100 protein-coding genes and 3 tRNA genes (2 of these 103 cut by a window edge) are annotated in these 115,343 nt (G+C 47.8%); 54 read left to right on the forward strand and 49 right to left on the reverse strand.

The annotated features are described in order from the left end of the window. On the reverse strand, positions 1-3,037 hold the 5' portion of the coding sequence (tamB, locus tag I4W93_RS03155; protein WP_205309884.1) for an autotransporter assembly complex protein TamB. The gene continues 722 nt to the left of window position 1, outside the view; the window shows 3,037 of its 3,759 coding nt (coding positions 1-3,037); the start codon lies at positions 3,035-3,037; its stop codon lies beyond the left edge, outside the window. Beyond that, a complete protein-coding gene (tamA, locus tag I4W93_RS03160; RefSeq protein ID WP_205309883.1) occupies positions 3,034-4,758 on the reverse strand; it encodes an autotransporter assembly complex protein TamA in 1,725 nt (574 codons plus the stop codon). The genes tamB and tamA overlap by 4 nt, the downstream gene beginning before the upstream one ends. Positions 4,759-4,980: 222 nt before the next feature. Between tamA and I4W93_RS03165 the strand changes: the two genes are divergently transcribed. Further along, positions 4,981-6,096: a beta-ketoacyl-ACP synthase III gene (locus I4W93_RS03165; protein ID WP_205309882.1), complete on the forward strand. Its 1,116-nt coding sequence runs from the start codon at positions 4,981-4,983 to the stop codon at positions 6,094-6,096. A gap of 48 nt (positions 6,097-6,144) precedes the next feature. On the opposite strand, the gene I4W93_RS03170 is transcribed toward I4W93_RS03165, so the two are convergent. After that, positions 6,145-6,453, reverse strand: a complete 309-nt coding sequence (locus I4W93_RS03170) for an isoamylase early set domain-containing protein (RefSeq protein WP_205309881.1) — start codon at positions 6,451-6,453, stop codon at positions 6,145-6,147. A gap of 504 nt (positions 6,454-6,957) precedes the next feature. Between I4W93_RS03170 and I4W93_RS03175 the strand changes: the two genes are divergently transcribed. Together I4W93_RS03175 and I4W93_RS03180 are read left to right on the forward strand one after the other, a co-directional pair. Continuing rightward, positions 6,958-8,166: an efflux RND transporter periplasmic adaptor subunit gene (locus I4W93_RS03175; protein ID WP_224673234.1), complete on the forward strand. Its 1,209-nt coding sequence runs from the start codon at positions 6,958-6,960 to the stop codon at positions 8,164-8,166. A gap of 4 nt (positions 8,167-8,170) precedes the next feature. Next, a complete protein-coding gene (locus I4W93_RS03180) occupies positions 8,171-11,359 on the forward strand; it encodes an efflux RND transporter permease subunit (protein WP_205309879.1) in 3,189 nt (1,062 codons plus the stop codon). Positions 11,360-11,455: 96 nt separating this feature from the next. On the opposite strand, the gene asnB is transcribed toward I4W93_RS03180, so the two are convergent. After that, positions 11,456-13,120 carry an asparagine synthase B gene (gene asnB, locus I4W93_RS03185; RefSeq protein WP_205309878.1) on the reverse strand — a complete coding sequence of 555 codons (1,665 nt, stop codon included), beginning with the start codon at positions 13,118-13,120 and terminating at the stop codon, positions 11,456-11,458. A 216-nt stretch (positions 13,121-13,336) separates the two neighbouring features. Between asnB and I4W93_RS03190 the strand changes: the two genes are divergently transcribed. Beyond that, complete coding sequence (locus tag I4W93_RS03190; RefSeq protein ID WP_205309877.1) at positions 13,337-14,158, forward strand: DUF3025 domain-containing protein; 822 nt, start codon at positions 13,337-13,339, stop codon at positions 14,156-14,158. On the opposite strand, the gene I4W93_RS03195 is transcribed toward I4W93_RS03190, so the two are convergent. Then, positions 14,155-15,654 (reverse strand): OmpA family protein, encoded by a 1,500-nt coding sequence (locus I4W93_RS03195; RefSeq protein ID WP_205309876.1) that lies wholly within the window; start codon positions 15,652-15,654, stop codon positions 14,155-14,157. The genes I4W93_RS03190 and I4W93_RS03195 overlap by 4 nt on opposite strands. A gap of 409 nt (positions 15,655-16,063) precedes the next feature. On the opposite strand from I4W93_RS03195, the gene I4W93_RS03200 reads away from it, so the two are divergent. The 5 genes from I4W93_RS03200 (at position 16,064) to I4W93_RS03220 (ending at position 20,363) form a co-directional block, all read left to right on the forward strand. Further along, positions 16,064-16,870: an ABC transporter ATP-binding protein gene (locus I4W93_RS03200; RefSeq protein WP_205309875.1), complete on the forward strand. Its 807-nt coding sequence runs from the start codon at positions 16,064-16,066 to the stop codon at positions 16,868-16,870. After that, positions 16,871-18,073, forward strand: a complete 1,203-nt coding sequence (locus tag I4W93_RS03205; protein WP_205309874.1) for an ABC transporter permease — start codon at positions 16,871-16,873, stop codon at positions 18,071-18,073. A gap of 141 nt (positions 18,074-18,214) precedes the next feature. Next, positions 18,215-18,421 carry a bacterioferritin-associated ferredoxin gene (locus tag I4W93_RS03210; protein ID WP_205309873.1) on the forward strand — a complete coding sequence of 69 codons (207 nt, stop codon included), beginning with the start codon at positions 18,215-18,217 and terminating at the stop codon, positions 18,419-18,421. Positions 18,422-18,554: 133 nt separating this feature from the next. Beyond that, the gene (locus I4W93_RS03215) at positions 18,555-19,445 is read left to right on the forward strand and encodes an aspartoacylase (protein ID WP_205309872.1); all 891 of its coding nucleotides are present in this window, start codon (positions 18,555-18,557) and stop codon (positions 19,443-19,445) included. 147 nt (positions 19,446-19,592) lie between these two features. Further along, entirely contained in the window at positions 19,593-20,363 is a 771-nt protein-coding gene (locus I4W93_RS03220; protein WP_224673236.1) for a substrate-binding periplasmic protein, read from the forward strand. Between the two features lie 24 nt (positions 20,364-20,387). Here I4W93_RS03220 and gloA read toward each other — a convergent pair whose 3' ends face one another. After that, the gene (gene gloA, locus I4W93_RS03225) at positions 20,388-20,789 is read right to left on the reverse strand and encodes a lactoylglutathione lyase (protein ID WP_205309870.1); all 402 of its coding nucleotides are present in this window, start codon (positions 20,787-20,789) and stop codon (positions 20,388-20,390) included. A gap of 198 nt (positions 20,790-20,987) precedes the next feature. Between gloA and I4W93_RS03230 the strand changes: the two genes are divergently transcribed. Continuing rightward, the gene (locus tag I4W93_RS03230) at positions 20,988-21,902 is read left to right on the forward strand and encodes a DUF808 domain-containing protein (protein ID WP_205309869.1); all 915 of its coding nucleotides are present in this window, start codon (positions 20,988-20,990) and stop codon (positions 21,900-21,902) included. A gap of 401 nt (positions 21,903-22,303) precedes the next feature. On the opposite strand, the gene I4W93_RS03235 is transcribed toward I4W93_RS03230, so the two are convergent. Further along, positions 22,304-23,020, reverse strand: a complete 717-nt coding sequence (locus tag I4W93_RS03235) for a hypothetical protein (protein ID WP_205309868.1) — start codon at positions 23,018-23,020, stop codon at positions 22,304-22,306. Positions 23,021-23,042: 22 nt separating this feature from the next. Continuing rightward, complete coding sequence (locus I4W93_RS03240) at positions 23,043-24,104, reverse strand: NADP-dependent oxidoreductase (RefSeq protein WP_205309867.1); 1,062 nt, start codon at positions 24,102-24,104, stop codon at positions 23,043-23,045. Between the two features lie 68 nt (positions 24,105-24,172). On the opposite strand from I4W93_RS03240, the gene I4W93_RS03245 reads away from it, so the two are divergent. Next, positions 24,173-25,069 (forward strand): LysR family transcriptional regulator, encoded by an 897-nt coding sequence (locus I4W93_RS03245; protein WP_205309866.1) that lies wholly within the window; start codon positions 24,173-24,175, stop codon positions 25,067-25,069. Positions 25,070-25,075: 6 nt separating this feature from the next. Here the strand turns inward: I4W93_RS03245 and nth are convergent, their stop codons facing one another. The 11 genes from nth to I4W93_RS03300 form a co-directional block, all read right to left on the reverse strand. Then, positions 25,076-25,708, reverse strand: a complete 633-nt coding sequence (gene nth, locus I4W93_RS03250) for an endonuclease III (RefSeq protein ID WP_205309865.1) — start codon at positions 25,706-25,708, stop codon at positions 25,076-25,078. A gap of 15 nt (positions 25,709-25,723) precedes the next feature. Next, positions 25,724-26,419, reverse strand: a complete 696-nt coding sequence (locus tag I4W93_RS03255; protein ID WP_205309864.1) for an electron transport complex subunit E — start codon at positions 26,417-26,419, stop codon at positions 25,724-25,726. Next, the gene (gene rsxG / locus I4W93_RS03260; RefSeq protein WP_205309863.1) at positions 26,416-27,060 is read right to left on the reverse strand and encodes an electron transport complex subunit RsxG; all 645 of its coding nucleotides are present in this window, start codon (positions 27,058-27,060) and stop codon (positions 26,416-26,418) included. The genes I4W93_RS03255 and rsxG overlap by 4 nt, the downstream gene beginning before the upstream one ends. After that, the gene (gene rsxD / locus I4W93_RS03265; RefSeq protein ID WP_205309862.1) at positions 27,057-28,124 is read right to left on the reverse strand and encodes an electron transport complex subunit RsxD; all 1,068 of its coding nucleotides are present in this window, start codon (positions 28,122-28,124) and stop codon (positions 27,057-27,059) included. The genes rsxG and rsxD overlap by 4 nt, the downstream gene beginning before the upstream one ends. After that, complete coding sequence (gene rsxC, locus I4W93_RS03270; RefSeq protein ID WP_205309861.1) at positions 28,121-30,202, reverse strand: electron transport complex subunit RsxC; 2,082 nt, start codon at positions 30,200-30,202, stop codon at positions 28,121-28,123. The genes rsxD and rsxC overlap by 4 nt, the downstream gene beginning before the upstream one ends. Before the next feature lie 5 nt (positions 30,203-30,207). Beyond that, entirely contained in the window at positions 30,208-30,759 is a 552-nt protein-coding gene (rsxB, locus tag I4W93_RS03275) for an electron transport complex subunit RsxB (protein WP_205309860.1), read from the reverse strand. Beyond that, positions 30,759-31,340, reverse strand: a complete 582-nt coding sequence (rsxA, locus tag I4W93_RS03280; protein WP_205309859.1) for an electron transport complex subunit RsxA — start codon at positions 31,338-31,340, stop codon at positions 30,759-30,761. Before rsxA ends, rsxB begins: the two co-directional genes overlap by 1 nt. A gap of 115 nt (positions 31,341-31,455) precedes the next feature. Next, positions 31,456-33,381 carry an EAL domain-containing protein gene (locus I4W93_RS03285; RefSeq protein WP_205309858.1) on the reverse strand — a complete coding sequence of 642 codons (1,926 nt, stop codon included), beginning with the start codon at positions 33,379-33,381 and terminating at the stop codon, positions 31,456-31,458. A 146-nt stretch (positions 33,382-33,527) separates the two neighbouring features. Then, positions 33,528-33,604: transfer RNA gene (locus I4W93_RS03290), tRNA-Asn, on the reverse strand. Positions 33,605-33,623: 19 nt separating this feature from the next. After that, a tRNA-Asn gene (locus tag I4W93_RS03295) sits at positions 33,624-33,700 on the reverse strand. A 29-nt stretch (positions 33,701-33,729) separates the two neighbouring features. Beyond that, positions 33,730-33,806 (reverse strand) — tRNA-Asn (locus tag I4W93_RS03300). A 547-nt stretch (positions 33,807-34,353) separates the two neighbouring features. On the opposite strand from I4W93_RS03300, the gene I4W93_RS03305 reads away from it, so the two are divergent. The 7 genes from I4W93_RS03305 (at position 34,354) to I4W93_RS03335 (ending at position 45,645) form a co-directional block, all read left to right on the forward strand. Beyond that, positions 34,354-35,727, forward strand: a complete 1,374-nt coding sequence (locus I4W93_RS03305; RefSeq protein ID WP_205310788.1) for an MATE family efflux transporter — start codon at positions 34,354-34,356, stop codon at positions 35,725-35,727. Next, positions 35,727-37,724, forward strand: a complete 1,998-nt coding sequence (gene uvrB / locus I4W93_RS03310) for an excinuclease ABC subunit UvrB (protein WP_205310787.1) — start codon at positions 35,727-35,729, stop codon at positions 37,722-37,724. The genes I4W93_RS03305 and uvrB overlap by 1 nt, the downstream gene beginning before the upstream one ends. A 163-nt stretch (positions 37,725-37,887) precedes the next feature. After that, complete coding sequence (locus I4W93_RS03315; RefSeq protein ID WP_205310786.1) at positions 37,888-38,979, forward strand: efflux RND transporter periplasmic adaptor subunit; 1,092 nt, start codon at positions 37,888-37,890, stop codon at positions 38,977-38,979. 2 nt (positions 38,980-38,981) lie between these two features. Further along, entirely contained in the window at positions 38,982-42,035 is a 3,054-nt protein-coding gene (locus I4W93_RS03320) for an efflux RND transporter permease subunit (protein ID WP_205310811.1), read from the forward strand. A gap of 8 nt (positions 42,036-42,043) precedes the next feature. After that, a complete protein-coding gene (locus tag I4W93_RS03325) occupies positions 42,044-43,834 on the forward strand; it encodes a M14 family metallopeptidase (protein WP_205310785.1) in 1,791 nt (596 codons plus the stop codon). Positions 43,835-43,972: 138 nt separating this feature from the next. After that, positions 43,973-44,299 carry a DUF6172 family protein gene (locus tag I4W93_RS03330; RefSeq protein ID WP_205310784.1) on the forward strand — a complete coding sequence of 109 codons (327 nt, stop codon included), beginning with the start codon at positions 43,973-43,975 and terminating at the stop codon, positions 44,297-44,299. A 77-nt stretch (positions 44,300-44,376) separates the two neighbouring features. Next, positions 44,377-45,645 carry a DEAD/DEAH box helicase gene (locus I4W93_RS03335; RefSeq protein WP_205310783.1) on the forward strand — a complete coding sequence of 423 codons (1,269 nt, stop codon included), beginning with the start codon at positions 44,377-44,379 and terminating at the stop codon, positions 45,643-45,645. Positions 45,646-45,729: 84 nt separating this feature from the next. On the opposite strand, the gene I4W93_RS03340 is transcribed toward I4W93_RS03335, so the two are convergent. The 7 genes from I4W93_RS03340 to folM all read right to left on the reverse strand — a co-directional run bounded on the left by I4W93_RS03340 (position 45,730) and on the right by folM (position 50,954). Further along, entirely contained in the window at positions 45,730-46,296 is a 567-nt protein-coding gene (locus I4W93_RS03340; protein ID WP_205310782.1) for a phosphatase PAP2 family protein, read from the reverse strand. Between the two features lie 24 nt (positions 46,297-46,320). Next, positions 46,321-47,214, reverse strand: a complete 894-nt coding sequence (gene atcC / locus I4W93_RS03345; protein WP_205310781.1) for a cold adaptation protein AtcC — start codon at positions 47,212-47,214, stop codon at positions 46,321-46,323. A gap of 25 nt (positions 47,215-47,239) precedes the next feature. After that, positions 47,240-48,004, reverse strand: a complete 765-nt coding sequence (gene atcB, locus I4W93_RS03350) for a cold adaptation protein AtcB (protein WP_205310780.1) — start codon at positions 48,002-48,004, stop codon at positions 47,240-47,242. Next, positions 48,004-48,588, reverse strand: coding sequence for a cold adaptation protein AtcA (atcA, locus tag I4W93_RS03355; RefSeq protein WP_205310779.1), 585 nt, complete (start codon positions 48,586-48,588; stop codon positions 48,004-48,006). Before atcA ends, atcB begins: the two co-directional genes overlap by 1 nt. A gap of 44 nt (positions 48,589-48,632) precedes the next feature. Continuing rightward, positions 48,633-48,914, reverse strand: a complete 282-nt coding sequence (gene atcJ / locus I4W93_RS03360) for a cold adaptation protein ActJcold adaptation protein ActJ (protein WP_205310778.1) — start codon at positions 48,912-48,914, stop codon at positions 48,633-48,635. A 112-nt stretch (positions 48,915-49,026) separates the two neighbouring features. Then, positions 49,027-50,130: an SdiA-regulated/phytase-like domain-containing protein gene (locus I4W93_RS03365; protein ID WP_205310777.1), complete on the reverse strand. Its 1,104-nt coding sequence runs from the start codon at positions 50,128-50,130 to the stop codon at positions 49,027-49,029. Positions 50,131-50,210: 80 nt separating this feature from the next. Then, a complete protein-coding gene (gene folM, locus I4W93_RS03370) occupies positions 50,211-50,954 on the reverse strand; it encodes a dihydromonapterin reductase (RefSeq protein ID WP_205310776.1) in 744 nt (247 codons plus the stop codon). Positions 50,955-51,154: 200 nt separating this feature from the next. Between folM and I4W93_RS03375 the strand changes: the two genes are divergently transcribed. Continuing rightward, the gene (locus I4W93_RS03375) at positions 51,155-51,445 is read left to right on the forward strand and encodes a high-potential iron-sulfur protein (RefSeq protein ID WP_224673238.1); all 291 of its coding nucleotides are present in this window, start codon (positions 51,155-51,157) and stop codon (positions 51,443-51,445) included. Between the two features lie 50 nt (positions 51,446-51,495). Here the strand turns inward: I4W93_RS03375 and I4W93_RS03380 are convergent, their stop codons facing one another. The 3 genes from I4W93_RS03380 to pabB all read right to left on the reverse strand — a co-directional run bounded on the left by I4W93_RS03380 (position 51,496) and on the right by pabB (position 55,018). Beyond that, entirely contained in the window at positions 51,496-52,878 is a 1,383-nt protein-coding gene (locus I4W93_RS03380) for an L-serine ammonia-lyase (protein WP_245217480.1), read from the reverse strand. A gap of 197 nt (positions 52,879-53,075) precedes the next feature. Further along, positions 53,076-53,636 (reverse strand): CoA pyrophosphatase, encoded by a 561-nt coding sequence (locus tag I4W93_RS03385; protein ID WP_205310774.1) that lies wholly within the window; start codon positions 53,634-53,636, stop codon positions 53,076-53,078. Between the two features lie 2 nt (positions 53,637-53,638). Beyond that, positions 53,639-55,018: an aminodeoxychorismate synthase component I gene (gene pabB, locus I4W93_RS03390; RefSeq protein ID WP_205310773.1), complete on the reverse strand. Its 1,380-nt coding sequence runs from the start codon at positions 55,016-55,018 to the stop codon at positions 53,639-53,641. Positions 55,019-55,121: 103 nt separating this feature from the next. Between pabB and I4W93_RS03395 the strand changes: the two genes are divergently transcribed. Both I4W93_RS03395 and I4W93_RS03400 read left to right on the forward strand, forming a co-directional pair. Further along, positions 55,122-56,642: a fumarate hydratase gene (locus tag I4W93_RS03395; protein ID WP_205310772.1), complete on the forward strand. Its 1,521-nt coding sequence runs from the start codon at positions 55,122-55,124 to the stop codon at positions 56,640-56,642. 78 nt (positions 56,643-56,720) lie between these two features. Next, positions 56,721-58,742, forward strand: a complete 2,022-nt coding sequence (locus tag I4W93_RS03400) for a S9 family peptidase (protein ID WP_205310771.1) — start codon at positions 56,721-56,723, stop codon at positions 58,740-58,742. A 245-nt stretch (positions 58,743-58,987) separates the two neighbouring features. Here the strand turns inward: I4W93_RS03400 and rimO are convergent, their stop codons facing one another. Continuing rightward, the gene (rimO, locus tag I4W93_RS03405; RefSeq protein ID WP_224673239.1) at positions 58,988-60,391 is read right to left on the reverse strand and encodes a 30S ribosomal protein S12 methylthiotransferase RimO; all 1,404 of its coding nucleotides are present in this window, start codon (positions 60,389-60,391) and stop codon (positions 58,988-58,990) included. A gap of 188 nt (positions 60,392-60,579) precedes the next feature. Between rimO and ahr the strand changes: the two genes are divergently transcribed. Continuing rightward, positions 60,580-61,581: an NADPH-dependent aldehyde reductase Ahr gene (gene ahr / locus I4W93_RS03410; RefSeq protein ID WP_205310770.1), complete on the forward strand. Its 1,002-nt coding sequence runs from the start codon at positions 60,580-60,582 to the stop codon at positions 61,579-61,581. Between the two features lie 68 nt (positions 61,582-61,649). Here ahr and I4W93_RS03415 read toward each other — a convergent pair whose 3' ends face one another. Beyond that, on the reverse strand, positions 61,650-62,195 hold the full coding sequence (locus tag I4W93_RS03415) for a DUF1993 domain-containing protein (RefSeq protein ID WP_224673241.1): 546 nt from the start codon (positions 62,193-62,195) through the stop codon (positions 61,650-61,652). Between the two features lie 130 nt (positions 62,196-62,325). Here I4W93_RS03415 and I4W93_RS03420 point away from each other — a divergent pair, with 130 nt between their 5' ends. After that, the gene (locus I4W93_RS03420; RefSeq protein WP_205310769.1) at positions 62,326-63,960 is read left to right on the forward strand and encodes a response regulator; all 1,635 of its coding nucleotides are present in this window, start codon (positions 62,326-62,328) and stop codon (positions 63,958-63,960) included. A gap of 59 nt (positions 63,961-64,019) precedes the next feature. On the opposite strand, the gene I4W93_RS03425 is transcribed toward I4W93_RS03420, so the two are convergent. The 9 genes from I4W93_RS03425 to I4W93_RS03465 form a co-directional block, all read right to left on the reverse strand. After that, a complete protein-coding gene (locus I4W93_RS03425; protein ID WP_205310768.1) occupies positions 64,020-67,172 on the reverse strand; it encodes an efflux RND transporter permease subunit in 3,153 nt (1,050 codons plus the stop codon). Positions 67,173-67,181: 9 nt separating this feature from the next. Next, on the reverse strand, positions 67,182-68,441 hold the full coding sequence (locus I4W93_RS03430; RefSeq protein WP_205310767.1) for an efflux RND transporter periplasmic adaptor subunit: 1,260 nt from the start codon (positions 68,439-68,441) through the stop codon (positions 67,182-67,184). Beyond that, complete coding sequence (locus I4W93_RS03435; RefSeq protein ID WP_205310766.1) at positions 68,434-69,711, reverse strand: TolC family protein; 1,278 nt, start codon at positions 69,709-69,711, stop codon at positions 68,434-68,436. The genes I4W93_RS03430 and I4W93_RS03435 overlap by 8 nt, the downstream gene beginning before the upstream one ends. 50 nt (positions 69,712-69,761) lie before the next feature. Next, positions 69,762-70,100, reverse strand: coding sequence for a cobalt transporter (locus I4W93_RS03440; protein ID WP_205310765.1), 339 nt, complete (start codon positions 70,098-70,100; stop codon positions 69,762-69,764). Between the two features lie 86 nt (positions 70,101-70,186). Next, entirely contained in the window at positions 70,187-71,122 is a 936-nt protein-coding gene (ylqF, locus tag I4W93_RS03445; RefSeq protein ID WP_205310764.1) for a ribosome biogenesis GTPase YlqF, read from the reverse strand. A 106-nt stretch (positions 71,123-71,228) separates the two neighbouring features. Continuing rightward, on the reverse strand, positions 71,229-71,510 hold the full coding sequence (locus tag I4W93_RS03450) for a hypothetical protein (protein WP_205310763.1): 282 nt from the start codon (positions 71,508-71,510) through the stop codon (positions 71,229-71,231). A gap of 134 nt (positions 71,511-71,644) precedes the next feature. Next, positions 71,645-72,739, reverse strand: a complete 1,095-nt coding sequence (locus I4W93_RS03455) for a CsiV family protein (protein WP_205310762.1) — start codon at positions 72,737-72,739, stop codon at positions 71,645-71,647. After that, positions 72,736-76,212, reverse strand: a complete 3,477-nt coding sequence (gene mfd, locus I4W93_RS03460; protein WP_205310761.1) for a transcription-repair coupling factor — start codon at positions 76,210-76,212, stop codon at positions 72,736-72,738. The genes I4W93_RS03455 and mfd overlap by 4 nt, the downstream gene beginning before the upstream one ends. A 63-nt stretch (positions 76,213-76,275) precedes the next feature. Next, positions 76,276-76,872 (reverse strand): PilZ domain-containing protein, encoded by a 597-nt coding sequence (locus I4W93_RS03465; RefSeq protein WP_205310760.1) that lies wholly within the window; start codon positions 76,870-76,872, stop codon positions 76,276-76,278. 96 nt (positions 76,873-76,968) lie between these two features. Here I4W93_RS03465 and I4W93_RS03470 point away from each other — a divergent pair, with 96 nt between their 5' ends. From I4W93_RS03470 to I4W93_RS03480, 3 genes are read left to right on the forward strand one after another with little or no spacing between them, the layout of a single operon-like run. After that, positions 76,969-78,168 carry a lipoprotein-releasing ABC transporter permease subunit gene (locus tag I4W93_RS03470; RefSeq protein ID WP_205310759.1) on the forward strand — a complete coding sequence of 400 codons (1,200 nt, stop codon included), beginning with the start codon at positions 76,969-76,971 and terminating at the stop codon, positions 78,166-78,168. Next, the gene (gene lolD / locus I4W93_RS03475) at positions 78,161-78,844 is read left to right on the forward strand and encodes a lipoprotein-releasing ABC transporter ATP-binding protein LolD (protein WP_205310758.1); all 684 of its coding nucleotides are present in this window, start codon (positions 78,161-78,163) and stop codon (positions 78,842-78,844) included. The genes I4W93_RS03470 and lolD overlap by 8 nt, the downstream gene beginning before the upstream one ends. Beyond that, positions 78,837-80,075: a lipoprotein-releasing ABC transporter permease subunit gene (locus tag I4W93_RS03480; protein ID WP_205310757.1), complete on the forward strand. Its 1,239-nt coding sequence runs from the start codon at positions 78,837-78,839 to the stop codon at positions 80,073-80,075. The genes lolD and I4W93_RS03480 overlap by 8 nt, the downstream gene beginning before the upstream one ends. A gap of 5 nt (positions 80,076-80,080) precedes the next feature. Here the strand turns inward: I4W93_RS03480 and I4W93_RS03485 are convergent, their stop codons facing one another. Next, on the reverse strand, positions 80,081-80,608 hold the full coding sequence (locus I4W93_RS03485) for a DUF2062 domain-containing protein (RefSeq protein WP_205310756.1): 528 nt from the start codon (positions 80,606-80,608) through the stop codon (positions 80,081-80,083). A 25-nt stretch (positions 80,609-80,633) separates the two neighbouring features. Here I4W93_RS03485 and I4W93_RS03490 point away from each other — a divergent pair, with 25 nt between their 5' ends. The 7 genes from I4W93_RS03490 to tcdA are packed head-to-tail and all read left to right on the forward strand — an operon-like array spanning position 80,634 to position 88,063. Beyond that, complete coding sequence (locus I4W93_RS03490) at positions 80,634-82,880, forward strand: DNA internalization-related competence protein ComEC/Rec2 (protein WP_205310755.1); 2,247 nt, start codon at positions 80,634-80,636, stop codon at positions 82,878-82,880. Between the two features lie 32 nt (positions 82,881-82,912). Further along, positions 82,913-84,664: a lipid A export permease/ATP-binding protein MsbA gene (msbA, locus tag I4W93_RS03495; RefSeq protein WP_205310754.1), complete on the forward strand. Its 1,752-nt coding sequence runs from the start codon at positions 82,913-82,915 to the stop codon at positions 84,662-84,664. Then, positions 84,661-85,635 carry a tetraacyldisaccharide 4'-kinase gene (lpxK, locus tag I4W93_RS03500; RefSeq protein WP_205310753.1) on the forward strand — a complete coding sequence of 325 codons (975 nt, stop codon included), beginning with the start codon at positions 84,661-84,663 and terminating at the stop codon, positions 85,633-85,635. Before msbA ends, lpxK begins: the two co-directional genes overlap by 4 nt. Next, a complete protein-coding gene (locus I4W93_RS03505; protein WP_205310752.1) occupies positions 85,625-85,822 on the forward strand; it encodes a Trm112 family protein in 198 nt (65 codons plus the stop codon). The genes lpxK and I4W93_RS03505 overlap by 11 nt, the downstream gene beginning before the upstream one ends. Next, positions 85,810-86,562 carry a 3-deoxy-manno-octulosonate cytidylyltransferase gene (gene kdsB / locus I4W93_RS03510; RefSeq protein WP_205310751.1) on the forward strand — a complete coding sequence of 251 codons (753 nt, stop codon included), beginning with the start codon at positions 85,810-85,812 and terminating at the stop codon, positions 86,560-86,562. The genes I4W93_RS03505 and kdsB overlap by 13 nt, the downstream gene beginning before the upstream one ends. Further along, entirely contained in the window at positions 86,562-87,266 is a 705-nt protein-coding gene (locus tag I4W93_RS03515; RefSeq protein WP_205310750.1) for a pseudouridine synthase, read from the forward strand. Before kdsB ends, I4W93_RS03515 begins: the two co-directional genes overlap by 1 nt. 2 nt (positions 87,267-87,268) lie before the next feature. After that, a complete protein-coding gene (gene tcdA / locus I4W93_RS03520; RefSeq protein ID WP_205310749.1) occupies positions 87,269-88,063 on the forward strand; it encodes a tRNA cyclic N6-threonylcarbamoyladenosine(37) synthase TcdA in 795 nt (264 codons plus the stop codon). A 13-nt stretch (positions 88,064-88,076) separates the two neighbouring features. Here the strand turns inward: tcdA and I4W93_RS03525 are convergent, their stop codons facing one another. From I4W93_RS03525 to gltA, 3 genes are all read right to left on the reverse strand, one after another. After that, on the reverse strand, positions 88,077-88,526 hold the full coding sequence (locus tag I4W93_RS03525; protein WP_205310748.1) for a SufE family protein: 450 nt from the start codon (positions 88,524-88,526) through the stop codon (positions 88,077-88,079). Beyond that, the gene (locus I4W93_RS03530; protein ID WP_205310747.1) at positions 88,523-89,740 is read right to left on the reverse strand and encodes an aminotransferase class V-fold PLP-dependent enzyme; all 1,218 of its coding nucleotides are present in this window, start codon (positions 89,738-89,740) and stop codon (positions 88,523-88,525) included. The genes I4W93_RS03525 and I4W93_RS03530 overlap by 4 nt, the downstream gene beginning before the upstream one ends. 126 nt (positions 89,741-89,866) lie before the next feature. Then, on the reverse strand, positions 89,867-91,150 hold the full coding sequence (gene gltA, locus I4W93_RS03535; protein WP_205310746.1) for a citrate synthase: 1,284 nt from the start codon (positions 91,148-91,150) through the stop codon (positions 89,867-89,869). 270 nt (positions 91,151-91,420) lie between these two features. Between gltA and I4W93_RS20280 the strand changes: the two genes are divergently transcribed. The 12 genes from I4W93_RS20280 to glnS all read left to right on the forward strand — a co-directional run bounded on the left by I4W93_RS20280 (position 91,421) and on the right by glnS (position 104,835). Further along, positions 91,421-91,546, forward strand: a complete 126-nt coding sequence (locus I4W93_RS20280) for a hypothetical protein (RefSeq protein ID WP_255604580.1) — start codon at positions 91,421-91,423, stop codon at positions 91,544-91,546. Next, a complete protein-coding gene (gene sdhC, locus I4W93_RS03540; RefSeq protein ID WP_173500160.1) occupies positions 91,543-91,920 on the forward strand; it encodes a succinate dehydrogenase, cytochrome b556 subunit in 378 nt (125 codons plus the stop codon). Before I4W93_RS20280 ends, sdhC begins: the two co-directional genes overlap by 4 nt. Then, positions 91,911-92,258: a succinate dehydrogenase, hydrophobic membrane anchor protein gene (gene sdhD, locus I4W93_RS03545; RefSeq protein ID WP_205310745.1), complete on the forward strand. Its 348-nt coding sequence runs from the start codon at positions 91,911-91,913 to the stop codon at positions 92,256-92,258. Before sdhC ends, sdhD begins: the two co-directional genes overlap by 10 nt. Beyond that, complete coding sequence (gene sdhA, locus I4W93_RS03550; protein ID WP_205310744.1) at positions 92,259-94,031, forward strand: succinate dehydrogenase flavoprotein subunit; 1,773 nt, start codon at positions 92,259-92,261, stop codon at positions 94,029-94,031. Between the two features lie 12 nt (positions 94,032-94,043). Continuing rightward, on the forward strand, positions 94,044-94,763 hold the full coding sequence (locus I4W93_RS03555) for a succinate dehydrogenase iron-sulfur subunit (protein WP_205310743.1): 720 nt from the start codon (positions 94,044-94,046) through the stop codon (positions 94,761-94,763). 103 nt (positions 94,764-94,866) lie between these two features. Continuing rightward, positions 94,867-97,677: a 2-oxoglutarate dehydrogenase E1 component gene (locus I4W93_RS03560; RefSeq protein ID WP_205310742.1), complete on the forward strand. Its 2,811-nt coding sequence runs from the start codon at positions 94,867-94,869 to the stop codon at positions 97,675-97,677. Positions 97,678-97,743: 66 nt separating this feature from the next. Next, positions 97,744-98,943 (forward strand): 2-oxoglutarate dehydrogenase complex dihydrolipoyllysine-residue succinyltransferase, encoded by a 1,200-nt coding sequence (gene odhB, locus I4W93_RS03565; protein WP_205310741.1) that lies wholly within the window; start codon positions 97,744-97,746, stop codon positions 98,941-98,943. Positions 98,944-99,088: 145 nt separating this feature from the next. Next, a complete protein-coding gene (sucC, locus tag I4W93_RS03570) occupies positions 99,089-100,255 on the forward strand; it encodes an ADP-forming succinate--CoA ligase subunit beta (RefSeq protein ID WP_173500154.1) in 1,167 nt (388 codons plus the stop codon). 10 nt (positions 100,256-100,265) lie between these two features. After that, positions 100,266-101,138 carry a succinate--CoA ligase subunit alpha gene (gene sucD / locus I4W93_RS03575; RefSeq protein ID WP_205310740.1) on the forward strand — a complete coding sequence of 291 codons (873 nt, stop codon included), beginning with the start codon at positions 100,266-100,268 and terminating at the stop codon, positions 101,136-101,138. A gap of 80 nt (positions 101,139-101,218) precedes the next feature. Beyond that, positions 101,219-102,019 carry a nicotinamide riboside transporter PnuC gene (gene pnuC / locus I4W93_RS03580; protein ID WP_205310739.1) on the forward strand — a complete coding sequence of 267 codons (801 nt, stop codon included), beginning with the start codon at positions 101,219-101,221 and terminating at the stop codon, positions 102,017-102,019. Next, the gene (nadR, locus tag I4W93_RS03585) at positions 102,016-103,059 is read left to right on the forward strand and encodes a multifunctional transcriptional regulator/nicotinamide-nucleotide adenylyltransferase/ribosylnicotinamide kinase NadR (protein WP_205310738.1); all 1,044 of its coding nucleotides are present in this window, start codon (positions 102,016-102,018) and stop codon (positions 103,057-103,059) included. The genes pnuC and nadR overlap by 4 nt, the downstream gene beginning before the upstream one ends. A 108-nt stretch (positions 103,060-103,167) precedes the next feature. Beyond that, positions 103,168-104,835, forward strand: coding sequence for a glutamine--tRNA ligase (glnS, locus tag I4W93_RS03590; RefSeq protein ID WP_205310737.1), 1,668 nt, complete (start codon positions 103,168-103,170; stop codon positions 104,833-104,835). Between the two features lie 59 nt (positions 104,836-104,894). On the opposite strand, the gene I4W93_RS03595 is transcribed toward glnS, so the two are convergent. Further along, positions 104,895-105,089, reverse strand: coding sequence for a DUF3185 family protein (locus I4W93_RS03595; protein WP_205310736.1), 195 nt, complete (start codon positions 105,087-105,089; stop codon positions 104,895-104,897). Between the two features lie 148 nt (positions 105,090-105,237). Here I4W93_RS03595 and I4W93_RS03600 point away from each other — a divergent pair, with 148 nt between their 5' ends. The 9 genes from I4W93_RS03600 (at position 105,238) to I4W93_RS03640 (ending at position 110,791) form a co-directional block, all read left to right on the forward strand. Further along, the gene (locus I4W93_RS03600; RefSeq protein ID WP_224673243.1) at positions 105,238-106,071 is read left to right on the forward strand and encodes a substrate-binding periplasmic protein; all 834 of its coding nucleotides are present in this window, start codon (positions 105,238-105,240) and stop codon (positions 106,069-106,071) included. 29 nt (positions 106,072-106,100) lie between these two features. Beyond that, the gene (locus tag I4W93_RS03605; protein WP_205310734.1) at positions 106,101-106,727 is read left to right on the forward strand and encodes a LysE family translocator; all 627 of its coding nucleotides are present in this window, start codon (positions 106,101-106,103) and stop codon (positions 106,725-106,727) included. Between the two features lie 22 nt (positions 106,728-106,749). Then, on the forward strand, positions 106,750-107,091 hold the full coding sequence (locus I4W93_RS03610) for a rhodanese-like domain-containing protein (protein WP_205310733.1): 342 nt from the start codon (positions 106,750-106,752) through the stop codon (positions 107,089-107,091). Continuing rightward, positions 107,078-107,605 carry a hypothetical protein gene (locus I4W93_RS03615; protein ID WP_205310732.1) on the forward strand — a complete coding sequence of 176 codons (528 nt, stop codon included), beginning with the start codon at positions 107,078-107,080 and terminating at the stop codon, positions 107,603-107,605. The genes I4W93_RS03610 and I4W93_RS03615 overlap by 14 nt, the downstream gene beginning before the upstream one ends. Beyond that, positions 107,605-107,979 carry a hypothetical protein gene (locus tag I4W93_RS03620; protein WP_205310731.1) on the forward strand — a complete coding sequence of 125 codons (375 nt, stop codon included), beginning with the start codon at positions 107,605-107,607 and terminating at the stop codon, positions 107,977-107,979. Before I4W93_RS03615 ends, I4W93_RS03620 begins: the two co-directional genes overlap by 1 nt. 9 nt (positions 107,980-107,988) lie before the next feature. Continuing rightward, positions 107,989-109,158 carry an elongation factor P maturation arginine rhamnosyltransferase EarP gene (earP, locus tag I4W93_RS03625; protein WP_205310730.1) on the forward strand — a complete coding sequence of 390 codons (1,170 nt, stop codon included), beginning with the start codon at positions 107,989-107,991 and terminating at the stop codon, positions 109,156-109,158. 18 nt (positions 109,159-109,176) lie between these two features. Further along, positions 109,177-109,737 (forward strand): elongation factor P, encoded by a 561-nt coding sequence (gene efp / locus I4W93_RS03630; protein ID WP_224673245.1) that lies wholly within the window; start codon positions 109,177-109,179, stop codon positions 109,735-109,737. A gap of 64 nt (positions 109,738-109,801) precedes the next feature. Beyond that, a complete protein-coding gene (locus I4W93_RS20420; RefSeq protein ID WP_205310729.1) occupies positions 109,802-110,368 on the forward strand; it encodes a sugar O-acetyltransferase in 567 nt (188 codons plus the stop codon). Positions 110,369-110,470: 102 nt separating this feature from the next. Beyond that, positions 110,471-110,791 carry a hypothetical protein gene (locus I4W93_RS03640; protein WP_205310728.1) on the forward strand — a complete coding sequence of 107 codons (321 nt, stop codon included), beginning with the start codon at positions 110,471-110,473 and terminating at the stop codon, positions 110,789-110,791. Positions 110,792-110,795: 4 nt separating this feature from the next. Here I4W93_RS03640 and I4W93_RS03645 read toward each other — a convergent pair whose 3' ends face one another. The 4 genes from I4W93_RS03645 to I4W93_RS03660 form a co-directional block, all read right to left on the reverse strand. Then, positions 110,796-111,458, reverse strand: a complete 663-nt coding sequence (locus I4W93_RS03645; protein WP_205310727.1) for an exonuclease domain-containing protein — start codon at positions 111,456-111,458, stop codon at positions 110,796-110,798. Between the two features lie 2 nt (positions 111,459-111,460). Then, positions 111,461-113,287: a putative nucleotidyltransferase substrate binding domain-containing protein gene (locus I4W93_RS03650; protein ID WP_205310726.1), complete on the reverse strand. Its 1,827-nt coding sequence runs from the start codon at positions 113,285-113,287 to the stop codon at positions 111,461-111,463. A gap of 38 nt (positions 113,288-113,325) precedes the next feature. Beyond that, entirely contained in the window at positions 113,326-113,844 is a 519-nt protein-coding gene (locus tag I4W93_RS03655; RefSeq protein ID WP_205310725.1) for a hypothetical protein, read from the reverse strand. 87 nt (positions 113,845-113,931) lie between these two features. After that, on the reverse strand, positions 113,932-115,343 hold the 3' portion of the coding sequence (locus I4W93_RS03660; protein ID WP_205310724.1) for a sodium:solute symporter family protein. It continues 358 nt past the right edge of the window; 1,412 of the gene's 1,770 nt are visible here — the last part of the coding sequence; its start codon lies beyond the right edge, outside the window — the gene reads right to left on this strand; the stop codon is at positions 113,932-113,934.

The raw sequence follows: 115,343 nt of genomic DNA on the forward strand, positions 1-115,343 counted from the left end.
CAGTTTGCCGCTCAGTTTGGATGGGCTGCAAGTTCTCGTCCAGCAATACCAGATCATCCGTTAACCCCACCGCAGTTTGCGGTAGGCTGTCGATGTTAATGCGAGCAAACGGAATTTGCACTGTGCCGCTAAGTGACGTCAGACCAGGCTTGGCCGTTAAGGTTAAATCCGGAGCTACTTGCAGTTGTGCCTGCGGAATTTGCAAGCTTAGCTCATCGCCTTTTACGTTAACAGTAGCTTGCCAGTTATCAATTTGCGGCCAGGTTGCATCTCCATTTAGGTCTATGCGGCCTCTACTGGTGTTAACCAACCCCTGCAGCGTTGCTTGTTGTCCGTTAAATGCCAGCGCTATGTTGGCATCTGTAACATCAACCGGGGCTTGTTTACCAGCCAGTTTAAAGCTATTTAACGCCAGCTTGCCATTAATGTCCGGATGGCTTAAATCACCGCTAAAGTGCAAGTCGCTGTTCAGTATGCCGGCAAGCTCACTGTTTTGCTCTAGCAGGGGTTGCAAGAAAGCCAGGCTGAACTGCTGTAACAGCAGTTTACCCTGCAGTTGACGCGAAGCGGATTGTACGTCGCTAATGCTGACTTCAGTTTGCAATGCGCTACTGTTATCAAACTGCCAATCCAGGCTGCTGTTAAGCGTGTCGTCAGCCAATACCGCGTCCAGCGCCCAGCTTTGCCAGCTCAGTGTAACAGGTTGTTCTGCCTGATAGCGCCAGTCGCCGCTGCTGCCATTGAGCTTAAGCTGTGCCTGCGGTTGTTTGCCAGATTGCCAGTTAGCACTGACATGCGCATCTACCTGGCCTTGTACGGCCATCTGCGGCGGTAAAAAATCAGCCAAAGCCGACAAGGCAAACTGTTGTAGTTTAAACTCAACGGCTAGCTGCCCGGCGCCCAGTAGCAGAGGTTCAACTACGCACAGCTCAGCCGGACTCTGTTGCCAGCAGTGCGGCTGCACTGTTAACTGCGCATTAGCAAAACGGTAATCCAGCTCCGTACTTTCAACCAATTGCCAGCGCCCGGCCACGCTGTCTAGGCTGGCAGCTAGCAAGGTGCCTTGCCAGTGTTCGTTTGCTTTCAAACTGCCGCTCAGTTCTATAGCGGCATTATGCTCAGCACCGCTCAGTTGCAGTGTCAGTTGATGCTGTAACTCGCTACCGTTAAGTGTCAGCGTAAGTTGCTCAAAACTGTGTTGCTGATACTCGCCGTTGCTGGCCTGAAGTGACACTGACGTGGTGAATTTGTGTTCACTGTTAACGCTAAGGTTGGTGTCAAGCGTTAACTGCTGTAGGCTGACGTCCTGCCACTGCAGTGCGTTAGCACTAAGCGAGCCGGTCAGCTGTGGCGCCTCGCGTTGACCGGTTATGTTAACGTCAGCGCTGACACTGCCTTGCGCGCCGTTTATGCTTTGCGCCAATGTGGGTATAGCAACTGTCATCGCCAGTTGCCACTCTTTATCCAACGAGCCGGTCAGGTGGATTTGGTTTTGTGCATGGTGCAGCGTCAGACCCGGCGTATTCAAGCGGTAATCGCCTTGGCCGCTGTTGTCGGAAGCATTTAAGCTACCGTCCAACTTAAGCTGGTAATCACGTAAGCTGCCGTTAAGCTCTAATTGTGGCAGGTCCAGCTGCCAGCCGCCTTGTGCTGTTAGCTGGCCGCTAAACAGCATGTCGCCATTGAGCTGGCCACTGTAATCCGGCCAAAATTGGCCCGGTTGGATGTTGCTTAACTTTACTTCTCCAAGCCAGCTGAGTTGCTGTTGCCAACTCAGCTCTGTCTGGCCGCTAAGCTCTCCGCCAAGGCTGTTAATAACTATGTTTTCCAGCGTTGCACCCGTCAAGGTGGTGTGGCCATTTAGCTTTACCCGGCTCGCTGGCAGTTGCTCACCACTTAACGCCATCCCGGCATTAAAATGCAATTGTTCCAGGTTGCCGTTGGCTGCCATTTGTACTTGGTTCAGTTGTATTTCTGCTTCACCGCTAAGCGGCCATTGCAGCTGTGCAGCATTTAAGTGCGCTTTAAGCGGCAGGGCACTATCTAGCAAGTTTAACCACAACGAGAATTCAGCATTTAACAGCTCACTGGCTTGGGCTTGTAGTTGCAAATCAGCCAATGAGCCATCCAGTGTCAGACGCAGTCGTTGGCCAGTCAATGGCGTATTGTGCAGCAATAGTCGAATATCCGCTTTTAACGGATAGTCGCCAACAGGTTCTAGTCTGGCTGATGCATGCAGCGAAGCCAGTGAATGCTGGATATCAAGTTGGGTTAGTGATATTTGCTGCGGCAGCATTTGCAGACTAAACGCGAGCTCACTGATGGTTTGCGATTTTGCGCCAGTTTGTTGCAAAGTGAGATCTGACAGGCGAAAACGGTCGATGAATAAGCTCAGTGGCAAGGAGATATCATGCAGTTGTGGCACCTGATAGGCAAAGGCTTCATCAGCGGCATTATTATCCGTTGCTTGCGGCAACGTCAGAGTGACCTGCTGCCAGTGAGGCTGATTAAGTTGGACTTTATTGCCCCACAGCGTGGCAGCCGTGTTGAATTGTTGCCAGCTTAACGTCGTACCAGCAACCACTACGTTGGCGTCGTTCAGTTGCAGCTGAGTAATCTCAATGGCAAATGGTAACCATAAGCGTGCAGCAGCTTGCTGCGTGTCTGGTGGTGGATTGTCGGTATCGGCAATGTCAACAGCTAATCCTTGCACTGCAAGTTGTTCTACACATAGGGTAAAGCGCAAAAAACAGCCATTGTTAATTTGCAATGTGCTTTGTTTTAACGTCAGCTTTAGCGCGTCATCCTGCCAGCGCAGACCATGCAAGGTATTACCGCCCAGCAGACTGCCTTCGCTGCGCTCTACGCTGAATCCACTGATGAAATGTTGTGCCAGCCAAAGGTTAACACTTAAGCCTGCGGAGGTGTAAAGCAGGGTAAACAATATGGCTACAAGTGCAGCACTGGGCAGCAATAATGTCCAATTTAGTAATTTAGCGCTACGTTTCAGCCAACGTTTCGCGGTGGGTTTACTCATAATTCCGGCCCCAGGGCAAAGTGCAATTGGAAACCTTTGTCAGGCCCATCCAGGCCCCAGGCAAAATCAAGTCGCACCGGACCAACGGGAGAAGCCCAGCGCACGCCAAAACCAACGCCTTGCACCCACTCGGGTTTATCATCCCAGGCGCTGCCATAATCACTAAATGCTGCCAGCCACCAATTACCTTTTACACGGTATTGGTATTCCAGTGCCGCAGTTGCCATATAGCGGCCACCGGTTAATTCATCTTCGCTGTTGCGCGGCGATACAGTTTCATAGCCATAACCACGAATACTGTTATCGCCACCGGCAAAAAAGCGCAGTGAAGGGGGTAATTGTGATAAGCCTTCCATCAAGACAGCACCGCCATCAAGGCGGGTAACTAAGCGATGATTATTACCGGCACTGCCAATCCAGCCTATACGGCTGCGCAAGCGTACAAAGCTGGCATCAGAGCCCCAGGCTTCATCTGATACCTCAACGCCCAGTAATAATCTGTTAGCCGATGAGGGCATGGAGCCACTGGATTGTTTGCTGCGGTTGAAACTTATTCCCGGCATAATCAGGCTAATGCTGGCGTTTTGGTCCGCCTGGACAAAGTCTTCATATAACCAACGTACCGATGCTGTGCGATACCAGTCGCTTTGCAGCAACCAGTGGCGCTCCAGCGCCAGATTAGATTCGCGGCTTTCTGTGTCCTGATTATCACGGTTACGAAAACCAAGCTGTACCTGGTAAAAGTCATTGGCGACACTGGCCAGTGGTACTTTGTAGGCGGCCTCGACGCTTTGCTCAATCTCTGATAGCGCCAATTTACTGCTTAGGCTATGGCCGGATCTATTAAGCCAGGGTTTATTCCAGTTTAGTTTTAATCGGGTTTTTACATCGGTTGAGTAACCGATGCCAGTTTCTATAATGTTGCGCCGTTCCGGCTGAAGCTCCACGTTGATCGGCAGCGTAAAATTCTGTATCTGCGTAGTGTTACCCTCGACTAAAATTGAAGAAAACCAGCCGGTCGTGGCTAATGCCTGATTAAGCTCGCCTAATTGACTGGTCAGATAAAAATCACCGTGATTAAACGGAATTAAAGAACGTAACCCAGGCTCAGCTATTTGGTTGCCGTTAAAACTTACCGCACCAAACTTGTAGCGCTTTCCAGAGTTAAAGTGTAGACGGACAAAAGCTTGCTTTAGCTCGGGTGCAACCTCAAGCCGTGTCAGGGTGAAATCGGCATCAAAGTAACCTTTGCGCAGTGCCAAGCTTTTTAAGGCACTTTTAAAGCCGTCATAGGCACCATGATGCAGCACCTGACCTTGCTTGGGTGCTTGCTTGCTTAGTAAGGCGGCAAAATCGGCATCTACTGTGGCATCACCGGACAAGTGTATATCGCTTTGGCTGATACGCACCGGCTCGCCTGCCTGCACCTGGATGTGCATTATTCGCGGTGTTGCTTCGTTGGCTGTTACAGTTATGTCGCTATGGTAATAACCCAAAGCTTGCAACGCAGTTTGAATTTCCTGCTGTAATGTAGTTTGAAACCGCACGCCCGGCGTGTGGTTGCCCGCCGTATATTTTTGCAGATAAATGTCGATATTATCCCGCATTGCGCCATTTACACCGCTAATTTTAAATTGATATGGTGTTTGCGCGCACACGGTATAGCTAAGACTGAGTATGGCTGCCAGCGCTGTAGAAATAAGCAAACCGCGGTTATGCATCGGCGTAAAAAAATCCCGTATTAAGAAAGTAAAAAAATTGAAAGCGGGGCTATTATGGCGCACGCAGCTTGTTAATGTACACTGCGTTGCATAAATCGAGACTGAACAGATGCAGCAATAGCGGGATAATGCCACAGCATGGTACAACTTAAGGGCTGATATCAGTTATACTGCCGGCACTAAAAAGCGGTAGCAAAACCGCCATCTGACAAGGGCAGTATTATGAAAAGTGTTGTTATCAGCGGCTCAGGCCTGTTTACGCCAGAAAACATTATAACGAATGACGAATTGGTCGCCAGCTACAACCAGTATGTTGACCAGTTTAATGGGCAACAAGCCACTGCAATCGTAGCTGGTGACGTTGTGGCGCTGGAGTATTCCAGTAGCGAGTTTATTGAAAAAGCCTCCGGCATTAAAGCTCGGCATGTGTTGTACAAAGACGGCATTTTAGACCCCAACGTGATGCATCCTGTATTTCCCCGTCGCAGTGAAGAACAACCGCCGGAAATGGTAGAGATGGCGTTGTCGGCAGCACGTGAAGCGATGGCACAGGCAAATAAAACTGCAGCGGATATCGACTTGATTATCTGTGCTGCTTCAAATATGCAGCGACCTTACCCGGCGTTATCAATTGAGCTGCAACAATTATTGGGTGTCGCCGGTTACGCTTTTGATATGAACGTGGCGTGCTCGTCCGCAACCTTTGCGATTAGCAATGCTGTAAACGCTATTCGTGGCGGCACGGCAAAAGTTGTATTGGTGGTAAACCCGGAGTTTGCCTCGCCGCAAGTCAATTACCGCAGCCGCGACAGCCATTTTATTTTTGGTGATGTTTGCACTGCCACCATCATTGAAGCCGAAGAAAGCTGTACAGCAAATAATGCATACCGCATCAACGGTATGCGCTTGAAAACGGAATTTTCTAACAATATCCGCTGTGAAGTTGGTTATACCGAACATTGTTTGCCAGCAGATCCGCTAGTGCCCTTTTTTACCCAACAAGGCCGTAAGGTGTTTAAAGAATTACTGCCGATCGTGGCAGAGGTTATTCAGGCTGAAATGGCACTGCAGCAAGTTAAACCGGAGCAGCTAAAGCGGCTGTGGCTACATCAGGCCAATATTAATATGAATATTTTTGCTGCGAAAAAGATCCTTGGCAGAGACCCTGAACCTGAAGAAGCACCTTTGGTGCTGGATACCTATGCCAATACCGCATCCGCGGGTTCAATTATTGCTTTTCACAAGAATAAAACAGGCTTGCAAGCCGGAGATCACGCTATATTGTGTTCTTTTGGTGCCGGGTATTCTGTGGGATGTTTAGTCTTGCAAAAGTGCTGAAATAACACCTCTACAGTAGTAAGGGCAGCATAAGCTGCCCTTACTATGTTATAAGCGGATAACCGAGTTATTATCATAAGACAGCGGTGAAGGCTGATAGCTGTCTGCTGCCTCGTCATTCAGCCAGGTTCCACCATTTACCAAGTAGCGGAACTGATATTCTTTATTCTTCTCCAGGTTCAGCGTGGCGGTAAAGTCGCCGGTTTTGCTTTTTTTCATTGGCAAGGCTACCGGATCCCAGTCGTTAAATTCGCCCAATAGTGCTACTTGTTCAATTTGCGCCATCCGGTGTGCCGGCAGGGTAAAAGTCACTTTACATACTGGCTTGGTTTTCAAGTATTGCTTACTGATACTCATCGTATTTCCCTCAATGTAATAATTAAACACAAATACGTCTTGGCGCTTGTCAGCTTAGAATACGTTTGTAAACGTGTTAACGAATAATGCGGTAGTTTTATGATGTAATTATGAACAGTCCGCCCTCCAAAACACCTTAGGGAATTTAGCCAGGCTGTGCAAATAATTGTTTCTCAGGTTTATATAACTAAACGATCAAAAGTGCGTGAGTCTGGGCTGAGAAATTCAGTTGTAACAAGATATTACATTGTTGTCGGCTGTTAGCATGGCGATGGAAAGAATACGATTGCATTAGCATAGCCTTAACTAGCGTGAAGGGCAGTAAATTCGGGTACTTAATGCATTAGCGCTTAGCGTTTTATTAGCCAAAGCCTGGTAGCGTTATTTGTGTGCTTATCTACACTGATACAAAGCGTAACATTCATCACGTTACTTTAAATCGGCATGGCTCTAGTATAGCGTCAGAAAAATAGCATTGTGGGTATAAACATGGCAGCAAAAGTTTTGAAAGTTCTGATTCCGGTCGGTGTAATTGTAGTCGCCGTAGTATTAGCCGGCGGTTTGATGAAAATGCGCAAACCGCCAGAAAAGAAAGAAGAGCAGCGCCCCGCAGTGCTGATCACCGCGACGCCGATACAAACGGAAGACTTGGTCTATCGCATTCAATCACAAGGCACCGTTAAGCCAAAATTAGAAACGAGTTTAAGCTCGGAGGTAAATGGCCGAATTGTTGAAGTGGCCGCTAATTTTATAGAAGGTGGCTTTTTTAACGCCGGTGATCTGCTGATCCAGGTAGAGCAGGCAGATTATCAAACTAATGTAAAAGCGGCAGAAGCCAGCTTGACTAATGCTCAAGCGGCACTTGAAGAAGAAAAAGCTCGCGGTAGAGTAGCAGAAGAGGAATGGCGCTCTTTTACTGATGGCAAAGCACCAGAGTTGGGATTGCGTCGGCCACAACTGGCCGGTGCACTGGCCAATGTGCGTTCAGCTGAAGCCGAGCTTGAACGTGCTAAACGTGATTTAGCCCGCACTGAAATTCGGGCGCCCTATGCCGGTATGGTGAAAAGCCGTAGCGTAAATCTAGGACAGTTTATCAGTCGCGGTGCCAGTGTCGGCATGATTTACGGCACTGATGTTGCCGAGGTGCGCTTGCCCATTACCGATAACGATGCGGGTTTTATCAAACTGCCAGATTTTAATAATACTGCAACTAAGCCTGATGTGGTTTTAACGGCGGTAGTAGGCGGCGAGCTGATGCAGTGGTCTGCCAAACTGGTGCGGACCGAGGGCGTGCTGGACGAACGCAGCCGGGTCATTTATGCCGTAGCGCAGGTTGAAGACCCGTACCAGCGTAATCAAAATACTGCGGCGCCGCTGCGGTTTGGCCGTTTTGTGCAAGCGCAGGTTATGGGTAATTCCACGACAGACGTGGTTGTGGTATCAAGACATCTACTGTTGGCACAGCAGCAAATTCTGGTGGTGGATAAAGATAGCCAACTGCAGTTCCGCCCAGTTGAGCTGGAGCGTACCGATGAACGTTTTGCCTACGTTAAAAGTGGTTTTGTTGCTGGTGACCGTTTAGCGACATCCGCTATTGCCAACCCGTTAGCCGGCACGGTAGTAAGAATTGCGTCAGAGCAGGAAGCCGAGCAAGTCGCAGAGCAGCAAGCAACGGCTGAAGAGCCAGTATTGACCACGCTGGTGAAGGAGTAACCTTATGGATACCAATAAGGGTCTCATTGCCTGGTTCGCCCGCAACAGCGTGGCAGCAAACTTACTGATGGCGATTATTCTGGTCGCTGGGGTGTTTTCGTTATTTACCATTAAAAAACAGATATTTCCTGAAATAGTGCTCGAGCAAGTCAATATCCGCGTGCCTTATTTAGGTGCGGCACCGCAAGAAGTTGAAAGCGGTGTCATTGATAAAATTGAAGAAAGCTTGCGTGGTGTTAATGGTATTAAGCGTATTCGCTCAACTGCAGTGGAAGGCTTAGCCACAGTACGTGCTGAAATTGCCAGTAATTATGATGTGCAAGAGGTTATGGATGAAATTAAAACTCAGGTATCAGCTATTTCATCTTTGCCAGAGCAAACGGAAAAGCCAGTCGTTTACCGGGTTCGGTTTCAAAGTAATGTGATGTGGGTGTCACTGTACGGTGACTCCAGTGAGACAACGTTAAAAGAGCTTTCAAAAGATGTACGTGACGAGCTGAAGAAGTTACCGGGCATCAGCAAAGTGGATGTGGTGGGGGCACGTGATTATGAGATTTCCATTGAGCTTTCCGAGCTCAAACTGAAAGAATATGGTCTGACTTTTGAACAAGTTGTTGCTGCTATTCGCGGCAGCTCGGTTGATTTGCCCGGTGGCTCTATTAAGTCGGACAGCGGCAATATTTTATTAAGAACAAAAGGCCAGGCCTATTTCGCGCAGGACTTTGAAGATATTGTGCTGCTTACCTTTCCTGATGGCACCCGGCTGGCATTAAAAGATATTGCCAGCATTAATGATGGTTTTATTGAGCGTGAAGATTTATCAACTTTTGACGGTAAAAATTCGGTATCAATTCGCGTTGATGCAGTAGGTGATGACAATACGCTAAAAATTGCCGAGCAAGTTAAAGCCTATGTTGAGCGCAAGCAAAAGCAGTTGCCGGCGTCAGTGTCTATCGCGCACTGGGGCGATTCTAGCTACTATCTGCAAGGCCGTCTTGATTTAATGAGTAACAACCTGGTAATGGGCGCATTTTTGGTGCTGCTGGCGCTGACGTTGTTCCTAGAGTTCCGGATTGCTTTTTGGGTTATGGTGGGCATACCAGTATGTTTTCTGGGCGCTATGGCGATGCTGCCGTTGCCGCTGTTTAACGTCTCCATCAATATGATCAGTTTATTTGGCTTTATTCTGGTGCTGGGAATAGTGGTGGATGATGCCATTATCATTGGCGAGAGTGCGTACAGCGAAATTGAAAAACGCGGCAAGTCGGCAGAAGCGGTAATTGCCGGCGCGAAAAAAGTGGCTATGCCAGCGACGTTTGGTGTATTGACGACGATAGCAGCCTTTACCCCCATGTTGATGGTAGGCGGTGCACAGGCTCCTATTTGGGGATCGATTGCCTGGGTAGTGGTGCTATGTCTGATTTTTTCGTTAGTCGAATCTAAAATGATCCTGCCGGCGCACATTGTTAACATGGACACTACGCCATGGGATCCTGCTCGTAAGGGCATGTTTTACAGTTTAGGGCGTGGTTGCAGCAATGCGTTAAAAGCGGTACGTGAGGCGGTGGCACGTGCGATGCAACGTTTTGTTACTAAGCGCTATCAACCCTTTGTCGAGCGCTGTATACAGTATCGTTATATTACTATGGCGGTATTTTTCGCCATGCTAATTGTTATGTTTGGTGTGTTGGGCGGCGGCTTAGTGCGCTGGGTGTTTTTTCCGAACATTCCCAGTGACTTTATCAACGCTAACCTGAGTATGCAGGAAGGCGCGTCAAATCAGGCTACAGTCAATGCGATGCGTGAAGCTGAGGCTGCCTTGATGCGGGCCAATGAAAAACTCAATGCTGAGCACAATGAAGATATTGTTAAGCACCGTTTAATGTTTCTGCAAAGCGATACCGGTGGCCAGTTAGTGGTTGAACTGGAGAAAAGTGAAGGCAGGGAGATTGATGGGTTTGAAATTGCTAATCGCTGGCGTGAAGAGATGCCGGAAATACCTGGTTTAAAAGCGTTTAAAATTAATGCGTCTACCGGTGGTGGTGGTGGTGCTGATATTGCGCTGCAATTACGCGGGACTAATTTAGACAACTTAAAGCTGGCAACCGAAGAATTAAAAAGTCGTTTGGCTGAGTATGCGGGTATTTATGATATTGAAGACAACCTGCTCGGTGGTAATGATGAGATAGTGTTAAATCTTACACCTGAGGCGCATTTGCTTGGCTTAACGCTGGCCGATGTAGCACGGCAGGTTCGTTATGGCTTCTACGGTGCAGAGGCACAGCGAGTGCAACGCGATGGCGAAGAAGTGAAGGTGATGGTGCGTTATCCCCGCAGTGAACGCAGCTCAATTGGTAGTCTGGAGAATATGCGTATTCGTACCGCAGATGGCGGCGAAATCCCGTTCGCCCAGGTTGCGACGTATTCGCTACAACCTAGTTTCAGTGCGATCAATAGGGTTAATGGGGAACGGGCGGTAACCATTACCGCTGCGGCCGATAAAAACTCTGTGGAGCCAGGTAAAGTCGTCAGTGACATGCAAAAAACTGTCATTCCGGAAATTACCGCTAAGTACGATGGGGTAACCGGTGAGCTTGATGGTGCCAGCCAGGATGAACTAGACGCTCAGGTCGATTTGATGAAAGCAGGTGTGTTTGCCTTGTTCTGTATCTATGCCTTAATGGCGATACCGCTTAAGTCATACAGCCAGCCTCTGATCATTATGAGCGTTATCCCGTTTGGTTTAGTCGGGGCTGTTGTAGGACACATGGTACTGGGCCTGAGCATGAGTATTATGTCTATCTTTGGTCTGGTGGCGCTGGCTGGGGTAGTGGTAAATGACTCGCTGGTAATGGTTGACTTTGTTAACCGGGCGCGCGAAGAGGGATTGTCAGTACGTGAGGCGGTATCGCAAGCCGGCGCGCAGCGTTTCCGGGCGATTTTACTAACCTCACTAACCACTTTTGTTGGTTTAGCGCCTATTGTACTGGAACGCAGCTTACAGGCCAAAATTGTGGTACCGATGGCGGTGTCACTGGCGTTTGGTATTTTGTTTGCTACCGTTATTACGCTGATTTTAATACCGGCGCTGTATGTGATACTGGAAGACGTGAAAAATCTGTTTAGAAGCAAAGAAAATAAGCGTGATACCCGACTTGGTTCAGGCCAAGCCGATACAATGTCAGTAAAATAATCGATACTGTGTCAGTGAATTAAGCTAAACATGACTTAGCGCTACGGCATAAAAAAGGCCACGCAATTGCGTGGCCTTGTTGTTTCTATTTACAGCTTAATAAGCTTGGGTATGCACATCGCGCACTGCCCGGCCGGATGGGTCGGTCATTTGTGCCATTTTCGCATCCCAGGCTAACGCCTCGGGGGTAGAGCAGGCGACAGATTTACCACCCGGTACACAGGCAATAGCGCCGGCGTGCGGGAAGTGTTCTTCAAAAATTACCCTATAGTAATAGGCTTCTTTGCTATCGGGTGTATTTACCGGGAAACGGAAGCTGGCGGTGGCCATTTGCTGATCTGACACTTCTTTTTCGGCATGCGCTTTTAGGCTGTCTATCCAGCTGTAACCTACGCCGTCAGAGAACTGCTCTTTCTGGCGCCATAAAATTTCATTCGGCAACAGGCCATCAAACGCCTGGCGCAGAATATGCTTTTCCATCTTGCCGCCACCACACATTTTTGCCTGTGGGTTTAAGCGCATGGCCACATCCATAAAATCTTTGTCTAAAAACGGTACTCGAGCTTCAATCCCCCAAGCCGACATCGCTTTGTTGGCGCGGTTGCAGTCAAACATATGCAGGCGGTCGAGTTTACGTAACGTTTCTTCATGAAACTCTTTCGCGTTAGGGGCTTTATGGAAATACAAATAGCCGCCGAACAGCTCATCAGAGCCTTCACCCGATAACACCATCTTAATGCCAGTGGCTTTAATTTTACGCGCCATCAAGTACATCGGCGTAGACGCGCGAATGGTGGTGACATCGTAAGTTTCGAGAAAGTAAATTACATCACGCAGCGCATCCAGGCCTTCTTGCACGGTAAAGTGCACTGTGTGGTGCACCGTGCCAATGGCATCGGCCACTTTTTGCGCGGCGATTAAATCCGGCGAACCGGCAAGACCGACAGCAAAAGAGTGTAAACGGGGCCACCAGGCTTCCGACTCGTCGTTGTCTTCAACCCGGCGTTTAGCAAATTGCTGGGCAATGGCCGATATTAATGATGAGTCTAAGCCGCCAGATAACAATACACCATAAGGTACGTCTGACATCAGATGGCTTTTGACACTGTGTTCCAGTGCATCTTTTAGTTCGGCTAAGCTGGCAGGGTTGTCTTGTACTGCCGCATAGCTTTGCCAGTCGCGTTTATAGTATTGGCGCAGCTCACCGATTTTGCTGTCAAAGTAATGGCCAGGCGGAAACTCTTTAATTTGCTTACACACCGGCACCAGGGCTTTTAACTCTGAGGCAACAAACAACTGGCCATGCTCGTCGTAACCATAGTACAGCGGAATAATGCCAATATGGTCACGCGCAATAAGGTAACGGTTTTGTTCTGCGTCATACAAAATAAAAGCAAACATGCCTTGCAGCTGGTCAATAAATTCAGCGCCATGCTCCAGGTATAATGGCAAAATCACTTCACAATCTGACTTAGTTTTGAATGGATAAGGCTCGCCGAGCTGTTTTTCGAGCTGCTTGTGATTGTAGATCTCACCATTCACTGCCAGAATGTGATTTCGATTATCATTAATCAGAGGCTGGGCGCCATTTTCAGTATCTACAATCGCCAGGCGCTCGTGCACTAAAATGGCATTGTCGTTATTCCACACGCCAGACCAGTCTGGCCCGCGGTGACGTAATAACTTGGATAACTGTAGCGCCTGTTGGCGCAAGGCTTTAACATCAGTTTTGATGTCAAGCACCCCGAATATCGAACACATGATAACCTCTATTAAATTAATTCGAATAAACCCACTGGTTTAAACACATTTTGTACCCAATAGATTTAAACCTATATGGGAAACTTTGGCAGTATGTACGTCTAAACGCACCCATTGAATGTGCCATGCCATGCTAAAATTGCAAGCGCTTTTTCGCGCTTTTTATAAGTAATTCACGCTGAGGGCTTTCAGCTACAGCAACAGAAAAGACAGCTTATGCAAAAATCTGAAGTAAAAATCCGCTTTACGCCACCGGCCAACTGGAACTCAGCGCTGCTGCATGATAACGCTATATTTGCTGATCTCTGCCAACAGTTCGACTTAGAGCCGTTAACACACTACCCTGATGTAGCCTGGCTTAATCAGTTAGCGCCAACCACAGCGGTAAAGTTTGTTGACAATGACGCGCTAAGTACCGATGGCAGGTACTATGAAGAATATATTTATGCAACCGCACAGGTACCCACCCGCAAAGATAACTGGCATGACTTTTTTGGTGCCTTGATCTGGTGCTTATTCCCGCAAACGAAAAGCCTGCTAAATAAGTTACATATGGCTGAGATAGCCCAATATGGTTTAAAGCAGCGCAGTAAACTGCGTAATAAGCTGACGTTATTTGATGAATGCGGTGTGGTAATTTGCCTGGAACCGGATGTTATTGAACATGCGGATCTGCTGCGCCAGCATCAGTGGCAACAAAGTTTTGTGGCAAATCGGCAAGACTGGTGGCAGGGCATTCGGCCAATGGTTTTTGGTCATGCAGTGTATGAAATGGCGACAGCGCCTTTTATTGGTTTAACCGCCAAAGCGCTATTTGTCGATGTCCCAGCGGGCTTTCGCCAATGGCCACTGCAAAAGGCTTACTCCTGCCTGGATAAATTGCTGTTGAGATTTATAACGGATGGCGCTTTGTTAAACCCGCAGCAGTTAACACCTTTGCCGTTGTTAGGGGTGCCTAAATGGTATGCGGCCAACCAGAAGCCGCAGTTTTACACTAATAACGATTACTTTCGCCCTAAGCGGCATAGCGTCACTTAACGTAGTACTAATTCCACCCGGCGATTGGCTGCTTTGCCGTCTGTGCTGCCATTATGTTGCTGTGGCGACATAGCCCCTACGCCTTCAGCTAATAACCGCTCCATGCTAATGCCTTGCTTCACCAGCGCCTGCAAAATACTGTTAGCACGTGCTTTTGATAGCTGCATATTATGGCTATGGCTACCGCTATTATCAGTATGGCCTACCACATAAAATTGCTGCCCAGGGTGTGTTTTCAGGTAGTCGGTAATTACCGCCAAAGCAGTATCCGATTCGGCTAACAAGCTGGCGCTGTCGGTGGCAAAATGCAAGCCATGCAATACCACTTTACCGCTGCGGCTTAGCTCGTTTTGCAGGTAGGCGTTATCAATGCTTACCCGATTCGTTTGCATGCTGCTTAGCTCAACAATATCGTGCGCAATATCCACATGTGTCGACCCATTACTTTTTAGCACATATATCGACAGATAAATGTCTTGTTCGTTTACCGTGTTATAGGCGGTTAACATGCGGTAGTCGTCATCTTTATCGTTGCTGTTGCTCAAGTAACTTTTAAAACGATTCCAATCTGGGCTGCCTTGCCACAATAATTTGCGTTGCTCTTCACCACAGGCTTGGTGCTCGCAGCTAAATAATATAGTAAAGCCAGCATCCTGTAGTGCCTGCTGATAATTACGAAACACCTGTAAGGTTGACTGATCTTTTCTGGCTTCGTAGTGCAACAGGCTAGACTTACCGGCCAGGGTTAAATGCGGAACCTGCTTGTTATTATCAGCAATACCGGTGGGCAAGCGCACTTCGGTATATTCGGTGTCAGTACGATGGGTAAGCTTAGCGCCGGCATAACGGGAAATAAGCGGGTGGTCTCCGCCTTTAGCGCTGTCTGGCCCAAAACTGACTGAAGCTGGACTGTTGTCTGGCTCAGTGCTTAATGCATCTGGCGAAATAGTGACCAGCCCCAGTTGCAATTGCTGTGGCTCGCTAATTATTTGGCCAATTTCAATTCTGTCGCCATAAGGTTGTCTAATAAACCATTGTAAGTAGGTAGGGTGAGTTTCAGGCCCCACTTGCGCCAGAATATAATAATGCTCGTTACTGGCTTGCGAAAAGCCAGCCATGCTAAGAAAAACGTTTCGCGTCCAATGACGGTTTTTTAATAACTCATCAGAGAACTTTTTGCCACAGTCAGAACGACACACCAAAATCAGTTTTCCTTCCAAGCGTTTTACAACATCGAGGTAATTTTCGGCAATGTGCAGCGGCGAATGCTCGCCTTCAATGAAGTAAATATGGCCGGTGTGCTTACCAATAATGGTTTTACCGTTAAATGGCATACCTTCGGTAACCTTATTTTGCGGTAGCATTATTTCGGCATAATTAGTGACGGCGTGACGATTAATAGTGGCGCCAGGGTAGGACCCTACTAGCGGGTGGTCCGAGTCGGCCAGCAGTGCAGTGCTGGTTAATAGCAGTAAAGCAGTGAACAAAAAACGCATAACTTTCCTTGTATTGATTGCCGCTGGTCACTTGTACCGGTTAATAACTATGTTTCCAGCCGTTAGCTGTAAAGGCTGCGATGATAGCAGCGAGCGTGTTGTTGGTAAATTATTGTTTCTAATATGTAATTGTTTTTGGGGGTATTGGCGTTGTATTCATCTTTTAAGATATCTTGATGCCCTTGCAAGGGATCGTTCCTTAACAGCTGCTTACAGTTTTATACGCTATAAATTGCCAGAACAAATTGCTTACTTGCGTCTACTTCTTGATAATCAATAGCTAACGTCCTTGCCATCGGCAGGCGTTTAGGGCGGGTATAATGACAACGACACCGCCATATTTTATAACAATACCTACTATTTCCGGCCGCGACAGCTTCGCTGGCGGCTTTGATGACAGGATGGTTGCATGATTGAAATTCAGGATTTAGCTAAAGCCTTTGCGCTGAGTAAAAATAACAAGTTATCTGATACCGAAAAACAGGATGTACGTTATAGCAAAGACGCCTTTCACTCCGTGCGCAATGTCAGTTTTAGTTGCGGCAGTGGTGAAGTACTTGGCCTACTTGGCCCTAATGGTGCTGGAAAGACCACCACCTTACGAATGCTGTCAACGGCACTCAAGCCTGACGCGGGTTCCGTGTTGTTAAATGGTGTAGATGTATTAAAGCAGCCGGTAAAAGCGCGGCAGCAGATTGGTTTTTTGTCAGCTGATACCGGCTTGTATGGCAAGCTAACCGCTTATGAAAACATTGCTTATTTTGGTCGTTTGCACGGCATGAGAGAAACGCAGTTAAAGCAACGCATTGACGAGCTGTTTACTTTACTGAATATGCACGACTTTGCTAACCGCCGTGCTGATAATATGTCAACCGGTATGAAGCAGAAAACGGCTATTGCCCGTGCTGTAGTGCACAGCCCCAAAGTGGTTATTTTGGACGAGCCTACTACAGGGTTGGACATTATGACGGTGCAAACGGTGCTGGACTTTATCAAAGGCTTAAAAGCCGCCGGTACGCCGGTAATTTTCTCCACCCACCATCTGGATGAAGTTGCCTCGTTGTGTGACAGGGTAGTGGTTATTGATAAAGGCATTAGTGCATTTTCCGGCGACATTCACCAGTTTAAAGCATTGTCCAATAATGCTGATCTGCGTGAGGCATTTTTGTCGGTACTAAAAGGTCAGGTCATTACACAACAGCAAGGAGCAGCGTAAATGTGGCAGGTATATTTTAAAGAACTCACTGAACTGATGCGGGATAAGAAAACGCTGATTTTTGTTATCCTGCTGCCAATATTTATCTTCCCAGTCATTTTTGGTGTGATGGGTTTAGTGTTATCCAGTACAACCAACAAAGCCATGCAAGAAGAGCATCGCTATGTTCTGGTTAATGCCGAACTGGCGCCACAGTTTGCCGATGCGCTGTTTTACCACAAGAACTTTAAACAAATAGCCAGCGACAAAAGCACTGAAGCGGAGTTGGTTGCCGCTATTCGCAATGATGAAATCGATGTGGCTATCATCATTCCGGCAGATTTCGCTGACAAACGCTCCTCAGCAGAGCAAGCGCAATGGCAGATTATTTATAACCAGTCATCACAATTCGATTTTATGTACCGTTATTTCTCGGAATTGCTGACCAGTTTTAACGAGCAGTTACAACGCGAGACCTTAACTAAACTGAATGTCGACCAGGCGAAGTTGGCCGCTATTATTAAACCGGTTGATGTGAAAAAAGTAGATACGGCAGATAAACGGGAGAACATAGGTGAAAAGTTCGGTGCTGTGATTGCCTACATTTTGATCCCGCTTTGTTTACTCGGTGCTTCTTATCCGGCCATTGATATGGGCGCCGGTGAAAAAGAACGTGGCACTCTGGAAACGTTACTGATATGCCCTATCAGTCGGGTTAGCATAGTGCTGGGTAAGTTTTTAACAGTGTTAACCACTGGGCTGGTCGGTGCTTTGATAACCGTTGGCAGTTTTGGCATCTGGGGCGCTATTATCGGCTCTTTCGCTGGTATGGCGGTAGTGCAAGAGGCGATGTCAGCTATTGCTATTACAGAGCTGGTGCTTATATTCTCACTGTTATTGCCAATTTCGGCGGTATTTGCTGCTTTATTACTGGCTATCTCTATTTATGCCCGTACCTTTAAAGAAGCGCAAAATTACATTAGCCCACTGACAATAATGATTTTTTTGCCGCTGGTGGCGGCAATGATGCCAGGTGTCGAGTTAAACAGTAAAACTGCGTTAGTGCCAATTATGAACGTGGCACTGGCCATTAAAGAGCTGATTAAAGGCACGGCAGATTATATGATGCTGGCACTGATTTTTGGCTCTACGCTGTTGCTGGCTGCGGTAGCCATTGGCTTTTGTGTGCACTGGTTCCAGCAGGAGAAAGTGTTGTTCCGCTAGGCCCTTTAAATATTAATGTAAGCCAACAACGCCAGCACTTCGCTGGCGTTGTTATTAATAACGATTCAAGTTTACAAATACTATTGATAATAGTTCTTAATAATATTAAACTGCAGGCGTACTGATATTCGGAGTGCTGCTATGTACGTGTGTTTATGTAAAGCTGTTACTGATAAAACCATTAAGCAAAAAGTGGCTGAAGGGGTATCGAGCATGCGTGAGCTGAAAATGTGTACCGGTGTCGGTAGTCAATGCGGTAAATGTACCTGCCAGGCGCAGCAAATTTTGCATAACGAACTGGTACAGCTGTCAGGCAACAACCACGATTTAGCCCAACCAGCCGCTTAGCCTGCATTTATATGCTTATTTTTAGCATTTAAATTCTTCATCTATTCTTTTTCCTCTGCACACTGGTCATAATAACGCTCTTGAATTAGGCTAAGCACAGGCTTGGTATAACAGAGCGGTTATAGGCGTAATTATGGATAAAATAAAACAGGTTGCCATTGTCGGTGGTGTGCATGGTAATGAATTTTCGGGTATTTATTTAATAAAGCAGTATCAGGCTAAACCAGATTTAGCCAGTCGCGCCAGCTTTAATACTGAACTGGTTTGGGCCAACCCAGAAGCGCATTATGCCAATAAGCGATATTTACACGCTGATTTAAACCGCCAGTTTAAAAATGTCGACTTAGCCAACCCGTTACTCGCCAACTACGAACAAAGCCGGGCCAAAGTATTAAATGCCCAGTTGGGGCCTAAGGGCAACGCCAAAACCGATCTGTTGATCGATTTACATAACACCACTAGCAATATGGGCGCTTGCTTAATTTTAACGCAAGCTGGGCCGTTTTATAATCAGCTGGCGGCTTATGTCAAAATGGTGATGCCGGAAGCCATCATCTCACGGGATGAAGATCATTTCGCCGCAGAAGACCATGCATTAATGTGTACGTTGGGCCGCTATGGCGTGTTGGTCGAAGTAGGGCCACAGCCGCAATCAGTGCTGCGTCAGGATGTGCTGGAATTGATGGACCGCATGACACGGCATATTCTGGATTTTGTTGAGTTATACAATACTGGCAAGCTGCCAACCTTACCCAAACAAACTGAAGCCTTTCGCTATTTACACAGTATTAAACTGCCGGTAAATGACAAAGGCGAGCGCTTGGGTATGGTACATAAAAACGTGCAAGACAGAGATTATCAGCCGATTAATCCGGGCGATCCAATTTTTACCCTGTTTGACGGTACAGAAGTTTGTTATGACGGTGAGGTTACCGTGTATCCGACATTTATTAACGAAGCGGCCTACTATGACAATAATTTGGCTATGTCGTTAAATGAAAAAGTGATTATTACGCTTGATTAATGTGGTCATGACAAAAGGTAGCGGTCGCTATCCTGGTTTGTTTTTGGCAACAACTGTGTTATTAAGCTGTTATATAAATAAAATTTGATTAAGTCTTGGTACAGTATGACATTTAAACTGACACGTAGGCTTATGTTTAGTAAGGCTATGCTTCTAATTGCTTTTTTTTGCGCTGGGCTGGGTGCGCAAACACCGGCGTCGCTGTTATTTTTAACAGAGCATAGCCCACCAGGTCAGTACCTGGATGCACAGGGACAGGTCGCTGGTGTTACTGTTGAACTTATTCGTCATTTACAACAGCAATTACAAGAGCCCGGTGAGTTTCGTTTGTTGCCCTGGGGTAGGGCGCTAAGTATGGCCAGAACAGGTGAAAGTACCGCTTTATTTGAGACTGTACGCACGCCGGAGCGGGAAAACTGGTTTAAGTGGGTAGGGCCTTTGCTGCATTATCAAATTTCATTATATGGTTTGCGCCAGCGTTTGGGCATTGCTGCCAGTGAATTGAAATTGCCCGGAAAGCTTATTGCTTGCAGTTATCGCAATGCCGTTACGGCAAAAGATATTATGCAGTTTGGCTTTGAAGAGGGACGCAACTTGGTACTAACCAGCAGAAGTGGCGAATGTCTTGATATGTTGATTGCCGGTAGAATTGACGTTATGGCTATCACCGAATATAGCCTGCCTGGTTTTGCTTTAGAGGTAAAACAAGCTGGGTATGAATTGACTCGGGTACAATATTTAACTGAACGCAAGCGCTACCTGGCATTCTCAAAGGATGTGGCCGATGAGCGTATCACCCGCTGGCAGCAGGCTCTAGAGCAGAGCTACCGCGATGGCACTATGCGTAGCTTATATCAGCCGGTGTATGCTGAAGCGATAATTCTGCGGCTGGAAGATTCTGCCCGTCAAACGCCATAAATCGTCTGACGGGAGCAAATGGCATTACAGCGTATCGTAACTGGCCTTTTTCTGTATTAACTCAATTGCATAATTATCAGGATCTCGTACAAAAGCAATTTCGGTGCTACCACCTTTTACCGGCCCCGGCTCGCGGCTAATTACACCGCCTTTGGCGCGGATTTTGTCGCAGGCGTCATATACGTTTTCAACTTCAAGCGCAATGTGGCCATAGGCGTTGCCTAAATCATAGCTGTCAGTGCCCCAGTTATAAGTTAGCTCTAACACGGTATGTTCGCGTTCATCACCATAACCGACAAACGCCAGCGTATATTTATACTCGGTGTTTTCAGACTGACGTAACAGTTTCATACCCAACACTTCGGTATAAAACGTAATAGATTTCTCCAGATTACCCACGCGTAGCATGGTATGTAGCATTCGCATACAAACTCCTATTCGGTTTTGTCTCTAAACTTACCTAAATTTAAAACATATAATTGCCATAACGTGTTGTTCTGGCAATACAGCGATAACGGCCATGCACAGTGATGCGCCACGTCGCCAATAGCTGAAACATAACATGTACAAATCCGGCTAACCTCATTATGCTGAAATATATATTGATAATAAAAGGATTTATTCGTGGCTGGAGCTAATCTTCTCGCCCTCATTGATGACATTGCTACTTTGCTTGACGATGTCGCCGTGCTGTCTAAAGTGGCAGTTAAGAAAACCGCAGGTGTGCTGGGCGACGATCTGGCGTTAAACGCTAATCAGGTGACTGGTGTTAAACCTGAGCGGGAAATTCCCGTGGTGTGGGCGGTGGCAAAAGGTTCTTTTCTCAACAAACTTATTTTAGTTCCAGCAGCATTGCTGATAAGTGCCTTTTTACCGGTACTCATCACCGTATTGCTGATTCTGGGCGGCTTATACCTATGTTACGAGGGCGCAGAAAAAGTTATACACCGGTTTTTCCTGCATCAGTCGCCGGTGGCGCGTGAAACGCGGCTTAAGGCGTTAGCAGATGAGAATGTCGACATTGTTGCGCTGGAAAAGGCAAAAATAAAAGGCGCAATTCGTACCGACTTTATTCTGTCTGCCGAGATTGTGGTTATTGCACTTGGCAGCGTGACACAGGCTGATTTTATTACTCAGGTAGGCGTGCTCAGTGCTGTTTGTATTGCTATCACTATTGGCGTTTACGGTTTGGTGGCGGCAATAGTGAAAATGGATGACGCGGGTTTATACATGCTTAGAAAAGCCGTTAGTGGCAATTGGAATAACCTGCAGCGGATGCTGGGGCGCGGATTGCTGATAGCAGCGCCACTACTGATGAAGGCGCTGGGCATTATAGGTACTGTGGCGATGTTTCTGGTCGGTGGCGGTATCCTTAGCCATAACATTACCGTGCTTCATCATTTATCATTAGCTGTGCTGCAAGCCGCCCCGGCACTCAGCTGGTTTACATCGTTGTTATTTGACGGTTTCACAGGATTTATCGCCGGTGTTATTGTCCTGGGCAGTTGGAGCCTGATTGGTCGCTGGCGAAAAAGCTAGCAGCCACGCTGGCTTATAAGCAGCTTATATTCTTCTACTTTATTCGCCTTGAGCGACTAACAGACGCGCCCGTTCTATTTCAGCGTGGTATTGATCATAGGCAAACACCAAAGGCGGTATCGAGTACAAAAACCTTGTTATTACCGAGTAATAGGTAAATAAAGGGGGGCTTCGTAGTGGCTGCACTTGCTTTGCCTGAGTAAATAGGTTGTATCTGAAAACTGATAAACTTCTATAGACGGATCACTATTACCTTCACAATTTGGTGAACCGTGAATCCAAATGTGTTTTGAAAGTTCAGCCATTCGCTTATCAAAATCGCTCTCTTTTGCCAATGCAGTGTCCGAAAAAAATAAAGCAATTGCAAGCAGTACGAGTATTAGCTTCAACGAGTATTAGCTTCATTTAGCAAAATCGCTTGTTTCAAAGTGCAAAACTTCCATCGACTGACACTGCTTTATTTTAGAATACAATGTGCCAATGTCAGGCACTGGTTCGGACTGATTCACGAAGTTAGTAGCATGGCATTGATAACCAAACACTATTGCGTCAAACGATGGCGCAGCTTGAATAAGATAAATAAGCAATTGCTTGTTATCTGGTGCTATGTCCAAAACATGCCACTTTATTTCATTTGGTTTTTCAGCGGCACGCAGAGTGGCTAGTGGACGCTTGTATATTTGACGGACAAATTTGAAGTTTTTGTCCTTCAGCCATTTCTCACCACCTCGCTCAAAGTGACCAAGGTAAAACTGAGTCTCTATCTCAAAAGATTGACCCTCGATAAGTGTGTTTAAGTCAAACGTTGCTGGCAGCAGCGTTACCATGTTTTCCACATAGCGCGCGTGTGTCGTCTTGTTTGTTTGCGTTAAGCGTTCCACCAATTGCTGCTGGTGTGTACTTTTCACTTCATAGACAAGTTGATAATCATGAGGCGCTTGATATAGAGGTAAGTGACTGGCAAAGAGACGTTTGCCATCAGTAACCAACACCATGCCGTGAAAACCTACTCGTGTATGCTTTTCATGTGGGTCATGTTTGTTGGGGGAAGTCTGCGCATTTAAAGTCATGCTTGTCGATATCAACAATGTGAATAGAATGCGCGGTATTTGTTTCATAGTTGATGCAATTGATAAGTTGTTATACAACACGAACTATTGCCTTTCCGATGTTTTGTCCTTCAAATAATCCAGCCAATGTATCGGGCAGATATTCAAAACCATTGACTTCAGTGGTTCTAAACTGTATTTCACCAGCTTTGACCCAAGGGGCAACATGCTCGATCATTTCTGCCATGCGGTGAGTAAAATCACGTGCCAATATTCCATGTACAGAAGCTCGTTTATACAAAAGCTGATGTAAAAAGCGGGGACTCATTTCCGGGGTGTCCAGGCCGCCGTTGTATTGTGAAATTTGGCCGCAGACAACAACACGGGCTCTCAGATTCAGACTGGTCAATGCTGCATCTGATACCATACCTCCGACATTATCAAAATACACGTCAATACCACCCAGCTCCAGAAGTTTAGTTTGCAATTGAGGCGCAGAAGAAAAGGCCTTATAGTTTAGTGCTTCAACGACACCCAATGTTTTTAACCATTCACATTTTTCCTCAGAGCCTGCAATAGCAACCACACGGCATCCAGCTTTTATAGCAAACTGAGTTACGAGCGAGCCAACGGCGCCGGCTGCACCAGATACGAGTACAGTTTCACCGGGTTTGGGTTTGCCAGCTTCCATTAATCCAAACCAGGCAGTTCTGCCCGGCATACCCAGGATTCCCAATGCAGTTTTTACATCAGCTTGCTCGGGATCGAGAGTTTGTATTTCATTGCCGTGCACAATCGCATGAGTTTGCCAGCCGGTATATCCGGTTACCCAGTCTCCGGGTTGGAAGTTGCTATTGTTTGATTCAAGTACTTTAGCTACAACCGCAGCACCCTGCACAGTGTTTAAAGGGTGAGGTGGTTCCCATGAGTGTGTTGCTGCTTGCTGGATCCGCATGTAAGGGTCAACAGAAATGTATTCGGATTTTATCAGCACCTCATTTTTTGACAGTTGAGGACTAAAATCAGACTCTCTTAGTTCATAGTGCTCCCTGTCTACAATTCCTTTAGGTCGTTTTACGTAAAACCATTGCTTCAATTGATAACAGCGCATTTCAATCATACCTCTTGTATTTGATGGGTGAAATTGTTGCATGTCATTTATGTCCTGATAAGCTACAATTTTTCCATGAATAATTCCAATTTGGAAATGAAAGGTTGAATATGGATACCGAAGATTTAAAGAAATTTCTAATTGTTGCTGATACGTCAAATTTACAAATTGCATCTGAACAACTCAACATTACACCAGGAGCGCTTTCAAAAACTATTAAGCGCATCGAAAGTAAGCTCAGCATTCAACTTTTTGACCACATTGGCCGAAACATTCGGCTCAATCAACACGGTGAGAAATTCCGTCACTATGCATCACATTTGGTGCATGAAGCAGAGCAAGCAATTAGTGAGTTTAGTGGCGATAGGAACAAAATATTGGTGAAGATGGCCGGGCCTTCGTTGTTACTACAGCACTATATTCCCAAACTCACTCGTGGGTTAAACAAAGAACATTATGATTACAGTTTAGAGTCGGTCTGGGAAGGCCGTGCCATTGTGCAGGTAAATACGGGGCAGGCACATTTTGCTTTGGTTACCCGGTTTGCACTTGAAGAAAGCTCCTACGGTGAAGACTTTGCGAGTATTCATCTGGGCACATCTGTGTTTAAAGTCGTGGCAGCAGTTCAGCACCCTTTATTTAAACGCTTTCCCGATGGAAAGGTCACTATTGATCAATTGCGTGACTTCGGTTTTGCTTGCCCCAGTGTATCTCTGTTTTGTGGTACCAAAAGAGGCGTTGGTTCGGATGGCTGGCGCGATGAAAAAATTCCGCGTACTATCAGCTATAGATGCAGTGAATTTAGCGTTCTAATGTCTGTGGTGAACAATGGGATTGCGCTTGCTTATGTTCCGGACTTTGTTGCTGACAATGCAGGGTTAAAGATTATCGATGTGGTGGGGTGTGAGCACATTTGCCAAGAGCATATAGAACTTATCTACAAACCGAGCCTAGCGGCTGGTTGGTTACACCGATTTACGCGTTCCATCGCGTTTGACGAGCAGTGAGTACGGTTATTCAGTCTTATCTTTGAACTCACACAAATCTTCAATAATACAACTGCCGCATTTAGGTTTACGGGCGGTACACACATAGCGTCCGTGAAGAATTAACCAGTGGTGTATGTCGAGTTTAAACTCGGCGGGCACCACTTTAAGTAGTTTGTGTTCGACTTCGTCGACATTTTTACCCGGCGCCAGTTTAGTGCGGTTGGATACGCGAAAAATATGGGTATCAACGGCAATTGTCGGCCATTTAAAGGCAGTATTAAGCACCACATTAGCGGTTTTACGGCCAACGCCGGGTAGGGCTTCTAAGGCTTCACGATTTTCCGGAACGATGCCGCCGTGTTGTTCAACCAAAATACGGCAGGTTTTTATCACGTTCTCGGCTTTGGTATTAAACAAACCGATGGTTTTAATGTAATGCTTTACGCCGTCAACGCCTAAATCCAGCATTTGCTGCGGCGTTCGGGCAACTGGGAAAAAGTGTTTGGTGGCTTTGTTTACGCCGACATCGGTGGCCTGCGCCGACAATAATACCGCGATGAGCAGCTCAAACGGCGAGCTGTACTCCAGCTCGGTGGTGGGCGTTGGGTTGGCTGCGCGTAGCCGGCTGAGTATTTCTATACGTTTTTGTTTATTCATGCTTTGTCCGGCAGCTTATTGTGCCGCGCCGGTAACCCGGGCGCGGGCGATACTGCCTTTTTCAACAGCCTGTTTTTGTTTAATTTTATTATCAATAACGTTTTTCAGCGCAATTAATAAGCCCATACCAAGAAACGCTCCCGGTGGCAGCATGGCGAGTAAAAAGTGACTGTCGACAGTGAATAACTCAATGCGCAGTGCTTTGGCCCAATCACCGAGTAGTAAATCGGCACCGTCGAACAAAGTGCCCTGGCCAAGTATTTCCCGCATGGCGCCCAGCACCAGCAGCACCAGCAGAAACCCCAGACCCATCATAATGGCGTCGATCGCAGAGGGCAGTACGGCATTTTTAGAGGCAAAGGCTTCAGCCCGGCCAATAATTGCGCAGTTGGTGACAATTAACGGAATAAAAATACCCAGTGACAGATACAAATCATAGGTATAGGCATTCATTAGCAATTCTACTGCGGTAACCAGGCTGGCGATAATCAACACAAACACCGGAATGCGTATTTCGTTGGCAACATGGTTGCGCACTAAGGATACCGCGACATTTGAGCCCAGCAGTACCAGTAGCGTAGCCAAGCCCAGGCCCAGCGCATTGGTTACGGTAGCGGTTACCGCCAGCAGCGGGCACAAACCCAGTAATTGCACCAGGCCGGGGTTGTTTTTCCACAGGCCCTGGATAGTTAATTCTTTAACCTGACTCATCGTATTTCGGCTCCCGCAGGTGGGCAATTAGCTGTTTGCGTTGCCAATTCTGGATGCCGCTGCACAAACAGTACCGCGTTTCGCACGGCATTAACTACCGCTCTTGGTGTAATCGTCGCGCCGGTAAACTGGTCAAAGTCGCCGCCGTCTTTTCGCACCGCCCATTTATCGGCATTGTTAGCGGTTACCACTTTACCGCTAAAGCTAAAAATCCATGATGAGCGCCGCGCTTCAATTTTATCACCCAGGCCAGGTGTTTCTTTATGCGCCAGCACGCGGCTGCCTAGTACTGTGCCATCGGGCGTCAGTGCAACTATTAAATCTATATTACCGCTGTAACCATCCGGTGCGGTGGTCTCAATAATATAGGCACTTAGCTCGCCATCCTGGCGCCAACGATACAACGTCTGGGCCGTAGTTCTGCCAAGGAGCACCGGGTCCGTCACTTGCAGGCAATCTTGCAGCAAAGCCTGGCCGACATCAACGTTGGGTAATACCTCAGATAGGATCGCCAGCTTGGCAGCCAAGCGCTGTTCGTTTATCCGCGGAGCGGTTTGCTGATTAACCAAGCTTAGAACTGCTACGCACAGCGCGGCAACCGTGGCCAGAGCAATAGCATTTTTGCTGATAGCGCGGATCATTTCAGTTCACTCCGGGCGCGATGGCCATAAGTGCGTGGCCGGGTGTAGTAATCAATCAGCGGTACCGTCATATTGGCCAGCAAGATGGCAAAAGCATAAGCGTCAGGATAACCACCAAAATTACGGATTAAAAACACTAGCATACCAATCAGGGCACCATAGTATAAGCGGCCTTTATCGGTGGTAGAGGCAGAGACCGGATCGGTAGCAATAAAAAATGCAGCCAACATAGTGCCGCCACTAAACAGGTGAAACAGCGGGCCGGCAAAGGTGTCGGATGAAGCCAGACTTGACACTGCAGCCAACACAAATAGGCTGCCAAGCACTGCAACCGGAATACGCCAGCTAATAATTTTTTGCTGTATTAACAATAACCCGCCAGCCAGATAGGCCAGATTCAACCACAACCAGCCGGTGCCGGCAAAGGCAAAAAACACCGGGCGTTGCCAGCTTTCGTCTAAGGTTAAGCCGCGGTTGAGGTCGGTGCGTAAAGTATCCAACGGAGTGGCCATGCTAATACCGTCAATACCGCTTTGTAGTTGCGACAGGCTAAAACCGCTGCAGCTAAATTGGCTAAAAATACTGCACACTGCATCCAGTGGTGTCAGGCTGATACTTTGTAACGATAGCGGTGGTAGCCATTGCGTCATTTGTAGTGGAAATGACACTAAAAGCAGCACGTAGGCTGCCATTGCCGGGTTGAATATATTGTTACCCAAGCCACCGTATAGCTGTTTTACCATTATGATGGCAAAAGCCGTGCCTATTACAATAAGCCACCAGGGCGCATAGGGTGGGATAGCAATCGCTAGCAGCACTGCGGTGAGTAAAGCACTGTTATCTTTAAGTCTGGCTAACACCGGTTTATTACGCAGTCGTAATATCAGCGCTTCGCTACACCAGGCAGTAATAATGGCCAGCGCTAACTGAATGATAACGCCATAACCAAACATTACCGCTTGCAGAATTATGCCTGGCAGGCAGGCCAGTGTGACCAGGCGCATAATTTGCGCCGTGCTACGTTGATTATGCTGGTGTGGCGAACTGGCGATTTTAAAACTCATGAGTTCTCACTATCGGCTTGTTTTTTTGCTTTGGCACGGGCAATTGCTGCGGCGATGGCAGCTTTACGTGGATCTGGCTCAGTCACCGTATTAATTGCGGCATTGTTGTTATTAGCTTGGGCGGGCTCAGTCGGTGTCTGCACTTGTTGCTGCTGCCTGGCTTTAGCCCTGGCTAATGCGGCAGCAACGGCTGCTTTACGTGGATCAGGTGCGATAGTATCGGCGCTAGTAACCGGGGTTGCCGGACTAGTAGTTACAGCAAGCGCTACTGAATTTTCAGTCACTTCGACAGCAGTATCGGTAATGATGTCAGTACTGATACCAGTATTGGCCTGTGCTGCTTTTTTGGCTTTGGCTCTGGCCAGCGCCGCAGCAACGGAGGCGGCTTTGCTATTGACAGCAGGGCTGCTGTTATCTGCGTTATCAGCAGCTGGCGCTATGGTTTGGGATGCATCAGCTTTATCTTGTTGATAGGCTCGTGCCTGCTGTTTTTTCAGTTCGCGCTGTGCCTGCACTTGCATTTTATCGCTGGGTTCTGTCGAGAGGCTTTGCGCCTGTTTGGCTTTAATTCGTGCCAATGCGTCGGCTACGGTGCTATCGGCACCACTGGCTTGCTGCTGTTGCTTACGTGTCGCAGCAAGTTGCTGATTGCGCTCGGCGCGCTGTTGTTTTTCCTGCTCCAGCCGGGCGTTACGTGCTTCAAAACGAGCCTTGGCTTGCTCGGCTTTTAACGCTTCATGCTGTTGCTCTCGAATTTCAGCTTTAGCAACCCGATAATACTGCACCAACGGAATTTCGCTGGGGCATACATAGGCACAGGCACCACATTCAATGCAGTCGGCCAGATTATATTCTTGCAGCTTGGTGCTGTCTTTGGCTTTGCTGTACCAAAGCAATTGTTGCGGCAATAAGCTTGCGGGGCAAGCGTCGGCACAGCTACTGCAGCGAATACACTCAATTTCATTATTGGCAGCAGGTAATTCGGTTGCTGTGGGTGCCAAAATACAGTTGGTGGTTTTAACCACCGGCACTGACAAGTCCGGCAGTGTAAAGCCCATCATTGGGCCACCCATGATGACGCGCTGCTGTGCTTCAGGTTGAAAGCCACAGGCATCTAGTAACGCCGATACCGGTGTGCCAAGCAAAGCCAGCATGTTTTGTGGCTGGTTTAAGGTGTCACCTGTTACGGTAACTATTCGGGATATCAGAGGATGATCATCCAGTACCGCCTGAGCAACGGCAAATGCGGTGCCAACGTTTTGCATGACAATACCAATATCTACCGGACGCCGGCCATTTGGTACTTCTTTATTGGTTAGCAGCTGAATAAGCTGTTTCTCACCACCAGAGGGATATTTGCTTGGTACGCTACGGACGTAATAATGCTCACGCTGATTACATGCCGCCATCATGGCCGCAGTGGCAATGGGCTTATCGTCTTCAATGCCAATTAATACCGCTTTTGGCGCTAGCAGCCGGCAAAGAATATCAATACCTTTGACAATGGTTGTAGCCGCTTCCTGCATTAACAGGTCATCGGCACTAATATAAGGCTCGCACTCAACAGCATTAATAATAAGATAATCTACTGGTTGGGTCATACCGACTTTTAAATGCGTGGGAAAACCGGCGCCGCCCATGCCAGCAATGCCGCTTTCCTGTATGCGGTTTAGCAAGGTCAAATTGTCGCAAGTCGCAAAATTTAATGGCTCACGAATTCGCCACTCGTCCTGACCATCGGGTTCTAGTGTGAGTGTCAGCTCTGGCATAGCAGAAGGGTGCGGACTAGTGTGTGGGGCTATGTTTACTACAATACCAGAGGTTGGGGCGTGCACCGGCACTGCCATCGAGTTATCGGCTGCTGTCAGCGGCTGGCCTTTTAAAACTCGGTCACCCGTGCGTACTAATAACACACCGGCAACACCGATATGTTGGCGCAACGGGATGTAAAGCCGATCCGGCAATGGCATTACTGCAATAGGTTTTTGGCTGCTCTGCTGTTTTCGGGTTGGCGGGTGAATACCGCCATGAAAATCCCACACTTTGCCGGCCTGAATTTGCTGAAATAAACTCGGCATCTCTGTTACTCCACAATTCGAACAGGGATGGCGGCCAAATCCCACTTCCAGCGCCCAATGGTAGGCGCAAGTGGCACCATGTCAATACAATCTACCGGGCACGGCTCGACACATAGATCGCAACCGGTGCACTCATCTATTAACACGGTGTGCATTAATTTAGACGCACCAACAATGGCATCTACCGGACAAGCTTGAATGCATTTGGTACAGCCTATACATTCGTCTTCACGAATGTAGGCTACACGTTTTACGGCTTCGGTTTGGGCTTCGTTCAATGGTTTGGCCTCAACCCCCATTAAATCGGCCAATTTACGAATGGTACTTTCGCCCCCTGGCGGGCACTTGTTAATATCATCGCCATTGGCAATCGCCTCTGCGTATGGCCGGCAACCAGGATAGCCACACTGGCCGCATTGAGTTTGCGGCAAGATATCATCTATTTGCTCAACCAAGGGATCGCTTTCAACTTTAAAGCGAATCGCGGCATAACCCAGCACTGCGCCAAAAAGCAGTGCCATTCCACCAAGGGCAATAAGGGCCGTCATTAACGTCATCAGACTTTCACCAAACCGGTAAAGCCCATAAAGGCCAGCGACATTAAACCTGCGGTGATCATTGCTATGGCGGCACCTTTGAATGGCAAGGGCACATCGGCGGCGGCTAATCGCTCTCGCATGGCCGCAAACAGGATCAGCACCAGTGAGAAGCCAACAGCGGCGCCAAAACCATATACCACTGAATTAATAAAATTGTGTCGGGCATTAACATTAAGCAGTGCTACACCCAGTACGGCACAGTTTGTGGTAATGAGCGGCAGAAAAATGCCCAGTAGGCGGTACAAAGTCGGGCTGGTTTTGTGCACTACCATTTCAGTGAACTGTACCACAACAGCAATCACCAGAATAAACGCCAGCGTGCGCAAATAAAGCAAATCGAGTGGCGCGAGCACGTAGTGATCGACCAAATAGCTACACAACGACGCCAGTGTTAATACGAAAGTGGTCGCCAGTGACATGCCAATCGCTGTTTCCAGCTTGCCCGATACGCCCATAAAAGGGCAAAGGCCAAGAAACTTTACCAGCACAAAGTTATTTACCAGTACAGTACTGATTAACAACAGCAGAAATTCAGTCATCGTTTCGCTCAGGCAAAAATCAGGGGCGTATTATGCAATTAAGCGGCCTTTGACACAACCGGACAAAGCGTAGGGGCTTAGCGGCAATGTTAACTTAGATTGCCGCTTAGATGCGTCAGATGGGGGCAGGCTTACCAATGTAATAACCCTGATTCCCATCGATAAACAATGATTCTAACATGTGCTTTTCTTCTTGGGTTTCTACACTCTCTGCAAACACACCTACCCCGATACGATGTGCGAGATCAATCATTAGTCGCATGAAATATTGGTTGTTTTTGTCATCATTGATATGGCGGGTATAGCTACCATCCATTTTAACGAAGTCGGGTTTCAGATCGCGGAAAAACTTAAATGAGGTAATACCGACACCAAATTTTTCAACTGTTATACGTGCACCGGCACGATGCACCATATCGATAAAGCGTTTACTGGTTTTCAAATTTTGCTGTAAACCAAACTCGGTTACTTCAAATACCAATTTTGCAGCGATATGGGCATCTTTTAATAACCGCCGTTCCAGCCAGATCATAAACTGGTCATCATGCACACAACGGGCAGATAAGTTTAAGCCGAAGTACTGATCTTGCAGGTTCTTATTTTTGATAGTGGTTAATGCGGCTTCAATAATAAGCCGGTCTACTTGAACAATACGGTCTAGTTTTTCTGCCATAGCTAAGAACGACGCTGTGGGTAAAACCTGCTCTTCTTGCGTTTTAAAGCGTACAAGAATCTCTGAGTAGGCTTTTGCAGAACGGTTTGAAGGTTGGATCAGTTGCACCAGTAAACTAATACGGTGATTGGTTAGTACATCATCAATAACGTTGCGCCAATTTTGGTTGCCATAACCGCCACTGGCCATTTCCAAACCCGCTGATTCTTTCTGCAAATGCCAGGCATTAGGTTGTTTTGTCTGCGCCAGGCTGATAGAGGTATCCGCAATAGCAAGTAATTCCCCCAGTGCTTTTCCAGCCTCGTAAGTGACCAGGCCAGTATAGGCTACGGAGTCAAGCTCAGATATTTTTTGGTATTCGTTCAGCTTGCTTTGTAACTGCAGGGCAAAGTTTTCCGCTTCTTTGGGCGTAACCCTGGGCAATAAAATGCCAAAATCTGAGCTGTTCAGTCGGTAAACCATATTATCTTTATAGGTGTCAGATAATTTCTTAACAATATTCGCCACTTCGCGAATGTAATTGTCGCCTTCCTGATAACCACGTGTTTGATTTAATGTTTGCAGTTCAGTGCAGCGGGTGATTGCAAACACACCAAACTCATTTTGCTCGTTTAGGCGGATATTGTCTTCATAATGCTGCACAAAACGGTTTCGATTAGGTAGCTCTGTTACCGGGTCTTTATATGCTTCTTCAGCAATTTGGTGGGCGTTGTTGGCCATTTCGTTATATTGGCTACGGGTATAGTTAGCCAACTTTTGCAGCGAGACATTAATATCGGCAAATTCGGTAGGGATTTTTTGCCAGTCAGGCTCGGCTTTTTGTGGGTCTTTGATAAACCGATCTATAAGCTCGTTTACTGCATTAGTAGTGCGCCTGTAGTTGCGGCTAATACTACTTTTACTTAGCACTATAGGTAACCAGCCAATCACTAAGGGTAGCAGCATCAAGATCAGCACTAATTGCTGAAAGTCAGCCAGGGGTTCGCTAAAATCCAGCTGATAAATAATCTGAATATTTTGATCCTGATTGCGCACAGTTCGGGTGGTAAATTTGCTGCCAAATAGTTCAAGTATCATGGTAGCAAAGGCTGCACCATTTTTATTTTTGTTTTGTTCATGCAAAATAGTGCCGTCGAGCTGGCTGATACGTAAATTTTGTAATGCAAAACTACGGTCGAGTTGGCGACTAAGAATTTTGCCGTCACCGGTAAGCTGATAGCTAAGTATTTGTTCAATGCTAACCGAAGCTTGTTTTTGGCTTCGTTCTAGCTGTTGTTGGGTATATAAAGATAAGCTCACTACCGCGACGGTAGCAATTATAACGGCTGCTAGCAGTTGGCTAATCAGCAAAGTGCGGAATATTCTCATAAGCAGTGACCACCAGATATAACCAGTTTCCTTGTCCTAACGCTTAATATAGTTTTAGGCACGCGCAATAGAAAGCTAATTAAATCAAAAAAATAGTGATAAATACACAATTAACGATAGATATACGAAAAAAAGCGAGGTATGGATGGCTCCCCAGACTGGACTCGAACCAGTGACCTACGGATTAACAGTCCGCCGCTCTAACCAACTGAGCTACTAGGGAATTGTGTAACAAGATAAAGTGGCTCCCCAGACTGGACTCGAACCAGTGACCTACGGATTAACAGTCCGCCGCTCTAACCAACTGAGCTACTAGGGAAGGGTGTAACATGAATTGTCTTATGCTGTTGGCTCCCCAGACTGGACTCGAACCAGTGACCTACGGATTAACAGTCCGCCGCTCTAACCAACTGAGCTACTAGGGAACAGCATTCAACGGGGCGCCATACTAATGCCAGCCATATCGGCTGTCAACACTTTGGCTGGCTGATTTTCACTATCGTTAATCACTTGCGTAATGTTTAGCCAAAGCGGTGATATTAACGCCAGTTCAACGTCGGCGAAAATTCGTTTTGCAATGGCAGTATTTTTCTACAGATACCAGCATACTGGCGTGCTGGCGCGACTTACCCACAGAAGCTGTGGATAAGTCTGTTAGTTGTTGGGGAGTTAACTGGTAGAGGGCTTGAGTTTGTTGACGTTGCCGCACGTCAAGTCAGTTGCGACGAATTTTTATTGTCAATTAAAACAATGCGTTAAGTATTTCAGTATTGTCATATTAGTCGGCTGCAGAATAAAAAGCTGGCATGAGTTAAGCAAGGTCGAATTGTGAACTATTTTACAGCATGCTGCCGGATAATGACGGTAGTTTGCTCAGCAGGCTAACTCCACAGCTGTAAAACTGCCGAAATGACATGGCTGTATCAATAGCTTTTCTCTACAATAGCGCCATGGTCCATATAAGTGGTTATTATGAGTAGTTCTCCCAAAGCAAAACCATCCCTGACAAACGATGAAATTAAGCCCACCTTAATTGCCATGACGTTACCTATGTTGGTTGGCATGATTACGCTAATGACATTCAATTTGGTGGATACATTTTTTATAAGCATGTTGGGTACTGAGCAGCTGGCGGCCATCAGTTTTACCTTTCCTGTGTCTTTTTCATTGATTAGCCTGGCAATAGGCTTAAGCATTGGCACCTCTGCGGTAATTGCCAAGGCTTTGGGTGCAGGTCAGTTAACTGAGGCCCGTACTGATGGTTTGGTGGCGCTGTGCTTATCGGTTGTCATGGTGATTATACTGGCATCAGCGGGGTTCGCGTTCACTGATACCTTGTTCGGTGCTATGGGTGCAACCAGCACAATTTTGCTTTACATTCGCCAATATATGGATATTTGGTTTGCCGGAGCCGTGCTGTTGGTCTTGCCTATGATAGGCAATGCCATTTTGCGCGCGGCTGGTGACACAAAAACACCCAGCATCATTATGGCAGGTTCTGGGCTGGTGAATGCCATATTAGACCCGATATTGATTTTTGGCTGGGGCGGCATCCCGGCGATGGGGATGCAAGGGGCGGCGCTGGCGACATTAATATCCTGGTTATTTGGCTCAGTGCTTATTGTGTATTTATTGGTACGGCGCGACCTAATCAGTACCCGCTGGATCCCAGTACAACAGTTAGTTAAAGTGTGCCGCAAGATCCTGCGAATTGGCTTGCCGGCAGCTGGCGCCAATATGCTTACGCCATTGGCCATGGCAGTGTTAACTGCCATGATGGCAAGCTATGGAGCGGCGGCCGTAGCAGCCTTCGGTGTCGGGGCAAGGTTGGAAAGCATTGCTTGTCTTGTTGTGCTGGCGTTATCGATGACGTTACCGCCATTTGTCAGCCAAAACTTTGGTGCCGGACAATTAAGTCGTGTGCAGCAAGCTTATCGGATGTGTGGATATTTTGTTATGCAGTGGCAATTTGCCGTTTATGTGTTGATGGCCGTGCTGGCGTTGCCATTAGCGCGTCTGTTTAGTGACGAAGCCATGGTAGTTAACATTATTTGTCAGTTTATTTGGATAGTGCCATTGGCCTATGGGCTGCAGGGCATCACTATTTTAACGAATTCTTCTTTTAATGCGCTGCACCGGCCTGCTAGTGCGTTACTGCTAAGTATCATCAGATTATTTGTACTTTATGTGCCGCTGGCCTGGCTGGGCGGTCATTTGTTTGGTATTGCCGGTGTGTTTGTTGGTTGCGTAATAGCAAACGTTATCACAGCAGCAATTGCCTGGAGTTGGTTTAACCAAACAGTGCAACGTGCAGCTGCAATGAATGCCGCGCAGGAGACAATATAATGACCCGTAAGTTTGAGCTGGTATCGCACTACCAACCAGCGGGCGATCAGCCGCAAGCGATAAATAAACTGGTTGAAGGACTGGAATCAGGCCTGGCGCATCAAACGTTATTAGGGGTTACCGGTTCAGGTAAAACCTTTACCATGGCCAATATCATCGCCAGGGTTGATCGGCCAACGCTTATTATGGCGCACAATAAAACACTGGCTGCTCAGTTGTATGGTGAGATGAAGGAATTCTTTCCGCACAACTCGGTAGAGTATTTTGTCTCGTATTACGATTATTATCAGCCAGAGGCCTATGTGCCTTCTACCGACACTTTTATCGAAAAAGATGCGTCGATTAATGAACATATCGAGCAGATGCGCTTATCGGCTACCAAGGCCTTAATGGAGCGTCGCGATGTGGTAATTATTGCGTCTGTATCGGCCATATATGGCTTGGGCGATCCTGAATCTTATATGAAAATGTTGCTGCATTTAAAAGTGGGCGACATTGTTGATCAGCGTTTTATTCTGCGTCGCCTCGCCGAGCTGCAATATAGCCGCAATGACATTGAGTTTCAGCGGGCGACTTACCGCGTGCGTGGCGATGTGATTGATATTTTTCCGGCTGAATCTGAAGATATTGCCGTGCGGATTGAACTGTTTGATGAAGAAATAGAGCGGATCAGTATATTTGACCCGTTAACTGGCGCGGTAGATAAGGTGGTTACGCGCTACACGGTCTACCCGAAAACCCACTATGTTACGCCAAGGGAAAAAATATTGTCGGCAGTGGATGAGATAAAAATAGAGTTAAAACAACGCCGTGAAAATTTGCTGGCCAACAATAAGTTGGTCGAAGAGCAGCGTTTAAGCCAACGCACGCTGTTTGACATTGAAATGATGGTTGAGCTGGGTTACTGCTCTGGCATCGAAAATTATTCACGCTATTTATCTGGCCGCGCCAATGGCGAGCCACCTCCGACATTGCTAGATTACTTTCCGGCTGACGGCTTAATGTTTATTGATGAATCGCACGTGACAGTGTCACAAATTGGTGCCATGTATAAAGGTGACCGTTCACGCAAAGAAAATCTGGTTAATTACGGTTTTCGTCTGCCCTCGGCACTAGATAACCGGCCGCTTAAGTTTGATGAGTTTGAAGCAATAGCACCGCAGCGTATTTACGTTTCGGCAACACCCGCAGCGTATGAGCTGGAACATTCTGCCGGCGAAGTAGTGGAGCAGGTGGTGCGGCCTACCGGGTTGGTTGACCCGGAAATTGAGATCCGTCCGGTAGCTACCCAGGTGGATGATTTATTATCTGAAGCCTTTATCCGTGCCGAAAAACGCGAACGGGTACTGGTAACCACATTAACAAAAAAGATGGCCGAAGATTTAACCGATTATCTGAATGAACACGGCGTAAAAGTGCGTTATTTACACTCAGATATTGATACCGTTGAGCGGATGGAAATTATCCGTGATCTGCGCCTGGGGGTATTTGATGTTCTGGTGGGCATTAACTTGTTAAGAGAGGGGCTGGACATTCCAGAAGTGTCATTAGTGGCGATACTGGATGCTGACAAAGAAGGTTTTTTGCGCTCAGAGCGTTCATTAATTCAAACTATTGGCCGTGCTGCGCGTAATTTGGAGGGCAGGGCGATTTTATATGCTGATCGTATTACCGGCTCAATGCGCCGCGCTATCGACGAAACAGATCGTCGCCGCAGCAAGCAGCAGCAATATAATCTGGAGCACGGTATATCGCCCAAAGCAATTGTTAAGAGAATTGCTGATGTAATGGATCTGGGCCAGGAGAGCAGCCCAGCGCTGCCAATGGTAGCTGAGCGCATACGGCTTATTAAAGGGAAAACACCGTATCAGGTGGAAGCTGAAATTAAGCAACTGGAACAAAAAATGTTACAGCATGCCCGCGATCTAGAGTTTGAACAGGCAGCGAAGCTGCGTGATCAGGTGCATATGTTAAAGCAGGCACTGTTGGAAATTTAGTACTAAGGTTTACCGTTACAATGCTGGCTGTGGTGTTTTTTGCTTTAGCCGTTGAAATAGTTGCTGTTAGCTAACTGATTTTAATGTTAAATAAGACAAACTGGTCAGACTTGGCTAAGCTTAAGCCGCATTATTGTGTGCTTACTGTTTCAGGATAATATTTATGCAACTTTCCCCACTGCTTTTTGCCGCGGCTTTATGCTCAGCGCTAAGTTTAACTGCCTGCTCTAAAGTAGAACCTGACGCTATTACAGCGGCGATACGGCCAGTAAAGCTACACGTCGTAGGAGGTGACGCCGCCTCGGCTGTACGACAGTTTCCTGCCGTAGTGGCCCCGACTGAACGGGCCAGTCTGACATTTCGACTCAGTGGTAAGCTTGTACAGCTTATTGCCCGCCCTGGGCAGACCGTGCAGAAAGGGGAGATGCTGGCGCGGTTGGATGATACCGATTTCAACTTAAAATTGGATCAGGCCAAGGCCCGGTTTGAGCTGGCACAAACTCAGTTTACCCGGGCAGAACAGTTAATTGCGCAAAAGCTGGTATCGCAGGCCGTTTTTGATGAAGCCAAAGCCCAGCTACAGGTAGCCCAGGCTGATTTATCAACCGCTGAAACTGCGCTTAGTTATACCCGATTAGAAGCGCCATTTTCCGGGAATATCTCCCGTTTACTGGTTGAAAACCATGAAAATGTCGCAGCACAGCAAGCCATTATGGAGTTGCAGGTGCGAGATCAGGTAGATGTCGTGATCCAGGTGCCGGAAGATGTGATTTCCAACGTGCGCAAAGACTTTAATTATCAGCCTGAAGTGGTGTTCGACTCGCATCCGCAGTATCGCTATCGTGCCCGAATTCGGGAATGGGACACTCAGGCCGACCCGGCTACTAATAGTTTTAAAGTGGTGTTTACGATGCCGACACCAACAGAATTTAATGTGTTGTCGGGTATGACGGCCAACGTGATAGCAGAGATAAATAAAATCAGTACGGCTTATGTTGATGCTTTATTTATCCCGTCCAGCGCTATTTTTATGCCATCGGACGTCGAGTTGGAGACGCAGCAAAGTTTCGTATGGGTATTCGATGCTACCAGCGGTAAGGTTAGTAAGAGGCAGGTGCAGCTAAACAGTTTGACCAGTGCTGGTGCGGCGGTGGTGTCTGGTTTGAGTGTAGGCGAGACAATTGTTAGTGCTGGGGTGCAACAATTGACAGAGGGGCAACAAGTAAGGCCCTGGGTGCGTGAGCGGGGGCTGTGAGTATGGATCTAGCGCGTTATTTTATCCGCTACCGCACCTCTTCCTGGTTGTTTGCTGCCATCCTGCTGTTTGGCGGCATAGTATCTTATCTTGGGCTGGGCCGTTTGGAAGACCCTCAGTTTACCCTAAAACAAGCTTTGATTATTACTCAATACCCTGGCGCTTCACCGACCCAGGTAGAAGAGGAAGTTACCTATCTGCTGGAAAATGCTATCCAGCAATTACCTTATGTTAATCATGTTACCTCGGTGTCTACGGCAGGATTGTCGCAGCTGATGGTAGAAATGAAAGATACCTACCGGGCTAAAGCGCTAAAACAAATTTGGGATGAGCTGCGCCACAAAGTAAACGATTTACAACCGCAATTACCACCTGGCGTAAAAGCGCCACAGGTGAAGGATGACTTTGGTGATGTGTATGGCATTTTGTATGCCGTCACAGGTGATGGATATAGTGATGACGAACTGCGCGATTACGTCGACTTCTTACGCCGTGAGCTAGTGCTTGTGCCCAGTGTTGGTAAGGTTGCCGTTGGAGGTGTGCAACAAGAGCAGGTTATTGTTGAAATTTCACGCCCCAGAATGAGTGCGCTGGGTATTGCGCCACAAACATTATCAGCACTATTGCAGAGCCAGAACATGGTAGGCAATGCCGGTTCAATTAAAGTTGGGCCTGATCGGCTGCGTATTTATCCAACGGGTGAGTTTCAGTCGGTATCTGAACTGGAAAACCTGATTATTTCCAGCCCTGATTCAAAAGAGCTGATTTACCTTGGCGATGTTGCCCGCGTATACCGTGAAAACGCTGAAGTACCATCGCAGCTGATCCATTTTGCCGGCCAGCATGCTTTGACATTAGGTGTCTCTTTTTCCAGCGGTGTTAATGTGGTAGACGCCGGTAGGCAAATTGAGCAGCGTTTAGCAGAACTGGAGTATAACAAGCCGGTTGGTATTGAACTGAATACTATTTATAACCAACCGAATGAAGTGGCCAGTTCGGTGAGTGGTTTTATCGTTAACCTGGCAGAGGCTGTAGCCATTGTTATCGTAGTGTTGCTAATTTTTATGGGGTTGAAGAGCGGTATTTTAATTGGTTTGATTTTACTGCTCACGGTGCTTGGCACCTTTATTTTTATGCAGCAAATGCAAATTGAGCTGCAGCGGGTCTCATTGGGTGCGCTGATCATTGCACTGGGTATGCTGGTGGATAACGCCATAGTGATTACCGAAGGCATTTTAATTGGTATGCAACGCCGACTGAAACTGGCAGATGCCGCTAGCCTTATTGTTAAGCAAACCCAATGGCCTTTGCTGGGTGCTACTGTCATTGCCATTGCTGCCTTTGCGCCAATTGGCTTATCAAGTGATGCCACCGGCGAGTTTGCCGGTAGCCTGTTTTGGGTGTTGTTGGTGTCTTTGCTGCTGAGCTGGGTAACGGCAATTACGTTAACGCCATTTTTTGCCAGTATGCTATTTAAGGATAAAACCCCCGGCGATAGCGGCGCAGAGGAAGCTTTGTATCAGGGCGTAGTATTTAATGCCTACCGCAAAGTTCTTAGCCTGGCATTAGCACATCGCGCGCTCACTTATACCTTAACGTTGGTGTTGCTTGTTGTGGCTATGGTTGGCTTTGGCAAGGTGAAACAAGTATTTTTCCCACCTTCAAACACTCCCATTTTTCTGGTTGATTTATGGCAACCTGAGGGTACTGACATCCGCCACTCTGCTGAGGATGCAGTCAGCCTGATGAACTATTTATCAACGCTGGAAGGTGTAAGTCATGTCACGGGTACCAGTGGTCGTGGCGTAGAAAGGTTTATGTTGACCTACCAACCAGAGAAAAATTTTGCAGCCTATAGCCAACTGATAGTGCGGGCAGAGCAGCGCGAGCAGTTGCCACAGTTGATGCAACACACCCGGCAGTTTATCACCGAGCAGTTACCCCGGTTGCAATATAAGTTACTGCGCTTAGAAGTTGGTCCATCAACACCGGCGAAGATCGAAGCCCGTTTTAGCGGCGCCGATCCAGATGTGCTGCGTTTGTTAGCCGAGCAGGCTAAGGCAGCACTGCTGGCAGATGGCAGGGCGGTTAGCATTCGGGATAACTGGCGCGAACGCACTAAAGTTATCCGGCCACGATTTAATGAGGCGATGGCGCGCCGCGCCGGTATCAGCAAGCAGGATATTGATGAGGTGCTTTTAAGCAGTATGTCAGGGCGCACAGTGGGTATTTACCGTGATGGTACGCATCTGCTGCCGATTGTGGCACGCTCGCCACTAGCTGAGCGTGACAACCTGGATGCATTGTATGATCTGCAGGTATACAGCAATAAGTTGCAGCGTTATGTCCCTATAACTCAGGTTGTTACTGGCTTTGATCTTGTCTGGGAGGATGCCCAGATTCAGCGCCGAGACCGCAAAAGAACCATTACCGTAATGGCAGATCATGATAATTTATCCGCCGATACCGCCTCGGCATTGCATGCTAGGGTAAAAGCAGATATTGAATCTATAACGTTGCCTACCGGTTACTTTTTGACATGGGGCGGCGAGTATGAAGCGCAGCAAAAGGCACAAAAAGCCTTATTTAGCTCGTTACCACTGGGCTATTTAATGATGTTTATTATTACGGTATTACTGTTTAATTCGCTGCGCAGTGCGTTAGTGATTTGGGCATGTGTGCCATTGGCTATTATCGGCGTAAGTTTCGGTTTACTGCTGCTTGGCGCACCTTTTGGTTTTATCGCTTTGTTAGGTTTTTTGAGTCTGTCAGGCATGCTAATAAAAAATTGTATTGTGCTGGTAGAACAAATTAAGCTTGAGTTAGAGCAGGGTAAAGCGGCATCCACTGCGGTATTTGATAGTGCCGTTAGCAGGGTAAGACCCGTATCGATGGCCGCCATTACCACCATTTTGGGCATGATCCCATTATTAGGGGATGACTTTTTTGCTAGTCTGGCAGTGGTCATTATGTTTGGTTTAGGTTTTGCAACTGTGTTAACGCTGCTATTTTTACCGGTGTTGTACTGCAGTGTATTTAAAATAAAAACCGTTTAAGGATTACTATGAACAGTTATTCACCCGCACTGCTGGCCAGCTTACTGTTCAGTGCTGTTTGCGTTGCCAGCGATGACTGGTTGCCTCCTTTGTCATCCTGGCAAGGCGCCAGCGAAGCGTTGATAAAAACCAAAGAACATAGCTGGGTAACGCCGGCAGAGCTAACAGCATTAACGGACAGCCCCGATTATGCGGCGACTATGGCTTACGTTAACAAATTAGTTGATAGTTCAGATTTGTTGCAACTGGAGCAATTTGGTGTCAGTGCGCAGGGCCGGCCACTAATGCTGGTCAAGGCGAGTAAAGCGTTGCACAAGGTAGCGCATAATCCAGACCGACCGCTGCTACTAGTGCAGGCAGGAATTCATAGTGGCGAAATAGATGGTAAGGATGCCGGGTTAATGTTGCTGCGTGATATTGCCCACGGAGGTAAAGCCGGCTTACTGAACAATGCTGACTTACTGTTTATTCCCATTTTTTCTGCTGATGGTCACGAGCGACGCTCGCGGTATAATCGTATGAATCAGCGTGGTCCGCGCCAACAGGGGTGGCGGGCTACTGCACAAAATCTTAACCTTAACCGTGACTATGCCAAAGTCGACGCACCGGAAATGCAAGGGCTGCTGCGGCTATTAAATCAGTATCAACCTGATTTGTATATCGATGTTCATGTTACCGATGGTGAGGATTACCAATACGATATTACCTATGGTTTTAATGAGCCTTTCGCGGCAATCAGCCCAAATGGTGCCAGCTGGCTGGCCAAAGTGTATCGTCCAGCGGTGAATGCTGCCTTGGAACAAGCAGGACATATTCCCGGGCCGCTGGTGTTTGGTGTCGACAGTAAAGCATTCAGTAACGGTATTAGTGGCTGGACTGCCAGCCCACGTTATTCTAACGGTTATGGCGATGTAAGGCATTTACCCACAGTGCTGGTAGAAAACCACAGTTTAAAGCCTTATCGTCAGCGCGTGCTTGGCACCTATGTGTTATTGGAGCACAGCCTTAGGTTGTTAAATGAGCAGGGCAAAGCGCTAATTATGGCACGTCAGGCTGACATGAACGCCAGGCCCAAGCGTATGGTACTAAGCTACAAAGCTAACGAAAAACCAGATTATATCGATTTTAAAGGCATGAGTTATCAGCTGCAGCAGTCAGCAATTAGTGGCGACAGCTTTGTGGCATGGACCGGCAAGCCTACTCTTTATCCGCAGTTGCCTGTGTACTGGGATAATGTGGTAGACAAAGACATTACTATTCCCAAAGCATATTGGCTGGGACCAGAGCAACAAAGTGTGATAAGCCGCTTAAAGTTACATGGTGTGGTGTTGACTACACTGGATAAACCACAAAAACTGAATTTGCAGCAGCTCAGTGTTAGTGCTTATCAGTTCGCGGATAAACCGTTTGAAAGCCGTTTTATGATGCAGTCGGCCAGTTTTAGCCGCAGCAGTGTCAATCGTATTTTGCCTGCTGGTTGGGTAAGCGTTAGTACTGATCAACCCTTGGGCCGTTTAGCTGTCGCTTTGTTAGAACCCACCGCACCCGATTCCTTTTTCAGCTGGGGTTTTTTTCCGGCAATGTTTGAACGCACTGAGTACTTTGAACCTTATGCCATTGAGCCATTGATTGCGCGCATGCTAGATGAACAGCCAGAGCTTAAACAGCAGTTCGAGCAGGCTTTGGCCGCAGATGAGGCACTTCGAAATAACCCGCGTGAGCGCTACAATTGGTTTTATCGTAAAATGCCGTTTTACGATCAGCATTACCTGAAATACCCGGTATTGCTAGAGCTGTAATGTTGTTATGTGCTGGCTAAGCCGGTTTATTATAGCTTTTAGCAGAAAATAACAGATAGTGGCGGTTATCTTCTATTCTTCCATGTAGAATGCGCGTTTAAAAGCTGACTCAGCTTTGGCACCTCTGTAGGATATGTAATGAAAAAGACAATCGCATTAACGCACCCGAAGCTGACACCTGCCCGGTTGGTAGACGCTGTTAAGTATGATATTAAAAAATACTTAAACAGAGAGCGGCGTAAATCCCTTCCAGACGGCACCGATTATTGGACTTTCGATTGTCGCTTTGGTGCGTCGGAAGATGTTGCCGAAACTATTTTTACCTCTGATATCAACAAACATATTGACGCTGCCGTGGCGCAAGAGCTGCCGGCGTTCTATATTGAAATTCTGGCCCGTGCCTGTAAGCATAAACCGCGCCCAGCAGCGCCTGCAGCCGATAGCGCTGAAGACGACGGCGAATAACCGCAGTTTACAATGCCACGGCAGCAAAACCTTTATTTACTCAATTTTTACTGTAGCTAATCTACAGAGGAACTCTTATGCAATTTTCATCTTTAGATTTGGCACCAGACTTACAGCGCGCGCTGGTTGAATGTGGCTACAGTGAAATGACCCCGGTACAGCAGCAGGCTATAGTGCCGGCGCGTCGCGGTAAAGATTTACAGGTAACAGCACAAACCGGTACCGGTAAAACCGCTGCTTTTGCTATTCCGTTGTTACAGCGCATGCTGGACAAGCCTAAAGCCACTGCAGAGCGGCGGCCGCGAGCGTTGATCCTGACGCCAACCCGCGAACTGGCCGAACAATTAGCGCAAGCGATAAGTGCTTATGCGCAGTTTTTACCGCTGAGCGTTACGGCGCTGTACGGTGGTGTTAAAATGGGCGGCCAGGCCAATAAACTGATTGCCGGCGTTGATATGGTTATCAGTACACCAGGCCGCTTGCTGGAACATATGGCACTGGGCAACGTAATACTGAGCGATGTGGAATTTGTAGTACTGGATGAAGCCGACCGTATGCTGGATATGGGCTTTATTACCGACGTGCTGAAGTTACTGCAAATGACCGCAACCACACGGCAAACCCTGCTGTTTTCTGCCACCACCTCACCGGCGGTGAATGAGTTATCGCATAAAATTCTGCGTAATCATCAGCAAGTGCGGGTAACCAGAGTAAACAGCGCCGCCGATACAGTAAACCATGTGGTGTATGCGGTAGAAGAAAGCCGCAAAATTGATTTATTTGAGCAACTGCTGGCAGAGCATAACTGGTTTCAGGTACTGGTGTTTACCAGCACCAAAGAGCAGGCCGACCAGCTGTTAGCCGGTTTACAAAAGCGCAAAATTGACGCGGCAGTATGTCACGCTGATAAAAGCCAGGGCGCACGCCGCCGTGCTATTGCTGAGTTTAAATCGGCAAAATTACAGGTGCTTATTGCTACTGAAGTGGCCGCCCGTGGTTTGGATATTCAGGGGTTGGATTACGTGGTTAACTTTAATCTGCCGTATTTACCGGAAGATTACGTGCATCGCATCGGTCGTACCGGCCGCGCCGGCGCCAGCGGCAACGCTATTTCTTTTGTCAGCCGTGAAGATGAGCAAACCTTAGAGCGTATTCAAAAACTGATTGGTAGCGATATCAAACGCATTGTTAAGCCGGGTTTTGAAGTCAGTAATCGTGGTTCGCTGTTAAAGAGTATTTCGCGCAAAGTGTTGTCTGGCCGCTCTAACAAAGCCAGCGAAACCGTAATTGAGCTACAGAACAGCGTCAGTGCCAAGCCTAAAGCTAAACCACGAAGTACGAAATAGCGCGGACTATCAGTTACCCTACGCAGCACAATGAGCTAAATTAGAACTCGTACCGCTGAATGCTCCAATTAACAGGCGGTACGGTTACCACGTCGCACTTAGCTGCAACCCCACACCATTTAAACCTGAGGTGGGTGTTACCTGTACACCATAAAACGGTTCGGCAAAATAATAGCTGGCAGCGATGCCGATTAATGCGCCGGCCAGTACGTCGGCGCTGTCGTGGTGATCATTGTTTACCCGGCTGTAGCCGACATAGCTTGCCAGCGCGTACGCAGGCGCACCGTATTGCCAGCCGTAACGACGCTGTAAAAACGCCGCGCCCTGAAACGCCATAGACGTATGGCCGGAGGGGAAAGCGTCGTTGTCAGAGCCATCAGGACGGTTTTTGTGAATGGCAGTTTTTAACGCATAAGTCACTGCGATATTAGCGGCAAAGCTGTAGTAAAATTGCGTGCTGCCCTCTGCGTCATCCAGATACTGTGTCATACCCCAGGCTGCAGCAGGCAGAGCAATACGCAGCACGTCTGCGGCGCTGTCTTCTGCGTTGGCGCAGGCGTTGTGCAGCGGCAACAGGCTGAGTAATACCATGATTGCCAGATGGCAACGATACTTATTCATCGTACTTCTGCTCACGGTACTTATGCTCATGTTACTTCCGTTATTTGTTGCAGCTTACAGTTCCAGGTATTGCGGCCAGCCCAGTAAGGGGTTGGTTAAGCCTTGCTTGCCTTCAAAGGCGTCTAGCTTTTCCGGTGAAGCATCTTGTGTTGCTAAGAGCTGATACTCTTTAGCAAACTTTAACGTGCGTAGCAGAGCAGGTATAAAATGCTGGCCTAAATCGTTACGGATAGCATCGGCATTAGCACTGGGCAGTTCTCCCAGTGTGGCCTCGGTTTGCAGTTGGAAAAAAGTGTCACTAAACCAATGCGGTTGCAACGTTATGCTACGGATGCGTTTTTTTAAATCCTGCCGTACCTTATCGCCGCCGGTAAGCGCGCGGTAAAAAACCACTTCGGCCAATACCTCTTCCAATGAAAAGTGCTCAAACTCATCAAAATGTGTGCGGGCGTAAAACTGCTGTTGCAGTATTTGCATCGATTGGCTGCGATGGTGGTCTATCAGGGCTTGTTGGTACTGCTGGTAGCCATCCCATTCTTCGGCATCGGGCGGTGTAGAAATACTTTGCAATAACTGCTCAGCGACATCGCCATACAATGATGTTTTACCCGTTTTATTGCTCACCGTGGCCAGCATATTCCAGCCTTTTTGAAACGGCTTTACCACACCTTCTGGCGCCAATAGCAGTGTAAGCGCTCTGTCTGTATCGTTGTTACTCAGTTCGAGCAAACCTATGCTTACTACACCGATAATGTCGCAGGCGGCTTGCTCTAACAGGTGCATTTTATATTTGTTGTAGAACTTATCGGCAAACTTCAGGCTCATCAACACGGCTTTCGTTTTTATTATCTTAAGCTCAGTTGCGCTTAGCTTGTCGTCAGCTTGTGCTTTGCTGATAACCTGGCTTAAAAACGGACCAAAACTGCCGTCGCGTAGCATTAACTGCATGGTACTATCCCTTTTTCACGCGGTTTTAATCCAGAAAGCTGAACATATCGTCCACTTCGCTGTATTCTTCGGTAGCCTGATTTTTCTCTTTTGCTTGCATTACCAGCTCGGTAGCAAATTTGCTAATTATGCCTTCCCAGCCGGAGTTTTCATTGCGGATCAACGCCTTGATAGCTTGCTCTACTTGGGGCGCTAACTGGCGGATAAGTGCCAACAAGCTGCGTGGATCGTCAAATCCCAGGCCATGGGCATCTTCCGTCATTTGCCGCTCTGTGTAGGCCAGCGCTTCTTCCAAGTCTTCTTCTTCTTCGTGCAGGGTATCGGCGTAGAAATCTTCTTCGGCAAACTGTTCGCCGCGGTAGATTTCAATAAACGGAATACACAGGTAGAACAAACCGGCCGGGTCTTCGGCCACGCATTCTAAAATGGCAGCTTGTTTGTCTTCACTGTCCTGGGTGCGAATTAAATAGGTTAAAAAGTCGAAGGTATGCTGTTTCAATTCTTCGGCGTTGTTTTTAATTTTTTCTTCCCAGTACAGCGGCTGCTGGCAAACGATATCGCGAATGCGCTCAGGGCTCATTAACTCAGAGATGATCGACGGGAACGAGATATCGTGCTCGCTGTTAATTTGCGTTAGTGTGACAATGTCAATTTGCTCAATCACTTCAACCAGTTGCTCATCGCTCATGGTATTGGCGATAAGCTCAAATTTTTTACTGGCTTGCTTAGGTTCGATTACCGCCAGCTGTTTTATTTCGGCAACGGCTATCTCAATTAGATTGGTGCTCATTAAGGTTTTTCTCCGTTAAAACGAATATCGTCGTACTGGTTGTCGTAGCCTTCTTCATCGCTGTCGTCATCGCTGCCGTAGTCGTCACTGTCGTAGTGTGGGCTATCACTGTCAACGTCGTCTTGCTCGTCGTCTTCGTAACTAGGGTCTTCATTGTAGGTTTCGCTACCGTTACGGCGTTTTGCCGTAAGTGTTCCACTGCCGTCAAGCAAAAACAATACGGCGCAGGCTTCAATTAATTGGGCTTCAGAATGAGCACGAATAGCTTTTACCAGCGCCAGATCGGCATTGTTAAAGGCAACAGAGATTTTAAATTCATCCCAACTTGGTGCCGTTGCGCTGTTTAACCATTGCTGCCATTGAAGTTTGGCAGCCGGTGTAAATTTTACCCGGCCATACAGCGCCATGGGTAAATATTCTGGTACTGAGTCCAGCATATCTGGTGCGGCCAGTAAGATTGCACTCATTTTAGCGGTAAATTGCTCAAGCGCTTTGGGGGTATCGGGATCCATATAAGATTCGATATTCTCCAGTGCATCCGTTTGCAATGCGCGAATACGTGCCAAATTTAGTTTTTGTGCCATAACCTGCTCATAAGTATTATTTTTTACTAAAAGTACGGTAATTATTAATAGTATTGATCCCACAGCTCCTGCATCGCTGCTGCAGGGTCGGTAACAATGACATTGTTAAAATCTTTAATAAAGGCTGCACGCTGTTTCGGATCAGATAGCACATCGTAGGCCAACTTTACCCGTTGTAACTGGGTTGCTGCGGTGTCTTTTTCGTCGTCGTTTAAGCCGTGCAGTTTGTCTGGGTGAAATTTATTGGCTAGACGCTTATATGCTTTTTTGATGTCGTCATCGCTGGCATTGGTTTTTACGCCCAGTACGCGAAAGTGGTTGATCATAGGAATTCCTGCGTAAACAAAACTCACCAGCGTAAATAGCGATCACTGGTTGTTAGCGGCTAGCAAATAGCCGCTAATGATATCAGACCGGCAGCAGTTAACCTAGTTGTGCTTAGGGTCTTACTATAAACCAACGTGGGTCTACCGGTAAGCTAAATAGCAAAGTAGCGAACTTATTGAAGTTTGCTGCGTTAGCTGTGCATTGAATGTTATCCGGATAGCGTTTTTTCCACGCATCATTAACCAAAAATACGGTATCGCCATACACGGCTACACCTTCTATTGCAGTTTGTGCTATGGGTTCATATGCAGGGCAGGTGCTATCTGCCGGAGTTGGCGCGTAGTAAAGCATTTGCTGGACAAAGGGCGGCTGCTGCTGCGCTAAATCGATGATCCACAGTTGGTCATCATTGCGGGCTGCAGCAATTAAGTAGCCGGGGTGGTTATGTTTTTTGGCCGGCAAATAGTCAAGACCATTAATAGGGTGGTCTTTGTTGTCGGGTATCGGCAGATTAAACTGAGCATCTTGCACTTTCACGTAGCCATCTTGTTGCCAAAAATCATTGCCATACGGCGTTTTGAAAATCATCGGTGCATTGGCAATATTTTGCTCCAGAGCTAAATACAGATTGCCTGCGTTATCAATAGCCAGACCTTCAATGCCGTCATTGGGGAAGTTACCCACCTTGGCAGCCTTGGGAAACTTTACCGGCCGTACCGCGGTAATTTCAGCACGGCTGAGCTGGCTGTCGGTTTCAATTTTTACCAGTAAGGTGGGGAAATCAGTAGAATTGGTGTCGCCATAGCGGGCCTTGCACTCTGCACTCAGGGTGATAAAAGACGAATCTTCGGTCACGCTAATTAATACCGTATCGTCTGTTCTGTCCCAGGTTAGTGATTCAAAATCCGGGTATTTGCTAAATAGCTCGCCAAAGCAACCCTTTAATACCTGCTCAGACACCGTAATGTTAAGCGGCTCAGCATTAAGCTGAGCGGTGTTCGGGTTAATCCGCAGCAGTTTATTGCGCATGGGCTCTGCGGCACTGTTATCTCCCAAGTGAATGAGTTCACCATGGCGCCAGGTAAAGCCAGAGCTTTGTGGGTCAGTTAAGGTTTGCCCTTGTCGGTCTGTTATCCATTTGCCTGCAACCGGCTGCGTGTTAGCGAAAGTGCTGGCGGCGAACAATATACTGAGTAAATACAAGCTGGCTTTCATAAATGGACTTCGTCATTGGTCATTAAGGGTATTTTGCCAGCCCGTGATGACAAATTAAACCCTGATCGGTTTAGCACCGGTTATGGTAGGTTTAAATGCCGCCCACCATCAAGGTCAATAACTTTACCGGTTATATAGCGGCTGTTGAGCAGGTACATAACCGTGTTACTTAGCTCTGCCGCGCCGGGTTCAACCTGCAACAAGGATTTTTGCAACGTCTTGGCGCGGTAGCAGGCGTCATCATGGTCATTAAACAGTAACAGCGCCGGGGCAATGGCATTGACTTTAACTTTGGGCGCCAGCGCGCGGGCAAAGCTGTAAGTTAAGTTTTCCAATGCAGCTTTAGAGGCGGCATACGCCATATGTTTGCTGCTACCAACACTGGCAACAAAATCGGTTAAATGAATGATGTCAGTTACGCCGTCATGAGCTTGCAGTAAAGGCGTAAAGGCGCGATTGAGTAAATAGGGGGCTTTGGCGTGCACCGCTTGCATAGCATCGTATACTGCTGCATCTGCCGCTAATGCAGCGCGGGCATTGTCGCAGTCGCTAAGCGGCAAGTCTTTTTTCCAGTCTGAGGCGTTGTGAATTAATCCGCGTAAGCTACCCAATTGCTGCTTTATGCTATCGATAAAATCGGCCAGCGCGTTTGGCTCGGTAATATCCAACTGGATACAGTGCACACCGGCATCTTTGAGTTGTTGCAGGCCAGGCTTCTCGCTGCGGTAGGTGGCAGTTACCTGAAATCCGGCGTGTTGTAATGTCAGCGCGCAGTGTAACCCCAGGCGCTGGGCAGCGCCGGTAATAATAATGTTGTTTTGCATCAAAAGGTTCCTAGCATGGTGTAACTAAACTTGTTGTAACGGTTACGTGACAACGGCGTTTTGGTTTGGTTTTTCGTCTGCTCTGACAAACTAAACCAGTACAGGCAAAAATTAGTAGTACTAAATGGACGTTAAAAAAATAACAGTAACGCTTCATGTCGCAGTGCAATAACAACACAGACAACATCAGAGGAAAAGTTATGACAACAAGCAGAAGACGTTTTTTAAAACTATCGGCCGGCGGCATAGTAGGCTTAAGCATGGGCGGTATTAGTTTAAAAGCCTTTGCTAACGAGCAACTAGACCCGGAAAACCCGCAAGCAAAAGCACTGCAGTATGTGCACAAATCTGTCAAAGACGGGCAGAACTGCGCAAACTGTATGTTAATTCAAGGCGCTGACGGCGAGACCTGGCGGCCATGTGGCATTTTTCCGGGCAAAGTGGTGAACAGCGAGGGTTGGTGTGCAGCCTGGGCGAAAAAACCGGGGTAATTTAAACAAACAGGCCCGCTGTTGCGGGCCTGTTTTTAGCTTTAAGCGACTTAACATTCGATAATATTTACCGCCAAACCACCGCGTGAGGTTTCTTTGTACTTGGTCTGCATATCCTTACCGGTATCCCACATGGTTTTAATCACTTTATCCAGCGACACCTTTTGGTCGCCGCTGCCGCGCAGCGCCAGGCGTGACGCATTTATCGCTTTAATCGAGCCCATGGCGTTGCGCTCGATACATGGCACTTGCACCAAACCACCTACCGGGTCGCAGGTTAACCCCAGGTTATGTTCCATGCCAATTTCCGCAGCATTTTCGACATGCAGCGGAGTGCCGCCCTGTATTTCAGTTAGTGCTGCGGCAGCCATAGAGCAAGCAACACCCACTTCGCCCTGACAGCCCACTTCAGCGCCGGAGATAGAGGCGTTTTTCTTATACAAAATACCAATAGCCGCCGCGGTTAACAGGTATTGCACGGCAATATCCGGCGTAACCGGCTGAATAAATTTATCGTAGTACATTAATACCGCCGGAATAATACCGGCAGCGCCGTTAGTAGGGGCTGTAACGACGCGACCACCGGCGGCATTTTCTTCATTTACCGCCAGCGCGAACAGGTTTACCCAGTCCATTACTTGCAACGGGTCGTTGCTTTTTTCCGCCATCAGCTTTTTATACAGCGCTGGCGCACGGCGTTTTACTTTTAACCCGCCTGGCAGTATGCCTTCGGTTTTAATGCCGCGCTCAATACAGGCACGCATGGTAAGCCAGATGTTATTCAGTTGGTCGGTTATTTGCGCTGGGCTACGCAATACTTTTTCGTTTTCCAGCATTAAACCGGCAATCGATAAACCGTTTTCTTTGCACAAGGAAAGCATTTCAGCGCCAGACTCGAACGGAAAGGGTGGCGGGTTATCGGCAGCAAATTGGCTGGCTGCTTCTTTTTCTTTGGCAAAATCTTCCGCTTTAACTATGAAACCGCCACCGATAGAGAAGTAAACATCGCTAAGCACAATGTTTTTGTCTTTATCATAGGCAATTAGCTCCATGCCGTTGGAGTGCTCTTTCAAGGTTTTACGCCGGTGAAAGACAATGGCGCCTTCGCGCGGGAAATTGACCGGTTTTACTTTAGCCAGCCGTATTTGTTGCTCGTCGTTCACTTGCTTTAACAAGCCGGGTACCGCATCCGGATCCACCGTTTCCGGCAGGTAGCCGGCCAGGCCTAAAATAACCGCTTTGCCGGTGCCATGACCAATGCCGGTTTGGCCCAGCGAGCCAAACAGTTCTACTTTTACGCCTGTAACGCTGTCGAGCAGGTTTTTGTCAGTTAAATCGTCGGTAAATTTTTTCGCCGCCCGCATCGGGCCAACAGTGTGAGAACTGGACGGTCCTATGCCGATGCTAAACATGTCAAATGCGCTGATAATCATAATTAATTCTGTTTTGTCGTTATCAAAGTTGCACCATTGTAGCCCAAGCCACGCTGTTCTGTAAGTCGGTTGGTAACTGGTCGGTGCTTATTACAGATGAGAAAAACTAATAGGAGCAGTTAGTGATATTAATCAGCTCGCATTGCGGGTGGGTAGTTAGCCAGCCTAAACTCACACTCTTCGCCTGTTGTGCGGGGTTACCCCAGCTGCACACACAATCGGTGCAAAATGGCCGCTGTTGCCCCCCAGATAAACTTATCCTGATACGGCATCGCATGCAGCTGCTGCATTTTACCGCGCAGCCGTAAGCTAAACAGATGGCGGTTTTTCTGCTGTAAAAAATGCGTTAGCGGCACTTCAAAAATGCCGGCGACTTCATCAGCTTGCAAAATCCAGCTTTTTTGCGGTTTAAGCAGCCCCACCCAAGGCTCTATGGTGAAACCGGTACTGGTGCTTTGCAGTGGCAAATGGCCAAGTAATTCCACTGCATATGGTGCTAAACCGATTTCTTCATGCGCTTCGCGCAGCGCCGCTGCACTGCTGCTTTCACCGGCCTCAATACGCCCGCCAGGAAAGCTGATTTGGCCCGGATGATGGCGTAAATGCAGTGCGCGCTGGGTAAATAAAATATGCAGTTTATCGCCGTAGTCGATAAGCGGTATTAACACGGCGGCTTGATGCTTATCGCCAGGTGTTACAGCTTCTGCCGCGGCGGCGGTTTGCAACATAAAACGTTGACGAAACTCACCGGCAAGCACCCTTATTGCTCCGGCTCGGCCAGCACCGGCAGAATTTTATTCACTTTATCTAAGGTTTCCTGGTATTCGCTGTCGGAGTCGGAGTCGGCTACGATGCCGCCGCCGGCTTGACAGTGAATTTGGCCTTCGCTGCAAATCAGCGTGCGGATAGCAATATTACTGTCCATATCGCCGTTACTGTTAATGTAACCAATGGCGCCGCAATATACTGAACGGCGCTGTGGCTCTAATTGCTCGATGATCTGCATGGCCCGTACCTTGGGCGCGCCGGTAATAGAGCCACCCGGGAAGGCGCCGCGCAATAAATCACAGGCGCTATATTCCGGCGCTAAGGTACCGGTTACCGTGCTAACCAAATGATGCACTGCAGGAAAACTCTCAATGGCAAACAATTGCGGCACGGCTACTGAGCCTGGCAGGCAGACTTTTCCTAAGTCATTACGCAGTAAATCAACAATCATCACGTTTTCGGCGCGATCTTTTAACGAATTGCGTAAGTTATCGGCTTCTACCGCATCGGTCATTGGGCAAATGCCGCGTGGCCTGGTGCCTTTAATCGGTTTGGTTTCAACCTTATTGCCGTGCAGTTGTAAAAAACGCTCTGGTGAGATGCTCAGCACCGCACCTTGTGGTAGGCGGATAAAGGCTGAAAAGGGGGCTGCGTTTTTGTCCCGCAGCTGCAAATAGGCCTGCCACTCATCACCTTGATAAGTAGCACTAAAGCGCTGAGTCAGGTTAATTTGATAACAATCACCGCTAAGCAAATACTCTTGCACCTGATTAAACCGTGCGACGTAACCGGCTTTATCCATATTGGCCCGCCAGTGACTGTTTAAACTAAATGGCGCTGCAGCCGCTGAGTTTTGTTGTAGCTTTGCGTACAGTTTGTGCCAGCCGGCTTCTGCGTTGCCCTGGTAATCGACATACCATAGCTGGCGTTGTTGCTTATCTAATATCAGCGCCTGCTGATAAAACCCCACCGCCATATCTGGCAAGTTGATATCTGCCTCTGCTGTGGCTGGTAAGGTTTCGGTATACCGGCCTAAATCGTAACCAAAGTAACCCAGAGCACCGCCAACAAAGGGCAGGCTGCTTTGGGCTGCTGTTGGAAAATAGCGCTTTAACGCACAATTAAGCACGGTAAAGGGGTCTTCGTGGTAACTGTGCGTGCCGTGCTCGTCGGTTAATATGCTGCTGCCGGCTTTGGCCTCTAAAGTAGCCAGTGGCTCGTTGACTAAGATGTCATAACGGCTGTTAACGTGCTGTGGAGCAGCCGAGTCGAGCAGCATCGCCCAGGGTTGCATGGCAACATGGCTGAAAAGGCTAAGTAAGTTTTCCGGTGTGTTGCCGTATATTTCCGCTGGAATAAGGTACTGCTGCATGAATGGGGCTAGCCGCTGTTTCTGATGCGCGCTATCATACCAGCACCGACACTAATAGTTAAATATGGCGCTGCCAGAGGCGTCAGAGGACAGGTAAAACAACATGACGGTTATTCGCCAGCAAGACTTTATCGACAGCATTGAAGATGCCCTGCAGTACATCTCTTATTATCATCCGTTAGATTTTATCAAAGCGCTGGAATTGGCTTACAACAAAGAGCAAAACCAGGCGGCAAAAGATGCGATTGCGCAAATTCTAATTAACTCGCGCATGTCGGCAGAGGGCCACCGGCCAATTTGTCAGGACACCGGTATTGTGACCTGCTTTGTTAAAATTGGTATGGATGTCAAATGGGATAAAACCGACCTGACAGTGCAGCAGATGGTAGATGAAGGTACCCGTCGTGCTTATTTAAACCCGGAAAACCCGCTGCGTGCCTCTATTGTGGCCGACCCGGCAGGCAGCCGTAAAAACACCAAAGACAACACGCCTTCAGTTGTGCATATCGATTTAGTCGCCGGCCATCACGTTGAAGTGATGATTGCAGCCAAAGGCGGTGGTTCAGAAAACAAAACTAAGATGGCGATGTTAAACCCATCTGATTCTATTGTGGATTGGGTGCTGGAAACGCTGCCGAAAATGGGCGCAGGCTGGTGTCCGCCTGGCATGCTAGGCATAGGTATCGGCGGTACTGCCGAAAAAGCTGCGGTGTTGGCCAAAGAAGCGCTGATGGAGCCGGTAGATATTCAGGATTTAATTGCCAAAGGCGCAGAAACAGCCGACGAAAAGCTACGCTTAGAGCTGTATGAAAAGGTGAATAAACTCGGCATTGGTGCTCAGGGCTTAGGCGGTTTAACTACGGTAGTGGACGTGAAAATTAACAGCGTACCCACCCATGCAGCCAGCTTGCCGGTAGTGATGATCCCCAATTGCGCCGCCACGCGCCATGTGCACTTTCATCTAGACGGAAGCGGCCCGGCGGATATCCAGCCACCAAAACTGGAGGACTGGCCACAGGTAACCTGGGAGCTGGGCGCTAATGTTCGCCGGGTAAACCTGGATACCGTGACCCCAGAAGATGTATTAGAGTGGAAAGCCGGCGAAACGGTACTGCTAAGTGGCAAAATGCTGACCGGCCGTGATGCGGCGCATAAACGCATTGCCGATATGCTTAACAAAGGCGAAACGTTGCCGGATGGCGTCGATTTTAAAAACCGCTTTATCTATTACGTTGGCCCGGTGGATGCGGTGGGTGATGAAGTAGTAGGCCCGGCTGGCCCGACAACGGCGACGCGGATGGATAAATTTACCGACATGATGCTGTCGCAAACCGGTTTGCTTGGCATGATTGGTAAGTCTGAACGTGGCGATAAAACCGTGGCCAGCATTAAACAGCACAAAGCGGTGTATTTAATGGCGGTAGGTGGTGCGGCGTATCTGGTATCAAAAGCGATTAAAAAATCGCGCGTAGTGGCCTTTGCCGACTTAGGTATGGAAGCCATTTATGAGTTTGACGTACAGGATATGCCGGTAACGGTAGCGGTAGACTCCAACGGTAACAACGTGCACCAACAAGGCCCGGCCATTTGGAAAGTGAATATTCAGGAAATGGATAAAGCCTAATCGCTTTACCATCAGGGCTGTAGCATTGCTGCAGCCTTATTTTTTTCAGCCTATAACAATAAAATCCAGGGAATACGCATGAAAAAGACCTTAATTACGCTGGCGCTGCTGGCTGCAGGTTCCGTTAGTGCCAACGCGCCGTTAACGGTAGAGCATTTAAATCAATTTAATAAATTGCATGATGTGGTGCTATCAAACGATGGCCGCTTTGTTGCTTATGGCCAGACCAACGCTGGCTTTAGCCCAGCTGATAACTCCAGCGATCTCTATCTGATGGACCTGTCTAACTTAAATAAAGTCACCCGCTTAACCCAAAGTGCCGGCCGTGAAAGCCAGCTGCAGTGGGCCGCTGATGGCCAGAGTATTTATTTTGTGGCTAACCGCAGCGGTACTAACCAGGTATGGCAGTTGCCACTGTACGGTGGTGAAGCACTACAGGTGACCGATTTACCGCTGCCGGTCGATGGCTTTAAAGTGTCAAGTGACGGCAAACAAATAGCGTTGGAGCTGTCAGTAAAACCAGGTTGTCAGAACTTGCAATGTACGCTGGATGCTAAAGCGGCTGATGCAGCGAAAAAAGATACTGCGCTGGTGTACGATCAATTAATGGTGCGCCACTGGGACCACTGGCTAACACCGTACCGCAGCCATTTGCATGTAGCAGCGCTTAGTAAAGCTGCAGTGAAAGATGCGACAAACCTGATGAGTGAGTGGAATACTGATATTGCCGGCATGAAAGAGGTGGCTTTTACACCGGATAATGCGCGATTGGTGTTCAGTGCAAAAATACCCAATGCTGACCAAGCCTGGCACACCAATTACGATATTTTTATGGTGCCGGTAGCCGGTGGTGAGAAGCAAAATTTAACTGTGTCAAACGAGGCGTGGGACGCACAGCCATCGTTTTCTAATGATGGGCGTTTTATGGCTTACAAAGCCATGAGCAAACCACAAGCAGAAGCCGATAAGTTCAGCCTGATGTTACTGGATATGGTAACCGGCCAGAAAAAAGAGCTGGCGCCTGAGTTTGATCGCTCAGTCAGTGACTATAAATTTGGTCCGGATAACCGCACGGTGTATGTCACCACCCAGGATGTTGGCCAATACAGTATTTATGCTATTAACACCGGTTTTGGTGATGTGCGTAAAGTGTATGGTGATGGCACCGCTGGTTCATTAAACGTAGCTAGCGATAAAATTGTCTTTACTAATCATAAACTGGATATGCCGCCGGAGGTGTTTCAATTAAGCCTGGATGGTAGCAGCGTTACTCAACTAACCGACATTAACGCTGACTGGCGTGCAGCAGTTCAGTTTGGTGACTACGAGCAGTTTAGTTTTAAAGGTGCCAACGACGACACCGTATATGGCTACCTGGTTAAGCCGTGGGATTTTAATGCCAATAAAAAATACCCGATGGCATTTTTAGTACACGGTGGGCCGCAGGGCAGTTTTAGCAATATGTTTAACGAGCGCTGGAATGCGCAAATGTATGCCGCCAAAGGTTATGCAGTAGTGATGGTCGATTTTCATGGTTCAACCGGTTATGGCCAGGCCTTTACTGATTCTATCAGCCGTGATTGGGGCGGTAAGCCGCTGGAAGATTTAAAGAAAGGTTTTGAATATATTGTTAAAGCCCAACCCTGGATTGACGGTAACCGTGCCTGCGCACTGGGCGCATCCTACGGCGGTTATATGATGAACTGGATAGCCGGCAACTGGCCATCCGGCTTTAAGTGTCTGGTTAATCACGCCGGTTTATATGATATGCCCAGCTTCTACGGCAGCACCGAAGAGCTGTGGTTTCCGGAGTTTGATTTAGGCGGCCCGGCCTGGAACCCGGAGTCTGACTACCAGAAATTTAACCCGGCGGCGCACGCCGAAAAATGGCAAACGCCGATGTTGGTTATTCACGGTTTAAAAGACTACCGCGTACCTTATGCTCAGGGTTTAGGTGCCTTTACTAACCTGCAACGCAAGGATATCGATTCGCGCTTAGTGATTTTTCCCGATGAAAACCACTGGATTTTAAATAAAGACAACCGCGTGCGTTGGTACAACGAGGTGTTTCAGTGGCTGGATAAGTACACTAAGCCTTAAATGAGTGACACAGAGCCCTGACTCATACAGGGCTCTGCTTTTAGTGCAGGGGCAAATCGGGTTGTATACGCCGACTCGCCGTTAATACAATCCTGTAGGCTCCATTGTGCAAGATGCGATTGAGCGAATGATTGAAAGCTCGTATATGTCAGTCGTGAGAAAAATGACCAAGAAAGTTCAGCAGTATCCATAAAAAAACAGGTGGCCCAGGCCACCTGTTTTACATGCTGTGTATAGGTTTCAGCCTATTCTGTCAGCGACGCCCATAAATCGTACTCATCGGCCTCATCTACCACGGCATCAATAATATCGCCGGGTTTAACCTCGGTTAAACCATTTAAATACACCGCGCCGTCAATTTCTGGTGCATCGGCATGGCTTCGGCCAATGGCGCCTTCTTCGTCAACTTCATCAATCAATACTTTAATGGTTTTGCCAATTTTTGCCTGTAACCGCGCAGTGCTTATTGCCTGCTGGGTTTGCATAAAGCGGTGGTAACGGTCTTCCATGACCTCATCCGCTACCGGATCAGGTAAGTCGTTGGCTTTAGCGCCTACTACCGGGCTGTATTTAAAGCAGCCGACGCGGTCAAGCTGGGCCTCTTGCAGCCAGTCGAGCAGCATCTGGAAGTCTTCTTCGGTTTCACCCGGGAAGCCAACAATAAAGGTAGAGCGGATAGTCAGCTCAGGGCAAATCTCTCGCCATTTTTTGATGCGCTCTAACACACGGTCAGCTTGGCCCGGTCGTTTCATCAGCTTTAAAATACGCGGGCTGGCGTGCTGAAACGGAATATCTAAATAAGGCAGTACTTTGCCTTGCGCCATCAGCGGAATAATGTCATCCACATGCGGGTAGGGGTAAACATAGTGAAGGCGCACCCAAATGCCCATTTCACCCAGTGCTTCACACAAAGATTGCATTGAGGTTTTTACCGGCTGGCCATTCCAAAAGCCGGTGCGGTGTTTTACATCGACGCCATAGGCACTGGTGTCTTGCGAGATAATAAGTAGCTCTTTTACGCCGGCATTTTTTAAACGCTGCGCTTCATCTAACACTTCACCCACCGGTCGGCTGACTAAATCGCCGCGCATTGAGGGAATAATGCAGAAGGTACAACGGTGGTTACAGCCTTCTGATATTTTTAAATAGGCATAATGCTTGGGTGTTAATTTTACGCCATGATCCGGCACCAGCATGGTGAACGGGTCGTACTTTGGCTTAGGCACATATTCGTGTACCTGCTTTAATACATTTTCATAGCTGTGCGGGCCGGTAATACCCAGTACATTGGGGTGCACCTGGCGAATTTCATCTTCACGGGCGCCTAAACAACCGGTCACAATGACCTTGCCATTTTCGGCCAGCGCTTCACCGATGGTAGACAGTGATTCCTGCACGGCGCTGTCGATAAAGCCGCAGGTGTTTACTATTACCAGCTCGGCGTCATCGTATGTGGGCACGATATTGTAACCTTCGGCTTTAAGCTGGGTAAGAATGCGTTCAGAGTCGACCAGGTTTTTTGGACAGCCCAGACTGACAAAACCTATGGTATTGCCTTTGCCGCTGCTGGCTTTTACCTGATCGTTCAGGCTTTTGGCGGCGGTATCCAAAGTGGTAGTTTGTGTCGGATCAAAGGTCTGTACTGTCATAGTGTCTCTTAAAGTCGGCTTAGCCTGAAAAAAGTCGGCGGATTATACCTGAAAGCGGCAGAAGAAACAGGTGCTACTGGTTAAAAAACAAGCAAGCTTGGTTATTTCAATGCAGAGTTGCAGATCTGGTTAATACTGTAAGCTGTATAGCTAAGGGTAATGGATAAACTAACAACACAGGAGAGACTATGATAAACGCTTACGCCGCACTGGAAGCAGGTGGCAAACTAGTAGCCTGGCAGTATCAGCCTGGTGCACTGGGCAGTGATGAGGTAGAAATAGAGGTTGATTACTGTGGTATCTGCCACTCCGACGTGTCTATGTTAAATAATGAGTGGGGTATGTCGGCCTATCCGCTGGTAGCCGGACACGAAGTGGTCGGCCGCATCAGTGCTGTCGGCACCGGCGTTACGCATCTTAAGCCGGGGCAAGTGGTGGGGTTGGGCTGGCATTCTGATTACTGCAAGGTGTGCTCAAGCTGTGGTAGTGGCGATCATAACCTGTGTAGCACAGCAGAGGGCACCATAGTGGGCCGTCACGGTGGCTTTGCCGATAAAGTGCGGGCTAATGCTGCCAGCGTGGTAGCGCTGCCGCCAGGCATGGACGCCAAAACCGCCGGACCATTGTTTTGTGGCGGTATTACCGTGTTTAACCCGTTGGTGCAGTTTGATGTAAAGCCAACCGATAAAGTGGCGGTAATTGGTATTGGTGGTCTGGGGCATATTGCCTTACAGTTTTTACGCGCCTGGGGCTGCGAAGTTACGGCGTTTACCTCCAGCGACAGCAAAACAGCGGAAGCCAAAGTGTTAGGCGCGCATCAGTGTATTAATTCACGTAACAATAGTGAGATAGAGCAGGCGGCAGGGCGCTTTGATTTTATTATTTCTACCGTTAACGTGACGCTGGACTGGAATTTGTATTTATCCACCTTAAAGCCCAAAGGCCGGTTACATTTTGTCGGTGCTACGCTGGAGCCATTAAATATTGGCGTGTTTGGCTTAATTATGGCTCAGCGCAGCGTGTCTGGTTCACCGGTCGGTAGCCCGGGCACTATTGCAAAAATGCTAGAGTTTGCCGTGCAGCACAATATTAAGCCGGTAGTTGAAACCTTTAAGTTTGAGCAAATAAACGAGGCACTGGCGCATTTAAAAAGCGGCAACGCCCGTTACCGCATAGTGCTGGAACGTTAAGCCGAGAAAATAAAACGCCGGCGCAAAGCCGGCGTTTTATGCTGTATATTAACCAGCGTTATCCGATATCAGGATTTGTACGGCATAGCGCCTAAATAATCTTTTTTGCCAACATCGACACCGTTGTGGCGCAAAATGGCATAGGCAGTAGTGATGTGAAAGTAGATATTTGGCAACACATGCTGAATTAAAAACTCATTACCCGTGAGGTATTTGCCTTCCCAGCGTGGTTGCGACACTTTAATACTCGCAGATTGATTGAAGTCTGCTTCAGTAAAGCTTTTCAGATAGGCGATGGTGTCGCTTATGCGCTGTTGTACCTGCTCAAAGCTGATTTCATCATCGGCATGTTTCGGCGCACTGTCTACCTTGTCGGTTAAACGGGCTGCACCTAGTTTTGCGGTGTCACAGGCAATTTGTACCTGACGAATTAAATGAAATTGATCTGGCGCCAAGCGTGAGTTTAGCAGCACCGCAACGTCAATCTTTTTACTTTCGGCAAAAGCCGCGCCTTTATTCAAAATATGTTGCAGGTTTTGCAGCATTTTGCTGATTTGTACAATACTAAGTTGATAAAACATAGGTTGGCCCTCAGGGGTGGTTAATAAACGCATGACTACTGAGTTTGGGGTGATTACTGCGATGAACAATGGCCGAAGCTAATTAAATTTTGCTAATATTTGGATTAAACAGCTAGTATAGACTGCATTGTTGTCATTTAACCCAGAGAGAAGACGCCTATCCATGGATCAGGAAGAATTAGCTGCATTCAACCAATTAAATGTATTGATTATTGATGATCAGATCCTGGTACAAAATGTAATTAAATCGGCGTTGTTTGAACTGGGCATCGAAAACGTTAAATGTGCGGAAAATGCCTATTATGGCCTGCGTTTATGTGAGCAAACGACTTTTCATGTGGTGATTTGCGCTTTCAATGTTAAAAGCGACAAAGACGGTTTCCACTTGCTGGAAGAGCTGAAATTCAAGCGCTATGTCACTAAGTGTACCGTATTAATATTTCTCAGTGCTGAAACTAACGAAGATCTGGTGAACAGCATTGTAGAACTGCAACCGGATGATTTTTGGGTTAAACCACTGAATATTAAACATGTACAAACTCGTTTGCCGCTGGCTCTGGAGGTGAAACGGACTTTGTTTAATGTTTATCAGGCTATGGACCGACAGGATTTTAGTAAAGCCATCTATTATGCAGAGCGGCACTTATTAAACAATCGTCTGGCGAAATACCACCTGCAAATGAAACGGCTAAAGGGGGAGTGTTTGCTGCAATTGCGCGAATACACCGATGCTACGCAATATTACGCTAACTTACTGCAAACACATAAAGTGTCGTGGGTGTATTTGGGGTATATCAAGTCACTGTTACAACAAGATAAGCTCGAGGATATTCAAGCGTTACTGACCGAATTAACCGATAAAGCCGATACCCGTTTTGCTACTTACGATATGTTGGCGCACTATTACGTTGGTAAGCAGGACTATGCCCAAGCCTATGAAGAGATAAAAAAGGCCACCCGATTAGCGCCACGTAATATCGAGCGCAATAAACGGTTACTGGATTTAGCCCGGCTAAATCATGACCATGCCGGCCAATATCAGGCCACTATTTCCATGGCAAAATTTGCCCGCAATTCTATTCATGATTCACCTTTGCTAAGGCTGAACGTAGTTCGGGCGGCTATTGATTATGCCACTACACTAGAAAAAGCGGATGCGAGTAAAGTACTTAGCCAGGGCGAAGTTATTCTGGCGGAATTAGAAAAGCAATTGCCACTGGCGGCACAGCTTAAAGATCAGTTATTGGTAGTCAGAGCCAGGTTGCATACTGCAAGGGAAGAACGACAAAAGGCCGAGTCTATAGTCGACAATCATATGACACTGCGACCGGGAATGTCAGTTGAAGATAACCTGGATAAAGTTAAAGCGCTGCATGAATTAGGCCGGCGTGAAGATGCGGTGTCGTTATTGGATGCGATTAAACGCCAAATTAGCGGCAGCGGCTTGACCAATCAGGTGGTGAGTAAATATATCGAGCAGGAAGCCGCCGAACGCTCTGCGGTGCATTTCACCCCACAGCAGCTAAATCGGATGGCAGTTGAATTTTTCAAACGTAATAAATTTCATGCTGCACTTAATTCTTTAGAGCAAGCATTTTCGCTGACACCGAACAATATGAGTGTGGCGCTTAACATTTTAAAAGTGCTGGTGGCAATAAAACAGCAAGAAGCGCTGGATGAAGGCCATATTGCACTGGTAAACAATCTGCGACAACAGCTGGCGCACAATGAACTGGATAGCGAGCAGCAAAGTAAATTTGCGGAGTATCAGCAACAGCTGCTGCCTGGACAACATTAATTTACTGGCAGATTAATGTTGTGACGTTACCAGGCTGCAGTTGCTGTGATTAGGCCGGGTTAAGCGGTTTTTTCATCTCGCTGCGATGCGTTTTTGTGTACCAGTTTATACAGTGCTGGTAGTAACACTAAGGTGAGTAACGTCGCAGAGATAATACCGCCAATCACCACTGTAGCCAGTGGGCGTTGTACTTCTGCACCTGTGCCGCTGTTAAACGCCATTGGCACAAAGCCCAGGCTAGCCACCAGCGCCGTCATAAGCACCGGCCTTAAACGTTGCACTGCGCCTTGATGTATAGCCTGCAATAATTCAAGGCCCTGCTCACGTAATTGCTTTATCATCGCCAACATTACCACGCCGTTTAGTACTGCAATGCCGGATAAGGCAATAAAGCCTACCGCGGCAGAAATAGACAGTGACATATCGCGCAGCATCAGTGCTGCTAAGCCTCCGGTTAACGCCAGTGGTACGCCACTAAATACCACCATGGCGTCTTTTGCTGAATTAAGCGCGCTGAACAGCAAGCCAAAAATCAGCAGCAAGGTAAGTGGTACTACCCATTTTAAACGGTTCGATGCCGATTGTAGCTGCTCAAAGGTACCGCCATAACCCAGCCAGTAACCGGCGGGCAGCTCAAGCTTGTCGGTCATTAACTGTTTAGTTTCGCTAATAAAACCGCCAAGATCACGGCCGGAAACATTAGCGCTAACCACGATATTACGTTTCGCACTTTCACGGTTTATCTGATTGGGCGCCTCTATTTCGTTAAAGTGTGCGATTTCACCCAGTGGCACATAGGTTAGCTCAGCACTGCTTTTACTTGAAATGCCGGGTAATGCCAGTGGTAAGCGTTTTAATTGCTGTGGATCGCTCCTTAGGTCCTCATCGGCTCTGATGATAAGGTCAAACGCTTTATCGCCCTCGTAAATGAGCCCAACCTGCATGCCGCCAACCATGGTTTGAATGCTCTGTTGCACGCTTGCGACATCAATACCCAACAGTGCCAAATGCTCACGGTCTGGCTCAATTGACAACATTGGTAAGCCAGTAGCTTGCTCCATACGCACATCAACTGCACCGGGCACTGTCGATAGCAGTGCAGTAGCAGCTTCGGCTAGGCTGGCTAACTCCGTTAAATCATCACCATAAATTCGCAGTGCGACATCACTGCGCACGCCGGCAATTAACTCGTTAAAACGCATTTCAATGGGCTGGGTAAACTCGTAGTTATTACCCGGTACAGCTTCAACGGTACTGCGTAGCAATACGACAAAATCTGCTTTGCTCATTGCATGATCGGGCCACTGCGATTGCGGCTTTAATATGACAAAGGTGTCGGCGACATTAGGTGGCATTGGGTCGGTGGCAATTTCTGCCGTACCCAGCTTGCTAAATACCCACTCTACCTGTGGTAGGGTAGCAATTTCACGTTCCAGCAGCAGTTGCATTTGCAGTGATTGATTTAGGCCGGTGCCTGGGATACGCAGCGCATGCAGGGCAACATCGCCTTCATCCAACTGCGGCATAAACTCACTGCCAAGCTTACTTCCTTGCCAAAACACCGCCGTCATTACCAGTAACGCTGTGCCTATAAATAGCACGGAATGGCGCAAACTTTGCCGGAGTAACTTTGAGTAGCTATGTTTTAATAGGCGCATCAGGGTTGAGTCTTGTTCTTTAACCTTGCCACGGACAAAAATGGCAACCGCAGCCGGTACAAAGGTAATGGCCAACAGCACAGCACCTGCAAGTGCCGCAATAACCGTAAAGGCCATCGGGTGAAACATTTTACCTTCTACACCGCTTAGCGCAAAAATAGGTAAAAACACCAGCATAATAATCAACACGCCAAACACAGCTGGAGTAAAGACTTCCCGCGTGGCTTGATACACTTCACTTAAGCGCTCGTCGAGGGTTAATAGCCTGCCGCTTCGCTGTTGTGCTAAGCCTAACCGGCGTAAGCAGTTTTCCACCACAATAACTGCGCCATCAACCATTAGGCCAAAGTCGATAGCGCCCAGGCTCATTAAATTGCCACTGACTTTATTGATGGCCATACCGCTTATAGCAAACAGCATACTTAGCGGAATAACTAATGCAGTTATCAGCGCAGCGCGAATATTGCCAAGAAAAATAAACAGCACCACGATGACTAGTACCGCACCTTCAAACAGGTTTTTCTGCACCGTAGCAATGGTTTTATCGACCAGCGTGGTGCGGTTATAGACCGCCTGAGCAGTAACACCCTGTGGCAATGAGCGGTTAACCTCATGCAGTTTTTCTGCTACCGCTTGAGACACTGTGCGGCTGTTTTCACCCATTAGCATAAATACGGTACCCAGCACCGTTTCTTCGCCGTTTAAACTCGCCGCACCGGTACGCAGTTCTTTACCTAAATAAACATCAGCAACATCATGTAATCGCACCGGGCCGTCGTCGCGCTTGGCAATAATTAACTCACTAATATCCCCAAGAGTGCGTAATTGGCCTGGTGAGCGCACTAACCACTGCTCGCCGCGTTGCTCAATATAGCCCGCGCCAACATTGTTGTTATTCCGGCTAAGGGCGGTGGCAATATCGTCGAGTGTCAGCTTAAAGGCCAATAACCTGGCGGGGTCGGGTGCGACCTGGTACTGGCGCTGATAGCCACCAATGCTATTAACTTCAGTCACTCCTTTAACCTTAACCAGCTGCGGCTTAATGACCCAATCTTGCAAGGTGCGCAAATCTTCCGGCGTATAAGCCATACCATTCTCTTTTACAGCATCGGGAGTGGCGCTAACGGTATACATAAAAATTTCGCCCAGACCGGTAGCAATAGGGCCAAGGGTGGGGTTGGTGTCTGCTGGTAAGTTGGCTCTTACGGCTTGTAAGCGTTCAGACACCTGTTGGCGCGCCCAGTAAATGTCGGTGCCATCATCAAACACTACCGTAACCTGTGACATGCCGTAGCGTGATAGCGAACGGCTGTATTGCAGTTTAGGTAAACCGGCCATGGCATTTTCAATAAGTACGGTTAGCCGTTGCTCTGCTTCCAGTGGCGAATAGCCAGGCGCAGCCGTATTAATTTGTACTTGTACATTGGTGATATCGGGTACGGCATCCAGCGGCAGGCGCTGCGCGTTATAAATACCGGCAAAAATCAGCAGAAAGGTAAAACCCAGCACCAGATAACGCCGCTCCAGGGCAAACTTTAATAGGGTATCAATCATAGCGTACTCCTAGTGATCATGGCTGGCGCCAGATTTAAGCACGTCAGCTTTAAGCACAAAGCTGTTGTCTGTCGCGTATTCTGTGCCGGGTTTTAGACCAGAGGTGACTTCGATGTAATCATCGTCTTCACGGCCAAACTGCAGCATACGTACTTCAAAGGTATTGCCATAACGGGCAAAAACTACCGGCATGTCACGAAAGCGCTGAATAGCACTTTTTTTCACCGCCAGCGCTACCGGTATTGTTGCCGTGAGTACTTGGGCTTTAACATGCATGCCCGGGCGCCAGTAGCCACTGCGGTTGTCTAGCACAGCTCGTACCCGTGCGATGTGGCCTTCAGTCATTTGTGGTGCGATGTAACTGATGTTACTGCTGGCACTTTCCCCGTGGTGCAAGCTGGATACCGTAACAGGCATACCAAGACGCAGGTGGTCAATATCGTTGGGGAAAGCTGAAAGTTCGACATAGACTTGGCTGTAATCAACAATGCTAAGTAACACCTCATCGCGAATTAGCTCATGGCGGTTAAAAAAGCGCTCTGTGACAATACCGTTTGCCGGTGACACAATGTCATACATTTTTAACGTTGCAGCATTGCTAACGCGGGCCAGTAGCTGGCCTTTTTTTACCTTGTCGCCTTGCTGTACCAAAACCTCTGCTAAGGTGCCGAAGTAGGGCGCTCTTACGTTAAAACTTGCGGTAGGTGGGCTGCTGATAACGCCATATAAATGGGTTTTCTGGCTCAATTCCTGCGCGTTGGCGATATCGGTGACAATGCCGCTTAACGTAAAAATCCTGTCGCTAAGTTCTACCCGGCCTTCAAAGCTGTCGTAGTGCCAATGGTATTGTTTGCTCTGATAGCTAACAGCAATATCGACACTGTAAGAGTGCGGCTCAGCAATGCTGATGTCACCTAAAAGGTACTGTTGCTCCGGGGTAAATTGAATAGTGTCTTGTTGGCCATCCAGCCGGTGTAGCGTTACTTTTGCGTCTAGTGCAGTAGGTGATAACGGCTTGCCGTTAGCATAGGCATACAAACGCATCTCCGGCGGTATGCCCGCTTCGAAAATAGAGACTTCGAGCGAAAAGTCAGCTTGAGATAACAACTTGCCACCATGTGGGCCTTCAGCCTGTGTGGTTACATGCTGATCACCATGATCACCATGATCACCATGATCACCATGAGCGCTTGAGGCCTGTGCTACAGCGCTAAAAAGCATTAACAGCAATACAAGCCAAAAGGTTGAAATATTAAAGGTTTTACTCATTGCTATGCTCCAAAGTAACGACCGGCGTCTTGCTAGTTAAGCTGATGGGTTGGCCTGTCAGGCGCTCCAATTGCAGTAAGGTAATGTGAAAACGGCTTTGGCTGGCAATAACATCGCGCTGTGCCTGCGCCAGTTCTTCTCCTGCAGATAACAGGCTAAGTAAGTCTGTCTGGCCCTGTTGATATGCTTGCAAACTTAGCTTGTGTAACTGCATGGCTTCGGGCAGTAACCGTGATTGAATGCTGTGCACTGCAGTGCGCAGATGCGCCAGTGCCAACCATTGTTGCTGCATTAGCAAGGATAAAGCCGTACGGCTTTGCTGTTGTTGTACCGCCAGTAACTCTTGCTCTGCCATGTGAGCCTGGCGTTGGCCTGCTTTGGGATCGGACAACGTAAGCGGCATACTCAAGCTAAACACCAGTGCATTGTCATTGCTGGCTTCATTACGTCTAAGCCCAGCCGACAGGCGCACGTCAGCTTTACTGTTAGCATTGGTTAAGCGCAGCTCGCTTTGCGCTACACGCTCTAACGTAATGTAGCGTTGTAGCACTGTACTTTGTTGCAGCTGATGTTGAAGTTCCGACAGCGGGGGTAGTAACGGCAAGGTAGTTAAATCACCGGTTACAGTATCAAAGTCAGGGACGCTGTTCCAGTTCGCCGCCAGCCGATAGCGCTGGCTTTCTATGGCTTGTTGAATCTCAGCCAGTTCTATTTCACTGCGTATTAGCTGCAGTTTAATCCGGCTGATATCGGCATCCGGCAGGTTACCCGCTTCGCTACGCAATTGCGCTGTGGCTAGCACAGCGTGTTCGCGGCTGATTTTTTCGTGGGCCCATTGTTGTAAGGTTTGCAATTGTAAAAGGTGTACATACTGCTCGGTAGTGTCGGCCAGTGCGTCCAATCGAGCCAGTTCATAATTATTACGTTGCAGTTGGCTTTGCTGTTGCGCCAGTTCAACCCGACGTTGGCGTTTATCACCCAATTCAATTTGCTGGCTAAGGCTTAATGTTAACTCTGCCGCAGCTAAACCGCGGCTGTCGCCAGTGCCTAGCGCGTTCTCCAATGAGACATCCACTTCCGGGTTGGGGGTTATTTTTGCCTGTAATTGCGCGGCTTCCGCCATACGCAGCTGATACGGAAAGGCTTGCAGCCTGATGTCGTGCTGTAAGGTGCGCTGCAAAGCCTGAGGCAGGGTTAAACGACTGGCTTGTGCTTGCAGGCAATAGCCTGCTGCTACCAGCACTGCGGGTAGCATTAATGTCATACGCATGGGTATGCTCCTGTTAGTTAATCAGTATTAAAAATGATAAACGAGCAGGATCAACTATTTGGCGGAGGGACCGGTGGACGATGGCTAATGGGGCTAATGTCGGTGTTGGCAGCCGCGATAGCGCCATCGCGAAAATTCAGCAAGTCAATGCCATAAAAAAAAGCGATATAGCAGGTAACATGGGCGTGTTCGTTATGCTGTTCAGTGTGATTTTCACTAAGCTGTTCAGTACTATCGCTAACGTTGCCGGCCAGTGAATGCATATCCGTCAGGCTGGTATACGCATGATCATGATCAGGCAAATGCACAACTAATGCATCACAGGCCAATACGGCATGGTTTAGCATTATCAGCAGTAGTATTAACAAGCCTGATGTTCGAATCAACATACCCTCGAAAAATGAATAAATACCATGTTAACGCTGCTTCCTGACAGCAAGATGTTGACTGTCAGGCCTTAGCAGGCAGATGATGGCTAGCGATATTTTCGCGCCGCCTTGCGCTTGCGCTCCGCCTCACGCTCGGCTTTTTCTTTAGCCTTAGCGCCTTCTTCTGCTTTAGCATCAATTTGCTCCTGGGTCACCATTTCCGGGGTTTCCAGTGTAATAGGTCCAAGGTTACCGGCGCGCAGTTCGGTAATTAAAATACTGCCTACTTTTTCTAAGTCAACAATGCCACCTTTACGCATCGCACCCCGTTTTATACCAATAGCATCCATCAATGCCAAGTCGTTCTCGGGTTGCTCCGTTAAACCAAACCGTTGCATTACTGCCTGAGGATAGGTTTTTAGCAGGTAATCGGCGGCGAACATCGCAATATCAGCGTAATCAAAAACGGTATCTTTAATGGCGCCGGTTACTGCAAGCCTATAACCACAGGTAGGCGGGCTTAATTTGGGCCACAAGAACCCCGGTGTGTCGGTTAAAATAACATTGTTATCCAACTTAATGCGCTGCTGCATTTTAGTTACACCGGCTTCGTTGCCTGTTTTGGCGATGACTCTTCCAGCCAGGGTGTTAATTAACGTTGACTTACCGACGTTAGGAATGCCCATTATCATGGCGCGAGCACCACGAATGTCCAAATTACGCTCTGGCAGCATGTCATTACACAGTTGCAGCAAGGCACGGATCTGCTCTGGGTTTTGCTGACTAATGGGAATGGCTTTAATACCAGCTTGGCTGTCGAAGTGCTCTATCCAGCGCTTGGTAAGAGCGGGATCGGCCAAGTCGGCTTTATTTAGCACTTTAATACAGGGTGTGGTGCCGCGCAGCTGCGGTACCAGCGGGTTCTCGCTGGAAAAGGGTATGCGTGCATCAAGCATTTCTATAATAATGTCGACCTGCGGCATCACTTCGGCAATTTCTTTGCGGGCTTTGTGCATATGGCCCGGAAACCAGTTAATAGACATGCATTGATACCTTTAAATAACAATTAGCAAACAGCGGCAGCCTTGCAATAACAGCGCCCACAGCATTAATGGGCGCTATGATAACGTAAAAAAGGCAAAAGGTGTGTTAGTGCAATACGAACTGATAAAAACTTAGTGCAGAAAGTGGCGCGAGCAGCGCTGAATAGCAGGCTAAGCTGGGTAACTTAATGACACCCCAATGGCGAAATAATAGAATGAGTTGGTACATGCCAAGCAGTGGCGGCACTAATGTGCTCCAGACCGTTCCTGCCAGTTGCGGCAAAGCCCAGTTTAGCAATGGCCCACAGCAGCTCACTACAATAAGCAGTGCTAGCAGCAACACATAGTGTATTGCGCTGAATTCCGGTAAGGGAGTGAAATCGTCCATTTTACTCTGCAGATACTCGTTAAAGTAAGATCACTATAAGAAAACACACTGTGACTTACCCGTTTAGTTTTGTTTAAAAATGTAATAGCGGCGCAAGCTTAGTCATTAAATTGCATTTTTGCAATATTAGAAACTTAATTTAATACCTGAGCTGGCTCTGCTGGCGTGGTATCGGCTGGCATTGGCGGTTCAAATCGTCTAATTTGCAACACCATACCCAGATGTGGGTGGTCCAAATAATGCACTTCACCACTGATCACCCGCCTGCTTTGCCTAACGTGCACTGTATCGAGTTGGTCTGCATTAGGTACGCGTAAATTAAACTCGGTATTAACAAAAAGATAATGGTCTAAGTGTAGTTTGAATAAACCGTCGAATTGCCACACCTGGTTGGGTAGAGCAATGCTACTAAGTTGCTCTGGAATAATAGTGGCGAGTACTTCGTCATTTTCTGTAACTAGCTGCGGGTTGGCATTCAGTTGATAAAGCAGCTCATCTATCTGCTGCATGATATGCGTGCTGGCCTTTTCGGTATTGGGGGTATCGTCAAACTCGCTGCGGGTATCGCTGTTCGGTTGCGTAATGATTTCTGCCGTAGCCGGCATAGTTGGTTGCCCCCAATAATCAAATTGTTGCGAGAAATTTTTACCACCATACCAGCGACTGGCAATGGCCCTGCGTTCTGTTACAGGCACCTGGCGCCAGCTGGTATGTAGCAGCAGCGTTTTTCCGGGCAAGCGATTAATTTTTTTTGCAATATCGGTTAGTTGTAGTGCATCGTAAGGCGCCAGATAAGGCTGATTGTTATGCTGCTCCTGGCCAACTATGGTGCTTGGCAGCTCTGACGGAAAAGGCACTTTGCTCATGGCGTGTAGAGGCTGAAATAAACTCTGTTGTTGCCAGGGAGCGGGTTGGGGTTCAAAAATACACATTGATTGCGCTGGTATTGGCATTAGCTGAAAAACCAATGCTGGAGTAGCTTGTGTTGGGCAGAGCGGTAATGCTGCCAATAGCGATGTTAAATCAGGCTGATAGCGTGCAGTGAGTAAATCGTATGAGCGGCCGGGTTTAATAGGTTTTACCGCATCGCTGAACACTTCATTTGTTGCGGCCCCTGGCGTCTGGCGAAACATTATCAGTTCTATCTCAAACCAGCGCTGCTCTTGTGCGGCGGCAGTTTCAATGACTAACATGGCCCCCAGCAGGCTATATTTCAGAGCGTTTATCATTTAGTTACCTTATGTTTGGCAAAATCTGACAGCATAGTTTCAATCAGGCTAAGCCGGGCTTTACTGTCGTCAGTTTGTATACTAAACCGCAGTTTTTGTCCGCCTTCGAGTTTAAAAATACGCGACTGTTTCTGGATCAGGTCGATAATATAACCTGGCGATACGGCCGTTTTATCGCTGAATTCTATCACACCGCCTTTTGCTGATGCTTCTATGCGGCGAATACCTAGTTGCTCTGCCTGCAACTTAAACTCAGACAAGATCACGAGGTTTTTTGCAGCATCGGGTAGCAAGCCAAAACGATCGATTAATTCTACCTGGATTTCATCAAGTTCGTCGCTGTTGCGCGCCGATGCCAATTTTTTATAACAGGACAGCCGCAAGTTTACATCCGGAATATAACTGTCAGGTAGCAGCGCTGGAATACGCAGCTCTATTTCAGTCTGCTGGCTTAGCATGGCATCCAGGCTGGGCTCCCGGCCTTGTTTTAAGGCAGTAACGGCTTGCTCTAGCATGTCCATATATAAACTAAAACCGACAGATTCGATTTGGCCGCTTTGTTCGTCGCCCAAAAGCTCGCCGGCACCACGAATTTCCAAATCATGTGTTGCCAAAGCAAAACCCGCCCCTAAGTCTTCAAGGCTGGCTATCGCTTCGAGGCGTTTTTGCGCATCTGTGCTTAAGCGTTTTGGCGGCGGTGTCAACAGATAGGCATAAGCCTGATGGTGTGAGCGACCGACACGCCCGCGCAACTGATGTAATTGCGCCAGGCCAAAGTTATCGGCGCGATTAATAATAATGGTATTGGCTGTTGGCACATCAATGCCGGTTTCAATAATGGTTGAGCACATTAAAAGATTAAAACGTTGGTGGTAAAAGTCTGACATGATTTGCTCAAGCTCGCGCTCGCGCATTTGGCCGTGCGCAATACCAATCAGTGCTTCAGGTAGTAACTCGGCTAATTCGGCCGCCGTTTTTTCAATACTGGCAACGTCGTTGTGTAAAAAATACACTTGACCACCGCGCAATATTTCGCGCATTACCGCTTCTCGGATCAGGCCGCTTTCGTGCTCACGCACAAAGGTTTTTACCGCCAACCGCCGCGCAGGTGGCGTGGCAATAATAGATAAGTCGCGCATGCCAGACATCGACATATTTAAGGTGCGCGGAATAGGCGTGGCGGTAAGGGTTAAAATATCGATATTGGCGCGTAAGGCTTTAATTTTTTCTTTTTGCCGTACACCAAAGCGGTGTTCTTCATCGACAATGAGTAAGCCTAAATCACTGAGCTTAATGTCATCTTGCAGCAGTTTATGGGTACCAATAAGAATGTCTACTTTACCGTTTTCGACATCCTGCAATATGGATTTTTGTTCCTTAGCACTGACGAAGCGTGATAATACTTCAACCCGCACCGGCCAGTTGGCAAAACGGTCTTTAAAGTTTTCAAAGTGCTGTTGCGCCAGCAAGGTAGTAGGAACCAGTATGGCAACTTGTTTGCCGTCATTTACGGCGACAAACGCAGCGCGCATGGCGACTTCAGTTTTACCAAAGCCTACATCACCACATACCAGCCGGTCCATCGGTTGCGGCGTTTGCATATCACGTAATACCGCATCTATAGCATCTTGCTGATCGGCGGTTTCTTCAAACGGAAAACTGTCGGCAAACGCCAGATACTGTTGTTCGTCCAGTTGAAAGGCGTAACCGGTATGTGCAGCGCGCTGGGCATACACATCGAGCAGCTCGGCCGCGACATCGCGGACTTTTTCCGCAGCTTTGCGACGTGATTTCTCCCAACTGTCGTTGCCTAGCTTGTGTAGCGGCGCGTGTTCAGCGTCATTACCGCTGTAGCGGCTTAATAAATGCAACGAGGTAACCGGAACATACAACTTGCTGCTACCGGCATATTCAATGCTGACAAACTCAGCACTTATTCCGCCAGCATCAAGCAGTTGCAAGCCCAGATAACGACCAATACCATGCTGCAGATGCACAATTGGCTGGCCGATACTTAACTCTGCCAGATTACGGATAACGGTGTCACTGGAGACCTGTTGGCTGCGTTTACGACGCCGGCGTTGACTAATTTTTTGGCCGAACAGTTCGTTTTCGCTCACCAAAGCCAGTGGCGCTTTACGGCCCAGCAACACGCCTTGTTCCAACGCGCCTACAACGATGCCTAGATCTTCGGCGCTTTGTTCAAATGCATTTAGATCAGCAAATTGGCTTACATGCACCCCGGTTTTATGCAGCAGTTGTAACAAGCTTTCACGCCGGCCTTCGCTTTCAACAAAAAACACTAAACGACCTTGTTGCTGTTTCAGTTGCACAATATATTGCTGCAACGCTTGCAGTGGCTGCTTAAGTTGGTGATTGACCGTTAAATCCGGTAGTAATTGCGCGTCTGCGTTTGCACTTCCTGCTTTGTCAGGCAGTGAGGCTGCACTTAACCGGATCCGACCATATTGTTTTAAGCGGGCGAACAGCTGATCAACACTGAGGTAGAGTTGGGCTGGTGGCAGAATTGGCCGCAGTAAATCAATGGCCCGGTCATCAAAGCGACGTTTTAACTCTAACCAAAAGCGCTCAGCGCTGTGTTCGGTATCTCCCAGCAACAAACAGCGGCTGTTTTCTGGTAAATAATCAAATAACGTCGCCGTTTTTTCCGTAAACAGGGGTAAGTAGTATTCAATGCCTGCTGGCAATATACTTTGGCTAACCTGCTGATATAGAGATTCTTTTTCATTTCTGGCGTTGAACCGTTCCCGATAGGCAATACGAAAGCGTTCAATGGCTGCTGCATCGGTTGGAAACTCACGTGCAGGTAAAAGCTCAATGGCACTTACCTGAGTAAGACTGCGCTGGTTGTCTGGATCAAAGGTACGAATACCATCAACATCATTATCAAAAAAATCTATTCGATAGGGTACCGTTGCCCCCATCGGATACAAATCTAGCAGCGAGCCGCGGGCGGAGAACTCGCCATGCTCCATCACCTGATCAACGCTGCGATAGCCTACGGCAATTAGTTGTCGTTTTAGTGCGGCTAAATCAACCTGTTGGCCTTTTTTGATAATAAAGCTGTTTTGTTCCAGATAGTCACGATGGCAGATACGCAGCAGCAGGGTGCTTACCGGCACAATGACAAGGCCGCGTTGCAGGCGGGGTAGTTGATATAGCGTTTTCAGGCGCTGAGATACGATATCCTGATGCGGTGAAAAAACATCATACGGCAGTGTTTCCCAATCGGGTAGTGTTAGCAGTGGACAGTCTGCTTGCTGGTAAAATACGCTGAGCTCCTGCTCCAGCTTAAGTGCTGACGGCGTGTCCGGTACGATTAACAGATACAGTGCCGGCTGTTGCTGTATCAGTTGTGCCAACGCCAGAGGTAACGCGGCTCCTTGCAAGTTGCCCCAATGTAATTGGTCTTGGGCATGTTTGAGCTGTGGCAGAGAGGTAATTAATTGCATTAAAACGACATAGCCTTAAGTGTAGTAATTAGGGTGTGTACCAAGATGCTGTTAGTAAAGCGCCTAAGGCGTATTCTGCTGGCGCTGCTCAGCTTTTAATTTGAGTAAACGCGACTGCTGATGCAGACTGGCCCGCACTATCAGTTCGCGATCTTCTTCTCTTATACAATTAAAAACGGCGCTAACCTGCCACTGGCTGCCAACCGCCTCACAGCTTAATACCTGGCCATAACAGAATACTGCACCATCGTTATTATCGAGAAAGATTTTGAGTTCCAATACCTGTAGCGGTGTAAATGCGCTCTCGGATAAAAAGCAACAACCACTGCCACCGTAACTTAGTGTCTGGTAACGCTGTTGTTGGCTATCTTGCTGACGCAGTATGTATTGCATCAATAAATCTATTTTTCGTGCTTGCTGCTGCAAATACTGTGCTAGCTCATCTGCCAGCTCGCCCAAGCGGTTTAAAGAGCGCAGCGCAGCGTTATTCAGACTGCTACTTTCTGAGGCCATTAAAAATGCTGCAGGAATGGTTTTTTCTAAGTGTGCCTGATCTGGCAATGGGCTTTGTAGCACCGTGGCGTTGATATTGATTTTATGTTCAACGCTGAAGTAATCCTGATAGGCATCTGTTAACTGCTGTAATGTGAAATCACTCATGGCAATACCCGCGCAAGCTGCTTGTAACGACAGACAATAATCTCTATGATCGTCGCCACTTTACCATTTAACGCAGGTCTTGTCCTGAATATTAGGATGCGGTTACCAGTCAGCTTATTAGTCGGTTTGCGCTATAGCCAAAGTCGTAAGGGTAATGCCTTTATCTCTTTCATAACGCTTTTTTCCGTTGCCGGGATTTTTCTCGGTGTGATGGCGTTAACTATTGTCAGTTCGGTGATGAATGGTTTTGAAGGTGAGTTGAAAAAACGCATTTTGGGCGTTATTCCGCATATAGTTGTTACCAGCACAACAGATAGCGAGCCAACATGGCAGCACATTTTGTTGTCCAATGCGGCGGTGCTGCAAGTCACGCCTTTTCTGCAGGCCGAAGCGTTGGTGCAATCGCCACGGCAATTGACCGGCGTATTACTGCAGGGCGTGACTACTGACGCGTTACCCGATTTTATGCGCCAGGCACTGCTGCTTGGCGACTGGCAGGACTTTGCTAAACAGCGCTATAGTGTTGTTTTGGGGCGGGGACTGGCTGAGCAATTGCAGGTATCGGTCGGTGATCAGGTACGTTTTATGCTGCCGCAAGCCGGCAGTTACACTCCGATGGGGTGGGTACCGCGACAACGGCTGTTTTATGTTGCTGGTATTCTTGATACCGGCTCTGATGTCGATAAGCTTATTGCGGTAACGGCACTGGCCGATTTAAGCCGGTTACTCAGTCTCACGAGCAATTCACAACAGTGGCGCGTTACGTTGCAAGAGCCCTTTTCGGCACCTGCAGTGGCAGCAGAACTGGCAAAAAACAACCAACTTAAAGTAGAAGATTGGCGGCAAAGCCATGGCAAGCTATTTTCCGCCGTTGCAATGGAAAAAGCCATGATGTGGTTGATGTTACTGCTAATTGTTGCGGTGGCGGCGTTTAATATTGTGTCGGCGCTGGTGATGATGGTAACAGACAAGCAGGCAGAAATCGCTATTCTAAAAACCTTGGGTATGACCGATCAGCAGTTGTTTAATGTATTTGCTATACAAGGGCTTAGTAATGGTTTTGCCGGTGCCGTTAGCGGAGCTTTGGTTGGCGTTTTGCTGTGTTGGCAGCTAAACCCTATTTTACAGGTTGTTGGACTTAACGTTGTATCCGGTGTACAGCTTCCGGTAGACATACAAAGCGACCAAGTGTTGGTTATTTTACTCAGTGCCATGGCATTGACATTGTTTGCAGTGTGGTACCCGGCTAAGAGAGCCGTGGCAATTAATCCGGCGGATATTTTACGCGATGAGTAATGTGTTAACAGCAAAAGGCTTGTATAAAAGCTATAAAGATGGCCAGCAGGAAACACAAGTATTGCATGGTGTGGATTTGCGTATAGAAAGCGGCGATATGCTGGCGATCGTAGGTAGCTCTGGTTCGGGTAAAAGCACCTTGTTACACATATTGGGTACGCTAGACCAGGCTGACGCCGGGAGTTTGAGTATACTCGGTCAAGATGTGGCAAGATTAACGACCAAAGAAAAAGCCATATTACGCAATACACAGCTTGGCTTTATCTATCAGTTCCATCATTTGCTGATGGATTTTACTGCGCTGGAAAACGTGGCGATGCCATTATTCATTCGCGGCCTTAACCGAAATGTGGCGACCCAACGTGCCAATGTAATGTTGCAACGCGTTGGGTTGTCTCATCGCAGCGCACATAAGCCGTCAGAGCTAAGCGGTGGCGAACGCCAACGGGTGGCTATTGCCAGGGCATTAGTTGCAGAACCCTCTTTGGTTTTAGCTGATGAACCGACCGGTAATCTGGATCAGCACAATGCTGAAAGTATTTATCAGTTGCTACGTGAATTGAATCGCGAGCTGGCGACCAGTTTTATCGTCGTCACTCATGATGTAACCCTGGCAGCCAGGCTGGACCGGCATTTGGCCATGCGAGACGGTGTGCTGGAGACACAGCATGGCTAATCTGGCCTGGACTTTAGCGAAGCGATACCGTTCTACCCGTCATAGCAGTGGTTTTATCCGGTTTATTTCAGCCAGTTCAACGTTAGGTATTGCGCTAGGCGTAGCCGTTCTGATCCTGGCGTTATCGGTAATGAATGGTTTTGAACTGGCATTAAAACAACGTTTGTTGTCTGTAATCCCGCATGTTGAGCTTGAAGCCGTGCAGTCGAGCTTATCTGACTGGCAACGTAAACAACAGCTGTTTAGTAAGGTGGCCGGTGTTGCGGGTGTGGCGCCTTATATTAAAACTAACGGTATGTTACGTGCCGGCACTGCAGTAAAAGCGGTGGAGGCAAGAGGGGTGTCGCTGCAACATGAGCGCATTATTAGCGATTTTAGCCGTTATGTCAGTGAGGGTTCATTAGATGCATTAGACAGCGGGCAGATAGTACTGGGACAAGGCATTGCCGACGCACTGCAGGTAAGTGTCGGCGCTCAGGTGCAGTTATTGCTGCCTAAATTAACTGACGATGGTCGTATTGCCAGCCATAGCAGCGCGAACTTTACCGTTACGGCGATTGTTGCCCTGGGTGGGCAGTTGGATTACAGCCAGGTGTGGCTTAATCTGGAGCAGTTGGCCGCTCTGCTAGCCTTTACCCCGGATAGTATTCAGGGATTTGCCTTTAGTTTGACCGACGTTTTTGCTGCACCACAGATGGCGCGGGAATTGGGACGGATGTCAGAGGATTATGTTTACCTGCTTGATTGGTTTCGCTCACAAGGACATGTTTATAACGATATTCAGATGGTGCGTACCATTTTATATCTGGTATTGGCATTAGTTATTGCTGTTGCCTGTTTTAATATTATTGCCACTTTAGTTATGGCGGTACGGGAAAAAGAAGGTGATATTGCTATTTTGCTTACCATGGGCGTGTCGCCCGGCACTATCGTGCTAACGTTTATGTGGTTGGGCTGGTTAAATGGCCTGATAGGCAGCATTATCGGTGCCGTCGCCGGTATAGCGCTGGCCAGTTACATTGAACCGCTATTTGCTGCAGTTACGCAGTGGCTTGGTAAGTCATTGTTAGACCCCAGCATTTATTTTATTAGTTTTATTCCATCCATGCTGCAATGGCAGGACGTGGTGTTAACGCTGGCCGTGGCACTACTGATGAGTTTGTTGGCAACCTTATATCCAGCCTGGCGCGCCAGTAAAGTGCAACCTGCCAGGGTATTGGGGCAACACTAAGCTGATTAATGAGGTTTGACTTTACGTTTGAGCTTTCTGCCCAGTTGTGCTTTACGTACCGATACGCGCCACAGCCAATCAATCGTAAAATAGCCAATAATAGCCGAGCAAATACCCATCAACAAACAACCGGTTAAAAACGGTTTGCCGATAGTGCTAATACTATGCTGAAGCCAGGCCCAGCTAGCTTCAAACGCAAAAGGCTCTAGCGGTGTTCTTAGCACTACCGAACCCACCAGATAACTGATGTAAAACAAAATAGGCATGGTTATCGGGTTAGTGATCCACACTAAGGCTACTGATAGCGGCAGATTTACCCGCATAGGAATAGCGACTGCAGCCGATGCCACCATTTGAAATGGTATTGGCATCCACGCAAAAAATAACCCAACCGCAAAGGCGCCCCTAGCAGAGCGGCGGTTCAGGTGCCATAAATTACCATCATGTAACAGAGTGCCGAATAACTTTAGCAGGGAGTGCTGCTTGATTTTTTCTGGCGATGGTAGATATTTCTTAATAAAGTTCTTTGGCATTACAACCTATTCACAAAAAAAACACATGAAATCTTTTTGCATCGGCGTACTCGCTGGCAGCCTATTGTCATTATTTTTGCCAATAGTGCCACCTTTTTTCACAGTATTTTTATTGGGGCCGCTATCTTTATTGCTGGCAATGCGGCGCTATCAATTTTTGAGTGGTGTGGCAGTGTTTTTGTGCTGTTGGGTATGGCAACTGTCGGCCTATCAATATTATCAACAGTCGTTGTTTAAACATACCAAAGTATTGCAGGGCGTCATTGTCAGTGTTCCGAAGCAATACGAGCAGTATAGTCAATTCCTATTCCAACTGGATAATACCGAAGCTGCAGGTTACAAGGTAAAGCTTAATTGGCCGCAGCCGCCAACGGTGTTATTGCAAGGTCAACGTTGGCAGATCAACGCCCGGCTAAAACCTGTCGCGGGCACAGCCAACCCTGCTGGGCCGAATACAGAGGCTCAGGCACTATTGCAGAAGGTCCTGGCACAGGGGGCGGTGCAGACCGAAACCGCTCCACAACTACTCGCTCAGCAGCAGGCATTGCGTCAGCAACTTATCATCCAGGTGCAACAGGCTACGGCGGCTCTGGACAGTGCGCCTTTGCTGCAGGCCCTCACACTTGGCGTCAGACAATTTTCACCGCAACTTTGGCAAGGATTGCAGCAATCTGGATTAGCACATTTGTTGGCCATATCTGGCTTGCACATTGGGTTGGTATTTGGCTGGGGCTTATACATACTGCGCTTACTGCCTTGGCCATTAAGTTATTTAAGCTGGCGTCAGCCATCAGCGTTGCTGGGCGCATTATGTCTGGCATTGACATACGCCTGGTTAGCTGGCTTTGCTATCCCCACGCTGCGCGCTGCTTTTGCGCTGTTATTGTTGGTTTTGGCTCTGCTGCGATACCGGCGTTTAAGTTACAGCAACTACTGGTTGTTTTTAACCGCCTCGCTGCTGTTGCTACAACCTTCTTTTGCTCTGAGTAAAAGCTTTTGGTTGTCGGTGCTGGCTGTCGCGGTAATTTTTTTGCTGTTGTGGCGTTGGCCCGCTACAACTCAGGATTGGCGCTATAAGCTAAGCCTGTTTGTGCGTTTTCACTGCGGACTAACCTTATTTATGTCGCTGCTAAGTGTGCTGCTGTTTGGGGGTAGCCCGCTGTTAGCGTTACTGTCTAATTTATTGTGGCTACCCTGGTGCAGTTTGGTGGCTATTCCCATGCTATTTGTCAGTTTAGTGGCTGAGTTATTGGCGGTGCCAGGCGCGGGGTTATTATGGCAGGCGACCAATATGGCATTTAAACCGCTGTTATGGTGGCTTAACTGGTGCAGTGAGCAAAATAGTTGGTTAGCGTTACCGGATTTTTCCTGGTTATTGCTGGCCGGCATTGCGCTTTGCGCCGTGCTAATGCTAGTGGCTTATCAACATTGGCAAGGTTATTTGGCCGCGGTGCTGCTGATACCGCTAACAGTATTAATGCTGCGTCCAGTGCAATGGCAATTGCATGTTATTGATGTTGGACAGGGGCTGGCGATACTGCTGCAACACGGAAAGCATGGCATCTTGTACGACGCAGGGCCTCGCTACGGCCAACACAGCGCAACCGCGGCGCAAGTGCTGCCGTATCTGCGCCAACGCGGAGTAACCCGGTTAGATGCTGTTATATTAAGCCATGATGACAGCGACCATACCGGCGACTGGGAAATGTTGCGCGCGTATTTTCCTGAACTGGTGTTGTACTCTGATATTGGCACTATCGACTCTGCCAGGCCTTGTCAGCAGTTGCCTACAGTTTACTTTGGTGCCATTTTACGCGTGCTGCAGCAGGGGCCAGGATTTAGCAGTAAAAATGATCGCTCTTGTATTTTACTGATAGAGTTATACGACTGGAAATTGCTGATACCCGGTGATATTGGTCACAGAGCTGAACAACAATTAATTGCACGGTACCCTGAGCTAAAAGCTCATGTGTTGGTACTGGCACATCACGGCAGCGGCAGTTCCAGCCATCTGGCATTTCTTCATCAACTGGCACCGTTATTTGCGCTTAATAGTGCCAGTTTGTATAACAGGCATCAGCATCCGGCGCCGGCAGTACAACATCGGCTACAACTGTTAGGTATTCCGTTGTTTAACACGGCACACAGTGGCGCGATACGGTTAAATATTACCCCGCACACATTACAGCTGCAGCAGTACCGCCAGCACAGGATCCCATTTTGGCTGCAAAAGCCGTTGGGAAATGCTGAAACCTTACTAACAACACGCTAGAATAAGCAAAATTTTTGTAGCAGGGCATTACATTGGCAAAGCCAACTCCTCATTCTTCCGCCGTTGCAAGGCGCTTACTTAGTTACGTTAAACCGTTTCGGCTCGGTTTTGTTGCAGCAGCCCTGGGTATGCTTGGGTATGCACTTATTGACGTATATTTTATTTCTAAGTTACCCGGCTTTATTGACGAAGGCATTAATGCAAAAAACACGGATTATTTGCGCTATGCGCCGTTTTTTGTCATTGCGATATTTATCCTGCGTGGAATGTGTAATTTTCTCGCCAGTTATTGTTTAAACTGGGTGGGGACCCATGTGGTGCAGGCATTACGCCAACAATTGTTTGAACATTATATGAAACTGCCGGTGAGCTACCACGATCAGCACTCAACCGGCGAGTTGATATCTAAAGTAACGTACAATACTGAGCAAATAAAACAAACCACCTCCAAAGCGCTGGCAGTTTTGGTGCGTGAAGGCGCTTTCGTTACCGGGCTGGTGGTTATGATGTTTTATCATAGCTGGCAGCTGTCGGCCGTTTTTTTGCTTATTGCACCCGTTATAGCAGTAGTGGTACGTCAGGTGTCAAAACGTTTTCGTTTACTGAGTAAAAACATTCAGACCGCGATGGGAGATGTCACCAGTAGCTCAGAGCAAATGCTGAATGGTCATAAAGTCATTTTATCGTTTGGGGGACAGAAAATTGAGAGTGAGCGCTTTGCCAGTATCAATAACATAACACGCCGACAAGACGTTAAAATGGAGGCAACCCGAGCTATTAGTGTCTCTACCATTCAGATTATTGCTTCCTTTGCCCTGGCGTTTGTCGTGTACATGGCCAGCTTTCCTGAGATGCTGGACAGCTTGTCGGCTGGGGTATTTACCACCATTGTTGCGTCAATGATGATGCTGCTGCGGCCTTTAAAGCAGTTAACGACGGTAAATAGTGAATTTCAGCGTGGTCTGGCGGCCGCCAAAAGTGTATTTGAAGTGTTGGATCACCCCGTTGAAAAGGATACTGGTGCCGTGGTGTTAGACAAGGTTCGCGGCGATATTCGTTTTGAAAAGGTTAATTTTACTTATCCGGGTCATGACAAGCAGGTATTGTTTGATATTAGTTTTAATGCGCCTGTAGGAAGCACTATAGCGCTGGTCGGCCGCTCTGGTAGCGGTAAAACAACGATATCCAGCTTGATACCACGTTTTTACGAGTTAAACAGCGGTAATATTTTTATTGATGAACATAATATCCATGACTGCACATTGGCTTCTTTGCGCAGTCAGTTGGCACTGGTTTCGCAGCATGTATCACTGTTTAATGACAGTATCGCCAATAACATCACCTATGGTTGCACCAAGCCGGTTTCAGCCGAGCGTTTACTGGCTGCGGCAGAAAAAGCACACGTGATAGAGTTTGCCAGCCAGTTAAAAGACGGTCTTAACACGGTAATAGGAGAGAATGGTGTTAGTTTGTCCGGCGGCCAGCGTCAGCGTATTGCTATTGCCCGGGCATTACTGCGCGAAGCGCCGCTTTTAATTCTTGATGAGGCAACATCAGCACTGGATACCGAGTCTGAACGCAAAATTCAGGCGGCACTAAATGAACTGCTAAAAGGCCGCACCAGCATTGTTATTGCCCACCGCTTATCTACCATTGAGAACGCTGACAGCATTATTGTGATGGATCAAGGGCGTATTGTTGAGCAGGGTGACCATGCTACGTTATTGGCACAAGACGGTGCTTATGCTCAGCTTTATAAACTGCAATTTGGCGAGCAACAGTGAGTTTTACTGACCGTTTATGGTATCAGGGGCATAAGGCGTATTGGTTGCTGTTGCCGTTAGCCTGGCTATACGGTGTTATTACCACTCTGCGCCGTTTACTGTATCGCCTTAAGCTAAAGCAGCAACACAAACTGCCGGTGCCGGTAATAGTTGTAGGCAACATCAGCATTGGCGGCACGGGTAAAACACCTTTTACACTGCTGCTATGCCAAAAGTTACAAGCCCTGGGCTGGACGCCGGGTATTGTCAGCCGCGGTTATGGTGCCAACGTCACTGCGCCGTTGTTGGTAAAACCGGATGTATCGGCGGCAGAAGTGGGAGACGAACCATTATTATTGGCCCAGCGCAGCGGCTGCCCAGTTGTGGTGTGCCCGGATAGAGTGGCGGCGGCGAAATATCTGTTGGCCAATACTCAGGCAGATATCGTTGTCAGTGATGATGGTTTGCAGCATTACCGGCTGGCACGCGATATTGAAATTGTACTGGTTGACGGTAGCCGGGGCTTGGGTAATGGCCATTTGTTGCCAGCAGGACCACTGCGAGAAGGCGCCTGGCGCCTGGCCCATGCTGATCTGATAGTAGCCAACAGCCAGCCGTTTGCAGCGGCTGATGGCATTATGACGTTAAAGCCGTCAGCGGCAAAGCAACTGAATGGCAATGCGCTGTTGCCGCCTTGTGCAGTGAGTCTGGTAGCCGGTATTGGCAACCCTGCGCGGTTCGAACGCACAGTGCTGGCGGCAGGGTTTACTGTTAGCCAGCGACATTATTTTACCGATCACCACAAGTTTAGCGTGGCAGATTTTAACGAAATCAGCGGGCCGGTATTAATGACCGAAAAAGATGCAGTGAAATGCCGTGCTTTTGCCGGCAAAGATTGGTTTAGTCTGGGCGTTGATGCGCAGTTAGATGAACAACTTACTATTAAATTAACCACAATATTGACTAATTTGCGGAGCAGTTATGGCACTTAAACTTGCATTAACCGAAATTTTGGCCTGTCCGCTGTGTAAGGGCAAATTAAAATACGATCAGGCCGGGCAACATTTGATTTGTACCTTTGATCGTCTGGCCTATCCGATACGCGATAATATACCGGTATTGCTGGCTGACGAAGCGCGTGAGCTTACCCTGGACGAGGCAGAACAATGGCGTTCATAGTAGTTATTCCCGCGCGTTATGCCAGCAGCCGCTTACCTGGCAAACCGCTGGCAGATATTGCTGGTAAAAGTATGGTTGAACGGGTCTATCAGCAAGCGCTGCAAAGTGGTGCCACCCGAGTGGTGGTGGCTACTGATGACAGGCGGGTGGCAGATGCGGTGGATCAGTTTGGCGGCGAAGTATGTATGACACGTGCCGAGCACAACTCCGGCACTGAGCGACTGGCCGAAGTGGTAGCCAAACTCGGGCTGGCCGCCGATACTGTGGTAGTTAATGTTCAGGGCGACGAGCCGTTTATTCCTCCGATTATTATCCGCCAGGTTGCGCAAAATCTGGCGACACAGCAAAAAGCCCAGATGGCGACCTTGGCCGTGCCATTAACGGATGCGACTGAAATTGCTAATCCTAATATTGTTAAAGTAGTGAGTGATAAAAACGGCTATGCGCTGTATTTCAGCCGCAGTGTTATCCCGTTTGATCGTGACGGAATTACCCGTGACGTGCCAGCACAGCATTATCGGCGCCATATTGGCATCTATGCCTATCGAGCCGGTTTTATTCAGCGTTATGTTGACTGGCCGGTATCTGCTCTGGAGCAAATTGAAAGTTTAGAGCAGTTACGTGTGCTATGGCATGGCGATGCTATTCATGTTGATACCGCACTGGAAACACCCGCTGTTGGCGTAGATACACCAGCAGATTTAGAACATGCCCGGCGTTATGCCGCTAGCCTGAACTGATGCAGTCTGTATATAACCTGGTGGCTGAAACTGCAGAGTTTGTGCTGTTAAATAAAGCTGCCGGTATCAGCTTTCACTCTGATGATGGACCGGGACTGGTGGTGATGGCAGAGCAACAGTTGGGTTATAAATTGTACCCGGTACACCGGCTGGATAAGGTCACTTCAGGCTTAATTTTGTTGGCTCGAACCAGCACTGCGGCAGCCGGGTTAACGCAGTTATTTGCCACTCATCAGGTAGCGAAATTCTACCTGGCATTGAGTTTAGCTAAACCGGCAAAGAAGCAGGGCTGGGTAAAAGGCGATATGGCACCAGCCCGGCGTGGCGCTTGGAAATTGCTTAGTTCACAACATAACCCTGCGTTGACATACTTTATTAGCCAGGGCTTTGAGCAATTGCCGTTTCGGGCATTTTTGGTTAAGCCTTACAGTGGTAAAACGCATCAAATTCGCGTTGCGCTAAAAAGTGCCGGCGCCGCTATTGCCGGTGATGCGTTATACCAAGGCGGCGCGGCAGATCGGGTGTATTTACACGCATATGCTCTGCGGTTTTGTTTAAACGATACAGAATATGCATATGTACAACCGCCGACAACAGGCGTGTTATATCAGCAATTAAACCAGAGCAATGCGTTGACAGCATGGGCAAAGCCCTGGCAGCTTGACTGGCCACAATACACTTTACCTAAACAGGTTAGCGAATAACGATGTCCGATTATCAATTACGTTTTGCCGGTATCGCCAGATTATATGGCGTCGCTGCACTGCAAACTTTTTCTAAAGCCCATGTCTGTGTCATTGGTATCGGCGGGGTTGGCAGCTGGGCTGCAGAGGCGTTGGCACGCTCTGGTATCGGCGAAATTACCCTAATAGATTTAGACGATGTTTGCATCAGCAATATCAATCGTCAGCTACATGCTACTACAGCAACGGTAGGGCAGGACAAAGTGGCGGTAATGGCCCAGCGTATTCACGCCATTAACCCGCACTGTGTCGTGCATCAGATCGAGGATTTTGTCACAACAGATAACCTGCAGCAGTTGATCACAAGCGATATGGATTATGTGGTTGATGCTATCGACTCGATTAAAGCTAAGGTCGCCCTGTTGGCACATTGTAAACGTAATAAAGTAAAACTGATTTGTACCGGCGGCGCCGGTGGCCAGACAGATCCAACACAAATACAGATAGCGGATCTAACCCAAACCATTAATGACCCGCTACTGGCAAAGGTGCGCAATAGTTTGCGGCGGGATTATAACTACAGCCGCAATCCGAAACGCCGTTTTGGTATTGATTGTGTGTTTTCAACTGAGCAATTGGTGTATCCGCAACCTGACGGCAGTGTGTGTCAGCAGAAAACCGCACAAGTTACCGCCGAGGGCGAGGTGAGCAGCATGCGGCTGGATTGCAGTGGCGGTTTTGGTGCAGTTACTGTGGTAACGGCAAGTTTTGGTTTTGCTGCCGTGTCCAGAGTGCTGAAAAAGCTGGCTCAAAGTTAAAACGATATTATTACTATTTTACAGGGCAGCAAGCTTTAATCCGTTCAGCCATAGCGGTTAAGCCATTGCCGCGGGATTGACTTAAATACGGCTTTAAATTCAGCTGGTCAAACTTATGGCACAAATCAAATTTCGCCAACTCAGTGCTGGTCATGCCGTTGACCAGACACAGCATAATAGCCATTAAGCCTTTAACGATACGCGCTTCACTGTCCAACACAAAAAAGTGCTTGTCTTGGGCTTTATCGTGATAATGCATCAGCCAGGCGCGGCTTTCACAGCCTTTTACTAGTAGATGTGCTTGTTTCATTTTTTCTGGTACCGGCGGCAGTTTTTTAGCTAACTGCATCAGTACGCGATATTTACTCTGCCAATCTTTTGCCGCGCTAATGTCGGCCAGATCCTGTTGTTTTATCTGTAATAGGGCAGGTTGTGTTTCTGCTAATAATTGTTCTAATGTCATGCAGTTAAAATCTCCACGGCCTGCTCCAACGCAAGCAGACACCGGTTTACATCGTCCAGCGTGTTATACGCAGCAAAAGAGCAGCGTACAGCGCCAGGCAGTGCCAAGTGACTAAACAATGGCATAGCACAATGTTGTCCGCCACGCACAGCTATCTGTTGCTGATTCAATAACGCGGTTACGTCTGACGGGTGCTCACCGTCAACATTTAATGCCACTATGCCTGCATTATGCACAGGCTGGGATAAAATATCTACGGCTTTTATTGCGTTCAAGCCTGAGTAGAAATCTTTTAATAACAGTAATTTATGGTTCTTAATTTGTTCTGTGTTGTGTTTTTGTAACCAATTAATGGCGGCTGATAAGCCTATAGCACCCGCTATATTTGGTGTGCCGGCTTCTAAACGAAATGGCAACTTGTTAAATGTAGTGTTAATAAAGCTGACTGTATCAATCATTTCACCGCCGGCAAAAATTGGTGTTAATCGTTCTAACCAAGCTGATTTGCCGTATAGCACACCAATACCGGTAGGGCCGTACAGTTTGTGGCCGGAAAATACATAAAAATCACAATCCAATAGCTGCATATCCGGTTGTTGGTACACGATGCCCTGAGCACCGTCGACTACGGTGATGGCGCCAGCGGCCTTGGCGAGTGCCACCATTTGAGCCACCGGTTGAATATGGCCTAACACATTAGAGATATGGCTGAAACTTACCACTTTAGGTTTTAGCGCCAGTAGATCCTCATAAGCGAGCATATCAAGCTGGCGTTCAACAGTTAATGGTACAACATCAATAATGACGCCGTGGCGCTGGCAGTGTAGTTGCCACGGCACAATATTGGCGTGATGTTCTAGCTGTGTCAGCAAAATACGGTCGCCGGCTTTAAGCTCCGTATGCATTAAGCCAAAAGCAATTTGATTTAAGGCGGCGGTGGCGCCGCTGGTAAAAATAATTTCTTCTGAATGAGCGGCGTTAAGATAATGCGCTACCGTAGTGCGCGCGTGTTCAAACAGTGCCGTAGCCTGCTGGCTTAGCTGATGAGCACCCCGATGTACATTGCTGTTGTGCTGCTGATAAAACTGCGTAACTGCGTCGATGACGGCTTGAGGTTTATGCATGGTAGCAGCGTTGTCCAGATACACCCAATCTGGCTGCTGCTGAAAAAAAGCAAATTGTTGGCGAAATTGCTGAACATCAAAGACGGGCATAAGCGTTGGCGGTTCCACTTGCTAAGATGGCGAGAGTTTGCCTGTTTTCAGGCCGTGGCGCAAACGTGATCCCCAATTACAAGCAATAAAAAAGCGGCCGTAGCCGCTTTAATCGCATTGCTAAAATTAACGCTTGTTCAGTGGCGTAAAGTCTCGTGACGTGTAGCCAGTATAAAGCTGGCGTGGACGACCAATTTTGTGACCTTTTTCACCCAACATTTCGTCCCAGTGCGAGATCCAGCCGACGGTGCGTGACATGGCAAAGATGACAGTGAACATGCTGGTTGGAATACCAATAGCTTTTAAGATAATGCCGCTGTAGAAATCTACGTTCGGGTACAGTTTCTTCTCAATGAAGTAGGGGTCTTCCAGAGCGATCCGTTCCAGCTCCATTGCTACATCTAACAGAGGATCTTTAACATTTAGCTCTTTTAACACTTCATGACAGGTATCACGCATAACTTTAGCGCGTGGGTCAAAATTTTTGTATACGCGGTGACCGAAACCCATTAAGCGGAAACTGTCGTTCTTATCTTTAGCGCGGGCAACAAACTCAGGGATACGGTCAACAGAGCCAATTTGTTGTAACATCTTCAGACAAGCTTCGTTAGCACCACCATGTGCTGGTCCCCATAATGAGGCAACACCAGCGGCAATACAGGCATAAGGGTTAGCACCTGACGAACCGGCTAAGCGTACCGTTGACGTTGACGCATTTTGCTCATGGTCAGCATGCAGCATAAAAATACGGTCCATGGCTTTTGCCAGGATTGGGCTTACATTGTAATCTTCAGCCGGTACAGAAAACATCATATGCAGAAAGTTTTCTGAATAGCTTAGTTCGTTACGTGGATACACGAATGGCTGGCCTACCGTATACTTATAAGCCATAGCCGCGAGGGTCGGTAGCTTTGCAATTAAACGATGTGCACTGCGTTTGCGTTGCATCGGGTCATTAATGTCTAAATCTGAGTGGTAGAACGATGACATTGCACCAACCACACCGCACAACATAGCCATCGGGTGAGCATCAACCCGGAAACCTTGGAAAAACGCAGCAATCTTTTCATGCACCATGGTATGGCGGGTGATGGTGTTTTTAAATTGATTGTATTGCTCTGCCTGCGGCAATTCGCCTTCTAATAACAGGAAGCACAGCTCCAGGTAGTCCGAGTGTTCTGCCAGCTGTTCAATAGGATAACCGCGGTGCAACAGCACGCCGTTGTCGCCATCGATATAGGTAATTTTAGACTCACATGAACCGGTGGACATAAAACCCGGATCAAACGTGAAGTACCCATGCTGACCCAAGGCGCGAACATCAATTACGTCAGTGCCGGCGCTGCCAGAGTAGATTGGCAACTCGAACGATTTCCCATCGATCTGCACGACGGCCTTTTTATCTGCCATTGGATTTCTCCTGTTGTTGTAGTATCGGGTTAAAGGAATTTAGCAAATTGGCCGCTATTCTAACTGCAAACGACCCTATAAAGTCAATTTTAATGCGTTTCTGCGTAATAAGTATTCGACTCTAGTATTATTGCTCTCGCGCGCAATCTGTGTAATGTTCCACATACGGATTTTTTTGAGTAAAACCAAACAAAAATTGTAATAGCGAGTCGCGAAATATATACTATTGCGGTTTTTAAATAGTTCACTCAACAAGCACTTTTTGCTGTTATGGCAGCACTGATCCAGCTTGATAAAAAAGGTGTATTGGTTTTGGGTGTTGACTGTTTATACAGCAATGACAACGACAATGACAACAAGAGCTCGATTATGGGCATCGATGGGCAAGCACTGTGAAAAAACAAAGACCAGTAAATCTCGACCTTTCTACCATATCGTTTCCGGCACCTGCCATAGCGTCAATTTTACACCGGGTTACCGGCGTGGCATTGTTTTTCGCCTTGGTATTCGTTATCTGGGCCTGGGCTTATTCGCTGCAGGATCAGCAGAGCTTTGACTATGTTAAAGCACTGATGACGTCTCACCTGGCTAAATTCATCGCCTGGGGCACTATCACGGTTCTTATCTATCACTTGGTCGGCGGTATCCGTCACCTGATTATGGACATGGGACACTGGGAAGAGCTGAAATCCGGTAACTTAAGCGCCAAAGTAACAATAGCGCTGTGGGCAGTATTAGCAGTTTTAGCAGGAGTATGGTTATGGTTTTAAACCAGGCAAGCCTGAAACGCGATGGCGTGCAGGATTACGTATCGCTGCGCGCAACAGCCATAGTGCTGGCGCTGTACAGCGTATTTATTTTGGGGTTCTTCCTTATTACGCCGGAAGTGACCTTTGAAGTGTGGCAAGCCCTGTTTGCCAATACTTTGGTAAAAGTGTTTACCTTGTTAGCGTTAGTGTCTATTGCCGTGCACACCCGCATTGGTTTGTGGCAGGTGCTGACTGATTATATTAAATCAGCCGCTCTGCGCGCAGTACTACAATTCTTCCTTTATGTGCTGGCTTTCGCTTATGTTGCAGTTGGCCTGTTTGTTCTGTGGGGTGCTTAAGTGAATATTCCTGTAAGAGAGTTTGATGCCATCGTAATTGGGGCAGGTGGTGCCGGTATGCGCGCTGCACTGCAAATTACCCAATCTGGTTTAAGCTGTGCTTTATTATCTAAAGTGTTTCCGACCCGTTCGCATACAGTGTCTGCCCAAGGCGGTATTACTGTAGCTTTGGGTAACAGCCATCCGGACAACTGGGAATGGCATATGTTTGATACCGTCAAAGGTTCTGATTATATCGGCGACCAGGATGCTATCGAATATATGTGTAAAACCGGCCCGGAAGCGATTACCGAGCTGGAAAACATGGGTTTACCTTTCTCACGCTTTGAGAACGGCCGTGTGTATCAGCGCCCGTTTGGTGGTCAGTCTAAGAATTTCGGCGGCGAGCAAGCTGCCCGTACAGCTGCTGCTGCTGACCGTACCGGTCATGCTTTATTGCATTTGTTGTATCAGCAAAACGTAAAAAATAAAACCCAGGTTTTTTCTGAGTGGTACGCGCTTGATCTGGTTAAAAACCAGGATGGTGCCGTAGTAGGTTGTACTGCTATTGATATTGAGACCGGCGAAATCGTTTATTTTAAAGCCAAAGCAACGGTACTGGCTACTGGTGGTGCCGGTCGTATTTACGCTTCTACCACTAACGCGCACATTAACACCGGCGACGGTGTTGGTATGGCACTTCGTGCCGGTGTGCCGCTGCAAGATATGGAAATGTGGCAGTTTCACCCAACCGGTATTGCCGGTGCTGGCACTTTGGTTACTGAAGGCTGTCGCGGCGAAGGCGGTTACTTGCTGAATAAAGACGGCGAACGCTTTATGGAGCGTTACGCGCCAAATGCCAAAGATTTAGCCGGACGTGACGTGGTAGCCCGTTCAATGATGACGGAAATCCGTGAAGGGCGTGGTTGTGAAGGACCATGGGGCGTACACATTAAACTGAAACTGGACCATTTAGGTGCGGAAGTTCTGGAAAGCCGCCTACCAGGTGTTTGTGAGCTGTCTAAGACCTTTGCCCACGTTGACCCGGTAAAAGAGCCTATTCCGGTTATTCCAACGTGTCACTATATGATGGGTGGTATTCCAACTAACGTTCATGGCCAGGTGGTTAAACCTACCGCTGACGGTGGTGAATCAATCGTAGCTGGCTTATTTGCCTGTGGCGAAATCGCTTGTGTGTCTGTACACGGTGCCAACCGCTTAGGCGGTAACTCACTGCTGGACTTAGTGGTATTTGGTCGTGCGACCGGTTTGCATTTGGGCGAAGCCCTGGCAGCTACTACTGAAGCACGCCCAGCGTCTCAGTCTGACCTTGATGCAGCCTTAGCCCGTACTCAGCGCTGGGAAGATAGTAAACCAGGCCAGGGTGAAGATCCGGTGCAAATTAAGAAAGACCTGCAAAAATGTATGCAGCTTAACTTCTCGGTATTCCGTGAAGGTGCAGCCATGGCGGAAGGTTTGGCTGAGTTAAAAGAAATTCGCGAACGGTTAAAGTTTGCTCGTTTGGACGATAAGAGCTCAGACTTCAATACCGCGCGTATTGAGTGTTTAGAGCTGGACAACTTAATGGAAACAGCGTTTTCAACGGCGGTAGCGGCTAACTTCCGCACCGAAAGCCGTGGTGCGCATGCCCGTTTTGACTTCCCGGATCGTGATGACGAAAACTGGTTATGCCACAGCGTCTACACACCAGAAACTGAATCAATGTTTAAGCGTAAAGTTAACCTGGAACCTAAGTTCCGTGAAGCTTTTGCGCCTAAAGCACGTACGTACTAAGAGGGCTCAGCGATGAAGAAGTTGGTTTTCTCAATCTATCGTTACAACCCTGATGTCGACAAAGCGCCGCGCATGCAGGATTACACGCTGGATAACCCGGAAGGCCGGGACATGATGGTGCTGGATGCGCTGATTAAGTTAAAAGAGCAGGACGCCAGTTTATCGTTTCGTCGCAGCTGCCGTGAAGGTGTATGCGGTTCAGATGGTTTGAACATTAACGGTAAAAATGGTCTGGCGTGTATTACACCATTATCAGCAGCTGGCTTAAAAGGCGGTAAAATTGTGGTACGTCCGCTACCGGGTTTACCGGTAGTGCGTGACCTGGTTGTTGACATGAGCCAGTTTTACACTCAGTACGAAAAAGTGAAGCCGTACTTAATTAATGACAGCAAGTTACCGCCAGCCGGTGAGTACCTGCAGTCACCTGAGGAGCGGGCTAAGCTTGATGGTTTGTACGAGTGTATTTTATGTGCATGTTGCTCAACCTCTTGCCCATCGTTCTGGTGGAACCCGGACAAGTTTATCGGCCCGGCCGGTTTACTGCATGCTTACCGGTTCCTGGCAGATAGCCGTGATACGGCAACTGAGCAACGCTTAAACGATTTGGATGATGCATTCAGCGTATTCCGCTGCCACGGTATCATGAACTGCGTTAACGTATGTCCTAAGGGTTTAAACCCTACCAAAGCGATTGGTCAAATTAAATCTATGTTGTTAAACCGGGCGCTGTAATGCGCCCTTTTTTGGTATGTGCATGAAAAACAGCCTGGTTGGTACGCAACCGGGCAATTTTTTTGCTACTTTTTCCAGGTGCGCGGAAATTAAGGGAAACTAAATGCACGAAGGTGTAATGAAGGCGTGGTTAGAGTCTTCTCATCTGGGCGGCGGCAACATGGCCTACGTCGATGAGCTCTATGAATCCTACTTAGCTGAACCTACCAGCGTTGGTGATGAATGGCGTGAGTTTTTTGCCAAGTTACCAAAACTTGACGGTGTCGATCTTGAAACCCGTCACTCAGACATTAGGCAGCAGTTTGCCGACTTGGCCCGCAATAAACACCGTGAAGTAATGGTGGTTAATTCGGCAACGTCGTCTGACAATCGTCAGGTTAAAGTACTGCAACTGATCAACTCTTACCGCTTTCGTGGCCACCAGCAAGCTAACTTAGACCCGTTAGGCTTGTGGAAACAGTCACGCGTGCGTGATTTAGAGTTGTCTTACCATGACCTGTCCGAGAGTGATTACGGTACCGAGTTTAATGTTGGATCATTTGCCATTGGCAAAGAAACCATGAAATTGGGTGATTTGCACAAAGCACTAGAGAAAACCTATTGTGGTTCTATCGGTGCCGAGTACATGCACATTGTTTCAACCGACGAAAAACGTTGGATCCAACAGCGACTTGAGTCTATTCAGTCAGCACCTTCATACGACAAAGCAGTAAAAACCAGCATTTTGAAAGGCTTGGTTGCGGCAGATGGTTTAGAAAAATACCTGTCGTCTAAATTTCCCGGTGCAAAACGCTTTGGCTTGGAAGGTGGCGATGCCATGGTGCCAATGCTTAAAGCCATGATCCACCGTGCCGGCGAGCAGGGCGCGAAAGACTGTGTTATCGGTATGGCGCACCGCGGCCGCTTAAACACCTTAATTAACGTATTGGGTAAAAACCCGTCAAAGTTATTTGATGAGTTTGCCGGTAAGTATGAAGTGGTCGGTGCCGGTGACGTGAAATACCATATGGGTTTCTCGTCTGATTTTGAAACGTCTGGCGGCAATGTACATTTAGCGCTGGCGTTTAACCCTTCTCACTTAGAGATTGTCAATCCGGTAGTTATGGGTTCAGTGCGGGCACGTTTAGATCGCCGTGGTTGCAGCGACGGCTCTTTGGCACTGCCAATTACTATACACGGTGACTCTGCGTTTGCCGGTCAGGGCGTGGTAGCTGAAACCTTTAATATTTCGCAAACCCGCGCCTTTAAAGTGGGTGGTTCTATTCGTGTGGTGATTAACAACCAGGTTGGTTTTACCACCTCCAAGCAAGAAGATACCCGCTCTACCGAATACTGTACTGATATTGCCAAAATGGTGCAGGCGCCTATTTTCCATGTTAACGGTGATGACCCTGAAGCTGTGGTGTTTGTCGCGCAATTGGCGGTAGATTACCGCAATACCTTTAAGCGTGACGTGGTGATTGATTTGGTTTGTTATCGCCGTAATGGTCATAACGAAGCGGATGAGCCAAATGCGACTCAGCCGTTGATGTATCAGAAAATTAAAAAACACCCGATACCGCGTGAAATTTATGCCAAAAAGTTGCTTGCTGAAGGTCTGTTTACTGCCGAGCAAGTAACTGAGATGACCGAGCAATATCGTGATGCTTTAGATAAAGGCGACTGCGTGGTAGATGAGTGGCGGCCGATGACGGAAACGTCAGTCGACTGGACGCCGTTTATTGGCCATGATTGGGATGCGACTTATGACTCCAGTGTGTCGGTAGAGAAACTGGTAGAATTAGGCAAAAAAGCGACCTATATCCCTGAATCACACACGTTGCAGCGTCAGGTTGGCCGGGTTTATGAAGACCGCGCGTTAATGCTAGCCGGTGAAAAGAAAATCGACTGGGGTTTTGCAGAGATACTTGCTTATGCTTCAACGGTAGCTGAAGGTAGCCGTATCCGTATTGTAGGACAAGACTCTGGCCGCGGTACTTTCTTCCATCGTCATGCGGTATTGCATAGCCAAGCTGATGGCAGTACCTATACACCACTTGAGCATATCAGTGACGAACAGGGCCCATTCCAGGTGTATGACTCTGCCTTGTCAGAAGAAGCTGTCATGGCGTTTGAATATGGTTATGCCACAGCAGAGCCACGTGCCATGGTTATTTGGGAAGGCCAGTTTGGCGATTTTGCCAACGGTGCTCAGGTAGTTATTGACCAGTTCTTAAGCTCAGGCGAGCAAAAGTGGGGCCGCTTGTGTGGTTTAACATTGCTGTTGCCACATGGTTACGAAGGCCAGGGGCCGGAGCACTCTTCAGCTCGGCTAGAGCGCTTCTTACAGTTGTGTGCAGATCACAATATGCAGATATGTATCCCAACTACACCGGCACAAGTATTCAATATGTTACGTCGGCAAATGGTGCGGCCGATGCGTCGTCCGTTAATTGTTATGTCGCCTAAATCGCTACTGCGCCACCCGCTGGCAACCTCCACCTTAGAAGAGCTAGCCTGTGGCAAGTTCCATAACGTGATTGGTGAGATAGATGACATTAAGCCAAATGATGTGAAGCGTGTGGTGTTCTGTAGCGGTAAGGTATATTACGAGCTGCTGGATGAGCGACGTAAGCGCGAGCAACAAGATGTTGCTATAGTGCGTGTTGAGCAACTGTATCCGTTCCCGCACGATGAAATGGCTGAGGTGTTAAGCCAATACCAGCATGTTACTGATTTTGTCTGGTGTCAGGAAGAGCCGCAAAACCAGGGCGCCTGGTATTGCAGCCAGCATCATTTCCGTGCCGCTATTCCTAAGGCCGGCTATCTGGCTTACTCAGGTCGTGACGCTTCGTCGTCGCCGGCGGTAGGTTATTTGTCGGTGCATAACAAGCAGCAACAAGCTTTGATTAACGACGCATTGAGTATTAAATAATGACTTGTCCGGCCCGCGCTGCGGGCCGGTTGAACGAAATAAGACCAACCGGTAAAAGGTGAAAAAGTGGAAATTAAAGTACCCGTACTGCCAGAATCCGTTGCAGATGCAACTATCGCCACCTGGCATGTTAAAGCAGGCGAAGCTGTAACACGCGATCAGGTATTAGTTGATATTGAAACTGACAAGGTCGTACTTGAAGTTGTGGCCCAGGCAGATGGCGTAATGGGTGAAATCATTCATGACACCGGTGCTACTGTTACCGCTGAAGAAGTGATTGGTAAAATGGAAGCAGGTGCTGCACCTGCGGCGAAAAAAGACGATGCGCCGACTAAGAAAGATGATGCCAAAGCCGGCTCTGCCCCCGCTGCTTCAGATGACAATAATGACGATGCATTAAGTCCGTCAGTACGTCGTATGATTGCTGAAAAAGGTTTGGACGCCGCAAAGATTAAAGGTAGCGGCAAAAATGGCCGTGTCACTAAAGAAGACGTAGAAAAGTTTGTTGCCGGTGCGCCTGCTAAAGCCGCTGCTGCAACATCTGCACCTGCTGCAGTAGCCGGTGATCGCAGCCAAAAACGTGTGCCTATGACGCGTTTACGTAAAACTATCGCTAACCGACTGCTAGAAGCGAAAAACTCTACTGCCATGTTAACCACCTTTAACGAAGTGAACATGAAACCGATTATGGAACTGCGTAAGCAGTATCAGGACGTATTTGAAAAACGTCACGGTATTCGTTTAGGCTTTATGTCGTTCTATGTTAAAGCGGTAACTGAGGCACTGAAACGCTTCCCTGAAGTTAACGCGGCAATTGATGGCGATGACATCGTTTACCACAACTACTTCGACGTCAGCATTGCGGTATCAACCCCACGTGGCCTGGTTACCCCGGTACTGCGTGATTGTGACAAAATGAACCTGGCCGAAATTGAAAAAGCCATTAAAGAACTAGCGCTAAAAGGCCGTGACGGCAAGTTGGCTATGGACGATTTAACCGGCGGTAACTTCACTATCACCAACGGTGGTGTGTTTGGCTCGTTAATGTCTACGCCAATTATTAACCCACCACAGTCTGCTATTTTGGGTATGCACAAGATCCAGGACCGCGTCATGGTTGTGGACGGCAAAATGGAAATTTTGCCAATGATGTATCTGGCACTGTCTTATGATCACCGTATTATCGACGGTAAAGAGTCAGTGGGTTTCCTGGTAACTATTAAAGAGTTGCTGGAAGACCCAACCCGTATTTTGCTGGATATCTAATTATTCAGAAAAAATAACTAAAAATGCTGTTGTTTTAGGGCAACGGCATTTTTTATTGAACCGATTGGCACTATAATATGCGCCGATCAAAAGTCAGGTTGCACCACAAGGGCAGCCTCCATATTCAAATGAACGGAAAATAGCCATGAATTTGCACGAGTATCAGGGTAAGCAACTGTTTGCCCAATATGGTTTGCCTGTATCTAAAGGCATCGCCGCAGCTACAGTAGAAGAAGCGGTAGCAGCTGCAGATAAAATCGGCGGCGATATGTTTGTTGTCAAAGCACAGGTTCACGCTGGTGGTCGCGGTAAAGCGGGCGGTGTGAAGCTGGTTAAGAGCAAAGAAGACATCAAAGCTTTCGCAGAAAAATGGCTTGGCAAGAACCTGGTTACTTACCAAACTGACGAAAAAGGTCAGCCGGTAAGCCGTATCCTGGTTGAACCTTGTACTGATATCGCAAAAGAACTGTACTTAGGTGCAGTGGTAGACCGCTCTTCACGTCGTATCGTGTTTATGGCGTCTACTGAAGGTGGCGTGGAAATTGAAACCGTAGCGCACGAGACACCGGAAAAAATTCTGAAAGCCGCTATCGACCCGTTGGTTGGCGCTCAGCCATACCAGGGCCGCGACCTGGCTTTTAAACTGGGCCTGGAAGGTAAGCAAATTAACCAGTTCGTGAAAATTTTCATGGGTCTGGCCAAACTGTTCCAGGAAAAAGACCTGGCGTTGCTGGAAGTAAACCCACTGGTAATTACCCCAGCCGGTGACTTGCACTGTTTAGATGCCAAACTGGTTATCGATGGCAATGCCTTATACCGTCACCCTGAATTAAAAGAAATGCAAGACCCATCACAGGAAGATCCACGTGAAGCTCATGCTGCCTCATGGGAGCTGAACTATGTTGCCTTAGGTGGTGACATCGGCTGTATGGTTAACGGTGCTGGCCTGGCAATGGGCACGATGGATATCGTTAAACTGCACGGTGGCCAACCTGCTAACTTCTTAGATGTTGGCGGTGGTGCAACTAAAGAGCGCGTAGTTGAAGCGTTCAAAATTATCCTGTCTGATACTGCGGTTAAAGCCGTTTTCATCAACATTTTCGGTGGTATCGTGCGTTGTGACATGATTGCAGAAGGTGTTATCGGCGCAGTAAAAGAAGTTGGCGTTAAAGTGCCGGTGGTTGTGCGTCTGCAAGGTAACAATGCAGAGCTGGGTGCTAAAGTGCTGCAAGAAAGTGGCCTGAACATTATCGCTGATACTGACCTGACTGGCGCTGCCAAGCAAGTTGTTGCAGCAGCGGCTAAGGCATAAGGGGTAAGCAATGAGCGTTTTAATTAATAAAGATACCAAAGTAATTTGTCAGGGTTTTACCGGTGCACAGGGTACTTTCCACTCTGAGCAAGCCATCGCTTATGGCACTAAAATGGTTGGCGGTGTAACGCCGGGTAAAGGCGGTCAAACGCACCTGGGTTTACCGGTGTTTAACACTGTACAAGAAGCGGTAGATGCTACTGGCGCTACGGCGTCTGTTATCTATGTACCGGCACCATTTTGTAAAGATTCTATTTTAGAAGCGGCAAACGGCGGCATTAAGCTGATTGTTTGTATCACTGAAGGCATTCCTACGCTGGATATGCTGGACGCTAAAGTAAAATGTGATGAATTAGGCGTAGTGTTAATCGGTCCTAACTGTCCGGGTGTTATTACTCCGGGCGAATGTAAAATCGGTATCATGCCAGGCCACATTCACAAGCCAGGTAAAGTGGGTATCGTGTCTCGTTCAGGTACCTTGACGTATGAAGCGGTTAAGCAAACTACCGATTACGGTTTTGGCCAGTCTACCTGTGTGGGTATCGGTGGCGACCCAATCCCGGGTTCTAACTTCATTGATATCCTGAAGTTGTTCCAGGACGATCCACAAACTGAAGCCATCGTAATGATCGGTGAAATTGGTGGTTCAGCTGAAGAAGAAGCGGCTGCTTACATCAAGCAACACGTGACCAAGCCTGTCGTATCTTACATTGCCGGTGTTACGGCACCTGCAGGTAAGCGTATGGGCCACGCCGGTGCTATCATCTCAGGTGGTAAAGGTACTGCAGACGAAAAATTTGCGGCATTAGAAGATGCCGGCGTTAAGACGGTAAAAAGCTTAGCCGATATCGGTAAGGCACTGAAAGAAATTACCGGTTGGTAAATTCCAACAGTTATCAGGAAAACCCGCTTTAATAGCGGGTTTTTTTTCGATACTACCAGGCAGACACGGGGCAGAAAAGCATGTTGTTATGGCAGGACTTAAAGCGGTTGAACCAGTATGAAAGGTATTGGCTGCAGCTATTTCTGCTGCTTATTATCTTTAGCACCTGCTGGTTTAGTTACAGTGGTACCGACTGGCAAAGTTGGCAATCTATCGCCTTAAATTGGCTACTTAGCCCGGTGAGTGCCATCAGCGGCGTGCTTTGTGTGGTGATGGTTGCTAAAGGCTTGCTGTCAAACTGGATCTGGGGGCTGATAAGTGCCGGGAGTTATGGCTTTATCGCCTGGACATCTGGTTATTATGGCGACTGGTTATTAAACTGGGGCTACTTTTTACCGGCACAGTTATTTATCTACTATAGCTGGCGGCATCAGCTTAATAGCGAAACGCAGATAGTGCGGATGCGCTGTTTGGGCAAGCATTGGCTTTGGGTTTTGGCGCTTATTCTGCTTGGTGTATGGTTGTTGGCTCAGGTGCTGGCGGGCTTCGACGGCTTTATTTCTGATGCCTTTAAGCGAAATTCTGCGGTTTATGGCAGCCTGCAGCAATTAACGGGTTTATCATTAAGTGGCCCCGTATTGGACGCCAGTACGGTGGTGCTGCAAATTAGCGCTCAATTATTGATGATCCGCATGTTTGCTGCGCAGTGGCCACTATGGATAGCAAACAATGTGTTTACTATTTTTGCCTGGAGTCTGGTGCTACTAACCGAGCCAGCCTCAGCGCCTTATGCTGTGCCAACCCTATTGATGTGGATAGCCTTTTTACTTAATTCGATATATGGTGCCCTAAGCTGGTATCGTGGAGCGAAAGCAAATTGAACAAAGTAGGGGTATTCCCCGGTAAATTTTTACCACCGCATCGGGGCCATATTACCGCCATTTTACGTGCTCATGCGTTGTGTGATGAACTCTATGTTGTTGTCAGTGAGCGTCCGCAGGAAGACGGTGAGCTATGCCGAAGTGCTGGTATTGGCTATATTGACGGCGTAACGCGACAGCGCTGGTTGTCGCAGGAGCTACAAGGCTTAGGTATTCAGGTTTTGTTGCTGCAGGAAGGGCAGATCCCGCCGTTTCCGCATGGCTGGCATGATTACGCTGTTTTACTACGACAAAAAGTACCGGTCGCGTTTCAGGTGATTTTTGGCGGTGAGGAGAGCTACCGCAGTGGTCACAGCCAGTTCTTTCCGGGTATTGAATATAAGGTTTTAGATCCACAGCGCACACAGTGGCCGATAAGCGGTACCGAAATCCGTAACCATCCTTATCAGCACTGGGATTATATCGCCGGGGCTGCGCGGCCGTTCTTTGCTCGCAAAGTACTGATTACCGGGCCGGAATCCTGCGGCAAAACCACCTTAACCCGCAAATTAGCTAAAGTGTATTGTACTTCCTGGTCAGAAGAGCTGGGCCGGGACTATCAACAGGATGTGGTTGGTGGCAATGGTGATTTGTTTAATCTGGACGATTTTAACCGCATAGCGCATTTACAATACGAGCAGGATCATCAAGCACTGCGCAGCGCCAACAAGGTTTGTTTTTTTGACACTGATGCTGTAGTTACTGCCTTTTTCAGCCAGGTTTTTCTCGGGCAGCTAGCCAGCCGGATTGAGAGTTTTATTGAGCCAGATAAGTATGATCTGATTATCGCCTTAGAACCCACAGTGCCCTGGGTTGCCGATGGCATGCGTGAGCTTGGCGATCCGGCCGTGCGCCAGAAAAGCTTTGAGCAGCTGATGGCGTTGTACCAGCAATATGGTTTTGCGCCTGAGCGGATTTTACGCGTAAGTTCTGCGGATTATTACCAACGGCTTGAATGCTGCATTAGTGCAGTGGATGCATTGTTAGCCCGCAATGCGTAATACCTTTAAAAACTGTCTGTTGCATAGGCGGCCCTTGTAGCCAGCATCGTTTCAGCTGCTATAATGCCGCCACTATTTTTTATTATTCGTTAAAGGATCACAGCTATTATGTCGGACGTATCTTCTCGCCCCACTAATTTTATCCGGCAAATTATTGATACCGATTTAGCTTCCGGTAAGCATAACGCGGTGCAAACCCGTTTTCCGCCAGAGCCCAACGGTTATCTGCATATTGGCCATGCTAAATCTATTTGTTTGAATTTCGGTATTGCGCAAGATTATCAGGGGCAGTGCAACCTGCGTTTTGATGACACCAACCCAGAAAAAGAAAACGTCGAATTTGTAAATTCTATTTCGCAAGACGTGAACTGGTTAGGATTTCAGTGGAGTGGTGAGGTACGTTACTCATCGGATTATTTTGATGCGCTGTATGGCTATGCGGTTGAGCTGATTAAAAAAGGCCTGGCCTATGTTTGCTTTTTAAATGGTGAGCAAATGCGTGAATATCGCGGCAATTTAACCCAGCCTGGCAAGCCTAGCCCAACTCGCGATGCCAGCCCAGCAGAAAACCTGGCGCTGTTTGAGAAAATGCGTGCCGGTGGTTTTAAAGAAGGCGAATGTTCGCTGCGCACAAAAATTGATATGGCATCCAGCTTTATGTGTATGCGTGACCCGGTTATTTACCGGGTTAAATTTGCCCATCACCATCAAACTGGCGACAGCTGGTGTATTTACCCGATGTACGATTTTACCCATTGTATCTCTGACGCACTGGAAGGCATTACGCACTCTTTGTGTACGTTAGAGTTTCAGGATAATCGTCGTTTATATGACTGGATTTTGGACAACATTACTATTGCTTGCCACCCACAACAGATAGAGTTTTCCCGCTTAAATCTGGAATATGCGGTAATGAGCAAGCGAAAATTGCAAACGCTGGTGGAGCAAAAGGTCGTTTCCGGTTGGGATGACCCGCGTATGCCGACGATTGCCGGTTTACGTCGTCGTGGTTATACCCCGGCCGCTATTCGCGAGTTTGCCAAACGTATTGGGGTAACCAAACAAGATAACGTAATAGAAATGAGTGCGTTGGAAGCCTGTATTCGTGAAGATTTAGATGCCGCTGCGCCACGGGCTATGGCTGTTTTGGATCCGCTTAAGGTTACTATTATCAACTACCCGGTTGATGGCATTGAATGGTTGGATGCACCAAATCATCCCAAAGATGACACCATGGGCAGCCGTAAACTGCCTTTTGGCCAGGTAGTGTATATTGACCGCGCTGATTTTCGTGAAGAAGCCAACAAAAAGTACAAACGTTTGGTATTAAACGGTGATGTACGCTTGCGCAATGCTTATGTTATTCACGCAGACGAAGTAATAAAAGATGCTGATGGCAATATTGTTGAACTGAAATGTTCATACTTGCCGGAGACGCTGGGTGAAAACCCGGCTGATGGCCGAAAAGTACGCGGTGTAATTCACTGGGTTGAAGCTACAAATGCCTTGCCGGCAGAGTTCAGGGTGTATGACCGTTTGTTTAGCGTGGCAAACCCTGCAGCAGAAGAGGACTTCCTCAATGTGATTAACCCGCAATCATTGGTGATAACACAAGGGTTGGTTGAGCCGTCATTGCAAAGTGCCAAAGTAGAGCAGGCGTATCAGTTTGAACGTGAGGGGTATTACTGTGCCGACAATCGCGATTCAACCGCGGAAAGGTTGGTATTTAACCGCACTGTTGGCTTGCGAGACAGCTGGGGTAAAGAAGAAGAGTAACGCTGATATTGCTGTAGTTAATAAAGGCCGCAAAGCGGCCTTTATTTATTCTCTGCGGGCTACTTTTTCAGTAACAGACCTAAACCAACAATAGCCGCAACAGCGCCACCGACTAAAAACCAGATTGCATTGTCCGTAGGGTTGCCGGTAACCACTTCAGTTACCTGAGACGCGGTTGAATTATATTCCGTATAGCCAAAATATAACAAAATCACACCCGCTACTAATATTGCTAATCCTATGATTTTATTCATATATATCTCCATTTTATTGTTGTGTTTCTTTCGGTTTGGGTTGTTGCTATTTTATAAACTAAATATCAGCTTTTGAATAACTTTTTTTCACACGAGCTGTTCATACTGTAATCAATACCATGGCACAGTAATCGGATGAAACCTAGTGATGCGTTTAATTTTACTGTTGTTTTGTTTGCACATATCCACGCAGGCAGCAGAAATCGTGCGCTTCCCTGCAATTGCCCATGTGGAGGATCCGCGATCCGTCTATCCATTGGCACTGCTTGAACTTGCTTTGGCTCAGTCTAAACGCCAGTATCAATTGCAGAGTTCGCCACAGCGAATGTCGAAGTCGCGCAGTCTGGCTTTTTTAAAAGACAAAACCGAACTCGATGTGGTTTGGACAATGACCTCTATTGAACGCGAGTTAGATTTTCGCGCTATACGAGTTCCTATTTTTAAAGGTCTTAGTGGTTATCGAGTTATGTTAATCCGCAGCGACCAGCAAGCATTATTCAGCGTTGATACGCCGGTGGTGCAAATTAAGCGTAGATTGTATGCGCAAGGACATGATTGGATAGATGCTAAGGTGCTCCAGCTTAACGGCTTGTCGGTGATAGGTGCTGCTGGTTACGATAATTTGTTTTCTATGTTGGAAAAGGGCAGGGTAGATGCTGTACCACGAAATGCGCTTGAAATAGCAGACGAGGCTAGTTTACTGGCAGCGCGTAATATTGTTATCGAGAAAAATTGGGTAATTTATTACCCTACGGCCAGCTACTTTTTTGTTAATTCCGACAATAAACAGTTAGCGCAGGATATAGAGCAAGGCCTACAGCGGATAATCGCAGATGGTACTTTTGAGCAGTTGTTTAATCAATTTTTTGCCGGACATCTTGCTGAACTTGATTTGCGACAACGCCAAGTAATTATACTGAAAAACCCTTTATTACCGGAACAAACGCCTATTAAAGACGCACGACTCTGGTATTATCCATAACAACTATTCAATTTTGGCGCAGGTTTAACATGGAGTTGTTTTTCGCTGTTTTGTTCTTTGCCTTTTCTACCACTATTACACCAGGGCCGAATAACGTGATGATTATGTCATCTGGCGTTAACTACGGCATTAAAGCCAGTGTGCCGCATTGGTTGGGTATATGTTTAGGTTTTCCGTTAATGGTCTTGCTGGTGGGCTTTGGTTTTGGTGTGGTGTTTGAGCGTTACCCCCATTTACATCAGTTGATTAAAGTGCTGGGCGTTGCCTATCTAATTTGGTTGGCCTGGCAAATTGCCAGCGCTGAACCTAAAACCATAGAGCAAGGCAAAAGTAAGCCATTTAGTTTTGTACAGGCGGCATTGTTTCAGTGGATTAACGGTAAAGCCTGGGTAATGGCCAGTGGCGCCGTAGCGGCGTTTACCACGGTAGGCGGTGTGTACTGGCTGGAAGTCAGTATTATTACTGCGGCGTTTTTGCTGGTGGCCTTTCCCTGCGTGGGGATTTGGCTGGTTTTTGGTGCTGCCCTGCGCACTATACTGACTAAGGCTTTGTTTCAACGTATTTTTAATATCACTATGGCTATTATTTTATTGCTATCAGTAGTGCCGGTATTGCTCGAAATCTGGCACTATTATTTTACGCCGGTGGGCAGCTAGCAACATTTGAGGAACGTATGTTATGAGAATAATCTTTGTGCTGTTAACCCTATTGTTGCTGAGTTCCTGTGCAAGTAAGCCAATACAAACCACTCAGACCGTGTGGCTGGATGTCCGTAGTGCTGAAGAATTTGCCGCCGGGCACCTGCCGGGCGCCATTAATATTCCCCATACTGAAGTAGTGAAGGGGCTTGAGACGCTAAAGCTGGATAAAAACCGCGATATTGCGTTGTATTGCGGCAGTGGCCGCCGTGCCGGCATTGCTATAGAAGCGTTACAACAGCAGGGGTATACCAACCTGACTAACCAGGGTGGTTATGAAAGTTTGAAGCAAAAGCAACTTAGTGCAGATGAACGGCAATGAAGAAAAAATAAAGCTTGAGCATGACGCCGCACGCTTGTTTATGCGGCTGTATGAGCAGCGCTTTGGCATCACCATGCGGCATATCTGGCATAACGAGCCGGCACGGCCGGATGTGTCTTGTTATTACGATGATCAGAAGCTGGATTTAGAAATTGCCCATTTGTATGGCAGTGAAGTTGAAGCCATGCATATTCTTGGCCGTGAGCTGGGTGAAAATACCCACAAAGAATTGCTGGCATTGCTGCGCACGCCCGCCCAGCACCGGTTGTTGACCGCATTGAACCGGCTTATTTGTAATAAAGCGGAAAAAAGCTATAACACGCAACGGGTATGGTTAGTGATCCGCAATGCCAATCCGTTATGGACGAGGCGTGATATTTTAGCCCATCAGCGTCAGCTGCATATGCCCAAACAGCATCCATTTGAACAAATCTGGCTGATTGGTGATATACAGGGGCACAGCGGTATATTGGCCTTGTATCCGCCGACTCTCACTGCACTGGAGCAAGGCTAATGTTGGCTTTTTATCAACGCTGGAGCCGGAGGCTTTATCCGCTGCGTTATATGTTTATACTGCAGTTTTTTGTTGCAGTGGCGGCGTTTGGCTGGCTGGTTTTTGTTGCAACCGCCGAGCAGTCGCAGCGCTGGCAGTTAGCCGCAGTGTTGCTGGCGGTAACGGCGCTGTTATTCTGGTTATGGGCGACAGTGTTTCGCCAGCCGCTACCTACGCTGGCCAATGTCGGTGGCGTGTTGCCCAGGCTCAAAGTAAAACTGCAGTATGGCTTACAATACATGCTGTGCTTGATTATATCGTTGTTACTGCTGGCAACACTTTATCTTGGCCTGCGCGTGGTTAAAGGTATAATTCTTATCCTGTTTTTTAGCTGATTTCTTTTTATGTTTGCACTACCTAAGCGTTGGGATATTTTTTGTGCAGTTATCGATAATTTTGGTGATATAGGTATTTGTTGGCGTTTAAGCCGGCAATTGGTTAATGAGCATAATATTGGCGTACGGCTGTGGGTGGATGATTTAGTCAGCTTCAGCAAAATTTGCCCGCAAATAGATATCACTGCCGATGAGCAGCAGCATGCCGGGGTGCTGATCCAGCGCTGGGCCAGAACGACTAACTGGCAACAGTGCACCGTAGCTGATGTCGTAATAGAAGCCCTGGCTTGCACTGTCCCGGCGGCGTATCAGCAAAAAATGGCGCAACAACAGGTAAAACCGCTGTGGTTGAATCTGGAATATTTATCAGCAGAAGCCTGGGTTGAAGGTTGTCACGCTTTGCCATCACCGCAACCGCAGCTGGCACTGGATAAACATTTCTTTTTCCCGGGCTTTACCGCAGCAACCGGTGGTTTACTGCAAGAGCGCAGTATCCAGCAGCAGGCCGAGCTGTTTATGGCCGATGCTGCTGCGCAGCGAGCATTCTGGCAACAGTTGGCCGTGCCAGAGTATGCAGAGTATCAGCAGAAAATCTCCCTGTTTGCCTATGATCACCCGCAGATAGAAAGTTTACTCAGTTGTTGGCAGCAAGCACCGGTTAATACCCTTTGTCTGGTGCCGCAGGGCGTGCTGGCAGACCAGCTTGCTGGCTTATATCCGCAGCTGGTGCAGCGGGCTGAGCTGAAGTTACATAACCTGACATTAAAGCTGGTGCCGTTTTTAGCCCAAGATGACTACGATAAGCTGTTGTGGGCCTGTGATTTTAACTTTGTCCGCGGCGAAGATTCGGTTATTCGCGCGCATTGGGCGGCCAAGCCGTTTATCTGGCAAATATACCGCCAGACAGGGCAAGCACATCTGGATAAACTGCAGGCATTTATGCAGCGCTACTGCGCACAGATGCCGCAAGACGCAGCTCAGGCTTTAACTTCGTTTTGGCTGGCGTGGAACACTGACAACGATTTGGCCGATAGCTGGCAAAAATTTAGTGCAATGTTGCCGAAAATCGCCGACTATAACCAGCAATGGCGCGCAGCGTTAACGGCAAACGGAGATCTTGCCAGCAACCTCGTGCACTTTGTTGAAAAAAAATTTATAATGCGACGCAATTTTTCCTAACGAGAAGATATTTCAGTCATGATGAAGACAGCTCAAGAACTGCGTGCTGGCCAGGTGATTATGGTTGGCACAGAACCAATGGTAATTTTAAAAGCCGAGTTTAACAAATCCGGCCGTAATTCTGCCGTTGTTAAAATGAAAATGAAAAACTTGTTGAATTCACAGGGTATGGAAACGGTATACCGTGCTGATGACAAGTTCGAACAAGTACTGCTGGAAACCAAAGAAGTAACGTATTCTTACTTCGCTGATCCTATGTACGTATTTATGGATCAGGAATACAACCAGTTTGAAGTTGAAGCTGAAAACATGACTGAAGCACTGAAGTACCTGGTAGACGGTATGGAATGTTCGGTAGTGTTTTACAACGAGCGCCCAATTTCGGTTGACCTGCCAACAGTCGTAGTACGCACAGTAACGTACACTGAACCAGCAGCCCGCGGTGACACCTCTGGCAAGGTATTAAAACCAGCCAAAATTGAAACCGGTTTTGAACTGATGGTACCGGCGTTCGTGGAAGAAGGTGACAAGATTGAAATTGACACCCGTAGCGACGAATACCGCAGCCGCGCCAAGTAATATTGGCGGGTTTGGACAGTAAAAAAGGCGCTAAGGCGCCTTTTTTGTTGAAGGGAGATAAGCCATGTCATCAGAAAAACACAAGATGCTTAGCGGGCAGTGGTATAACCCGCTAGACAAAGAGCTGAGCGCAGAGCGCCTTGCATCGCGTAAGTTACAACAGCAGTTTAACCAGAGCGCACCGGATGATGAGGTGCTGCGCCGGCAGCTGTTAAAACAGTGGCTGCCCAATACCGGCAAGCATTTTTATGTTGAGCCGCCGTTTTACTGCGATTATGGCTACAACATTCGTGCCGGCAATAAGGTGTTTTTTAACTTTAACTGTGTAGTACTGGATGTCGCGCCGGTGAGTATTGGCAACAACGTGTTTATTGGCCCAGCGGTGCAAATTTACACAGTAAACCATCCACTGGATGCCGTAAAGCGGCGCACTTTGCTGGAGCAGGCTTTGCCGGTAACCATTGGCAATGATGTGTGGATTGGTGGTGGTGCCATGATATTACCCGGTGTGACCATAGCGGATGGCAGTGTTATAGCCGCTGGCAGTGTGGTAACCAAAGATGTACCGGCGGGGGTGATGGCTGGTGGCAATCCGTGTAAAGTAATTAAAGCTTTAAAAGCGGCTTATTGATATTGCCTAGGTAAATTTAATGTAATGTTTTGGTGTTAATCTGGTATTCAGCACTAGCCTGTAACTATAATCGGCGCAGAAGCAGATTACAGGAACCTGGCAATGAAATTTACTCATACTGTTATTGCAGTAGCCGTCTTACTCGTGGCATCGCAAGCGAATGCATGCGGTTTCAGGTTAAATGATGGTAAGTTACTTAAATGCGGCATGACGCGCATTGAAGTAATGGCTGTCGCAGGAGAACCTCTGGCAAAAGACATCGAAACCACGGCGGTTGATAGTGGTGAGCCGGTTAAAGGTGAAACTATTGAAACCTGGTCTTACCGTTTACAAGGCGATATTGGCGGTGAGTATTTGGTGTCTGTGACATTAAGCGCTGGTAAAGTCAGTGCAATTTACCGCAAACAACAAGGTCGCATTTGATACATTAACGTGATAGCAGATACAAGTCGCCTAGCGTCATACTGTTTCCGCCTAGCTTGAGCTGGCTTAGCAACAGTAAGGCGCTACTGTAGGCGTCTTCTAGCGCATGGTGGTTTGTCATGTCTGGCAGGCCATGTCGCTTTAAGCAACTGGGTAGTTTTAGTGCATCATGTTTTACCACTTTGCCCTGGCGTAGCAGGCGCTGCCATTCCATCTGCATGGTATCGATAAATTTAAACCGCGGCGTTTTACCGAAGCATCGCTGACAGGCAATGCGCAAAAATTGCTCATCTAATCTGCTGTGGTGGGCAACAAATACATAGCCGGCGTATTGCGATAACAACTCTGTCAAGATGTCAGCTAAGTCATTACTACTTTTGAGCTGATGGTCATGCAAACCATGATACACCGCACTTTGGCCAACACTCACCGGGCTGTTAATTAAATAATGCCTGGCGTCTGATAACACGATTTCTTGATGACGTATCGGCACCCAGCCAATACTAACAATATGATCTTTGCGCGGATTTAGCCCGGTTAGTTCAAGATCTAACACCAGAAAGTATGCCTGTTGTACCGGTGTCGATGCTGGCGCAACTGACGTTTTGCTAAACGTGTCGACGTGTTTACTTAATGCTGTGTTTTTGCCCAGCAGCCAGCTAAACATGATTACATATCCCGACAGAAACGGTGTTTCAAGCTACTTTGTGCGGAGTTAATCACAGCAAAACCGTCTTTTAACTGATGCCGTGCCAGGCCGGATATCTCCATCGGGTCAAGCATGTTAGTTACATCATGGCCTTGTTGCAGATCGTGCTGATGTTTTTCCCAGCGCAGTTGTGCCAATAAATCAAAGGCATCGTTCAGGTTCTGACTGTCTTTGTTATCCAGTACACCTTGTATGGTTAGTTGCTGTAAGCGACGGCGGGTATTTATTTCGTAAATTCCTGCAGACAACGCATAAACCCGCACTAAGTCAGTAATTAAGCTAATACCCCGTTTTTTAAGATCAAGCCCTTGTCGATGTTTACCATCGGGCTCAAGAATAAAGTTTTTAAAAAAGCCCAATGGCGCTGTACGCTGCAGTGCGGCCTGCGCCAGGTGATATAAAAACAACGGCGCTTCAGTGGTGCGCTGTAAAATATCTTCTTGTAATGCATTGAACAGGCCTTTGCTGCCGTCTATGACCCGCATATCAAAAAAGATACTAGCTTTTAATAATGCTTCTGGCGTGGGGGTGGCGATCCAGCGGGCAAATCGTCCTGACCAACCTTTTAAGCTTAAACGTAGCTCCACATTCGTGGCCATAATATTGCCAGGACACAAAATAATGCCGCACTGATCTAAGCCTTTACACACGATGTCAGCCAGTGCGATGAAGTACTCGCCAACAGCACCGGTTGGTTCTTTCTCCAATAGCAAGGCGTTGTCCTGATCGGCATTTAAGCTTTGATCCATCCTGGCTTGCGAACCGAATGCCAGCCAGCTAAATACACAGGGTGCGGCGCCAAGTTGTTGCTGAGCCAGATAAATTAAACGTTGCGTCAACGCGTCAGTAATAGTGGTAATAATATGACCAGCTTCATGCGCAGGCACCTGTTGCTTGCTTAATGTTATTGCCAAAGTGGGGATTTGCTGACTGCAACGTTCCAGGCCGTCGACTGACGTTTGACGATGAATTTCGCCAATTAAATACACAGGATGATCTTGTTGGCTACGCATGATGTCAGTTGCTGTTAGCATGCCACAGCAAAGATTTTGCTCCATTACCGGTAAGTGATGGATATTGTGTTGGCTCATCTGTTGCACTGCTTCGTACAAATACGCATGGCGGTCAATATGTTGGGGCTGGCGTGTCATTATCTGGCCAACCTGAGTGCTCGCAGGCAAACCTTGCGCCAGTACCCGGTTACGCAAATCCCGGTCGGTTACAATTCCGACCAGTGTGTCATGCTCTTCTACCAGTAAGGAGGATACCCGGCTGTCAGACATTTGTTTAGCTGCAGCTTGTACCGTTTGTTCTGGTCGGATAGCGATTTTACGCTGCTGAACTATGTCACTAATTTTTAGCGTAAAGCGCGAGCTTTGCTGTTGCTCACGATATTGGTGTAAGCGACGACTGAATAAGCGTTGGAAAAAAATGTCGACATTTTTATACTGGTAGCGGCATTGATGAAACGCATCTGCGGCCAGCCAATACACCAAACCGTCTTCTTCACAAATTAGGCTGTCATTGTCGGAAAGGCCGGTAAGTAAATGCTGGTAACCATAAAAATCGCCACTTTGTAACTTTGTCAGTAACTGTTGCTGATCGCTATACAATGTGAAAATACCTGTACGCACCATCATTAACCGATCTGTGTTGATGTTGACTCGGTCTTGCGCCTGATAATAATACACATTTATTTGCCCAGCTAGTTGGCCAAGCGCAGCGTCATTAAGTTGGTTAAATGGCGTTATGTCGGCAAGAAAGGTTGTAACGTCAGCAACTTCCATTATATCTCCGGTTAAACCGAATTAATTTGTAGTATTGATTAGCTGTTACACACAGCAATAAGCAGGGCATCGTCACTGCTAAGTTTTTTCCAGTCACTGCCGACAGGGGCATTAGGCGCTGGAATTTGCAGTTGGGCGCTGAAATTAGTTTGCGCTTGCTGTTGGCAGTGCACAACCTGCGATACTCTTCGCGCTGTGGCGCGGCGTTCAAAAAAGTATAAATCAACCAGCTTTAGCTGAGGATTAATTTGATTAACAGATGCATTAGCCGTATCTGCTGCAATGAAGCGCAGCGTTTGTGGGTATAGGTAGCTCCAGGGGCGCCAAACGGCTTGTTCCTGCACTTTTTTAACGACTACTACGCCAGCGGGTAACAAACTTGCTTGATGATCAAACCAGCTGTATTCGCTGTGGATCTGAAATCCTAGCATGGTGGCACCAGCAAATACCGGCATTAGCCACCGCGGGGTTTTATTGGCGCTGAGCTTACGTAATATGAGTGCGATACCTGCACCACCGAGGCCGGCGACAACAGTTGCGATCAGTTCCCATAACATAAAGACTTCCTGAAAAAGACGGGCTTTCACTGTGAAAGCCCGTTGTTATTGTGGGCTTACTTTGCCAGGCAAAGCAAGCTATTGCAGTTAGTGGCCTGTTGCGGCGCCAGCACCTTTAGGGTAGCGCACACTTTCTACCAACTCCTGGATGTGTTTTGGTGGCGCTTCGGTAGCAGAAGACACCGCGAACGCCACAGCAAAGTTAATCATCGCGCCGACAGCACCAAATGACAATGGTGATATACCAAACAACCAGTTAGCTTGAACGTTGTCAAACGTATTGGTGCCAGGAATGAAGAACCATCCCAGATACAGGAAGATGTACAACACGGTAGACAGTAAACCTGCCAACATACCGGCAATAGCACCTTTGTTATTAACCCGCTTGGAGAATATACCCATCATCAACGCTGGGAAGATTGACGCTGCAGCAATACCAAACGCCAATGCCACGGTTTGTGCCGCGAAGCCTGGTGGGTTCATACCAAGCCAGGTTGCTACCACTATGGCAACAGCCATAGAAATACGCGCAGCACGCAGTTCACCTTTTTCCGTGATGTTGGGGTTTATCGAACCCTTAATCAGGTCATGGCTAACAGCCGAAGATATCGCCAGCAATAAGCCTGCTGCGGTAGATAACGCTGCGGCTAAGCCACCGGCAGCAATTAAACCGATAACCCAGCCAGGTAAGTTGGCAATTTCAGGGTTAGCCAGTACCAGAATATCGTTATTAACGGTTAATTCATTGCCATTCCAGCCACGCTCAGTAGCGGTTTGCTTGAATGACTCAGACTTGTCGTTATATAACTGAATACGTCCATCGCTATTTTTGTCGTCAAACTGAATTAAACCAGTTTGTTCCCAGTTTCTTATCCAGTCTGGCCGCTCGGCGTATTCAATCGCATCAGCAGAAGGGCCTGCAGGGTAAATAGTATTTAACAGGTTTAAGCGTGCCATAGAGGCAACTGCTGGCGCAGTTAAATACAGCAGGGCGATAAATACTAAGGCCCAACCGGCTGACCAGCGTGCGTCAGATACTTTAGGTACAGTGAAGAAACGAATAATAACGTGTGGTAAACCGGCAGTACCTATCATGAGAGACAGTGTAAAAAGCACCATATTTAGTTTGTTTGATACATCGGCGGTGTAGTCGGTAAAGCCCAAATCGCGAACGACTAAATCCAGCTTTTGCAGCAATGGCATGCCAGAGGCGGTATGTTCAGAGAACAAACCTAACGGAGGTAATGGATTGCCGGTCAACTGCAGCGAGATAAAGATGGCCGGAATAGTGTAAGCAATAATCAGTACCACATATTGCGCGACCTGGGTGTAAGTAATGCCCTTCATACCGCCCATTACCGCATACAAAAATACGATAACTGCCGCAATGATTAAGCCGGTATCACTTTCTACTTCCAAAAAGCGTGAGAATGCCACGCCGGCGCCAGTCATCTGACCGATAACGTAAGTTACTGAGGCAATAATTAAACACGCTACGG

Origin of the sequence: Rheinheimera maricola (genome assembly GCF_016918075.2) — a bacterium.
GTDB classification, from domain to species: domain Bacteria; phylum Pseudomonadota; class Gammaproteobacteria; order Enterobacterales; family Alteromonadaceae; genus Alishewanella; species Alishewanella maricola_A.

Coding starts and splice junctions, on each gene's coding strand:
- tamA (WP_205309883.1), bottom strand. CDS start 4,758: ATGCATAACCGCGGTTTGCTTATTTCTACAGCGCTGGCAGCCATACTC.
- I4W93_RS03165 (WP_205309882.1), top strand. CDS start 4,981: ATGAAAAGTGTTGTTATCAGCGGCTCAGGCCTGTTTACGCCAGAAAAC.
- I4W93_RS03170 (WP_205309881.1), bottom strand. CDS start 6,453: ATGAGTATCAGTAAGCAATACTTGAAAACCAAGCCAGTATGTAAAGTG.
- I4W93_RS03180 (WP_205309879.1), top strand. CDS start 8,171: ATGGATACCAATAAGGGTCTCATTGCCTGGTTCGCCCGCAACAGCGTG.
- asnB (WP_205309878.1), bottom strand. CDS start 13,120: ATGTGTTCGATATTCGGGGTGCTTGACATCAAAACTGATGTTAAAGCC.
- I4W93_RS03190 (WP_205309877.1), top strand. CDS start 13,337: ATGCAAAAATCTGAAGTAAAAATCCGCTTTACGCCACCGGCCAACTGG.
- I4W93_RS03195 (WP_205309876.1), bottom strand. CDS start 15,654: ATGCGTTTTTTGTTCACTGCTTTACTGCTATTAACCAGCACTGCACTG.
- I4W93_RS03200 (WP_205309875.1), top strand. CDS start 16,064: ATGATTGAAATTCAGGATTTAGCTAAAGCCTTTGCGCTGAGTAAAAAT.
- I4W93_RS03205 (WP_205309874.1), top strand. CDS start 16,871: ATGTGGCAGGTATATTTTAAAGAACTCACTGAACTGATGCGGGATAAG.
- I4W93_RS03210 (WP_205309873.1), top strand. CDS start 18,215: ATGTACGTGTGTTTATGTAAAGCTGTTACTGATAAAACCATTAAGCAA.
- I4W93_RS03215 (WP_205309872.1), top strand. CDS start 18,555: ATGGATAAAATAAAACAGGTTGCCATTGTCGGTGGTGTGCATGGTAAT.
- I4W93_RS03220 (WP_224673236.1), top strand. CDS start 19,593: ATGCTTCTAATTGCTTTTTTTTGCGCTGGGCTGGGTGCGCAAACACCG.
- gloA (WP_205309870.1), bottom strand. CDS start 20,789: ATGCGAATGCTACATACCATGCTACGCGTGGGTAATCTGGAGAAATCT.
- I4W93_RS03235 (WP_205309868.1), bottom strand. CDS start 23,020: ATGAAACAAATACCGCGCATTCTATTCACATTGTTGATATCGACAAGC.
- I4W93_RS03240 (WP_205309867.1), bottom strand. CDS start 24,104: ATGCAACAATTTCACCCATCAAATACAAGAGGTATGATTGAAATGCGC.
- I4W93_RS03245 (WP_205309866.1), top strand. CDS start 24,173: ATGGATACCGAAGATTTAAAGAAATTTCTAATTGTTGCTGATACGTCA.
- nth (WP_205309865.1), bottom strand. CDS start 25,708: ATGAATAAACAAAAACGTATAGAAATACTCAGCCGGCTACGCGCAGCC.
- I4W93_RS03255 (WP_205309864.1), bottom strand. CDS start 26,419: ATGAGTCAGGTTAAAGAATTAACTATCCAGGGCCTGTGGAAAAACAAC.
- rsxG (WP_205309863.1), bottom strand. CDS start 27,060: ATGATCCGCGCTATCAGCAAAAATGCTATTGCTCTGGCCACGGTTGCC.
- rsxD (WP_205309862.1), bottom strand. CDS start 28,124: ATGAGTTTTAAAATCGCCAGTTCGCCACACCAGCATAATCAACGTAGC.
- rsxC (WP_205309861.1), bottom strand. CDS start 30,202: ATGCCGAGTTTATTTCAGCAAATTCAGGCCGGCAAAGTGTGGGATTTT.
- rsxB (WP_205309860.1), bottom strand. CDS start 30,759: ATGACGTTAATGACGGCCCTTATTGCCCTTGGTGGAATGGCACTGCTT.
- rsxA (WP_205309859.1), bottom strand. CDS start 31,340: ATGACTGAATTTCTGCTGTTGTTAATCAGTACTGTACTGGTAAATAAC.
- I4W93_RS03285 (WP_205309858.1), bottom strand. CDS start 33,381: ATGAGAATATTCCGCACTTTGCTGATTAGCCAACTGCTAGCAGCCGTT.
- I4W93_RS03305 (WP_205310788.1), top strand. CDS start 34,354: ATGAGTAGTTCTCCCAAAGCAAAACCATCCCTGACAAACGATGAAATT.
- uvrB (WP_205310787.1), top strand. CDS start 35,727: ATGACCCGTAAGTTTGAGCTGGTATCGCACTACCAACCAGCGGGCGAT.
- I4W93_RS03315 (WP_205310786.1), top strand. CDS start 37,888: ATGCAACTTTCCCCACTGCTTTTTGCCGCGGCTTTATGCTCAGCGCTA.
- I4W93_RS03320 (WP_205310811.1), top strand. CDS start 38,982: ATGGATCTAGCGCGTTATTTTATCCGCTACCGCACCTCTTCCTGGTTG.
- I4W93_RS03325 (WP_205310785.1), top strand. CDS start 42,044: ATGAACAGTTATTCACCCGCACTGCTGGCCAGCTTACTGTTCAGTGCT.
- I4W93_RS03330 (WP_205310784.1), top strand. CDS start 43,973: ATGAAAAAGACAATCGCATTAACGCACCCGAAGCTGACACCTGCCCGG.
- I4W93_RS03335 (WP_205310783.1), top strand. CDS start 44,377: ATGCAATTTTCATCTTTAGATTTGGCACCAGACTTACAGCGCGCGCTG.
- I4W93_RS03340 (WP_205310782.1), bottom strand. CDS start 46,296: ATGAGCATAAGTACCGTGAGCAGAAGTACGATGAATAAGTATCGTTGC.
- atcC (WP_205310781.1), bottom strand. CDS start 47,214: ATGCAGTTAATGCTACGCGACGGCAGTTTTGGTCCGTTTTTAAGCCAG.
- atcB (WP_205310780.1), bottom strand. CDS start 48,004: ATGAGCACCAATCTAATTGAGATAGCCGTTGCCGAAATAAAACAGCTG.
- atcA (WP_205310779.1), bottom strand. CDS start 48,588: ATGGCACAAAAACTAAATTTGGCACGTATTCGCGCATTGCAAACGGAT.
- atcJ (WP_205310778.1), bottom strand. CDS start 48,914: ATGATCAACCACTTTCGCGTACTGGGCGTAAAAACCAATGCCAGCGAT.
- I4W93_RS03365 (WP_205310777.1), bottom strand. CDS start 50,130: ATGAAAGCCAGCTTGTATTTACTCAGTATATTGTTCGCCGCCAGCACT.
- folM (WP_205310776.1), bottom strand. CDS start 50,954: ATGCAAAACAACATTATTATTACCGGCGCTGCCCAGCGCCTGGGGTTA.
- I4W93_RS03375 (WP_224673238.1), top strand. CDS start 51,155: ATGACAACAAGCAGAAGACGTTTTTTAAAACTATCGGCCGGCGGCATA.
- I4W93_RS03380 (WP_245217480.1), bottom strand. CDS start 52,878: ATGATTATCAGCGCATTTGACATGTTTAGCATCGGCATAGGACCGTCC.
- pabB (WP_205310773.1), bottom strand. CDS start 55,018: ATGCAGCAGTACCTTATTCCAGCGGAAATATACGGCAACACACCGGAA.
- I4W93_RS03395 (WP_205310772.1), top strand. CDS start 55,122: ATGACGGTTATTCGCCAGCAAGACTTTATCGACAGCATTGAAGATGCC.
- I4W93_RS03400 (WP_205310771.1), top strand. CDS start 56,721: ATGAAAAAGACCTTAATTACGCTGGCGCTGCTGGCTGCAGGTTCCGTT.
- rimO (WP_224673239.1), bottom strand. CDS start 60,391: ATGACAGTACAGACCTTTGATCCGACACAAACTACCACTTTGGATACC.
- ahr (WP_205310770.1), top strand. CDS start 60,580: ATGATAAACGCTTACGCCGCACTGGAAGCAGGTGGCAAACTAGTAGCC.
- I4W93_RS03415 (WP_224673241.1), bottom strand. CDS start 62,195: ATGCGTTTATTAACCACCCCTGAGGGCCAACCTATGTTTTATCAACTT.
- I4W93_RS03420 (WP_205310769.1), top strand. CDS start 62,326: ATGGATCAGGAAGAATTAGCTGCATTCAACCAATTAAATGTATTGATT.
- I4W93_RS03425 (WP_205310768.1), bottom strand. CDS start 67,172: ATGATTGATACCCTATTAAAGTTTGCCCTGGAGCGGCGTTATCTGGTG.
- I4W93_RS03430 (WP_205310767.1), bottom strand. CDS start 68,441: ATGAGTAAAACCTTTAATATTTCAACCTTTTGGCTTGTATTGCTGTTA.
- I4W93_RS03435 (WP_205310766.1), bottom strand. CDS start 69,711: ATGCGTATGACATTAATGCTACCCGCAGTGCTGGTAGCAGCAGGCTAT.
- I4W93_RS03440 (WP_205310765.1), bottom strand. CDS start 70,100: ATGTTGATTCGAACATCAGGCTTGTTAATACTACTGCTGATAATGCTA.
- ylqF (WP_205310764.1), bottom strand. CDS start 71,122: ATGTCTATTAACTGGTTTCCGGGCCATATGCACAAAGCCCGCAAAGAA.
- I4W93_RS03450 (WP_205310763.1), bottom strand. CDS start 71,510: ATGGACGATTTCACTCCCTTACCGGAATTCAGCGCAATACACTATGTG.
- I4W93_RS03455 (WP_205310762.1), bottom strand. CDS start 72,739: ATGATAAACGCTCTGAAATATAGCCTGCTGGGGGCCATGTTAGTCATT.
- mfd (WP_205310761.1), bottom strand. CDS start 76,212: ATGCAATTAATTACCTCTCTGCCACAGCTCAAACATGCCCAAGACCAA.
- I4W93_RS03465 (WP_205310760.1), bottom strand. CDS start 76,872: ATGAGTGATTTCACATTACAGCAGTTAACAGATGCCTATCAGGATTAC.
- I4W93_RS03470 (WP_205310759.1), top strand. CDS start 76,969: ATGCGGTTACCAGTCAGCTTATTAGTCGGTTTGCGCTATAGCCAAAGT.
- lolD (WP_205310758.1), top strand. CDS start 78,161: ATGAGTAATGTGTTAACAGCAAAAGGCTTGTATAAAAGCTATAAAGAT.
- I4W93_RS03480 (WP_205310757.1), top strand. CDS start 78,837: ATGGCTAATCTGGCCTGGACTTTAGCGAAGCGATACCGTTCTACCCGT.
- I4W93_RS03485 (WP_205310756.1), bottom strand. CDS start 80,608: ATGCCAAAGAACTTTATTAAGAAATATCTACCATCGCCAGAAAAAATC.
- I4W93_RS03490 (WP_205310755.1), top strand. CDS start 80,634: ATGAAATCTTTTTGCATCGGCGTACTCGCTGGCAGCCTATTGTCATTA.
- I4W93_RS03505 (WP_205310752.1), top strand. CDS start 85,625: ATGGCACTTAAACTTGCATTAACCGAAATTTTGGCCTGTCCGCTGTGT.
- kdsB (WP_205310751.1), top strand. CDS start 85,810: ATGGCGTTCATAGTAGTTATTCCCGCGCGTTATGCCAGCAGCCGCTTA.
- I4W93_RS03515 (WP_205310750.1), top strand. CDS start 86,562: ATGCAGTCTGTATATAACCTGGTGGCTGAAACTGCAGAGTTTGTGCTG.
- tcdA (WP_205310749.1), top strand. CDS start 87,269: ATGTCCGATTATCAATTACGTTTTGCCGGTATCGCCAGATTATATGGC.
- I4W93_RS03525 (WP_205310748.1), bottom strand. CDS start 88,526: ATGACATTAGAACAATTATTAGCAGAAACACAACCTGCCCTATTACAG.
- I4W93_RS03530 (WP_205310747.1), bottom strand. CDS start 89,740: ATGCCCGTCTTTGATGTTCAGCAATTTCGCCAACAATTTGCTTTTTTT.
- gltA (WP_205310746.1), bottom strand. CDS start 91,150: ATGGCAGATAAAAAGGCCGTCGTGCAGATCGATGGGAAATCGTTCGAG.
- I4W93_RS20280 (WP_255604580.1), top strand. CDS start 91,421: ATGGCAGCACTGATCCAGCTTGATAAAAAAGGTGTATTGGTTTTGGGT.
- sdhD (WP_205310745.1), top strand. CDS start 91,911: ATGGTTTTAAACCAGGCAAGCCTGAAACGCGATGGCGTGCAGGATTAC.
- I4W93_RS03555 (WP_205310743.1), top strand. CDS start 94,044: ATGAAGAAGTTGGTTTTCTCAATCTATCGTTACAACCCTGATGTCGAC.
- I4W93_RS03560 (WP_205310742.1), top strand. CDS start 94,867: ATGCACGAAGGTGTAATGAAGGCGTGGTTAGAGTCTTCTCATCTGGGC.
- sucC (WP_173500154.1), top strand. CDS start 99,089: ATGAATTTGCACGAGTATCAGGGTAAGCAACTGTTTGCCCAATATGGT.
- sucD (WP_205310740.1), top strand. CDS start 100,266: ATGAGCGTTTTAATTAATAAAGATACCAAAGTAATTTGTCAGGGTTTT.
- pnuC (WP_205310739.1), top strand. CDS start 101,219: ATGTTGTTATGGCAGGACTTAAAGCGGTTGAACCAGTATGAAAGGTAT.
- glnS (WP_205310737.1), top strand. CDS start 103,168: ATGTCGGACGTATCTTCTCGCCCCACTAATTTTATCCGGCAAATTATT.
- I4W93_RS03595 (WP_205310736.1), bottom strand. CDS start 105,089: ATGAATAAAATCATAGGATTAGCAATATTAGTAGCGGGTGTGATTTTG.
- I4W93_RS03600 (WP_224673243.1), top strand. CDS start 105,238: ATGCGTTTAATTTTACTGTTGTTTTGTTTGCACATATCCACGCAGGCA.
- I4W93_RS03605 (WP_205310734.1), top strand. CDS start 106,101: ATGGAGTTGTTTTTCGCTGTTTTGTTCTTTGCCTTTTCTACCACTATT.
- I4W93_RS03610 (WP_205310733.1), top strand. CDS start 106,750: ATGAGAATAATCTTTGTGCTGTTAACCCTATTGTTGCTGAGTTCCTGT.
- I4W93_RS03615 (WP_205310732.1), top strand. CDS start 107,078: ATGAACGGCAATGAAGAAAAAATAAAGCTTGAGCATGACGCCGCACGC.
- I4W93_RS03620 (WP_205310731.1), top strand. CDS start 107,605: ATGTTGGCTTTTTATCAACGCTGGAGCCGGAGGCTTTATCCGCTGCGT.
- earP (WP_205310730.1), top strand. CDS start 107,989: ATGTTTGCACTACCTAAGCGTTGGGATATTTTTTGTGCAGTTATCGAT.
- efp (WP_224673245.1), top strand. CDS start 109,177: ATGATGAAGACAGCTCAAGAACTGCGTGCTGGCCAGGTGATTATGGTT.
- I4W93_RS20420 (WP_205310729.1), top strand. CDS start 109,802: ATGTCATCAGAAAAACACAAGATGCTTAGCGGGCAGTGGTATAACCCG.
- I4W93_RS03640 (WP_205310728.1), top strand. CDS start 110,471: ATGAAATTTACTCATACTGTTATTGCAGTAGCCGTCTTACTCGTGGCA.
- I4W93_RS03645 (WP_205310727.1), bottom strand. CDS start 111,458: ATGTTTAGCTGGCTGCTGGGCAAAAACACAGCATTAAGTAAACACGTC.
- I4W93_RS03650 (WP_205310726.1), bottom strand. CDS start 113,287: ATGGAAGTTGCTGACGTTACAACCTTTCTTGCCGACATAACGCCATTT.
- I4W93_RS03655 (WP_205310725.1), bottom strand. CDS start 113,844: ATGTTATGGGAACTGATCGCAACTGTTGTCGCCGGCCTCGGTGGTGCA.